Here is a 103,355-nt window from a genome sequence, read left to right on the forward strand (position 1 = left end):
CAGTGGCCAGGTCGACGGTGCAGAAGGTTGCGAGCTGGAAACCACCGTCCCATTCCGAGACGAACTGGGCGGCGATGCGGTTGTTGTCGATCATCGGAACCTCGTTGATCAGAAAGCGAGACTAGCTTGACGGTCGGCGTAGGAGCACCAGCGCTCGAAGCTGCTTCCTGCGAAGCCGGATACGGCGCTGATAAAGCCCTCGGCGCGAGCTTTCCTGATCAGCTCGGCGATGACCTCTTCGGAATCCCCCATCTCAAAGCAGGTATCGACACTGCGCTCACCAAGGCCTTCATAACCAGAATCCCAGAGGGAGTAGGAGGTAATGTCGTCCACAAGGTCATGTTTGATAGCCAAGCTCATGAACTCGACACGACCTTTGAAGCCGGCAACGGAGTTGCTGCCGACCAACCCATTGGCGAGTACCTGAAGACGCTGGATGACCTTGGTGTTTGCGACGTTCGACATACGGGCTTGGCCTTACTGCTTAGTGTTGTGTTTGTGCGGCTTGCGCGGCGATTACTTCGAGCTGGCGCTCATGCAGCGCACGAAGCTCGCTGATGATCTGCTCGCAGTGGGCATCCCAGCGACCTCTGCAGGACTGCTCAATCAGGTCTGCGACCTCGGCGAAGGTATACCTGTGAACGCGAGAATCCGGCTTGCGCAGCAGGTGAGCGAAGTCAATGGCAACCTGGGCAACGACCTTGGTCTCTTCGCTGGTCGCGCTGTATTTCTTCAGGCCGACAAACTGTCCGGCGGTAATGAAAACGGCAATGTCGCGAGCGGGGTTCGGGGTCATGGTCATCACTCCAGATAGGGGCTTGCCTGTGTTTGATATTGTATTTCGCATATCAAGTTAAAGCAAGCTATAGCGTCAATTTTAAATTAACGCATTGCAGTAATGTGCATGCTCATTGCAGCGCCAGCAGAGCCAGGGCCTCGGTTGGGGTGCTGAGAAAGAAAAAGGGCGCTGATTAGCGCCCTTTTCACCGTATCTGACAATGAAGGTTAGGATGTTCGCCGAGGCGGTCGCCGACCGCTCTTGCATCGCTGCAAGTAACGAAGAACACCCAACGTCATCCGGGCGTCGGCCAGCGCTCGATGCGCCCCTGGCTCTGCCGCACTACAATAGGTTGCCGCGTCGATCAGTTTCATCCAGCGCCAGCCGTCCCGTCGTTTGTCCCACTCGCCATTCCAGGCGGCATACATCTGCATCGCGCAAGTTGTCGTTAGCACTGGCGAGGGCAGCCCGTGGCGCTGGTGCGTCTGCATCAGCAATCGATCATCAAAGGCACTGTTGTAGGCAACGACCTTCCGTCCAGCGACGATAGACGCGAACAACACGGCTACCTCGGGCCAGCTCGGTGCGGTGGCCACCATCTCATCGGTGATACGGTGGATAGAGGTGGCTTCGGGTGGAATTGGTTTGGATGGGCGAATCAGGGTATCGAGGATCGGTCGACCGGCGGCGTCGACAATGGCGATCTCACAAACCTCGTCGTCTGGGCCAACGCCTGTTGTTTCAGTGTCCAGCACCAAGCAGGCGCTGTCGATCAGTTCCCGTGCCTGCGCAGCGATGCTCTGTCGGCGTTGTTGCGCAGGGCCAGGTTCCCAAAACCACGGTACACAATCCGAAGGATCGTAGACGTAATACGCGCCACGGCCTTGCCAGACGCTGCCAACAGGGCGAGCACCTGGCCCAGGCATCAGGTGTTCAGCTTTTAGGTGCGTACGGCAGCGCAGCCCACGGGCAGCAGCTTCGGCCGGTGTGAGGTGTATTCGCGTCCTGGGCATGCGGTCTCCTTAAGGGGGCAACTGAGTAGGGGAGGGTGAGGCTGGCGCTTCACCCATCCCCCTCTCACTGAAGTGAGAGGGCCCTAATCACAACCTTGGCCTGTTTGCCGGTTACTGCGAGGCGCCCGAAGACAGAAGGGTGTCGAGGACGGCCTTGCTGCCTTGTGCTGCAACCATTTGGGCTTGATCGGCATCCAGTCCGTGCTGGCGCAGCATCGCTTCTTCTCGCTTTGTTCGAGCCTGGTGAAGCATGGATGCATCTGGCCAGTCCAGCTCTTGGAATACCGAGAGAGCCTGCCCCTCAGCTAGCAACTGATCCAGAAAGCTTTCACCAGCCCCGTAACTGCGCAACAGCACGCGAAGCCGTTCAAGGCCATCTCGTGCGTGGATGACGGCAACGACTTTCACGCCGGCCAGGGCGTAAGCTACGGCCTCAAACGCAATTCGGTCATCTCGAATCTCGTCGATCAGTTTGAGTCGATGGCCGAGCGGGAAGTCCTCATCCGGTCTTACAGAGGTTCGCGACAGCCGTTCGCGAGTGCCGGTGCGTTCAAGCGCCAGCTCTCCCATGATCACATTGGCTGTGGTTGTTCTTCCCTGCATAGTGGGGCCGGCAATCAGCACCAGCGCGCCACGTGTATCCGATAAATCCATCAGGCGATTCAGTTCAGCAATGGTCGGCTCGTGAGCGCTGAAGATGGTTGCAACGCTGGGCGTTTGATTGCTCTGCACGCTGACCCGGATGTTTGTGGTCGCTGGTGCTGCTGATTGCCCTTGTTTGGGCCGTCCGTAGGAAGCGCATGCAGCGTCCCAATTAGGGAAGTTCTCTTCCTTGGCCACCAGCTCCAGCGACTGCGAATGTGTTACCGGAACCTTGAGCATATCGGTCACCGCTGTCCGGAGGCGCTTGGCGCGGCTTTTGAGTGAATCTGAAGTCATAGTAGGTTGCTCCCATTGAGCCAGGTGAACGCAAAGCGCTATCGGTGTCCTCGTTCTCGATGCCTGGCAATGGTTGCCAACCAGCTTCGTGCATTCCCACATTCACCGTACCGTTTCCGGTGAGGACGACAGGCTGTGGGCAGCCTTGTTGAAATGGTATTTGGGATGGGTACGCCATGCCGAATAGCACTTCCTGGAAGGCCCCGATGCGGGGCCAGCGCGAGGAGGGAGCTTAACTGCCTCCCTCTGACTTCGGCTCTACGGCGCTGAGCCCTTATGCGGCTATGGCAGGTGCTTAAGTCAATGCGTCCAGCCAGGGAAGCACGACTGGAGAAACAACGTATGTCGTGCCGTTATTGTCCTGCTTGAAGACAAAGGCCAGGTCGAACTTCGTTTCGCCTGGTAGCCAGAAGACGCGAGGATCATGGCGGAAGTCGCCTTCCCAGCCGTGCTCCCGCGCAGCGGTCTTGGCTGCTTCCCATCTGGCCGAGAATTGCAGGGCATCGGACAAGTCCAGCTTCTGGGATTCGTCTGCAACCGTCTCGGGGGCGCTCGTAATGTCGGCGAGTGTTTGCTGCACCGTGTGCAGGTGCTCCCAGCCGAAGTCAATAGGCAGAATTTCGTAAACGAACCAATTCAAAGCGCGTTCTCCCTATTTGGGGTTGATCATCATCTTGATAGCGTCGGCAGCATCGTACAGCCCAAGTCGATTCGCGAAAGCATGCAAATCGGCTAATTGGGCATGGGTTGAGTCTTGCCGCTGGGGTTGCTGCGGTAACTGATCGAGCAGCTGCTTAAGACGATCCTGCATATCACTGTGCCTGGCTTTCACAAGTCTCGCCGACTGCTGGAGCGATGCTCAGGGTGATGCTTTCAACACCCACAGGGTCGGTCTTGGTCAACTCTGGAGTGACGCCGATCAATCGCCCACCTGGGCAGCTAATCTCCGTATAGCGTTCGAGCGAAACGGGGTCAGCGCCAGCACAGCCATCCTTCTCGATGCCATTGCCGGTAGCGTTATGGCCAGGTGGGCACAGCATGAGGCCGCCTTCAACACGAACAGCGTCGACCTGATAGGTGGCGAACTGGGCAGCGAGTTCCAAGCGCGTGCCGGCCGGGGCTGGAAGCGACTTGATACTAGCTGTCGCGTTGAGCGGAGATCGTTCAACAGTTCCGTCTGCGCTGGCGCAGGCTTTCTGCTCGATGCGAACCAGTTTTGCGGGTGCATCCAGGTATCCGTGAAAGCTGCACTTACCGCCATCAGGTTGGAGTTGAACGCGCTGACCGTCATCGCTCAGCTGGTCGAGGGCAGTTACGCTGATCGAATCCGCGAAGGCCGCGCCTGCGAACAGGGCGCTTGCGACTAAGGGGGCTACCCGGTTCCATTTCATCATGGTCATTTACTTCCTAAGAGTGAGTAAGTGCGCTGCACTAGGGCAAGCGGAATCGTTTGCCGTAGATCAAGCGCATAGTCGAGGAAATTGTTTCTTCGGGAACTCCCCGGTTGAGAGCTTCCTGCAGAGCAGACTGAGCCACTTTGCCGGCCTGAAACACGTATGCGAGGAACGGGGCTACCGGAATAATCCACGCCCACCAAGGTAGAGGCAGGAAATACATGCCAGCCAATGCAGCAGCTAGAGCGAATAACGTAATCTGCTCCAGCGTGTGCTGTCGGATACGCTTACCCATGTATGCGTTTACTGCATGCTGTTGATCGCAGGTTAGGCTGTGGAAGCTCGTCGACATAAACACGCTCTACTCAATTTGGGCGACAAAACGCGCCGCATTCTTTTGTGCAATGGACATTTAGCCTGCTGCCAACTATCCACGACTGATCGCCACGGGCAAGACTGCCTCTAGCCCAGATGAGAGACCTGGCCGGCGACGCTGGGAATCGAAACAACAGAGCAAGTGACGCCCTCGAATGTCCACCACCATTGAGCTTGGTGATCCCCCACCCGCACGGTAACCCGACCATTACCACCCGGATCGCTGACCACTTCGCCGTGCTCGCCGCAGTATTCGATTATCGCTCCGGGCGGCAGAGGCTGGCGTTGCTGAACAATCCAATCCTGCGCCTGCCGCTCGCTGTCATGGCGAGACACAACGCGCCGTCCTTCAACCACCTGCCATTCATTCCAAGCGCTTTTCATCCCACGCTTAGGCGAAGCCAGGCTACGGCGACGCAATCTGATGATGTACTTACTCATGGCTCTATTCCTTGAAAAACCCACGACGCTGTTAGCAGGCTTCTGAAAGTACTTCGTGTGCCTTGCGAGCGAAGTCCGCTTGGGCAAACTCGAACTCATCCACAATGGCAGAGCGGTCCAGCCCGACGTACTCCCAGCACTGGCGCGCCGTTGGCATGATGTTACCTGTGATGCGCTTGATTATGCCCAGCAAGCCAAAGTGCTCGCGAGCGTAGCAGTACTCTTGAGACGGGAAGGCTTTCGCCATCTCACGCGCGGCGGCGAGAATCTGTTGCTTTGCGTTCTTGCGGTCGATCATGTGGCTTTCTCTGCTGCGTGGTTATGGCTCACTCAGAGCGGCTGAGTTTGCTGTGCTCGAATCGCCTTCTTGAAGCGGTACATCTCCAGGTCATTGGCGGCGCGCAGCGCTTTGCCAGTCCAGACCATCGCGTAAACGGAGCCAGATCCGTCTAGCCCTGGCTCGCCTGGAGCCTTCTGCGTCACCAGCACATCTCCATCGGCCCGGCCGTAGAAGTGCTCCGTCACATCCTCAATGGCGTTCCAATCAACCTGCTTGGTCGTAATGGACAGCATGGCGTGCTCCTGTGAATGGGCAGTTCTGCGAAGTATGAACCATAGTTCAAGTATGAGCAACGATATTTGTTGAAGTATGATTCAATAAGTGGCTTGCTAGCGATTGAATTATAGTTCATAGTCCTTACTGTCCGCAGATCGCGCGCCTGGTTGCCGCTAAGACATCTGCACTCAGAGCCCTGAAAGGAGCTGCAAACGATGAACCTGAGCAACAAAGATTCTGTCGCCATCGCAAAGGCGCTGAAACAAGCTGAAGCGCTGGTGGAAACCCTGAGTAAGATGGTGGGAGCTGATAACGGGTTGCTGCATATTCATGCCCAGGACCTTCAGGCCTCTGCGTTGAACATTCAGGGAAAGCTGAAGCTGATTCAGACCGTTACCAGCTACACCGGGGAGTAGCGCATGAGCACGTCGAACGAACAGCCTACCGTCCTCGACTTCAAACACGCTGCCGGCTTGGAGCTGGCAATTCGTGAACTCCAGGCGCTTGGCTACGACAGCGAGTCTTCGGCCCAATACCGCCTCTCGGAGCTACTGAGCGAAGTGCTGCAAGCTGCTGCAAGCAATACAGGAGCTGCTGAGGCTGCGCCAGAGACACCAGCCCCGATGAACCTTGACCAGTTCATTGGGCAACTGCTCGCGGTTCGTGAAAAAGTCGGTGGCGACATCTGCGTCGCAGTCACGTATGCGCCATTCGGTGATGGCGAACAGAAGGCCATGACTCACGAGCTAATCCAGGTACTGCCGATCAGCTGTTACAGCGATTACGACATTCCTGCACAGCAATACCTGGCGATTGGCCCCGTTGTAGATACCCGTGGTCGGTAGAGGTGTGCACGAACGGCTGACAGCGCAATGATCCTTCATGCCACCAGATAGATAGAGAATCAGGAGAAAATGATGGCGCTCGAAGTGTTTGCGCTGCTCGATGACAACGGTGATCACAACTCCGGTTGTTACATCTTCTGCGGCAAGAAAGCTGACCTACTCAAGCTGGCGCGGCCACTCGAAGAGTTTTACGCGGCCAACCGCCGGAAGAAGAAGGTAGAGGCCCTGGCTGCGAAGATCGTCACCGCCGCTCAGCTCCCGACGCCCATGGTACGGATAGATAAGCCGGAAGGCGTAGTGCTGATGGATGTCATCGCCGCGATGGCCGAGGGACGGGCAGCGTCCCACACGTATTCAAAGCTATACGCGCGGTTCGAAGACACGTTATGCGTCTATGGCGGGTAACGCGGAACATGCCCAGAACGATGCCAGAGCACCGCTTTGTCGAACGGCCAATGCAGGGCCTTGGCTTAGTGGCCTCGTGCGCCTATCGCGTTTGCTCCTGGCACTTTGGTCAGTATTGGCGGTTCCCATACCGCAGCAACGCTGCGCCGCCATATACGCGCGCACCTCTTGACCAATGCTATTGGCTGACAGGCGCAGTGATCTTGAGTGAAGAAGAGAGCGTGGCAGCGTTAGCGAATGCCCAAGCTACAACAATGAATCTGGAGAAGGCCTAGATGGCTGAAGAGAAAGTGTCAGCTGAAGAGAAGATGTCACCGACTGAGTTCAAGGCCGAGTGCAAGCGCAAGGGTTGGACGAATCGCATGCTTGCGGGTCGCTGGCGGCGCTCGGAAGCTTGGATTAGCAAGATCGGCAGCGACCCTGACCGTGACCAGTACTGGGACGATGCTGTACGCGGACTACCGATAGTTAAGAAGGCAAAACTCCCGAATCGTTGACCGGAGGAAATATGCACAGGAAGCAAGGTGGTTACCTGGTGCCGTTGTTGCACCTCATCATGATGGGCGCTATGGCCGGCGTGGTCTATGGCTGTTGGCTGATGTCGGGCTGGATTTCTGGCTTGATTATCGCTGCTGAGGATCAAGGTAAAGACTCGCTGGGACGGGTGTTTATCACCATGGCCATTCTTTCGGCGTTCACCGTACGACTGACGATCTTCAACTACTACGTGTTTACCCTGCCGAGGGAAAAACGGCGGGCCAAGTTCTGGGAAGCAAAACGTCAACCGAAATAGGGGAAATGGGGCATGGAACTCATTCACTTCACTAACGGGATCAGTCCCCTCGTGATCGATAAGAGCGTCAACCTGGCTGTGTCTGAAGCGCCAGCGATGGTCGGCTACGTGGTGGACGCGGACAGCCCGATACTGCCGCTGGCGCAGGCCGAGGTTGCTGCGTTGCTTTACGACGCGATGACAATGGTAGGCGCAGGTGTTCGCCAGCGCTTTGAAGGGCTCATGTGCGAGTTGAAGGTCGGTGTCATCGCAGCAATCGACGATGAACAAGACGAACCCAGGTTTGCGGGCTTTATCCAGTACAAGCCGAGGCTGCTGGCAGAGGGTGTGGCAACCATTGGATATGCGGCAGTCGAGAAGAGCTATCGCGGCCAGGGCGTGTTCCGGCTGATGCTCGATGAGCTGAAGCGCGACTACCCAGTGCTGGGGCTCGACTGTCCTCTGGAGTTGGTTCCAATGTATGAACACCTCGGTTTCCACCCGACTGCTGTCCAGGGGGCTCACGTTGGTATGAGTACTGGAACCATGTCAGGAAAGAATTGGGGCCATGGCCAAGAGTTCCTGGATCAGCACCCACGCTATATCCGCGCCAAGGAAGCTATACGCGACAAGCTCGGCAAGGCTACCCGTGATGCCTATGCCAAACGAGATGCCGACACTCGTAAGCGCGTAGAAGAGGTCAAGTCGCTGTTGCAAGCCCGTAAAGCTGCCGCGACAGCCTGACAGGTGATTGAGCCATGAGCCTACGGAAGATCAAGCTGCGAGCATTGAAAACTGCATGTGAGGAATACCGCCAAGCTTACGATCACTGCACCAAGCTGCATCTCGACGTGAGCGAGCGCGCGGACATGCCTACCCGGTCAAGCATGCAGCGAGCTGCGCTGGCGAGGTATATCAAGGCGCAAGAGCAGCACCAGCTGGCGCTCGAAGAATACGAAGCAACTGGAGTGCGCGCAGGGTTGACCTATCTGGCTAACCGCACGCTCGGTGGCAGCTTCGTACCTCCAGGAAGAGGCGTGCACCCTCTTATGGGTGTCGCCACGCTTGTGCTGATGGGAGCCATCCTCTACGGCGGCGTTATGTTCTTCATGAGTATTGGCGTTCACCACTAAGCGGGGGTGGGTATGTCTTGGGCTGATCGCGCTGCGCCAATCGTGGCGGATGTCATTCGTAATGTCGGGCGCGAAGATATGCCGGCCTTACGCAAGGCACTTGTCGAAGCGTATCCGTTCGGGGTGCGCGCCAACACGCCATACAAAGCGTGGTTGTCAGAAGTGAAGCGCCAGCTCGGCCACCCCTTAAACGCGCCGAGGAAGGACCCAGGTGATGGCCAGACGGATATGTTCAAACAGTGAGTGATTATTGATGGCTAATTCGAAGAGTCGGGCATGGCTTTTCCCGCTCGCGGGCACCGCAGTGATGGCGTTTTTTGCTGCACTGAATGCTACCTATGGACTGGAGCGGACGGTTGTTGGCTTCGGGCTGGTCATGGGCGTCATTGGCTGGGCGTGTTTGACTGCGCTGATGAAACGGTTTGGGTAGGGGGATGTATGGCTTTGAAGGCAGTGTTTATCGTATTCGAGCGCGATGGTAGTGAAGCCAAGGAGCTGAACGTCGCTCTCGGTAAGGTTCGTGAGCGTTTGGCCAGCGAAACGGCCAGGATCATCAATGTCGAGACGATCCCGCCAACTACCTTTCTTGGGTTTCAAGTTCAAGCCGGTGGTTTGCGCGTCTGGTATGAACCCGCTGTTGATCTCGCGCAAGCTGGGAGCGAAACGCGACCTGAAGGCGACGCCAAAGCGCTTCACGCAAGTGTTAAAAGTACGAGGGAAACGTTTGCTGAGCTGAAACAGGCTGCTCAACTGGAAGAGCTTGTCGCTGAGGCTTCGAGTGTCGCCGAGCTGCTTTGGAGTCGCATCAACCGCCAAGGGCAGCCAGGCTTCCCTGTGGGCGAAACCTTGGACGCGATGAGGAGCGCGGCATTCGTTATTGATCAGTTGCTGGCCCAGGTGAAGGTCGTTGATCCGGCTAACCGTCGAGAGGCGTTGACTCTATTGGCCGATGGTCTTTGCCGCATTCGTGAAGCGGCCTTTGATGCTCCGGCGCATGCAGTGGATGTCGCCAATGTTCTGCACAACGTTCCCGGCCTACTGTCCGGCGAGGATCGTGCAGGTGAGGGATACCTGGTGGAGTTGCTCCGAAAGGGGCGATCACTTATCGACGACATCTCATGGCGTAAGTCTGCTTAATGAATGCTCAATCAGTCGCAGATGCACTGGCAGCTAAAGGCTGTGCGTATACCGCAGTGACTGAGCCCGCTGATGGTGCGCCTGGTCGTGTCCAGATCACTGATGCAATCCATGTGGAAGTACCTGCTGATGGAAATGTGCTGCATGTCGTCATGAGGCAGCCGGATGGCGAGCAGGTTTACGGCCGACCAAGAAAGCGTATCGGCTACGTCGAATTGGATATCTCGTGCGCCATCCATCAAGGTTGGCCGCGCCCCTGATCATCGAGAACGCTATGAATCGAGGCAAGAAATTCTTTGCTGGCGCTGTATACGTGTTGGCGCTGGTAGCGATCACCCATTTCGTCATTCATCCTGCGACAAGTAGTTGGTACGCGAAACAGGAGGCTACAGCCAGCGGTTATGCCGTTCTGGCCGGCGAGTATGTGACCTTGCCGCCAGCTCTTCAGGCTGCCATTCGTGATCGACTGCAAAAGGGATATCTGTCGAATCAGGACGTATGGGATAGCGTCGGCGAAATCGCCGATCTTCGTCCGGTTCAGGTAAGTCCTGCACCCGACTATGGCGACGCAAGGGAACCCTATAACGACTTCCTCTGGCGCTCGATCAGGGGTGAACCCCTGGAGTCGAAGGCGAAGGACACACTAATTAGCCAGGTCCAGTAATGGAGCTGTGCATAGCAAGAGGAGAGGGCACCGATGCCTATCGATATCCAAGTCCAGGCTGTAATCGAGCAAATCGAAGGGCTGGCCAGCAAGGCAGTACCTGGTGCCGAGTGGTTCAAAGTTGACGATCTGAATCAGGTGAGCTTCATCGACCAGTCGGCAGCAAAGCTTATCAGCGCGTTGACCCCTGATACGGTGCTGGCGCTTTGCAAACTCGCTGCCAAGGGGCTTGAGGTCGATAGCGTGGTGAGCCAGCTGTACGCTGACGTAATGAATATTCAGTGCGACGAAAGCAAAGCAAACGATGAATTCACGGATAGGCGTACTGCTTACTTGCACGCCCACCGCGATGCTCGCCATGCTGCGGCAGAGCTGGTTGCAGGGGCATTTATCGGCGAATGACCTGATCAGGGCGAAACACAAAGTTTGAACTGTGGTTTAATCTATTCTTGCCATTGAATTAACTATAGTTCAAACTATGGTCATTGTGACGTATTGCCTGGGAGGCTACGATGGTCGATCAAGCCCTGAAGCTGGAGCAAGCACTCGCACTGGGTTTCAGCTCTCTTGAAGAGTCCGAGCAGCATGAGCTGTGGCTGGAGCGCCAGGCGGAGCGCAATGCGCGCATTTCCGCTGCCGTACAGGCAGCCGACGAATCGGGCTCTCGCTTCATCGACGTACGGTTCATCGACGAACCAATGCCTGCAGAACAAACAGCGATGCAGCGTAAAGCTACCTCTGTCTATCCCACTCGCGCAGGGGCATTTCCGCCGGCCACCTTCTTCTCCTACGAAGCTGAGTTCGCCTATATCCGTGCTGTTCAATCCGAGTACCACGGAACCTTTGGCATCTGCACCTGCCCGGCCAGTAACTTCGAGATGCACCAGGTCGACGTGATTGGCAGTGAAAAGCACGTTGCTACCGCACGCTGACAATCTCACCAGGTCGCTTGAACGCGAGAACAGATACAGGAATCATCATGGCTGCATTTGATCAGGTCGCTTATATCGCCCAGCAATTCGATGACGTAGAGAAGGCATTGAATTCGGCATGGGGAAACATCCCTGAAAGTGTCCGTACTGCAAAGCTTGAGGCCGCAAAGCGCGCCTCTCGCTTATTGGGCTACATGGATGCAATGGAGCACGCTGGCGCTCTTTCTGCGAGTCTGGCCGGCGAACTGAGGCCGAAACTCAACTCCATTGTTGAGCAAGCTGATGAAGCTATTGAAGAGCTTGAAAACGAGCGCTGCGATCTAGAGTCACGGCTCGACCAGTAGCCACCTCGCAAGCCTGAATTGGAGAGTGCTATGACCTCATTCAGTTACACCTCTGTACCGCTCCAGGGTAATTGCCGCTGGTTTGTCCGGCGCGGTGATACGGTGAAGTATGAGCGTGGTTTTCGCAGTAAGCAGGATGCCAGCGACTGGATCAGCGAATTCGGCGAGCGCCTGGACTGGCGCGCTGGCTTTACCTTCAGGCTCAAGGGCGACTCAACGCACATGGAAATCGTCAACCGGCAGGGCGACGTGGCAAAGGCCTGATCACTGAGAAGCCAAGATGGCCAATACGACCGATAACTACTGGGTGCAGTGGCGAAGCTACAACTCGAAGGAGAGGGGTTACTGCACTCACGCCGTCGAGTACGACGCCAACGATAATAGGGCCTTGTGCGGCGTTATCGCCGATGACGGGGCAGGTCAGACCTTGACTGATACAAATGGGCACATTGGATGCCGGCGCTGCAAGAAGGCTCTAGCGAAACGCGGCGTCATTACCCTCGCATAACATGGAGATGATCATGAGTGAGCTGCTGTCCCAGAATCAGCGCGGTGAAAACCTGCTGGTTATCCAGTCGTTACCAGCGTTCAGCGGAAAGGGCAAAACGCCCTTGGCGGATGCACAGGCAGAGGCGGAAGCGATGCTGGCAGAGTATCGTCAGGGCATGGAGGATGGGCTCAAGGCTGAGTGTGACCGCTATGAGTTGGTCTGCATGCACTGGCTGTTGGGGCAGAAATATGTCGGCCTCGCGTACAGCGTTGAGCTTCAGCGAGCATACTTGCTGTATGCAGGGGCAGCGCGACCTGATCCAGAGGATGAGTCAATTTGGCTGCTTGATGCGGCCAAAGAGTTGACCATGCTCATGCGAACCCTGGTAACGCCTGATCAGTGCTCTACAGCTATCACGTATTGGGGCGGCATCAATCAACAGCCAGTCTTTGCGTACCGCTTCAAGCTGGCTGACGCGCCCGCCAGCATCAAGTTCTGATGCGTACCCGTGCTGTAAGACCATAGTCGGCGAAGCCTGGCATGAGGCCTTACTGTTATGAGCCCGCCATCGCGCGGGCTTCGGCAGTAGCGGTATGCCGACTTTGGGATGCCGCAGTTCAACTTCACGACAAAAGGGCTTCCCATGAGCAGTAAGCAGATCACCGTCCCATCTCAATATGCCAACTCCATGCTGGACTTGATCGAGCAGCGCCTGCACGAGATCGGCAAGAACTACCAGGCGAATGGTCAGAGCTACCAAGACGACCTGGAAATTACCGCGTTCCGCGCTATGGCTCAGCAGCTCGGGTACGACTTTGAAATCCGTTCGGTTACTGGTGGTTTTGAGATCACCCGGCACGAGCACAAAGCGGTCGAGTGATTCGCCCGATTCACCTCTGGCACCAAAGCTCATTTGCTCCCCAGCGAGCCGACTAGCAAACATGCCCCATGGCCGCTGTCTGATCAGCGGCTAATGGGGCTAGCGAGAGGCACCCGGCCTTTCGCGTAGCCATCGGAAATACCCAAAATTCCCGCTTCCATATTCTTGATAACGAATATACAATATCAAGCGATGGCTGTGCTCATTGCTGGCGCTGCCATCTCTATCGTTACCAAGAGGAAAGGTCGATGGGCTATCGAGAGGAGCGGCCGGACTGGCCGAACACGCCACGCGAGACGATGGCGGACGAGATCGATGCGCTGCGCGCGCGCGAGGCTGTCTGGCTCAAGCTGGCGAAGGATGCAGCTGAAGCGCTTCAGGTTTTCACGGGGCACGATAGCGGCGCAAACCTGCGTCACCGTTACGGCGAGAAATGGTGGGAGCCGATTGACGAACTGCGGGGCAAGCTGACCGTCCAGGCCTCGGCAACTCCAAAACAAACTGTCGACACACAGGCCAAGAAACTGCTGGATGCCTGCCGTGCCGATATCGCCGCGCTGGAGGCGATCCAGCTGCCTCAACACCACCAGACCATTGCTATTCAAGAACTGATTGCTGGGGCGATGCCTCAGGACGAATGGTGGGATGCGATCCAGGCCTATGCCGACGTGCACGCAAGAGGCACTGTCCTGTTGAATGCGCCAAGTGCTGAACAGGGCAAAGGGCCGGCTGCTGACGAAGGTAGCTGTGTTGACGCCGAGCGCTGGCGCTTTTACGCCCCGCAAGTAGCGTTCCGCGTCGGGGTCACGTTTGAGCAAATGTGCAAAGAGGTTGATGACGCTATCGCGTCTGAAAAAGCGGGCTTGCCCGCAATGGTCCCCTCGAAAGCGGTAATGCCTCAGCAACTCTCGAACGTCCTGGATGTTCTTCGTTTGCTCCGATCCGACCTGTTCTTACAGCTCGAACCGAAACACGGCCCACAGGCCGCAAGCCAGTACCCGAGCATCGTCAAGGCCGATGCCTTGCTCGATGGTCATTCCAGCACCAGCACGCCAACCAACTCCTGATCCTGCGAGGTTTTCATGCCCATTCGTCACTGCATCGTCCATCGAATCGACAAAAAGCCGGACGGCTCGCCGGCTTCCCTTCATACGCGCGAAAGCGAGCTGGTGCCCTCTCAGGCCTTGGAGAACCTGCTGGCCGACCTCAACGAAAGCTATAACGCCAAGCAAGGCAAAGCCTGGGGTCTGTTCCACGAGGGCTCCGGTGCCTACCCGTTAAGTGGGTGGCTGGCGCAGTACCTGGATGGCGAGCGGGACTTTGCCTCGTTCAGCCATCACGCTGCCGAACAGCTGCAACGTCTGATGGAGGAATCGAACCTGGCGGTGGGTGGCCACGTATTGTTCGCCCATTATGTCCAGGGCATGACCGATTACCTGGCTGTCGCCATGCTGCACCAGCGTGAAGGTGTCACCCTGACCGAAGGCCTGGATATCGCGCCCACGACGCACCTCGACCTCAGTCAACTGCACCTGGCTGCCCGGATCAACATCAGCGAATGGCGTAACAACCCCAAGTCCCGGCAGTACATCTCCTTCATCAAGGGCAAGAATGGCCGCAAGGTCTCTGACTACTTCCGCGACTTCATCGGCTGCATGGAAGGCGTTGACGCACCTGGCGAGACCCGTGCCCTGCTGAAGGCCTTCAGCGACTTCGTGGAAAGCGAAGACCTCCCGGAAGAGCAGGCCCGCGAGAAGACCGAAACCCTGGTGGGCTACGCCACCACCCAGGCGAAGCTCGGTGAGCCGATCACCCTGGAAGAGTTGTCCGGCCTGATCGACGAAGACCGCCCGAAGGCCTTCTACGAGCACATCCGCAACAAGGACTATGGAATGGCCCCGGAATTCCCGGCAGACAAGAAGGTGCTCAACCAGTTCAAGCGCTTCACCGGCCGAGCTGAAGGTCTCTCGATCAGCTTCGAGGCGCACCTGCTGGGCTCGAAGATTGAGTACGACGAAGCGCGCGACACGCTGACGATTCGTCAGATTCCGACCCAGCTGAAAGACCAGCTCAAACGCAACAAGGATTAACGCCGGGATTGCCCCCCTCGGGCAGCGCTCGCCGCTGCCCCGTTATTCGCTGGTTCAATCGCCCGCCACGGGCTACGGAGAGTGGCAATGCCGGAGTTTTACTACCAGATCAAAGGGCGCAGGCCTCCCGAGTACGAAGGCGACTCACCATGGGCCTGGCCGCCTGTTTTCAGCGGTCTCGTGACCGCGCCCGACCGCAAGGCCGCCAAGGCGCAGATCGATGAGGAGTACGGCCGTACGTTCCCCCAGCGCGTGCTAGCGAAGGACCTGGAGCAGCATGCTTACCTCCTGCGCATCGAGGAGGTAGACCCCAGTAATGACTACATTCTGCGGCGTTTCCGGGAGTCCTCATGCCGAGAGTGCGGCAGCACGTTTCGCCTGATCGACAAGTACAACGACTTCCACGCCGACTACAGGGGGGCTGACTACTGCTCATACCGCTGCTCAGTTGACGGGAAGGCACGCGAAGTTCAGGAGTTCCGCCTGACCAACGAAGGCAAGCTGCCGCCAGTTATCTACCAGATTCGCCAGAAGTCTTCAGGCATGGCCTATGTCGGCCAGACCACTCAGCCCTTCACCTTGCGCTGGTGGCAGCACCTGACTGTCCCTACCGGTTGCAAGTTTCACAAAGCGATCCATGCGAGCCATCCAACCGACTGGGAGTACTCGATTCTGGAGGTCATCGTAATCCCGGATGACTGTAAGGATCGCGCCGCGTACATTACGCAGCGGGAAAGCCATTGGATCGCAGCTCTGAACTCGATAGAACAGGGGTTCAACACGGCGCGCCCGGCTGGGTTTAACCCGAGCACAAATGACTTGTTTAGCGCAGCGCCAGCCGCCGACGAAATGAGCGCTCAAGTAGGAGAGCCCGTATGAAGTCCATCAGTAGCATCGCTTCCCTGGTCTTCCTGGGCGTTCTTGCGGGCGTATTCCTCGGTATCCGGTCAAATGCTGCTGAGGTGATGCTTCCGGATTGGTTTCAATCGCCAGTAGAGCTTGTGGCTGTGGCCCTGTATGCAGTTGCAGCCATGGTGATCGCCCGTCGTGCGTCAACCCTGCTCAACGGCTGTGCCAACCAAAGCGGGCTGCTTCTGTGCTGGTGCAGTCCTACAGTACTGGCCGCACTTGAACCAGCCGCGCCTTCGCTCGTGTCGCAGAACATCGCTGCGATCATTGTGCTGGTCTCACCACTGGTCATGATCGGCGCGCTGCGGCAGCCCCCGACGAAGGCGGGCCTTTCGGCGCGATCCTTGTAGCGGGTAGCAGTCCAAGCCCGCCGGCCGGAACCAACCACCACTCTGCCAGGAATCAGATAATGACATCCAACAGCACGCAATCCGCAAATGAGATCATCGACGCTCACAAGCAATTCTTCTCGACGAAGCAGGCAGAGGTAGATGCGGAGATCATGACCGCTGCATTCGATCAAGCAAAGGCTCCCGATGACATGTCGAGAATGCGCAGTGCTGCGGAGTACTTCCGGCAGCATGCTGCGTTTGCTGTGTCAGCACCTTTAACTGACGCGGAAACGAGGCAGGATGTTTTCGTAGTCGCACGTGCGTATGCGTTTTGCATTGAAGGTAAAGTCGCGCCAGCCGAGTGGATGAAGTGGATTGCATGCTGCTTCAGGGTGCAAGCAGCGAAAGCGGCGTTTTCTCCGGCCTAATTGCTTCAGGAACCCCATCATGACTGACCAAAACGAAAACGCATCTGACCCTTTCTCACTTCGGCGAGATGGTTCCCAGTTGATCGCGATCACACCTGAAGGCAGCGAAATAGCAATCGGCACAATCGAAGAGTTCGATATTGACCAGTTGCGTAAGGCTGAAGAGGCGCTAAATAGCCCCCCAATGACTGACGACGAAATTGCACTCCTCGACAGCCTGTTAGACCGCTATCGCCATGTCATTCAATTCCTTGACCCTACTGATGCAGATGTGGCCCAGCAGCGGTTCATGGAACTGGCGGACCTTTGCGCCGGCCGTTGCTTAACCGTTGACGATAGGTGAGCGCCTTGAGCGGAACCCGGTAGTCCTGCACGCGGATATGACTGCAAGGAAGCGGCTGGCGTGGCTGGATGCCCCCTCGCAGCGACAGCATACGCCGGCAGGTGTCACCAGGGCGCTCACCTATCCACACGGGGAACTGTACATCTCCGATATGCCAACACAATAAGAGATCGGGCTATCGAGTCATGATCGTTAAAGGAAGTATCTATGCCGTTGTCATGGAACGAAATTCGAGACCGAGCGATAGCCTTTGTTCGCGAGTGGGAGAACGAATCATCTGAAGATGCCGAGGCCAAGAGCTTCTGGGATGCATTCTTCAACGTGTTCGGGATACCACGCAGGCGAATTGCCCAGTTCGAGAAGCTGGTGCACAAGGCCAGCGGAAAGAACGGGTATATCGACCTCTTCTGGCCAGGTGTGATGCTCGCCGAGCATAAGTCTCGTGGCAAAGACCTGACCATTGCCCACGATCAGGCCATCGACTACTTCCCAGGGCTGTCCGACAAAGAGCTGCCTCGATACATCGTCGTTTCCGACTTTGCGCGCTTTCGTCTGTACGATCTGGAGGCGGATACCGAGTTCGAATTCCCGCTGGAGGAGCTGCCCCAGCACATCACCGCTTTCGGCTTCATTGCTGGCTACGAGGCCCGTACCTTCCGCGAGCAGGACCCGGTAAACATCGATGCCGCCGAGCGACTGGGCAAACTGCACGACAAACTGTTTGCGATAGGGTACGAGGGGCACCAGCTGGAGGTTTACCTTGTCCGCCTGCTGTTCTGCCTGTTCGCTGACGACACAGGCATCTTCATGCCGCGAGATGCGTTCGAGGACTTCATCAGCACCCGCACCAGCGAGGATGGCTCTGACCTGGCCTCTCGGCTGAATGAACTCTTCGAGGTACTGAACACGCCGCCGGAGAAGCGCCTGCGTAACCTCGATGAGCAGCTCGCCGCATTTCCCTATGTGAACGGCAAGCTCTTCGAGGAACACCTGCGTACCGCAAGCTTCGACAAAGAGATGCGCGACCTGCTTCTGTGGTGTTGTCATCTGGACTGGGGCACGATCAGCCCGGCGATATTCGGCTCGCTGTTCCAGGGGATCATGGACGCGAAGGTTCGACGCAACCTGGGCGCGCACTACACCAGCGAGAAGAACATCCTCAAGCTCATCTCGGCGCTGTTCTTGGATGATCTGCGTGCCGAGTACGAGCGGGTCAAGACTCAGCCGGCCAAGTTGCGGGCATTCCACGACAAGCTCGGTAGCCTGAACTTCTTCGACCCAGCCTGTGGATGCGGCAACTTCCTGGTCATCACCTATCGCGAGATTCGTCTGCTGGAGCTGGAGGTTATCAAGCGGCTCTACAAGCGCGATCAGCAGCAGTTGTCCATGGATGCCGTTGCCCATTACGTGAAGGTCGATGTCGATCAATTTCATGGCATCGAGATCGAGGAGTGGCCAGCGCAGATTGCCAGGGTGGCCATGTGGCTGATCGATCATCAGATGAACCTGCTGGTTGGCCAGACGTTCGGTGACGCCCTGGTGCGTATCCCGCTGATCAAGTCGGCCAATATCGTCAATGACAACGCTCTGCGACTTGACTGGAATGATGTGGTGCCGGCGGCGCGCTGTTGTTTCGTGCTCGGCAATCCACCGTTCGTTGGCGCGAAGATGATGAGCGACGATCAGCGTGCCGATATCCAGTTCGCTCTCGGCGGGATCAAGAACTTGGGCCTGCTCGACTTCGTAGCCGCCTGGTACATCAAGGCCGCGCGCTATGCCAAGCCGGAAACGCTCTGTGCTTTCGTGTCGACCAACTCGATCACGCAAGGCGAACAGGCCGGCGTGCTATGGCCAGTGATGCTCGACATGGGTATCCACATCCATTTCGCCCACCGTACCTTCCAATGGCGCAATGAGGCCAAAGGGGTGGCTGCTGTGCATTGCATCATCGTCGGCTTCAGCCAGTCGGAACCGAGCAAGCGGGTCATCTACGACTATCTCGATATCCGTGGCGAACCGCAGGTGGTGGTGGCAAGCAACATCAACCCGTATCTGGTCGATGCGGCCGATGTCGTCCTGCAGAACCGCACCAACCCGCTGTGCGACGTACCCAAGATCGGTATCGGCAATAAGCCTATCGACGGCGGACATTACTTGTTCACGACGGAGGAGATGGAGGACTTCATCAAGAAGGAACCCGAGTCCAAGCGTTGGTTCCGTCGCTGGGTGGGCTCCGAGGAGTTCATTAACGGCTTCGAGCGCTGGTGCCTCTGGCTGGGTGAGTGCCCACCCAATGAGCTACGCGCGATGCCGCTGGCCAGGGAGCGGATCAAGCTGGTGCGCGAAACGCGCCTGGCCAGTAAGAGCCCGCCCACCCGCAAGCTGGCCGAGACGCCGACACGCTTCCACGTGGAGAACATGCCCAAGGGCAACTACCTGATCATTCCCGAGGTGTCCTCGGAGCGTCGCCTGTTCATTCCTATCGGCTTCGAAATGCCGGAAACGCTGGCCAGCAATCTGGTCAAGATCATGCCGAACGCTGGCATGTACCACTTCGGTATCTTGAACTCGACCATGCACAACGCCTGGATGCGTAATGTCTGCGGCCGCCTCAAGTCGGACTATCGCTATTCGGTGGGTATCGTCTACAACAACTACCCGTGGCCGACCAAGTTGTCGCCGGCACAGCAGCACGCGATTGAGAGCGCCGCAGAAGGCGTTCTTCAGGCGCGAGCGCTCTACGGTGACTCATGCCTGGCCGACCTCTATGACCCGCTGACAATGCCGCCTGAGCTGATCAAGGCACATCGCGATCTGGATCGCGCTGTTGATCAGGCCTATGTCACTTCTGGAGGGAAGAAGGCATGGCGCTCTGATGCTGAACGAGTGGCCTTCCTGTTCGAACTGTACCTTGAGCTGACCGCACCTGGTGTGTCGGCCGTGGCCAAGGCTTAGAGGTAGTGCCATGGCGGAGATCACTGCCTTCGAGCGGCGCAAGCTCGAAAAGGTGCTTGGGATGGGGGACGGGTATGTCCTGGACTTCTCGGATCGCACTTATGCTGAGTTCTTTCTCGACTTTCGAGTCGATATCGACGCGCCGGAGTACCGGGTAGGCGGTGGCTCTAAAGCCAAGCGCATGCGTACCTTCTGGGAGATTGCTCCGAACCACACAGTCGGCAAGGTGCTCGACGGGCTGATTGCTTACGGGCTTCAGATAGACCGTCTGGGTGACAGCAACCCTGCGCTGGTTGATGACTGTCGCAAGATCGCTCAGCGCCTACTCAGCGACCAGCCAGTTGCCGATATGGAGGCGCTGACCGCGATTGCAGATGAGCGCGACTTCGAGGTGGTCGCCGAGCACGTGCGTGAGGCCATCGAGAAGAACCAGCCGGAGGGTGCCCTTGATCGGCTACACACGTTCGTCAACAAGTTCATCCGGGTGACCTGTGAGCCGCACGGCATCACGATCAGCCGCGACAAGCCACTGCACAGTGTCTTCGGCGAGTATGTGAAGGCACTACGCGCAAGTGGCCACCTTGAGTCGGCGATGACCGAGCGCATATTGAGGTCCAGCATCTCGGTACTGGAGGCTTTCAACGATGTGCGCAACAACAAGAGCCTCGCTCACGACAATCCGATCCTGAACTACGACGAGAGCCTGCTGATCTTCAATCACGTTGCATCCTCGATCCGCTTCATAAAGTCCTTGGAAGCGAGGATCAAGGCCAAGAGCCTGGCGCAGAAGGCCGACGAGCCCCTGTGGGATGAGACCATACCTTTCTGACGCACCGGGGAGAAACGCATGGTAGATGAGAATCTGAAGGCCAGCGAGCTGGAGCGGTTCGCGCGGAACCTGGAGAACTTCGCCAAGACCAATCCAGGTGAGGAGATGTACTACCGTTTCCACGGCATTCTGGAAGGCCAGATCGTTACGCTGGAATGCTGCGGGGTGATCACCAGCCAGGGCGCGGTGAAGCTGCACCAGCAGATGGCCGAGGTCGTTCGTTCCAAGCGCGTCGCAACTCAGCAACCTGGCCCAGTGTAGGGTCAGCTGCCGGCATCCGTGCCGACGGTTGGTGCGCAAGCCAGGCCTACATGCCCTTGAAGCGGCCCACGACGGTCGCGTTCTTTCCTTCTGCCCAAAGCCTTTGGGCAGCTTCTAGAGTGGTTGATTGAGCTTCAGGGGTACTGTTCTTGTGCAAATAGAACGTACTGGTCTCTGGGTCTGTTCCCAAGACGAGTCGTAGCGTTTCCTTGAACAGATTGGGCCTACTCCAAAGAGAGAAGTCGACAGTAGTCTTTCGCCGCTCAGGATCACGCAAGGTGAACTGTTGCCCTGATCGTTGGATGAGGACAAAGGCCCTATTCACGTGCCTGATCTGGGTTGATATGTCGATTAGGTCAGCCATACGCACCAGATAAACTAGCGCAATGCGTTTGCTTCTTGCCCAAGCCTGGCAGTCTGGCCAGTAGGACTTGGCAGATTCTGGAACTCCTTCATCCAACAGAACGATAGTTCCGGCCGGGAGTTCGAGTGATCTAACGTCTGGGTATCCTGAAACGCCTGGGTAGAATCCAATAATGGAGCCAGGCACGGGGGAAGACGACCCCTCTTGCCAAATCGATGGAGCCAGATCGGGACACTTTCTTTGATCCTGGGCTGAGCACAAAACCACTGGCCTAGGGCCTGCTGGCGATAGCATCGTAGTCGAGTGAATTAAGCTAACGAGCTTGCCAGGGCCGATATCCCCGGCTACCAAAGCCTCATTCTTTATCCCCGTGAAACTTGCACTGAAATACGGCTCGTCAGCAACAGGGAAGGACAAAGACGCGATTTCTGCATTGAATTCGCGCAGTGCCCCAGTAACCTTCGCCCACGGCAAAGCAAGCCCGTGCTGCGCCGCGATCCTGTCGAGAGCTTCGGTGTGGGGGATGGACTGGCTCTTGGCCAGGCGCTTGGCGTCCTTCTTCGCTTGGGCAAAGGTGACGCCGGAGGGGAAACGCAGATCATCGAGCATGGCAATCTCCACGCGGCATTTGCGTTACGCCCACTGAACACATGCCGCAGCTGGCATGCTAGATGTCGATTGGTGAGGGAGATGCCATTGGCCTAGATCGGCCTTCGCCCTGGTGGGCGTGCTGGCGCTGGCGGCGCGCCAGCAAATCCTACGTCTGCTGGCAGCCTTGAGCAAGGGGGCTGCTGTTGCTTTCCCTGCACCAGCAGATGCGCATAGCGCTCGATCTGCGCCCTGATCTCATCTGCCGAATGAGGACAGTCTACCTTGTCCTCGAAGCGCTGAAGGAAGCCGCCGGGTAGCAGCGCCAGCGCCTCCAGTCCGAGAGCATGGGCAGCCGCAACCCCGGCGATATCGACGCCTGTCTGGCCACCGGAACGCACTAGCGATAGCGGCCAGTGAGGTGCAACGGTCGCCAGTACGGCATAGACCCACTGGTTGACGTGTTCCTGCGACCAGCCCGCCCTGGACAGCGTATAGATACCATTGCCGGCGATATTGAGCGTGCTGGCGTTGCGACGACGTAGCTCTGCATAGAGCTTGCGGGCGGCCAGAATGGGGTCACCGCCAAGGGGTAGGCCAAGGTAGCGATCACCAGCCGCCTTGTGCGTCAGCCGCTCGCCAGCGGTCGTAAAGTCGACGGCCAGCGCCACCGTAAGGTCAGCCGCGTGAGCGTTCACATAGGTGCGTGGTGCGTAGGTGGCTGAAGAGTGCGCTTGAATGGTCAGCATGGCAGCGATCTTGCTATCGAGAGTAGGGTAGGGTCAGCACTCGACCAGGCGGGTGTAGGCGAGAATGGCCTCGCCAGACTCCGAGTCGGTGCCTTCGACGGGTGTGTCCGATATGACTTTGCTTGCGACACGCTGAGAAGCCAGATTGTCCTTGCCGACGACTGCCTCGACATAGAACGACTTGACGCCATGCCGGCCGAGCCCCAGGCGCAGCTCCTGAATACCCTGCTCAACGATCTCCTTGGCCCACCCTCGGTTGCAATACGCCTCTGGCACGGCATACCCCAGGTTGAAGCAGGGAATGCCGTCTATGGGCTCGTGATGGACGAATATGGAAATCGCCTTCACGCGGCCGTGCTCGATCTTCGCGTAGGTGTACCGTGCGATGCCGGTTGGCTGATCGTGGATGACACGAACGCTTGGGCTCATTTCGGTGGGGTGGGTCTGCATGCCTCGGCGTATTTCTCGCTGAAGACTCACCAGTGCTTCCATTGGGTCCGCGATTCGAATGGATTTGCTCATCGTTAAATCACCAGCGCTTCAGGCCAAAGGAAGTAGAAGCCACGCCCCCCGCGATGGAAGCTGCCCCCAGCCTCTTTGCCTTTCTCGGTCAGGTAGTGGTGTGTGCCTTTCAATTCAAGCAGTCCATGGGTGACCAAGCGCTCGAAAGCTTCGGCGGTGGTTATGCCGACCCTGGTCGCCAGCTTTGCGGTAGTCAGCTTTTCGAAACCTGCCGCACCGGCCTCTGCTTCATCACCGCTCGGCTCAACCTCATCAACTGCACCTGCCTTCTGTGGGACCTTCTCCAGCGCAATGCGAACCTCATCGCTGACACGGATCAGGCGCTGAGCCTCATCATAAGCATCGCGGAAGACCTGACCGTCCTCTTCGCGAGACAGATAGATGCCCATCTCGTTGTTGTTGACCTGGCTGAATTCGTACAGGTTGAGGCTGGTGATGATGCAGGCCTCTTCGTTCATGTAGCACTTCGCGTGGAGGTTCTTGCAGAAGCTGGTACGTACGAAGTCCAAATTCTTCAGCCAGTTGATCTCATCCGGGTGAAGCTCGCTCTTCCCATAGACGATGCGTATGTCGATCTTCATACGGTTCTTGTCTTCGAGCAGTTCGCGAATCCGGTCGTTGAGTTTCAGAAACGGGCTGATCAGGATAAGCCGCTCGCGCGCACCCTTGATGAGTTCCTCCAGGTAGTAGGTTGTCGCGCTGGTGTTCAAAAATTTTGGCATGCTGAGGTCCTTCTTTCCGGTACTGCGAATGTTGAATGATCAGGCGTTGGCGGTATCTGATTCTATGAGGCCCAGTTCATCTGTGTGGCCAAGTACTTTGGAAGCCAGGTCATCGAGTGTTGACCCGATAGGGCCCGCGTGCAGCACTCGCGCTTCCCATTCGGATAGCGCTTCTTCTTCGATGCCGAGTTGGCCCGCGATATCTTCAGGCATCTCCAAGTCGTCCAGGGCAATAGCGGCCACGACTACGAGAGTGGCCAGGTCTTCGGCAGGGAGGCTGAGTAGTTTCTCGCGGAAGCGTTCGATGGCAGCCGGGTCAGGTGTCTTCACTGGGTATCCTTTTACTTGGAGAGGCTTAAACGCTGCTCGACCTGCAACCATTCCCCTCTGGGTTGGTATACGTCGAAACCCACGCACATCACATCCATGGGCATGCGCTTGAATGATGGGAATTCCGAATAGGGATCAAACACGGCAATGTCGTACTTCGGGTGCCTGAAGGCAGTTGCCCAGTACCATTTGCCGGGAGCGCCGCGCCAATCGGCGCGAATCTTGAGAATGCCGAGACCTTGGAAATCATCCCACCCGCGCCAGCGTCTGGTTTGTTGGACAAGGCCTGTGCTGGCGACCGCCATGCGCATTTCGCTGAGGTTGTTTGAGAAGGGAGCACGGCCGGTGCGCCGAACGCCGAGGCCTAGACCGACAAAGACTTGTCGCGCTTCTTCGAAGCTGATGCCGGCGACCATGGCCAAGCAAGCGACGCCGCTGTAGTAGCCGTGAGCATGGATTCTCTGCACGCCGCACCGTGCTTGCCAGTCTTCTGGCTCAGCGGTCGCTGTAGCTGGATCAATCGCTGCGTCGGTCATCCTGCTCCTCCCCAAGCGTCTGAAGCTGCCCTGCCAACGTTATGGCGGGGCAGGCCTGCTGGTGCTGCGCGGTTATGCGGTGTGCTCTTCGCTTGCTTCTGCACCGCACCATTCGCAGCTATCGCCCAGGTCCGGATCACCAGCACCTTCGACGGTAACGATGCGGGTATTCTCGCCGGCTTTCTGATCCTCTTCGACGCAATCGTCGCAGAGGTTGACGGTAGGGTATTGGTCGGCCGCGCTATCGGCCTGCATGTCTCCGTACACAACGCATTTCTTCATGGTATTGCTCCTTGGGTTGATCCCGTCGATGCGGGGGTACTGGTGGGCTAAGCGGCGGCACGCCTGGCCAGTTCGCGGCAACGAAGCGCGAGTTTGTGGTGATAATCGGCCCCCGTGCATGTCGCTTCGAGACGAAGCATCTCGCTGAGCGTTGCATTGGGGTTGCCGTGTTTCTGAACGGCCGTCGTCAACTCTTCGCACATGCGCACCAGGTACTTGCTGGCGCTATGTTCTGGATGCCGAGCATAGTCGTCAGCGAGGGTGCCACGGCACTCCAGCGCTTTAGCGATGATGCTCCAGTAGGGTTCGTATTCTTTCTCGGACATGATCAATCAGCCCTCAATCCGCTTGTAGATGGCCCTCACCAGGTCAACTGCCGGCGTCTTCGAATGATCTGTCTTGCCGTAGTAGTAGTTCGTAACTGCTGGCCAGATGTCCCCGGTCTTGTCGCCCACATCCTTCATGAGCCACCAGGCAGCAGCGCGATAGTTGGTGCACGGGTCGTTCTTCACCGCGTCGATATCGGCACCTATGCCATCGGCTGCCATCGGTATTGCGATCTCGCCAAAGCCCATTGGCCCATAGCCGCCGCTGGGGTTGAGGCCGGGTTTGCCTTGCTCTGCCAGTGCCATGGCCTGAAAGACCCGCACGGGTGCCCCGAACTCCTGTGCGGCCTCGGTAGCGCACTTGGGCAGCAGCTTTGCCTGTGCCGCATAAGTGTCGACCAGCACCGGTTCGCCGTTTTCGCGGAAGAGGTGCATCCGCAAGTCGTTGTCTCCGCTGCGCGTAACCGTCCAGCGCTCCGACGAGGATTTACCGCTGGTCATATCCACCACAGTGAGCGAGACCTCGGTAGCCGAGGGCGGGATTACCAGGCAGTCATTCGAGCTGGTATCAGCACCTCCACCAATGATCTGCATCAGGCGGTCGGGCTTGGGGCAAGCATCCTGACCGATGATGGCTAGCGGGATTCCTCCGGATACCACCACGTAGCCAGGTTGGAAAACGAGGGTGACCGGCTCTTCGCCGGCCAGCTTGGCAATTTGCGACCCGACCTTTTCAGCGAGGTCACAGCCAGCCATCGCAATGGCCAGGCATAGAAGCATGAGGTGTTTTTTCATCGTGCAGACATCCTTATTGGGTTTTCATGATACTGATTTGATATTGCCGATGCCGCCAGATTAGAGCCTTTCACCTGACAGCACGAAGCCGTCACCTCCGCAGGTGCTGCAAAGCTCGCGCGCCGGCCCATCATCCCCGTGGCATTCAATACAGGCCTGATAGGGCGAATCGCCCACTGCTGCCTCCAACTCTTCAAGCTCCCCGCGCGAGTGCGAGGACCTATTGCTGGTGCGTAGGTCGCGAAGTCGCCGTGTGGCTTCGAGCATCTGGCTTGGGCTGCAAATACGCATAGTTGGCACCTTCAGCCAAGGCGCGCCAGGTCGGCGGCAGTGTGTGGTGTTCCTCCAAAGCAGAGGCGCTTGTACAGGTCTTTGAGGCGCTCTTCGTCCTCCTGATACTCCAACTCGATGCAGGGGAACGGCATGCGCAAGAAACGGCGCAACTGCGTCGGGCGGTCAAGGTCGCCGAAGCGTATGCCGTCGAAGATGGCCAACTCGCCATCCAAGAACTTCTTGATGGCCGTGATGCGCTGCTGGCCATCAATCAGCCAGCCGGACATCGGCTTTACCTCGCCGTCGATGTGCCAGTCGGAACCGTGCACCACGTAGTAACCGGTGCCGAGCCCAAGGAAGATGCCTTCAATGAAGCGAATCTGCTGCTCTTCGCTCCAGGAAGGGTCGCGCTGCCACACAGGCAGTACCCAGCACATAAGCTGGCGCTCCCCCTCGCGCGTGATTTTGGTGGGCTCGCGGCGAGTCAACAGGTCGATGTCGTACTGGCGATTGCAGCCTTCGAGAAGCGGGGAGGGGAGCTGTATGGTCATGGGGTATCCTCGGTGCCGGCGGGCAATGGGTCAGGAGCCAGAGGCTACGGTCAATGCGGGCTGTATAAGCCAGCGCCACAGACCCAGCGCGTTGGTTGCGCAGAAGCACAGTTGAAGAGCCAGCAACCCCCAGGCTTTGATCATGTACGCGAACCAACCCATGGTGACGCTGCTGATCGCAAAGCCAATCCAGCCGTAACCCGATACCTCGATGTTCGCCGCGATAAGCACCGCGCCAGCGATGCCGAAGATGGTGCCGATCAGTTCAAGCCAGCGAGCAGTGGTCATGTCGAGTATCCGATTATGCGGCCTTTGATAGTTGATATTGTATATTCGTTATCATGATAAGGCAAGGCCGGAAGCATGCTTTTCTCTGCTTTTATCAGCGGCCGTTCCCAGCAAACCCGCAGCTTTGAGCGTATATCCCTTTGACATATCCATGATGGTGGATATCATGGCATATACGCGAGACATATCCCATCCGAGAGGTACACAGTGGAACAGGGCTCAGTTTTCCAAAGCAACCGCAGCCAGGCCGTGAGGCTACCGAAGGCCGCCGCGCTGCCCGACGACGTGAAGCGCGTCGATGTGGTTTCTATTGGTAGGACCCGGATCATCGCCCCGGCCGGCGAGTCCTGGGATAGCTGGTTCGAGGCCGAAGGCGTCACTCACGACTACATGGCAGACCGCGACCAGCCGGCCGACCAAGAGCGCGAGGCGCTCTGATGTTGAAGTACATGCTTGATACGAACATCTGCATCTTCACCATCAAGAACAGGCCCGCGCAGGTGCGGGAAGCGTTCAAGCGTGCCCACGGCCAGCTGTGTATCAGCACTGTGACTTTGATGGAGTTGATCTACGGGGCGGAGAAGTCGGCTAGCCCGGAGCGGAACCTTGCAGATATCGAGGGCTTTGCCGCTCGCCTGGAAGTATTGGCGTACGACGGCGATGCCGCTGTGCATACCGGCCAACTCCGCGCAGAGCTTGCCAAAGCCGGAACACCCATAGGTCCATATGACCAGATGATCGCCGGGCATGCGCGCTCACAGGGCCTGATCCTGGTGACGAACAACCGTCGAGAGTTCGACCGAGCACCTGGGCTTAGGGTCGAGGATTGGGTGACCTCTGGCCAGCAGTTGTAGAGCCTGCTGATCGCAGCGCTAGAGCGGTATGAATTAGAGACGATCAAGGAATCAGTCATGGCTTCACAAGCTGCATTCACCATCCTGAGCCAATCAGGCACGTCGCATAAAGAGCCCATAGCGGCCCACCAATATGCGATGACTTCCGACACGCCTATTGCGTCGGTCAGTTTCGACAACCTGCAGGACTACTCCGTTGCGTTGCGCGAGGGTGCCACCCTCCCAATCGGGACTGTCGAGTTCATCCGAAAGGCCATGTCCATTGCCGGGATCGTCGAGCCTGAAAACCTCACGTACCCCGACATACTGCTGCCATACCTGCGTCGTCAGGTAAAACTCCTGCCCGCTGGCAGTGTGATCGGCCATTGGTTTATCAAGCCGACAACGACCAAGGCGTTCACAGGCTTCGTCGTCGACACGCTCGGAAATCCTGAGCACCTGAACGGATACGACCGGATTCAGTATCAGGCCTTCCTATCGCTGCCGCCTGAAACCCCGGTATGGGTTGGAGAGCCCGTATCGTGGCTTTCTGAATATCGTTACTACGTCGTTGATGGTCAGGTGCGAGGCGAGGGTCGATATGACAATGCACCTGATGACATGCCAGCGCCTGACCTCGATCTGGTCCGCGAGATGGCTGCGCTTATGGCGAGCGGCCCGAATGCGCCGGCTGCATTCAGTCTGGATGTCGGCGTTCTGAGTAGCGGCGAAACTGCCCTGGTTGAATGCAATGATGCTTGGGCGCTAGGCCTCTACAAAGGCACGATGACTCGTGCGGACTACATCGAGATGCTTTGGCGTCGATGGGAGCAACTGATTGAAACATCAAGCTTGGTGGGGGACCGCCCGACTCTCCAGGAATAGGGAATCATCCGTAACCTACAACCCCTCGACGTGAACTGATATCGGAAACTGACCATGGCCGTTACCTCATTTGCCCCCGTTCAAGTAAAAGCGATTGCCCTTGGCAGCCTCGCTGCTGGACTTCTAATTGGCAGCCTGCTCGGCCTTGCTTATGGACTGCATCGTGGCTCACAGACCGTTGCAGAAGTGAGTGGGGTCTATGAGAAGGCATTGGTAGAAGTTGCTCAGATAGCTCCTCACGCCGTGATTGAAGCGGATGTTAAGCCCTGTTGGTGGACTCCCGATAACAGACTGGAATGTCAGGCTGAAATCGAAAAGGCACTTCGCCCATCAGATAGCGGCCATCCCGCTGAAGCAAACTGATCAAGGAAGCGATGATGAAAGCAAAGCGTGGACTTACCCGCACCGAGAAATTTCTTCTGGGCATTGTTGCCACGGTCGCTGTCCTGTCCGCTGGGACTTGGGCCTGGGCTCTGCATGATGGCGCAGAGTTTGCTCGTTGTGTGGATGAACAGAAGGCCGCTGGCCTCCAGCCGAACTGTTAAGGGAAACCCACAATGCACTCATTACAACTTGCACTAATCGCGGCTCTGGTCGCTGAGCTGAATGAACACAAAGAGGCCGGGTACACAGATGCGACCTACAAGCCATTTGTGACGCTGTTGCGCCGTGCGGGCGCAGAGCTTGTTGAGAGCCAAGGCATTCCCGGCAGCCTCATCTTTGCCCAAGTTGAAGCGATTTTCTGCGCTGAAAGTTACGAGCGAGTGCTCAATGGGGGCGTGGCCGATGGTGACTTTGAGGGATACCACGCGAGCGCTGTAGGCTCTCCAAATGGCTCTGTAGTTCTCACCCTCAGACTTAGTTAGGAAGCCACATGGAGATGTCTAACTGGTTTCATCGCGGTGTCGAGCTGAGCATGGCTCAGTGCAATGCGCTTGATCCGGTGCAGAAGCGACACTTTGGGAAAGGGTTCAAGAGTTATGCCGAGCTTGAAGCATTGGTTGACCAACTGCTGTCCGCCGCTGGCTGCCCAATCGACCCATCGCTTCGCGTACCTACAAGTATCGAGCTTGGGAAAGAGCATAATCGGTACTTCTGCCAGCTAGACGACCGCCGAAGCATTGCCAGCGATGATTTTGAGGCATGTTCATTGAGGGGCGCAGCAAGCCTGGCACTGGATAAACACGCAAGCATGTTTGCCGACAGGGCGCTATCAGCGGACTTAGTAGATCAGTTCCCCGATGATGCCGTGTCCCTATTTCACGAGGTGTCCGGCAACCGCTGGCGAATCAGGATTGTGATGATCCTTCCAAACATGAGGTCATCCATGATCCATCACATGCTCATTGCGCGCTGAGAGCCAGTGCTCATAGAGTTGCGGGGCACTAGCTGAGCGCCCCCGGATACCTAGACGAGGGAATTCAAGATGCAAAGTAGGGCGTTACGAATCGCACAGTTCTGGATCGTTTTGATCTGGACACTCTTTACTGTTTACCTGGCCTACCTGGGCTGGCCGGGCACCTATGGCCCAGAGTTTGGTGATTTTCTGATCCACATTGGATTCCTTGGCCTTTGTCCGCTCGCGCTGGGGGCAGTTGTTTACGTTGTGCGAAGGAATATTCAACTCGCACGCTTGATGCGTGACCCGCAGGTTCAAGCAGAGAAGATTTCCGTTGAAGCGATCCGAAAAGCCCGACGTTAAAGGAAGCGAACGATGGCTACTGAGCCCGAATGTCGGCATGCAGGTCTAAGGTAGATCGCTATGACTCTCACTCCTGCGCAGCAGGCCTATGTTCAATCTGCATTTCCCGAGTGCCGGGCCGAGATGGCCGATTACCTGGCGCGGGGAGTTGAGGTTGTGGTGTACAGGCAGAACGAATGCGGCGATGACGTACCACCGTTTGCAGTGGCCCCAAAGGATCGCCAGGACTTCTGGATTGGCTGCTGGGAGACCCCCGAACTGGCGGCTACCGAGGCTGTTTCTCTTGGTCTCCAGATTTCCACCTTCGGATTGAGGACGAAGTATGAGATATCACGCCCCGAGTAAGCAGTTTACCGTCTCCCTGGACCAGCTCCAGAGCTGTACGGCCAATCTTCTGTTCGCCATCAAGAAGATTCGCGAGTCAGCAGGGCTCCCGCTCGATGGCACAGGCCGGCAGGGCGCAATTATGTCTGACGCCTGCCACGCCGAGCAGGCGATCTTGAATGCATGCCAGTCCATGGGCATCGACCTGGGCGCAACACGTGCTGGCGACCTCGATGTCCGCAATGCGGGGTAGAGCGAAAAAGTCCAGGCGAATCATGATCAACGCCGGGAACGCCCGTGCAAGTGAGTTGCTGAATGAGTGAAATCCTCCACTTCCCATCAATGCCCAGACTGCACAACAACAAGGTGCAGCAAAACCAGGCCGAGCGGAAGAAACTCGCTGATTGGCTCAGGTCGCTGGCGCAGCATATCGAGGCCAATGAGATTGAGCGCGAACCTCTTGCCGCAATGGTGGTGCTGTCGAGCGCGGCCGGTGACGAAGTTCTGAGCGTTGGCTACGAAGGCAACGATGCGGTATGCCGTCGGCAGGCAGGCTCAGCAGCCCACCGACATACGAACCTCGGCGGCTACTCCCGAAGGGGTGGAAATTTCTACGACCGTATCAAGTAGCTGGCGCGAGACGCCATTTAGAGGAACCACCAAACATGAAGCTCATCCTGGTAGACATTCACGATCTCGATGACGATCACGAGCTTGGCGGGCAGGATTTGCCAAATCGTGTTCGAGTGAAAGTAGAGGGGGCCACTGTGGAAGAGGCCGTCGGAGCGTGCATGTCCGTAAACGATGGGCAGCTCAACGACCTTGGGGCTTTCAACGTCCAGGCCTGCGCCCAGCCTGGGCATGATGGCCAACTTGAGTTCCTGAGCTTCGCCGGTCGAAGAGAGATCGAGGAGTACTTCGGTGCCCCTAAATCGCCTGAGCAGCTTCAGCGGGAACGGTTTTGGCGCAGCGCCTACATTCGGAACGTCGGCGAGTTGCGCGCAGCGCTTGCAGGTCTGCCGGATGACTTTCCGTTGATCCATACCGCTGAGTACACCAATAGGGAAGGGCTTCACCTGATCGCAGCGCAGTGGTGTTTCACGCGGGCGGATGGTAGTGCTGTTGACCACGATCCCGTATGGAGCCTTCGGATAGATGGCGTTGCCCCATCGCACTGGGAGAAGATCGTGGCCGGAACTTGGCGGGATACGATCCCTGCGGTGGAAGAGGTCTAAGGCTCTGCATTTCCCCGCTCGCCGCCGCGCGGCGCTCCAACTGCCGGCAGGCTTGAGCCTTCAGCTCAGGGTCTACCGTTGCAGCCAATAGGCGAGTTTCGGGTAGGCCGGCAACGACACTCCAGGCCTTGCCCTGGTTACGCAGAATCCTGCGTGAGCCAGACCGTTTATGCCGAAGTAAGCGCAGCCCATGAGCTGTAGGCGTACGGTCGCTCCATCACCAGAATATTCATCGTCCAATATGCGTGCCTTCGGTGGTATGCCGAGGTGCTCGCCTACGGCCCACGCCCAGGCGGTAGCTTCGCACTCGGACGACTGAATGCAGGCGATGGTAAGGGGGTCGTCTGGGGGGAGGTCCAAGCTTTGAAGCTGCTCGAACATCATGGCGAAGGAATCATCTAGGTTCCCATCCATGAGGCTACGAAAGCGTTGTGGCACTACAGCGAGGTGGCCAGCTTCATGGAGAAGATTGGATACAGGGCATGCTGGATCGATCTCCAGCGTGCCTTGCTTGATGCGGATAAGGTCAATGAAGCCCTGAGCGCCTGGCACCAGTCGCGCAGGCAGGCCAATGCTTTGCAAGAACTCCATAGCGAGAGGGAGGTACTTGCAGCGCGTAGCGACAGAATTGGCCGGTGCGGTCATCGGGGGTGAGCGTTTGCTGTCACGCGGGTGGAAAGGCGCTGACGCTCTTCTGTGAGACGGTCCCAAAACCCGTTGACCTTTTCTTCATGCCATTCGCCAGGCGCGTCAGCTTCTGTGTTACCGCCATTGGCGAGATGCCAGTCCGCATAGGCCCAGCCAGAGGCATAGCGTTCGCTGCATGGCTCGGGTATTGGCAGCGTCAGCCGATGGCTGCGCTCGGCATCAGTCTGGGGCTGATCAGTGGTGATCGTGATAGTCGCTAAAGCGTGCATGCCAGGCGCTGGCGCAATCGCGATCTTGCCGTCGCGAAGTGTGATCTCGTGCGTTTTACTGTGCTGGTCGATGGCGATTGTGCTACCACCGATCTCCAGGTCAACGATCATGCGACTACGCCCGGAGATGACTCGGTAGCCAAGCTGTTGGAGTTGCTGCTCAATTTGCATTATCGGCCTTCTATTCGACGATCCGATTAAGCTGCTTGTAGTCGTCCCATTCGATACCGAGTGAGCTGGCGATCTTCCGGTGACGATCCATGCGCCAGGTTTGCGCTTGCTCAGGAGAGTCGGCGACCAACTCGATGACGAACTCGTCTACCTCGATACCACGTGCTCCAGCGGCTTTGACGAAGGCTGCAGCGCGGGCTTGCTCACGGTACTCGTCGACCGTCATTCCAGCCGCTTCAATGACTGCCTTGCTCACGGAATCGATCTCGCGAGCTGCTTGAGGGTTCATCGCGAAGTACTTTTCTCGCGCGACTTTGTAGCGTTCCTTGATATCCATGAAGGTTCCTTTTTGGCGAGATTCCTATTGGCCTGCATTGTCCGCGATAGGCCTAAAGGTGGCCAGCGGCTTTGAGTTGCGACTCGATCTCAGCCAGTGCCAGGCTGGTCTGCTCATCGATATCGTCGCCACGTATTGCTGCGTTGGTGACGGCATCCTGGTCCACCATCTCAAACAGCTTGTTGGCGGTCTCTTCATCGGCCTTGCGGCCGTTCTTCAGCAGGACGATAGAAACATCATCGGGAGTGATCGAAAAATTGAGGCCCATGCTTTAATCCCGGTAGTGTTGATGAACAAGCAATCCTTATAGGCAGGCGATCCTGCTGCGGCCAAAGCCGTGTCCATCCTATCTAGACCGCTGCGGGCGCACTGTGACGCTAGGCCAGGGCCGAAGAGGTCGTGGTTCTCACATTATAGGTATTTTCAAATTACCATTAAAGCGGTTTGGTATGCGATTTCAAGTCAAATGTCGGGTCATTTGGCGTCTTGTGACTGCTCGGCGCTTGGCGCTACCCTTCACCATGCGTCAACTCAGCCCAATCGTAGGAGCAATATGCACAAAGACGAGATTCGCAAACAGCTGGAAGAACAATGCCGGAAGTTCAAAGAAGAGCAAGGTGGAAATGTGACACTTTATGCCGGTAACTCTAAGCCAGATCGTAAGCCCTGGAAGAAGCGACCAACACCAGGCGATATGGCGTATCAACAAGCCCTTGCCGAAGCGGAGAAGGGCACCGATCAGCAAGGCTAGCGGCGTTGGCTGCGCAAGCGTAGGTGTGTAAGCCGCTCGATTACTGTTCTTTACCCTGGTTAGCAGACCGCCATGGCAATGCATCAGGATCGCGCTCCTGGAACTGGCGAACAAAGTCTGTTTCAGCCTTTAGGTGCAGCCTATGCACTTCCTGTCGCCACCTATTCAGTTCTCCCGGATCGAACAGTCCCAGTTGGTCACAAGCCTCAATGTACCCGCCTGCAGCGCAGGCTAACCGGAGCGCATTTATCGGGTGAGGTTGCACCTGGATATGATGTAGTCGTGCCTGAATATTGCCTCGCGCAATAGCCTCTTGAGCGCGCGTGTGCACGGCGCTTTGCTCATGAGCCGCGTCGAATAATCGCTGGCTCATTGCCGCTGCGGGCCATTCCGATAGGCTGGCAGAGCACATGCCCAGACTGTGCCGCTCTACCGCGCTCTGAAGGCTATTAGCGCCTACGGCGCAGATATCGCAAGCAGGGAGTTTGCAGTATCGCCGCGCCACTTCGCCCTCCAGGCGTCGCCGCGCTTGGTCCCAGTCCTCTCCGGGGCGCGCATTTTTCTGCACGAAGTCTTCTTCAAGGTCTGGGGGGGACACTGATGTACCTTCTTAGTTGCAGCGATTGGGCTCTGGAGCATCAACAGGAGGCCACGCAAGGTTATGGGACTCGCGAAGGGAATCTATATCGAACCTCTGACCGCTTAGTAGGAGAGCAGCGCCGCTGCGTGAGGTATAGGCAGACATTTTGGGGGATGGGTCACCATCATAGGGGCCAGTGACCAACATCGCGGCAGTCAGCTCTTGAGGGTTATCCTCGTACTCTCCCGGCGGCAGAATGACAGGCAGTTTCGGGTCAGTCCCAGAAGCGATCAAATCGCCGAGGTATTTGTGTAGTAGGCCAAGATTCATGGACTGTATTCCTAGGCAATTCGATGAGTTAGCCATTCAGTGGACTCAGGCGCGAAATCCCGCCTGGGAATGATCTGCACGCAATGGCCAGTCTCGTATGCCGTTCTCGCAAATGCAAAATCAAAATCCCCGGCCATCGAGTTACAAATTACCAGTACATCAGGATCGGCGCGGAGCGCGGAGCCCAACACATGCTCGTACCTTTCGCCGAGCTGCTTGGCGTCCACTCCTACTACTTTCTGTATCCGTTGGCTCATTGTCGTTTTCCGTGATCAGTTTCGTTAGGTCAGAGGTTAATTCTTAACCTTGCGTACCCCAGGCCATCCCTTCAAAAGCAGCAGGGTTAGCCCTGTGCTGAAAGGCGCGACTGCGCACGCGGCGAATGGCGCACGGCTGTAGCTGGGAAGCAGAGCAAAGTTCGCAGTGCTGAGGAACAGGAAGAACATTCCCCAAGACCCGAGCGTGAACAAGCCGCCAGCCAAGAGGCCCTTGAGCAATGACTGGCCTTCCAGACCGAAGTAGGCTCCAACAACGAGCCAGGCTACAGCCACGACAATCTCTAAATTACCCGGCCTTACATTCATCGCAGTTTTCCTCGATCAGGTGCATGCCTTCCGGTAGCTCGAATTAGTTGGAGGCATCTTCAAGCTGCTCCACTTCTACTTGCTCAGGCTCTCGCCAAGCCGATCTGGCAATCAATACATACGGCCAGGAAGACCAAAATCCGATCCAGGTAATGAAGCCATACCGCCCTTCAGCCGATACTCTTACTGTCAGTACCGAGTGGAGAACGCCCAATCCGATTACCGTCCAAAGGAGACCCCACAACGAGTAAGGCACCCAAATGGCGAAAATTAGCCATCCAGCTATGGCGGCGTTTCGGTGCTCAGCTCGATCAAAAAATGGTTTGCGATTCATCGGATTCACCCACATGGTTCAGTTGGAAAGGCTTAGTGCCGCTCTTCACTAATCGAACCCCGCCCTACTGACCGGTAAAATTTCATCATTCAGGTCGCAGATGTTTTGAACAGCCATGTGCTGATTTACGCCGATCTTCCTACCAATCTTCATAAAATCCATCATCGTCTGAATGGGCGCACCACGAAGGTCGGTAAGCTCCCGTGCCTTGGCCAGATAGCGCATTGCTTCCGCTACCCGCACGGCAAGGCCGGTAATACTGCTGTCATAGAGCAGCGCAGCGCGACCAAACGATTGCGCGTCGTCAGTAGAGGCATTGTGGTGAAGAAGCGCGTAGCCAACCCACTGGCCCAACTCCGTTGCGTCTTCACGGTCGACGCAGCTGCTTGTGGCTCGGCCAATCATGTAGAACAGGAAGTTATCGTCGCGGTATGGCGTCCAGCCATTGAGGTAGCAGCACTCCACTTGGTAGGTGTCGAACCATTCATAAAGCGAGGCGTCCGGGAGCACGTGTAACTCCGGGTACAGCGTGCGCAGCTCGGCTGCATCCTCTTGGCCGTACTCAGGCACTTCATCCCGCGAATCGATCAGCTGCTCCAGGCGTAGGCTATCGGTCAGATGCCAGAGACCAGTGGCATGGCTAATCGCATATTTCTCCGCTCGGGCACTTTGATCCTTCCAGGTCGTTTCCAATTCCTTCACTTGGTTGAAGAGGTCTTCCGATATTGGTTCGAAGCCATTTTCGTAGGTGACCTGCCCAAGTGCTTTGTAGGCGAAGCTCGCCGGCTCCAGATTTGTATCGATCTCTGGGCGCGGCGGCAGTTTCTCCAGCGCAAGCATTGGTTCATTCAGGGTCATGGGCTGGCCGCAAAAGGTGAAGTCACCTTTGCCCAGGATAACTTCGCCCAGCAGCAGGCGGGCGAGCGCTATACGGGCCTCGGCCTGGCACGGATAGGTGCCAGGCAACTGTGCATTGAAGGGGCGATGGCGAATCGCGATTCCGCCATCGATATCGTCGCAAAGTTCGTAGGGTTCGGGCACGATGTCCCACTCATTCACTGCTTCCAATGCGGTGACGTGCGCGTCCGGGTAAAGCTCAAGCGCTACTTCATCTACCGTCTGGCCAGGCTGCTTCACCTGTCGCTCTGTGACCAGCGCTACCAGCTTCTCAAACACGAAAACCTTGGTGCCGTTTACGAGGTAGGCAGCGTTGGGAATGCCTTCGATCTCTCGGAGCTTTACCTTGAGGTCATCATTGCGCCCGCCCATGTAGCAGCTGAACTCGTCGACGATAATGGCGCGAGGTACTTGAGGTTGTTGATCGGTGCTGTTCGTCATGCCTGTTCCATCCTGCTACTTGTGCGCGGTCGAAGCCGTCTGTGTCTATAGGGCTTATTACCCCTACCCATGCATACCGTGACGTTGCATCAGAACAGACGTGGCCGAACGCTGCGGCTCAACCATGTAATCCAAGAGGTGCTCTGCATTCACGTCGGCCACCTCGTTATACGCTTCCTCGGGGGTTATCCCGTAATGCGCCGCGATGGATTCGAGGATCAAGGCCTTAGCCTCACTGTCGATTTTCGAAAGAAACTGAGCGTTGCGATTGGCCATAACGTTCTACCTTGAGGCGCTGCGATAGCCATAGTTTGTTCTATGGTTCAATTAAAAACAAGACAATGATTGAACTATTGTTCAAATCACTGGCTTGATGCCGGCGTAATCAAAGGCGCGGCCCGCTATGGGTTTTTGATGATGTAGCCGAGACCTCTACTGCTTGTGCGAAGCGCTGCTGGGGCCCGCTACATGCGGCTGTCAGTATTCCGACCTCCAGCGGCGGCATGCCGGCCTGCTGGAAGTAGCAGGCTGCTTGAGCGGTAACAGCCACTACCTGCTCAATGACCTGGGTAGCTTCCATCTTGGTGAGGCCGAATCGTTCGCACATGGACAGCGCATTCGCGAAGGTTGCAGCTCGACCCTGCGCGCCAACGATCAAGGCGAGGTCCGCCGTCTGGTCTGGGTGGGGCAGCAGGTCAAACGCTGGCGCAAGCCGATATTGATCCCGACCCTGGTGCAGAAAGCCATGGTTCTTGAGATGGTCGTCAGTGTTGCTGATCGCAACGTTGAACACCATGCGTCGATACAGGTCATGCAGGTCGGCCTGGGCATCCTGGCTGATCTTCTGAATGACGGCAGCCAGGCGTAGGTAGCTGACTGGCCCCTCCACGTCGCCCGGTCGCATGCGATCCGGAGCGATGAGTGCATTCGCGCTGAGGTAGTGCCGGCGATTCTCTCCTTCGCGGTCGAAACGCTCGATCAGCAGCACCGTTCTGCCGTTCACCGTGTGGAGCTGGTGACCCGGAACTGGAATGCCCGCATCGCTGGCCATCGACAGGCTGGCGAACTCAGCGCGTGGCTGATTGAACACGTCATCACGCCGAGAAAGCTTGGCGATGTACTGCTGCTCGCCGAGGTGAACCGTTACCTTGGGTCTCGCGCCTCCCATGGAAGAGCCGTAGACCAGCAGCTTGGCCAGAGCGTCGTCCAGGTGGTCCGGTAGCTCGCCACGGTCGATTTCGTCGGCAAGTTCCAGCAGTTGCTCCAGCTCAGAGAACGAAGGTACAGGTACAGGAGGGGTCACCGCGTGGCGCGAAGCCGAAAAGAGGAGGCAGCCTGCACCTGCGCCGCGAGAAGCAAGTAGCCATTCGATCTCGTTGGCTGGGGCTTGCTTGTGAGTAGCGAGGAGCACCTTTCTCCCCCAGTTGTCGGGAGTGGCGTCCTCGAAGCATCCCCATAGCTTTGGCGAATGCTTTTCGCCAGGTGATAGCGGGAGATTCAACGGATCGACGGAAAAGGCGTCCGGTGAACCAAGCCAGCTCTGTGCGTACGCAAAGCGAAGCCCGGAGTGGTCTTTAGCCAGGATGCCCATGGGGCGAGGCTCCCCGTTCAGGGCTGCGAAAACGTAGGCTTTAGAAATTGGTGTCCAGGTCATTGTTCTGCTCTCCGCGAATTCGTCTTGGCTGGTGGGCCCTTTCCATGGTTATGCCGACTTCATCTGAAGACGGGGAGGCGACCAGTGCGAGGTCACCCTCCAGGTTCATTGCGCTCAAGACAGCCGCAAGTACTCCGATGCCCAGGCCTGGCTCGCCTTTGGCAAGGCGTCTGTAGGTTTGCGGAGTAATCCCTGATCGGCTACAGACGGTCTCAATCGACAAGCGTCGGCGCTTGCGTGCCAATTCAATATTCGCCCCGAGCTGGGAGAGTAGGGATAGGGTCGTTTCTGGCAAAAGCGACTTGTGCTTTCGCATGATACTTCATCCTTTAGGCCTTTGAAGGGATGATATATCACTCTTTAAAGGTATGCCAGGCGATGCACTCACTCCTGCGAGGCCGCCACAGCCGCCGGCACGAGTGAATTGACAACAGCTGTGCGCAGTCAGGGACCAAGCCAGACTCGTTGGCGATCAGACCAGTCGTAGAGCTGGTCGAGCATGTTGTTCAGGTCATCCAGCGGGGTGAAGGCCGTCTCGCCTTCGTAGCTGTCAGGCTCCTGCGCTTCCATCCCCTCAACGATCTCCAGCAGCGTGAAGTCGACTCGACTTGAGCCGTACTCAAGCCATGCTGTAGGAACACTGCTGCGAAGAAGAGCGCCGATCCTGTTGGCCACCTTGGCGGCGTGCTCATTTGAGGTGTTGGACTGATCTTCATGAAGGATCGATTTGATGTCGATGGTCATGTCCCACACAGGCTTACCAGCGGTGCGCCGTTCAGCGGCCACCCGATGGTTCTCTACGATGCTTTCGATAGTGCGAGGCATGGTGCTGTCCTTTCACCTGGTTAGTACGGGGTCATATGCGGATGCGCAGCGGAGACACGCTCGAAAGCGGTCCGCGTGAGTGTGTAGACGTTAAAGGGTTTGCCCTCAGCCTGCGAGTGCTCCGCGATGATCCCGCGACCGGCTAGGGTGAGGCCGGCGGTACGGACGACGTGGCGGCGACGAATGCTGCTGTAGGTGTACTCGATGGAAGAGGGCATGATAGATACCTGGCGTCAAAATGCTCGTCTAGTTTGAACTGTGATTCAAACAAAAACAAGCAATATATTGAACCATAGTTCAAATGGCGGCAGGTGACCCGCCGCCGAACCATGCGTCAGGCGTCTCTGTCGTTGCGCAGTGGGATGGTCGTTGTCACGTTAGCGAGAATCGCTTCGCGTAGCTCGCCGCTCTCATCGAGTAGTTCGTGCCGCTGCGATGTGCCTGGTGCGTTCAGCATCATCTGATGGATTTTTTCCGCATCCTGGTAGCGGCCGTTACGGAAGCCGGGCAGCTCCCATAGGTAAATCGAAGCCACTTTGGCGGCCTCTAGCGGAAGCTTTTTCTCATCCAGGGCTTTGCCGAGCGCAAAAGAAGTTCCAGTTGCCACATCAGGGGCGAGTTCTATGAGGGTGTGAAGCCTTCCCATGAGCTTCTGCACGTAAGGATCATCGAGACCATATATGTGCGGTGTGACGGTGGCAGCTTTCGTTGCGGCTGCCACTGCGGTGTTCCAGTCGCGATATCCGTGAATCGCGGCAACTGCCTCCAGGGACATGGAGGTTGAGAGCGCGATGTTATTGGACTTCAGGTGCGTACGAAGGCGGCGCGCTTGAGCCTTAAGCTCTTCGGCGTTGTGCATGGTCAAATCCTCATAATAGTCAGCAGGCCTAGAAGGCTGTCGTCCCTCCGTTGCGACGCGCTGACAAGAGTCAACCACGCTGCGGGATACTTGCTTTCACCATGCCATAGTGGCGGAGGGGGCGGGCAGCAAGCGGCCTACTCCAATAATACTCAAGACATCAATTGGCGCAACCCTGAAAGGTATCAACACTGAAAAGTCGAACTTGCCAAGGTAAGTTCAAATTACCTATAATCGGGTCTCGAATAGCGAGGTGCGCGATGACCGATAGCAACCCAAACCCAGTGCTTCCGAAGGACGTTGCGGCCTATCTAGCGCAGGCTTCTGCTGAGATTGCGCGGGAGCAAGGTTTCGCCCCGGCTGGTGAGGCTGACGTAAGTGGTTGGATGCTTGAAAACATGCCCGCAATCGTGGATCGCGCCCGCAAGCTCCAGGAAAGACTGCTGCTCAAGATTCACACCGGCAACACTATGACCATCCTTGAAAAGGTGATCGGTTCACGTGTGTGGGCGCAAGTGCAACATGGGAAAATTACTCAAAAAGCCAATCGCGTGATCAACGCCGCATTATTGGCTTAAGTCGAGCCTGGAGTGACTAAATGAAATTCTATCGTTTTCGCCTGGATCAGCCACCTATTACCCCCAACGAGCTGAAGGCGATGCGCCGTTTTACGTCCGCCGCAATCGCTCTCGTGGTCCTGACCTGCATTTCTCTTTTCTTGATCGGAATTGGTTTGGTACATCTTCTGTTGTTGCCTTCCGGATTTGTGTTGCTGTTCCTCCTCCATAGCACTACTGCTCTTCGTGATGCGGATGCCGATCAGGAAAATAAACTGGTCACAATGCGGGAGAATGGCTTTCTCGATGAAGCGCACTTGGGCTTTGTTCAGCAGGTTGCACAGCTCAGCCGTCGCCTGACCTATGGTGAGGCCAGGGGCCTCATAGAAGGTGCCCGCGAGGCTGAGATGAAGCGCCGCCGCAGTAGCCTCTACGAAACTCATCGTGCCGAGCGTTGAAAGAGGCCCGCATGACAAGAAAGTCGACAATCACCGATGTACGCCCTGCTGGCGCTGAGCACCAGGTGGTGACCGTCGTAAGCAAGGGGCCGAAGGGGAAGCGGTGCTATCGACGCACTCCATGCGCTGACTGCCCATGGCGGGTTGACGCGGTAGGCGTATTCCCGGCCGAGGCCTTCAGGCACTCAGCATCGACCGCCTACGATATGGCTGAGAACACCTTCGCATGCCACTCCTCTGGGACCAAGCGCCCGGCTACCTGCGCAGGCTTCCTACTGCGTGGCGCTGGACACAATCTGTCTGTCCGCCTGGCGTATATCCAGGGGCAGATTCAGGATGATCTGGATGACGAAGGGCTTGAGTTGTTCGACAGCTACCGTGAAATGGCAATTGCTAATGGGGTTGACCCTGGTGACTCCGTGCTGGCGAAGTGCAGAGACTAAAGGACATGAAAATGAGCGAGCAGCATATAGAGCTTAGCGGCGAAGAAATTGAAATGGTGCTTCGTCATCGAGCGCGCTGTAAGTCGCCTTGGCTAAGCCGGATCACGCGCGCAGGGCATGTCCTGGTGTGTTCTATTGTTGTTGTTACGGTTGCCGTGGCTTGGTTCCAAGCCGCCAATTTGGCAGATGACACAACGGAGGCTTTGCCAGCACCGCTGTCATGGTTCTATGGATTGATCCATTGAGCGCTCGCCCCGCTACCGTGCGGCAATTATGTTCGCCTTCGGTGCGTTCATCACATGGATGAGCAAATGAATACGTCCAGCATCGAGGTGCTGGCCAGCGCCTGGGCACGTCTCGCCGAGGAAGCGGGTTTTCCCGCCGACTACAAAGGCACGGCTTCACCGGAGGCGCATCAAGCCAGCGAGGCCATTCACCAGCGGATTAAGGAGCACATCGCCGCCACCAATGACATGCGCCTGTTCGGCCTGCTACATCTGCTGGGGCAGTCGTCGCTGCGCATGGAGCAAACGCTGTGGCCAGAAGAATATGAGCGGATGACCTGCGAGGTCGAGGAAGCTCTCCGAGAGGCCGACGACTCCAGCGCCAAGTCGTACACCCACGAAGAAGCCATGCAGGCAATTAATCCTGATCATCCCGAGGCCTACTAATGAGTTTCCCTTCCCCAGTCGAGATTGAGCACCTGCTACGCGCTGGCGCAAAGGCTATCCCAGTCGGCAATGGTGTCTATGAGCTGCGCACAGCTGACAAGCCTTCCATCCAGGTCTCGGGCAAGTGCTATGCCGCCGGCAAGGAACGTATCCGCCGCGATGCTGAATCGCTGTGGAGCGAGAAGGGTTACGAGATCGCGAACACGGGCGGCCCCTGCTGGGCGGCGTTCAAGGATGTCGGTTCTGTACGCTTCCAGGTGGCCGACTATGAGGAAAGCCGGTTACCGAGCCCATTCGGCGCGCTGACTGTGGAGGCCTTTGAAGCCTCTACAGGCGAATACTTGGGACTGGTTGCCGAGGAGGTGGTAGGTTTGGTCGCCGTCGAGGCGAGCCTTACCGGCTGGACAAACGAACAGGGAGCTACCGTATGAGCTGGAAAGCTGTTGGCCTGGCCTGCTTTGCCTGGGTGTGCTTGATCGCTGCGATGGCCTTTGGGTGTGCGGCACTGCTGGGCCTGCTGGAGGTGTCCTCGGTCTTCGCTGGATGGTTTGGTCTCTCGTTCTGGAAACCGGCCGTGCTGGCGCTGGTTACGCTGGCTATCGCCACGGCGCTGAACCGCGCGGGCAAAAGGGAAATGGAGAGGGCGCATGCGGAGCTGATCGGCCAGTTCGCGAAACGCTTCCACGATACGATTGGTCAACTTCATCCTGAGCATTCTGCTCCTGTGAGCGATAGTAAGGACGCTCATCGGTAGGCGTTGCTCTGCTTTCAGTTCCCCGTCGGCGGGGCGCTCTATTCCGGCCGGCAGCTAGCCAGCAGCGCTTCAAGCCGCCGATCTACTGCTACCGGCAGCACCTCCTCCGGGGGGATGCTCATTGCCCAGCCGGAAACAGTCTCCCAGCATCCTTGCGTGCCGAACGTGTTCACCACATCCTGAAACTTGCTGATCTCTATGTCGTACGCTTCGTAGTGATCGTACAGGGGCTCATCATCTTCACAGATGCGCCTTGCGCTCGCTTGGTCTATCCCGAGCGCATTCAGTACCTGTGCAAGCTCCTCCTGGTAGTACCAGTTGGGTGTGGGGATGGGGGCATCCTCTATGTCCAGTTTCAACTGGAGTCTCTCGATTAGAGCCGCCACCACGTCAGGCTTGGTGGAGCGATGCTTTCTGATGAGCGCGCCGAGCCACTCGCCAGTCGCCATAGCGAAGCGCTTAAGCTCTTCTGTGGATTCAGGTAGCGCCACCGTAGGTTCCAACGCAGTTGTAGTAGGGTTATGGCTCTTGCTCTGCCCGCACCGCCGCAGGCGTCCTAACGAGCAGCTTGAACGGGGGTTTGCGTAATGGCTTGCAGGCCCCGCCAGAGTCCAGTTTCTTGCGGCCGATATGCTACCAGTGAAGATTGGTCGATGTCGCAGCCGGAGCAGTTGGGCGCGGTAATCTATTTCGCGTCGAGCATGACCCGGCATAAAGCAGAGTTTGTGTAATGGCGGCATAGCACAAACAATAGTTTCAAAGGTGCCCGTCAAGGGATTTAAGGCTATAAAGCCGAGAGTTGCCTATTTGGTATTGCATCGCCGTACGGTGCATCATGATCGAAGTGGTTTGCTTGAATGGTAAGTTTAACTTGATAAAGAGGGGCGCGCCGAATATGCTTTAAGCCTGCCAGCGCCTTGCGCGGTGCGGGCGGCGTATGTTCCAGGCCGGAGAGTTGCTCGATGTTCCAGGTTGACCTGTTTTCCACGAACGCCAGCAATGTTGTGCTGGCTGAAGCCGTCCCGCTCCCATCCGGCGTGCTCTGCCGCAATGCGGTACAACGGCTCTATGTCGTACCGGGTAGCAACCGGAAGTATCCGCTCAGCCATATCGACCACGCAGAGCTTCAGTTCGCGCTTTACGAGGGGCTCTATCACTACTCGGTCACAGTGAATGTGTCCAAGTCCTGCCGCAGTCATGCCCCATCCCCGAAGTGGGGGAAGCACGCACAGTCCTTTGAGGCTGCAGAGGCGGCAGCTATCGCAGAAGCCGTAGGCTTGATTCGCGAGATGGGGAAGGGTAAGCCCAACGCCCGCATCTTGATTGACATGCTGGCGCGCGGCGACTTCGACGAAAGCGTGAGGGAAGGTCCCCATAAATCCATTTTTGATGAGGTAGCCGTTCATGGCTGATGCTCTGCCCTTGATCCCTCCGAGTGGTACAAACCTGACGCTCAGCGCCTGTCGTGCGCGCTTCAGCGAACTGCTGGCGGTACATGTCTCGGCCATCAATCAGTTCTGGGCAGGATTGAAGTCTCCCGACAGCCACAAATCTGGTGCTGCGTGGGTAGACCTTCGGCACGACCTCATGCGTCTTGCACGGGAGGACATGGCGACTCCGGACGTTGATACCTGCATGACAACGTTCAACAGTCTGTGGCTGGAAGCCATTAACGACGCACCAGAGTGGTTTCAGGAGAAATCGCCGGCTCCGGTGATGAATGGTCAGTTGGTTGCGGTGCTACGCAAAGATACTGGCTATCTCGTCGCCCATCGGTATCAGGGGCCGCGTGTCTATGGCTTGCATGAAGACGACGCGGTTGAAACAGAGGGCGATTACTGGCGTTTCAGTACGCCCATGTTCGAGCACCACGACGAGCAGTATTCGAACTATGGCGTCCCATCACTCTATGTTTTCGGTCAGGTCGACACTGAAGGTCGGAACTGGAGTGCGGCCGACTTTGACCGAGTGGTTCGGCCGCACTGTTCCGATATTGATGCAATGGAGGTGCTGATTGATCGTGGGGTGTTAAGCCCAGACCTCGATGGTTTCGTGCTGCCACGTTTTCCGAGCGAGGTCGTACGTGAGTTGGTTGGCCTGAAAGGGTTGCAGTCTTGGCTGTATGAGGAGGGGATGGCTGACGAACAAGAGGTCGATGTTCGTAGAGCGGCGCGTGCCGATTACGAGTCTCGTATCGCGCATCTCCGTCAGCAACGTTCCGATATCGATCAGCAGATCGGCACTCTCGTTGCTCAAGCGCAGGAAGCGGAATTGGTCGCCATGGAGCAATACATCGGCTTTTGCCGGGGCCAGCGGGTCAGGCATCTCTCCTCTGGAGAGGAAGGTAAGCTGGTAGCCAGCACCTGTAGTGGGCCAGGCCTGGCGGTCACTTCCGAAGAGACACAAAGCTCGCGCCGCCCCCGAAACGTAGTCGAGGAGCTTCGTCGAGGTGAATGGGTTGTTGTCGAAACTGCAGCGGCGGGAGAAGCCTGATGGGTAATCGAATTCAGGTCTTGCCAGTGATTCACTTTCTGGATCGCGCTACCGCGATGGAACAAGCGGAGTTGGCCTTTGATGCTGGCGCTGATGGGGTTTTCCTGATCTCCCATGGTAATGAGGATGCCCAGCTCGGCGGCATCGCTCAGCTAATCAAGGCCAAGCATGCTGGGAAGCGCGTTGGCATCAACCTGCTGACCCATGGTCCCCGTGTAGCTGCCCAGGTCTCAGTTGAGCGTGGGCTCGACATGATCTGGGGTGACGACTGTGGTGTTTCGTCTGCGGGCTTCGCGCCGCTCGCAAGCGACTTGTCGGCATTCATCAAGGCGTATCCCGATGTCCAGGTCTTCGCTTCGGTAGCGTTCAAGTATCAGGGAGTTGAAAGTCTGCCTGCGGACGCTGCGCGAAATGCGCTTGATGCGGGATTCGTCCCAACCACGAGCGGTGAAGCGACTGGGAGTCCGCCAAGCGTAGAGAAAATCGCGCTGATGAGTTCGGCTTCGAAGGGGAAGCTTGCGGTGGCCAGCGGCATGACCGTCGACAATGTGCAGAGCTATGCCCGCTACCTCTCCCACATACTGGTGGCCACCGGGGTATCGGTTGACGAACACCACTTTGATTACGAGACCCTGCATCCTTTTGTCGCGCTGGCGAGGTTGTCCAAGTGACTCGCCAGAAGGATGACGACATTTACTACGACCCCAAGCTATTCCGGGGTGGCAGAGGCATCGCGACGCCTGCTGGTTCTCAGCCAGTGTTGCGAAAAAAAAGGTTGCAAGGATCGAGGAGTCGAGGACTGTTCGCCATCGTCATGGCCATGATGATGGGCGCAGTAATGTTCATGTTGTGGCAGAGTGGTCATAAAATGCTGGTGCTGGCGCTTCAGCCACCGCCAAGCGGGACGATTACTCTTTACGGTGGCTTTGCGACGAGGGCTCGGACAGTTCCTCTAGGGGTGATCGGTCAAGGCTCGCGCAAACACTGTAGAGTCAGCTTGGTCTCGGGACAGCAGGCACAGGTTCTCGATGTAGTCGTCCGCGCCGGAAGGAACGAAACAGTGCACGTGCCTGTTGGTAATTACCGGGCCAGCATTGAGTGCGGAAAGCTATGGTATGGATCGCAGCCGATCCTGTCCTCCGCTGTAGCGATTGACTTAGGGCCCTTCACCGACAGTAATGAAGCAGGCCTTATGATGGGGCATGTTATTCGTTTAAATGCTCCCGGTAGTTAAAGGAATGCGAGCGTGAACTACATCCTCCAAGGCAAACTGGCTGTGCCGTGCGAAGATATCCTTGAGTGGAGCCTCTTCATGGGAAGCGATAAAACTCGCGTTTCTGAAACCACAATCGATGGATTTTGGGTGAGTACGGTTTTCCTCGGCATTGACTACAGCTTTGGGAGAGGTGAACCGCTGTTATTTGAAACAATGGTGTTCGTTAAAGAGGACAATGAAGTTCAGTTCGGCGAAACCGTTGAATTCCGCACGGCTATGGCTCGGGATTCTTTTTGGGGTAGTGCAAAGCGTGACTCTAACTGGGGTGATGCAGAGCTGTCCCATAAGGCCGCATGTGATGATATCAAGCGCCAACTTGAGGTGGCTCGGGAGAAAGTCTCGAACATGATCTATAGCGCCGTTGTTATGGGTGTTGTCGATGACTGATGTAGTTAATGAAAGTGCCGTCATCCAATCGTTTGTTGTGATTAAGGATTAGCCCCCATGAGTCGACCGAAAGCTGGAGGCCTTAGTCGTGGATAACGAACAGCCCCACGGCAAAATCACCTGCTTGGCGACCTTTGCTCAGAGCAAAATTGCCAAGGCGGCCAACGGCCATGTAGTACCCGTTGACACCTTGGCTGATGGTTTCGTTTGCCCTCGTTCGGGCGTAGCCTTCCCCAGGCTTTACCGCGTTTCCTACCCCAACCTTGATCTGCCGCCTGGCAAGAGTACCCCAGTCTTCGACGGGAGCTTTTTCTCTCGGTTTCAATTGAGCGCAGCCGAGCTGTATACCAACAGCGACTTTCCAGGCGTGCCGGCTGTACGCAAAGAAGCTTTCCAACTTCTGGCCGAGGATGATCGCTGCTGGCTTGAGGTCTTTGCCTTCGGTTGTCCTCAAGAGGCTAGCGGCTTCACCAGGGCTGCGTTGAGGTTGGTGTCCGATCCAGACCTGACTATGACGGTTCAAGGGCCCAGCGGATACTACGGACTGCTGGTGCGCACTGATAAGCCGATGCTGTACGGCATGATCACCTATCACGCCTCCGCCTTGAGGGAGATTCCAGCGCTGGGCAGGGAGATGATGTGTACCTTCACCACCACGGTGGATAGGCAGGGAGTCGTATCGCAGACAGACCCCCTGGCCCATCTTGAAGAGTTTTGATCGAGAGGGGCGCTGTCATGTCACGTGCTGCAACTGTTCACCCGATCTGGCCATCCGACCCCAATCGCTCCTCTGTGATAGAGGAGATCGACGCAATGGATTGGCAGTTCAGTGAGATGGCCAGGCTTCTAACCGACATCGAGCGTTACCCTGATCTTTCGGCGCGTGCTGGCGCTGTGAAAGAGGCTAGAAGGCGACTCGATATCCTGGTCCAGAGGGCGTACCGGGCAAAGCAGGTTGCCAGGGGCCTCCGTGTGCCGAAAGCCAACTGAGCCCGCTAGTTCACAGGAGAACGTATGTCACGAAACTATCCGCCAGGCTATTGTCCCGATCATTGCTCTGGCGGCCAGCCGAGCCGCCAAATGGCTGTGCATGACGAGGTGCTTAAGCGGTTTCCGGAAGAGGCTCGTGCCGAGGCTCAGGCGCACGGTGGTGCCAGGCGCTGCACATACTGCGGCCTGGTCTATCTCCATCCCATAAAACAATTAGGTGGTCGCCTGGGCTTCTGGAATTCTGGCGTTAGGGGAGAGGGTTGGTCGAAGTAGTTTATGAGCGGCACCAGACAAGTCGCTTGAGCTAGCCTATCTGAGGCTGGCTTTCTAAAAGTACGTTTCCAAGCCGTCGAAACAAATAGAGCCCATTGGAAAGTAGCTAGGCATTGCCGTGCACCACATTTCAGCGGCAACAAGGTGCATCTCAACGCCACACCTATCAACCACCTGACGGCAGCGAAAGCAGGCAATGCCTAGCGGACGCGGTTATACCACGACAGCACCTCATACTCACCCGAGTTTGGTTTCAGGGGTAGCCTGCAAAGAGCAAGCAGAGCAGTCCTGAGATGAGGATTTTTTTCAAACATCTTGAGTAGCTTCTTGCCCTCTTTTTCAGCCTTATCCTGATCACCTGTGTCGTTAGCGTGCATCCGGGCTTGGTAGACGTGTAATGCAGGGGCAATGTCCTTTTTCCAATCCAGGTCTCCAATGATCGAAACGGCCTGACGTACAGCGCTCAGGTCAAAATCGAAGCCAGAATTCGCTCCACAGAATCGGCACAGTGCCGGTGGGTAGGAAAGCTTGAGGCTATTGATTGGGTTCGCGTTCCCAATCACTCCGATCATCCAGGGTGTGTCGGCTGGAGCTTCGTGGATCAGCCACTGCGCTATGTGCTTTTCTCCGCTGACATCTTCGCTGGCTACGAGGACCAGTTCGGATCGTTCAGTGATTTCCAGCTTTCCAATTACAGAACTGCTGCCTGGGCTTGCTATGTAAAACACGTCAATGCCTGCACCTAGACGGTTGAGACCTGTGCCCTTTTTTAAGCGGGTCGGAACCTGCTGGGTTATTGCAAGTTCGGGCGGCATTTCTGGGCCAAGAAACTTTCCGATGCAGTCATTCCAAAAATTAAGAGCTTGCATATCAACACCACAGGGAATAATTTTAGGTCAGCCTACCTGCAGCCCAATGCGCTGTCCACTGATGGAGACCAAGATGGCTTTTAAATCCGCCCACTACGTGTTTGAAGGCGAAATCAAGGCTGAGCAGCCGTTGGCCACTTGCAGTGCCGCTCTCAAGGAGGCCGAGGAGCGAGTGCGCGGCAAGAATTCGCCGACTCCTGTTCCATTCATCAACACAGCGGCTGGACGCCGACTGATGTTTCCGGCAACAGGTATCCGAGGGAAGCTCCGCCGTGCTCTCCGCGATGTACTGCGGGAAAACCTTATCTTGCGTACCGGAAATGAGAAGCCTCTTTCCCTAAACGAGCACTATCTTCTGACCCTCGGCGGTGTGAAGGGTGGTGAAGCTACGGATAAGTCATCGGTCTCTCAAGAGGCCGAATGGCGCAAAAACAATGTGTTGCTAAGTCTCTTCGGTGCGGGTGATGCGGGTTTTCTGGGCATGGTTCATGGACGCCTTGCCGTTGGCAATGCGATCTGCGAATCCGTAAGCAGTCCCGTTGTCTTTAGCGGTGCGCGTACCGATGACTTGTACCGGGATCGAGGTCAAATCGAATTTTTATCTGCGGCTGACGTTGAGGCGCTGATTGCCCAGGCTGAGGGTAACCGTGATGCGTCGGCAATCAAGGGGCAGATCAGGGCTCTGGACAAGGAACGCAAGGCTGCACGTGCCGAGAAGAATGCTGATCGCGTGACCCAGTTGACCCAAGAGATTGAGCGTCTGGAAGCAGAAGTAAAAGGCGTAAAAGAAGAAGCGGGGGTAAAGAACTCTGTCGGCATGCCGCTTGCGGGCTGGGAAGCAATCCCTGCTGGTGCTGTAATGCTTCAACGCTTCATCCTGAACAACGCGAGTTTCGAGGAGCTGGGTGCTCTTCTTGCTGCGCTGGATCAGTTCAGCCTGATGCCAACATTAGGGGCTCACTTCGCCGCTGGCTGTGGCCTGGTGAGTGCTCGCTGGGAGGTGTTTAAGGTATCGCCTGGTGTTGGAAAGGTTTCGCAAGGTGTGCTGGTGCTCGAACCTTTCTCTGGGGCACTGACCGTTGAAGCTCCACAAGGCAGCGAGTTATTCCTGGCTCGCAAGGCGTTTCAGGAATACCTGGGCAGCGAGCATTTTAATCTGTCTGTGCCGAGTGTCTGAATATGCTGAGCCACTATATCGATCTGTCGCACGTCGGCGGGCCAGTTCGGTACGAGCTGTTTGGCCGCGTTCTGAAAGCCGCGCATCTTTCTGTCGGCGAAGGCCAGCCTATAGCTGTCGATTGGCCTATGTGGTGCGAGGAGAACGGAGGTTTTGGCCCAATCATGCGCCTTCTCGGTTCCCAGGCCGCTATTTCGCATTGCCTTAATCTTCTCGATCCGTTGATCGAGGCTGGTCTGCTCTTCATGCGTGGACAGGTGTCTGAGGTTCCTTCGCTTGCGAAGTGCCTGCATGGTTATCGGCGCAGCCGAAAGCCGGATCGTGGATCGCCATCCCATCTGCGTCGGCTTGAGCGCCGGGCGCTAGCGCGTGGTGAGGTATATCAGCCTGCGAGTGTATGGATTCACTCTACTCATTCATTACCTATGCAGAGCAAGTCGACTCATCAGCGGTTTCACATCTACATTGAGCGTGTCCCTGCCATCGCGGTAACCGGCGAGCTTCCTGGTTCCTACGGCTTCGGCATCTCGCTTCCCAGTTTTTGAGATTGAGGTGCAGTAATGAGTGATCTGGAAAAGAAGCTACTCAAGGTTGTTGACGACATTCTGGGTCCAGACGGCAAGTTGGTTTGGAGCCGCGAGGCTTATCACTACAACCCGAAACAGCACGCTTACGCGCAAACGGTTGTCAGAGGTTTCTGCCGTTACCGGGAGGCTGATAATGCTGCTGCGGTGAACCTTCTCCAGGCAGCCACAGGGACGGGTAAGTCGTTGGGCTATCTGGTTCCTGCCTTCGCGTATTCCGCGCTGACGGGGGAGCGAGTTCTGGTGTCGACCTTTACTCGGGCGCTTCAGCAACAAATCATTCAGAACGATGCGCCTAAAGCTCGGGACTGGATTCGGCAAGTAACGGGAACAGTTGTCACCTTCGCTAGACGTGTTGGCAGACAAAACTACCTCTCCGAGTCAGCCTGTCGCGAGTATCTCGATAGGCTCACGGAGAGTCAGGAGTCAGCACCTGATGCCATTGAGTTTGTATCGAAAATGCTGGCTTGGATCGAGCAGAAAACGCAATCGCTGCCAACGCTGGAAGACTATCTGTTTGAGGTTGGCGAGGACGGCTCCGTGCTACCGGCCGGGATTGAGCGTGCCTCGTTGTGCCTGAATGCCAGCGCCCCGGCGGAGGAGTTGGAAAGCTACAGCCAAGGGCTAACCGAAACCTTCAATGCCGACGTTCTGATCGTAAACCATGCATTGATGATGCTCGACGTTTCTCGCTGGGCAAGCATTATCGATGGTGGCGAGCGAAAAGCCACCATCCTGATCTGCGATGAGGCTGACCGCCTGGCAGACGCGGCTGAGTCTGTGTTGAGTGCAGAAGTCTCGGTTCACAGGCTCAGCAAACTCACCAGTGAGATCGCGGATGCCTACGCACTTCCTGGTTTGCAACAGTCCGTGTCGAGCCTCTATAACGCAGTTATGGAGATTGACGCTGGTGAATCTAAGTTGGCTGTTTTGCCGGTCGAGGTTACTCAGCGGATCAATGGCGTACTCAAGGCACTTCGCCCCCATGTCGAACATTTCTGCGAAATGCTCGAATCCTCGCAGGCAGAGCTGGATGCAAAACCCAAGGCTGTCCTTGCCGAGTTCTGTGACAGCTATAACGACCTTGCTAGAGTAGCGAAGGCTGATCAGCAGGACGGAAACCTGAGCATTATTAGCTGGTCGCCTGTACGTCATTATCCTTCGCTCAGGGTCGGAAGGCCGGAGCCTGCGCGTATCATCACACGGCTTCTGGCCCCTCGCGACTGGGATGAAGGAGAGGTTGAGGGAGTTGCGCCGCCACGTAGTTATCTCAGGGCAGCCCTGTTCACATCCGCAACGCTCGCTACTCCTGGTCGAACTCTGCCGATGGCTTTCGATGCTTTTGCCCAGACCATCGGCGTTATTCGGCATTGCCAGGCCGGCATGAATTATCCCATACACAATGTGACCGCAGACCTTTATCGCGTTTTCGACGCGCCGGAGGGCTTCGGGCACATGAGCTTTGTTCTGCCGGAGCCCTCTGCGCCTCTTCCGACTAACGTCGCCAGGGAGGATGACGACACTGCGATGCGATCAAATCCTGAATGGTTGGACTATGCGGCATCAATGATTCGGGCTGCGGCATCCTCTGGCGGTAGGACGCTGGTGCTTACGCTTAGTCATGGGGACTCCAGCGAGTTGGAAAGACGCCTTAACGGCCTTGTTGGCCTCATCGTCGCTCGGAAAGGTGACTCGATGGGGGAGATTAAACAACAGTACCTGCGAACCGAGAGAGCTGTTTTGATATCGCCGAACGCTTGGGAGGGAATCGATCTTCCAGGCAACGTGCAGAGTTTGGTGATCACTCGTATTCCCTTTGGTTCACTGAGTGGATTCCGGTTGAGCTTGATGGAAGTGAATCTGCGGCATCGAGGATTTAGCGACGCCGGGATCGATAAGATCAAGTTTGACAGTCTCAATGCGCAGGCCCGACAGCGTTTTTCCCAAGGTCTCGGTCGAGGGATTCGTCGTCGTGATGATCGTGTTCGAGTGTGGATTGCTGATGGCCGTTTTCCCTATCCGGCAGAATTTGCTTCTTCTTTGGATGAGGTATTGATGACGCCTCGGGAACGGGTGCTCAAGAGCTTTGAGCACTGCATTCCTGCTCGCTTTGAGGATAATTTCAAAGCATCACGCTTGTTCCTAAAAACCGGCGATCTCTACACCCCGGAGCTTGTGTAATGGCCATTCCCTTTAAGTTGGTTATCAAGCTGGCAACTCCTTTTGTTATGAGTAGGCCTCGCACAACGCTCGATAGCTTGCTTTCCGCAGCGGTGTTTCGTGAGTGCGGACTGATGGGGGCGGACACGATTCCCCATATTCCGCTTGAACAGGAATCTGGGATATTCAAGGGGAGCTGTGCATTCGTAGCAGGAAACTACTCCCACACTACTGTACAGCGAGTTATGAACCTTCGGGGTATCAATGACTTGTCTGAAGAGCACTTCGCACCCCAGTCCAAAGGTAAGGCTAAACGTTACCTGGCCATTGATGTGAAGCGAGGACCATATAAAGCAAATATGAGCAACTATGCGGGAATTGATGCGCGAACTGTGATCTTTTACGGTGTCGGTGATGCTGATCGAGTTGTTGAGTTGATACGTAACCACCTCCCTGGAATTGGACGTAGAGCCAATGCAGGAGCAGGTGAAATAGTCGATGTGAATTGGAAGCGCATGACAGAAGACTACTCGTGGATCACCCCAAGTGGCTTGCCAGCCAGGCCACTTCCATTGGCAGTGTGGAATAAAATCAGTGCTTTTCGGCCGGTGCCTGTTGCCGACCTGACGGTTAATGTCCCCTACTGGAATGGTGACCTGGTGTCTGCTGCCTATCCATTAGAACTGTCGGCGTAAAGTCGTGTTCCGCATGTCTACCACCGTGCGGGTGGTTTAGAGGAGCGCGCGAGAACATACAGGTCAGAGTTTTCCGCCGCGTAGGCGGCTTAGAAGGGCGATAGGTTTTCAATTGGGCTTAACGCATCGATTACCGCCGCCTTGGCGGCTTGAGGGGAGCGGGAGCGCGACCAAGACAAGCCACAGCAGTTTGCCGCCGCGTAGGCGGGTTAGAAGTTCGCTGCTCTCGATCCGGGGACGCTTCACACGTTTGCCGCCGCGTAGGCGGCTTATAAGCAGTACCCCGACGTGCAGATCGTGATTAGCAGGTGTGCCGCCGAGTAGGTGGCTTGAAGGCGGAATGTCGGCGAGTCCTCCGGCGGCGACTCGTTTGCCGCCGCGTAGGCGGCTTAGAATAGGTCGCGACGTGGCACTCGGCCACTCATCACGTTTGCCGCCGCATAGGCGGCTTTGAAGAGGTTGCTCCAGTCACCCTGCTCTCGCGCGTCGTTTGCCGGCGTATAGGCGGCTTAGAAGAAACGAGGCGGGCACCCCAACGAACACCTGGTGTTTACTGCCGAGTAGGCGGCTTAGAAGTGGCGCATGGATTCCATTACATCCCGCTCAACGTTTGCCGCCGCATAGGCGGCTTAGAAGAGCACGTGATTTGCGTTCTGCATCATTCCCCCCACCGTTATCCGCCGCGTAGGTGGCTTCATTTTATCGCAGGGCATGCGATGCCCAGGAGTTTAGCCAGCATGATCCCTAATTTTATCAAGCGCCTCTTTCAGCGGCACCCGGCTGGAATTGTCGTCATTGGCACTGGCGGCCCTGGTCATCAGCTCGAAGAGGTCTGCCGTGACGGTGAGCTGGTCAAGGTCACCGGCAATTACGTCATTCCCAAGCTGGACTGGGAGGAGGCAGCTAAGGCCCTAGACACGCGGGCCGAGCCTGCTCGCGGCACCCGCTAAACGTCTGCTGTATACACAGAGCCCGGATGGCGACCCCATCCGGGCTTTTGCTTATTGTGCGCACAGCTTGCAGGGTAATTTAAACTTGATAAAGAAACTCTAAATGAAGTATTATTACCCTGTATTTTGGCTAACCGGGGATCGCTAGCGTGCGAGTTCAAGACTACCGCGACATGACGGCTCAGATGTTTCGACTGGTGGATGACTGGTCAGCATGCGTTGATGAAGCGGAGCGCAGCGCCTGGCGAGTTCGCGTCGCAGGTTTCCGCAATGAATTCCAGCAAGCCGAGTGCCCGCGCGCCACTGACCGCGATCAGGAGATGCACGCTCTGGCGCTCCAGAAGCTCAATGCGGTGTATCAGCCGGCCAGTCCAGCGGTTATCGTTCTCGGCAGCGCTCCAAGCAGCTCTGGCCGCACCAGGGCGCAGAAGTACAACGCTTCCGCTTCACGCGCCGTTCGCCTTGGCAGGGCGGCCCGCTCAGCCAAGCGGCGAGGCTACTTCTGACCCTTCCTCGCGCAGCGAGCCCTGAGTACTGACTGAAGCGCATCCGAACAGAAGGCATAGGACATGAACGATCTGACCACCAAGGAATCCCGCGATGAGTTCGAGCGCATTGAGCGCTTCCAGAGCCTTCAGTCCGGCGAGTACTGCACTGCGCGCGAGGATATCCCGGAGGAGGACATTCCTGCCGGCGAGACGCTGCTGATCCTTTCCATCGATTGGGTGGATGGCGCTGCGCACACGGTTACCTTGCGGGCACACCCGCGCCATTACGGCCGCACCAAGAGCAAGCACAAGTTCCGGATCAAGGATTTCCTCGACAAGTTCGATCACGAACCAAGCGCTTCGCAAATTCGCGCGGCCGAGGTCAAGGAAGTGCAGGGTCGCGTGTTCGCGCTTCAACAGGAACTGGTCGACGTACAGGCCAGCCCGGAGAAGATGCAGCGCATCGTAGCGGAGGGCCTTGCAGCCGAATCTGCGAAGAAGCCAGGCGCAAACCCCGATAACCTGCCGGCCGTTATCCCTTCAGACGCACCGCCACCTTTAAACCTGGGGACTGCACTGACCCGTGGCATCAATGAGACTTCAATTCGTGCCCTAACGATGCAGGCTGAGCATCATCTGGCGGTAGTGACGATCCAGAAGAACTGGATCACCAGCAAGTCGAATGAAATTACCCAAGCCATTAGTGCTATGACGCCGTACTTCGAGGAGCAGGGTGCAGCCGTTCTGGCCCAAACCGAAGAAATGCAGCGCTACGTCAAGAAGGTGGTGGACGGTATCGAATCGCTCCAGCTCTATGTCGGCAGCGAAGTCCACGTGGAAAAGGTGCGCGAAGGCAAAAGCGCCCCTGCCGGCGTGCCGCTGAGTATCATGCAAAGTAAGCTCATCATGGTTGAAGAGTTGTCGGTCTACGCTGACGTTACGCCGCGCACTGACATTGCGGCGCTTAAGCTGTTTCTGGAGCTGCTGGGCACTGAACAAGGCCTGGTCGATCAGATTTTTCCGACTGAGCGCTGCGTCGTCTGCATGGCCTCGAACAGGAAAGACATCACCTACTCCGATTCACTGGTCTCGATGGTGCGCAATATCGAGAACAAGAAGGTCTTTCTGCTCGTGCGTGACGGCGAGAACATCCACATGGTGTTGTCCCCGGTTGAAACGCATATCGGTGCTGATCGGCTGTTTCCGACCCGCGACGAGGTGGATCGTCTCTTTCGCGGTTTCGATGGAAGCGACATCACGTTCGACAGCCTGGAGTACACCAGCTCGCTTAAGAGCTTTGAGCGCCAGGCCCTGCACTACAAGCGTCTGCTTATCCTACTGTGCGGCCTCGATCATCGATTGAAGCTGTTCGGCGACTTCTACGAAGGCCCGCAGGACTTCAGTTTCGTTTCGCTCGACTTCCAGGAAGCTCACTTCAACTTCATCCGCGACGATGATGCCTCGGCAATGATCAGTGGTGGCGAGCAGATCGAGGGTGTAATCAACTGGTTCTCTCGGATGAACCGTTACCTGGCCTCTGGGAGTCGTGTTCTTGGGCTTTGGGGTGAGGTCATTGACGAGAACTCTGCTCCAGGTGCCCATCGTATTCGTGCCCACTACTATGGGGAGCCTGATGTTCGCATTGCCTACCAGGATGGCAAGGACGTTTGCGTTGAGTTACCTGTCAGCCGTTTCTCCGACAACACGCCGACGAACGTGAAGGTCATGCCGAAGCGCTCAAGTCGTGAGCATACCTTCCAACTCATGCCCTACCTGGTGCTCGACGCAGTAGAGCCCGAGGAGATTCGGCACTACATCTACGACCGCAAGTCGCGTGTCGACCAGCTGTCCTACATCCGCATGTTCAAGCAGGCACTGAGTTTTATTGAGGCCGAGCGCGCCGCAGAGGTCCCTGCACGCGCGCACCTGCGCGCCTCCCTGATTGCGGGTGGTGTTGTACCAAGCGAGGATGCCGAGGGGCTTGTAAGCCATGCTGTGCGCCTTTGGCGTGCCTCCAATCGTGGGGCAGCACTCCCTACCCTCGACCAGGGCTTTGATGCTCCAGGCTGGAAAGCATTGATGGAAGTCATGTACCTGCTGGCGCATGCAGGCCGTGACCAACTCCACCGTGTTGAAGAGTTCGCTGCTCGGATTGATCTGGCTCCTCTCCGGCTGGTTGTGACCGGCAAAGGACAGCTGGTCCTGTATGCCGCGCCCAAGCCGGCCGAGCGCGATAATCGACTCACGCCCCACGTATGGGTGCATCGGATTGTGTTGCGCCTTGGGAAGCGGGCCGTGACTGAGCTGTACCGCAAGTGGGATCGCCTACCAAGCATGTCGGCATCCGAACAAACGGTGAAGCAGTTCGATGCCGCTGCCGACTGGCTGGGTTCGTTCTCCGGGTTTAAGTCGCAGGAGCAGAAGGACCAGGTACTCGCTAAATGTGAGCAGGGCGTTGAGTACCTGCGAGACCTGATCGGCAACAAAGAGGCTTTTTCTAAGCTCGCTGCCCGTTACGCTGCCGTGCGCCAGAGCTGCATCCACCGCACCAAGCGTTCTTCCAGGGTACGGAGTCCTGTGCTGACCGTTCCGATAGGTGTTACTTGGGGTAAGAAGGATGGGAGCCGTGAACGGCTCTATGTACTGGCGCTACGGGCACATAATGCTGAGAGTTTCATTGCAGCGATTTCGCCGTCGTCAGAGTTCCGCGAGGCGTTCAAGCTGATCTTCGTGCAGGCCTTCGCTAACAAGGTAAGCAATGCGCGTGAGTACGATGGATATCCATCTATGTCGCGGGTACTTTCGACCCTTGACCTAGTGTTGATTCCCCGCGAAGAGGCGCTGAAGCTCGATGACATCCCTCTGCATCATCCAGATGCCATTCGGTATGAGAATGCGTACTACAGCAACAACTCATCGCGAGTGCCCACGCTGGATAAGTTGGTTCCAGAGTTCATCAGCTACAGGCCGGGTCGCATGAGCGTATGGCTTGCCGGCGGTCTTTCTGTCACTGAGCGCACGGGTCTCGACAGGATATTCGGCATTGAAGTCGACATTGAGAAGTACCAGCCAGGCTCGATTCATCAGTACAGCTTCTTCCGTGGCGCTATGGGCAACAAGTCACCCTACGAGGTGATCTATGTTGCCCTCGGCGAAGGCGAGAAGAGCCCGAGGTTGGACTTTGCTAATGACTACTCGGTGAGTGGGTCATCGAGGCAATGGCTGCTCCCCGAGGAGTTCACGGTTATCGAGGCTGAGCTTAACGCCGAGGAAGGCTTAATCCGTGGTGATGACCTGCCTGAAGGCATGCCACGGCTCGGATATGAAGGCCTCGGCTGTTGGTACAAGCTGTACAAGCCGAGTTGAGTTGTGGCCATAGCGCGGAACAATCCAACCGGCGATGAGCCGGTTCGTAAACTGAACACGAGAATGATGACCATGAACCAGATCGTACAGCCCGAGGGTGCAACCGAGGCCGTTTCTCCCGCCGAGCTGAAGAAGCGGCGTAAAGCGACCGATGCTGTGATCATCAAGATGATCCCGAAGCTGGTGGAGGCTTTTCAGTGGCGGGTTGATGATCAGCTTCGTGAGGTTAGCCAGAAGTTGGTCGATGCTACCGAGGAGAACTATCCGTCGGTTCACCGTAGCCTGGAGCGTTTGCTGCGACAAACCATGGCCAAGCCGACGGCGCTTCCTCGCAAAGCCCCTGACAATCTTGTAGCACTGGAACAACCGCGCCTCTTGCTGGAAAAGGTTGTACTGAGCCCATCAGTTGAGCGGCAGGTGCTCGACATAATCGCCGAGAATCATCGGCAAGAGGAACTGGCTGCGTTTGATCTCGCGCCTCGGCATCGGGTGTTGCTTCATGGCGAGCCAGGAAATGGGAAAACTATGCTGGCCGAAGCTCTGGCCGGAGAATTGGGCGTTCCCTTTCTTCGGGTGAAGTACAGCGGCCTGATCGCGAGTCACCTCGGTGAGACCGGAAAAAACGTCGAGGCGATTTTCGACTATGCGGCTAGTGGCCCGTGTGTCGTCTTCCTGGATGAGTTCGACGGAGTGGGGATCAAGCGCGATCAGACCGGCGATGTTACCGAGATGCGTCGTGTGACTAACCAGCTACTGATTTCCCTGGATCGCCTTTCGCCGCACTGTATGTTCGTTGCCGCCACCAATAGCGTGCAACTTGTTGACGAAGCACTGCTTCGCCGTTTCGACTTCAAGGTCGAGATCACAGCCCCTGACACCGAGCGCTGCTTGCGCATTGCACAGATGGAACTCGCAAGGGAGAGGACGCCTGGTAAGGACGTTACCCACCTGGCGGATCAGATAGCCAAATTGGGGCTGAAGAACCTAAATGAGGTGGTGAACCTTTGCCGGCAGATTCGTCGGGACCTGGTGTTGAACGACGGCGCTGGTGTAGCCGATATCGTCCAGAGTGTTCAACGAGCATGAGTGGTCTTGCCCTTATCCCTGTGGCGCAGATTGAAGCCCTCCAAGATGACGTGATCGTCCAGGGAGGGCGAAATAAGCGCGCAATGTTTGACGCGGCCCCTTGGCTCGCTGACCTCGATCAAGAAGTGTTTAGCGCCGCTCAGCAGCCAGGCAGCCAGCGTGCGAAGTACAATCGGCTGAAGAAGTTGGCAGACCGGGTATCAGCTGCGGCCGAACCCCATGTCGCTTGCCGTAAAGGGTGTTCAGAGTGCTGCAATATTGCTGTGGTGATCACCAGCTTCGAGGCGGAGCTGATTGGGGAGGTGATACGGAAGAAGCCGCTAAAGGTCGGCGTTCGGCATGATGACCTGAGTCTGCGGGAGAAGTACTTTGGTCAGCCGTGCACTTTCCTTAGAAATGGCATGTGCTCGATTTACGCGGATCGGCCGCTGGCATGTCGTACCCACTTCAATCTCAGTGACACCTCGTTGTTTTGCAGCACCGAGATTCCTCCCGAGGACAGTCGTGTTCCGAATCTCGATTTCCGCGCATTCTGGGCATCGTATGGGATTGCGTTCTACGATGCCCCGAGGGCCGACATCCGTGAGTTTTTTCCAGGAAAAGGGTGAAGCAGCATGAAGATCGATTTACAGGTGGACTACCACCCAAGCGGTAACCGGACGCTCAAACAGCGCAACGAAGGCCAGACCATGTGGGTCGATCTACAAGAGCCGAAAGGCTTGCTGGCGAACCCTGATATGGGCGTGTTCTACCGCCAGGTGGCGAAGCATTTGGGTGATCTTGTGGCCATGGGGCATGAGGTCAGCTACGCCGACACTTCTGCTGACTGAGCGCGGCGATGTCTGAATCAGGGGTAAACGCAGCTGAGGTGCCCAATGGCCCTGCGCCAGAGCGTGACTGCCCTCACGGTCAGTTGGCCCGCGCATGCGAACGCTGCGCGGACGCTGCTGAGATTGCCGAGTTGCGCGAGCGTGTCCGCTTGCTGGAGCTGGCCGAGGAGGCTGCTAAGGAAGCCTTTGGCCATGTGGTACAGCAAAAGCGCGCCGCTGAGGCGCGATGCAGGAAGCTTGAGGGACAACTGACAGGCGCTTACGCGCAAATTCGCGTTCTGCAGAGTCCCACGTCAGAAACAGGCTCGACTACTCGCTGAGCAGCGTTACCTACGAAGGTTGTGCGGCCGGTGCAATAGCCGCAGGCTGTGCTGGTGCTGGTGCTGGTGCTGGTGCTGGTGCTGGTGCTGGTGCTGGTGCTGGTGCTGGTGCTGCCGGGCATCCCATCCAGCTTGCCCAGGATTGCGGGAATCTGTCGAAGGTAGCCAGCCACGGTTTCAGTTGGGGTTCCAGCCAACCTATTACCTCCAGGCACACCTGGTAGCTGTGGCGCATATCTGGTTTCAGCCATAGCAGCGCGTCGTGATGTGCTGCGCGATTGCGCAACTCACGGGCCGCGTTGAGTGCTTTCGATATCTCATGCCGCTGGCGCTTCTGCTTTGGGCAGCGAGGGAAGGCGAGGCGCAACTCCTTCCATAGCTCCACCTCGTGTCGCTTATTGAACAGCGTGGTCCAGAACCCGAAGCTGAGTTCAGAGACGATCCGGTCTGGTGTTGCCGCGTGAGCCTTGAGGCCGATCTTCTGCTTTGTGCTCGCGATTTCCGCTACGTCCTTCGCTGTGAACGTGGCCACCGCTTCCCACCAGTCAGCGCGTGCATACTTGGTCTTCAGCTGCAAATGCACGGCATTTCTGAGCGCCACCTCCAGGATGTGGAGGCAGGGCATGATCGATTCGGCGAGTTGAAGGTTGTGCAGGTACGCGACAGCGGCTTCAGCACCGCGCGGATTCGTTGCATAGCGTACAATGCGGGGCTTAGAGAAGATGCTCTCAAGCAGCGCGCCCGGAATTTGGTTACTCAAATTTGCACATCCTGCTGTCGCGTATTATATTGGTCTCGCAGCCCTAGGCCGCCCTCTCCCAGAAGTCCCTAATGGTTCATGCTGGTGATGACGCTAGGTAAGTATCCATGGCCCCGCTCTGCGGGGCCATCCCATTTCTGGGTCAGGGAATTATCACCCAATCGGCCTGGAGCGCGATACCAGCGACGCGATCAGCTTTCTAGTGCGCCGCCTTCCGCAGCAACTTCCGGCTTTGCTTGGCTGCTCGCTGCATTCCCCAGAACGGACTTCAGATGCTTGTAGTAGCGGCGTGCTGTGCGTCCGCTGAGTAGGCCCAGGATCACGCACGCGGCCATAACGGCCAGGTACGTGGAGACCTTTTCAGGCTCACGTTGCATGTTTGCGGCCAGGCTAATGACCATGAGCGCGTTGGCGAATGCGAATGCTGAGGTTCCGACGAGCCACTTCAGCATTTGTTGGTTGCTACGAGATTCGTTCATCGCTGCGTCTCTTTGATGGGTGCTATCGTTGAGTGCGTTCCTGGTTGCGCGCCAAAGCCCTCTGGAAAAAGAAAGCGTAACTCCCGGCGGCTCCAAGCCCTGCCACGACACAGAAAGCCCGAGCGGGGCCGGCAGCGGTGTAAGGTAGCATTGCAAAAACCACGGTCGCGGCTGTAAGTACAGTCGATGAGACCAAAACCAGCCCGAGCTTTCCGCTGCGCGCCGCGATAACTGCAGAGATGATCTGCATGATCACGAGCACGCTGGCTAACTGAGCGGCAAGCAGATTGATTTGCCCTTCAACCATCAACTCATACCCCTGAATTTCTTCGAGGTCGTAGGCTCTTGCATGGCGATGGGCTTGTCCAGCGAAGAGTTCAGCGTGGAAAGTGTCGATTGAAGCTGCTCCACCCGCGTAGCCCCGCGCAGACGCGGCGTGATGTCCTCTGGTGCTTGAGCGCGCATCTGCCCGAACCCTTTCGCCAGCTTAGCCAGAGCTGCGGTAGCTGCGGGGACAGTCATGAACATCCATGCAGCCGCACCCTGAAGGTTTTGTCCAGTTGATGGCAGGTCGCCGCTCAGGGCCTGGCCCAAATAGCGCAGAGTCGTGTCTGGGGTAAGCGCTTGGTATGCCTTGAGGGCTTCTTTCCCTGCCTCGCCCAGTATCTGGGTTTGATGGGCGATTTCCATGCCAAATCCGGCAATGTAGGTAGCGGAACAAAGAGCGGTCGCGCAGACGGCGGCGGTCGTAGGATCGATCTTAGCCAGGCCTGCACAGAATTTGCCAAATAGAGCGTCTGAGGCCGCCTTCAAGCGTTGTTCAAAGTTCGAGGATTGCATGTGAGCCTCCGTCACGTGTGGCCTATTGGGTCGTCAATTCTTTCCGCAGCAAGCCTGTAAACCCTCGTGCCGCTTCAACCATCTCGGGCACGCCGTCATCCGTGAACATGAACTTGCCATTAGATAGGTCTGTTAGGAAGCATGCGTACACAAGCGACTTGTCGCGCAGATCGGCCTTCAGGTTGTCGCTTATGGAGCTTTCGCGGATTAGGGTGGCTGTGCCATCCAGGTCCTTGATCAGCTCGGAGATATCCAGTTCATGATGAAGCATGGCTGCACTCTCAGGTGTGATAAATAGTGGCAAGTATACACGTAATGATATTCTTATACCGTGTATATTGTTTCCCTGATCGAGCCTGGTCGAGCAACCTAAGCAAAGAGGTATTTTATGAGCAGCACTGCTGGCGAAGCCGGCCTGAAGGTCGGAGCGCGCGACGAACGCCTGAATTACGAATGGCATGAAAAAGAGTTGTTCCTGTTCAAGATCAACCCCAGCCGGAAGAAAGCTTTCTACGGGTTAGCTGTGGGCATGTTTGTTTTCGGATGGCTGATCTTTTCAAAAGAACCTATTCGTTGGGGAAAGGCCTACGAGGCAAGGGTGGAGATCGAAGAGTTGACGCCTCAGATGGCCCAGCTCGCAGCGCTCGGTAAGCCACATGCAGTTCTGTGGATGATCAGGAATGATGAGGCCACCCGTGATGCGTTCTTGAACGGCGATCACGCCAAGCTTAAGGCAATGGCCGAAGCCGGGGATGCCGAGAGCATGTATTTATGGGGCGTGCAGTACTTGGTACAAAAGAAGCCCCAGGAAGCACGTGAATGGATTGCTAAGGCGGCCGCTGAGGGCTTTCTTCCTGCAGTGAAGTACCTCCGTAGGGGCAAGTAGCTTGCGCTCTGCCTGGTGAGAGCTTCCGTATCGTTGGAGGGCCATCAGGCAATCTCTGCCGTGCTTCTGTTTTCCGTTGTGCGGTAAGTTGAAACTACCTAGAATGATGCTGGCGCGTTGTGCGCCTTAAGCAAGTTCACGAGTAGTTGGAGGCTGCCTGATGGTGGAAGCGAGTGAGCAGGGGTATCCGGACTTTCCAGTGCGCGACGTGCGGCGAATGTTCAGGGTCCTTGTCGCATTGGACAAGCTTGGTTCTTCCAGGCTGACCCAGTTGGTCAATGAGACCGGCTATAGCAAACAGAACATCCTCGATAGCATGAAACGGTCTGGCGCACAGCTCGGTGTGGTGATCGAAAAGGATGAAAACGAGTACCGCCTTGTGAGCTGGGGGCCGGCACTGAACAAGGCTGGCGTGAGAAAGCTACTTCGCGAGTCTGTATCCAGCAATGAATAAGGAATCGACCAATGCCTGATGCCAAAAACACGCTTGCCAAGATCAATTACTGGAACGACTGGGCGAAGCTCTCATTTTTCATGTTGTGCGTAGTGATAGCTGGTGTGGTAGCTATTTCTCAGTCCTCGACGCCAGTCACGGGCGAGGCCGCCATCGGCACAATCCTCGGAACCACTGTGATCGTAGGCTGGCTGATGTGGTCCCTCGTTATGCGGCAGTTCTGGCATATCCGATCCGAGGCTTCACCCGTTCGCGTGCGCAGTAACGGTCAATAAGCATGGCGAGGCGGGGAGGGTCGTTCCTAGACGCGCTTTTCAATCTGTCAGTGAAGATGCCCTGGTGGCTGAGCCTCGTTTTCGCGTTCTCGACCTACCTTATCTGCAGACATCTGGCTGGGGGCGAGGTAGGGGCTCTTTCTCATCTCGGCCACGGTGGGTACGCCGGCCAGCAGATTGTCATAATCTTCGCTATGTTCGCTCAGTATGTCCTTCCAGCTGTCTTCGTCCTCGGCTCTGTAGTTTCGTTGCTGAAGCGCACTCGCCGCGCGCGGCTCTTTACTTCGGTTGCTCGCTCTGCCGTACCCTCGAAGGCTTTGGAAAGCATCACTTGGCAGCAGTTTGAACAGGTGATCGGCGAGGCCTTTCGCAGACAAGGCTATCGAGTCGACGAAACTTCGAATGGCGCTGATGGTGGTGTTGACCTGGTGCTCTTCCGTGATGGTGAAAAGGCTCTCGTGCAGTGCAAGCAGTGGAAATCCGTAAAAGTGAGTGTCAATGTTGTCCGCGAGCTTTTCGGGGTCATGGCTGCCGAAGGTGCTAGCTGGGGTTTTGTGGTTACTTCCGGTGAGTTCACGAAGGATGCGAAGGCATTCGCCCGTGGCCGGAATGTCCGGTTGATCGATGGCGCTGTGATTGGTCAGTGGATGGCTGAAAATCGGCTGCCACCGCCCGCGCCTGAAGAAGCCATTGTGACGACTGCGTTGCAAATAGTGCGTTGCCCTCGTTGTGGTGGTGTTATGCAGACGAAGGAAGCGAAGAAGGGACACAGCGCCGGCAAGCTTTTCTGGAGCTGTGCTCACTTCCCCCGGTGCAGAGGAGCAAGGCCGCTGTGAAAGGTTATGACCGTTGGATTGATGAAGCAGTTGATCAGGGGCTGAGCTTTGAAGTCCAGGTATCTGGAAATGGTGACACCATCTGGGTGCACGCCTCAGACGGCTCAACCGTAGGCCGCTTCTCTAAGCGTTTCGGCATCGATCTGCATACCACCGTCGTTGCCCAGATGGCTGGGGCTGATCAGTGTCTAATGTGCACCCATGGTGCAGCTGGGGAGGAAGAGTGGGTGCGATTCCGAGAGGGTATGCTCAAGCACTACGGTTTCGTCGTGCCGGCCTCCGCGTTGGCTTTCTGAATAAAGCAGGCGAACCAGCGCTCATTGGTCGGCATGCAAGTCCTGCAAAGCTCAGGTGTTCTTAAAGTTCCGAGAAGCGAAGATCAAGGCGAAGGGACCTACCAGCAGGACAAGGCTCAAAAGCATCCATGCCGCACCAAATGCAGCCTCCCCTGGTTCATAAGTGGGGGACAGTACTCGTAGATATGCACCCCCAGCACTAAGACCCCTGGCAAGCAGGAAGAGCCCTGCAAACGCTACGGCATGCCGCCAGCCCTTCTTAAGATTTAGGTGCTCGATAATGTTGGACAGCCAAAGAAAGCCGACGGCAATGGTTGCGAGCACGGCAACCCAGAACAAGACACTGGCAGCGTCTGCCATCATCGCATACCAGAACGTTGCCTCACTTTGTAAGCGTTCTGCAAGAATACCTGTAGCGCTGGGCTCATTATTCCCCATGGCTGAGTGTCCTCCTTTGTTCCGTTCTCAACGTAATGCTGGTATTCGCGGGGCTTAAGTTCCGCGTTTAATGCCGTGGCGGTACTTGCCGTTATCGTCAGAATTGATCAGAGAGCTTCTTCGTCCTGGCTGGCGTTCTTGTCGGTTGCGAGTGTCGGAGCAAGGGCATGCATTGAGAACGCTGTACTTAGAACGGCCTGCACGGTGCATTTGTAGGTCTTCGATGCTTTGCGGACCTGATCAAGAACATTGGTCCTGATCCGGCATGGGAGCGCCACCTTGTCAGCGCGCCCAGTCCTGCCAAGCCCATTGAGGAGGGAGCGCAGCTCTGCCTCATCCTCCCTCATCAATCTTGCAAATGCTTTCGCCGACCAATCGCCCCAATCATCGTCGCTCGCTTCAAATGCACGCCGAACGCTTTCGAGTTGCTCGTTAGTGAGCCAGACCGGATAGTTGACGGTCGTGGTTTCCACCGGGGTAATCGTTGTGCCGATGGGAGTACGAGTCATGCGCGGGCCTCTTCCTCTTCGGACTCATCGATCTTGTCGAGTGCTTCAAGAATTTGCTCCAGGGCTGTCGCGAGGAGCTTCTTGCGCGCGCGATCCGGTGCTCCGTGCCAAGTCTTGCGGACCCTTTCGAGACTCTCGCTGACTTCCGAGGGGATACCCTCGATCTTCGACAGAGCAGACAGCAGACGTGTACCGCCTTCTGTACCTGGCAGCCGCAGCTTGACCTGTGGCATGGGTGGGCGTGGCGTCTTGGCTCCGCCGTTGATGTTCGAGCTTTGTTGACCGGTTTCCTGGGGAGCGGCGGCCGGAGAAGCTGGAGGGGTATTCATCAGCTCGCGTAGGCGAGCTGATGCCGCCTCGTACGCAGTTCGTAGGCTGGTAAACCCGTTGTTGGTGATCTGCTCCAGCAGGGGATCATCTTCAGCAAGGCAGCAAAGCGCGCGGTAGTAGGTGGCCTGGGTTCGGCCGCAGCCGAAAACACCCATCATCAGGTCTACCGAGATTTCCCGGTTGTCTGGACCTAGCTCGCCTTTTAGAGCACCGCAGGTGCTAAGCACCTTGCGCAGTGAAAGAGTAATCTCAGCGACATTCAGGCCTGAACGCTGAAGGTTCTCGATCAGTCGCATCAGGTGAACTCGATCCTCGGGGACGAGTTGAAAAATCACCTGGTCGTGTGTGCGCCCTGCCATGAAAGCAGCGCTCCAACGACGCTCGCCGGTGATGATTTCACCAGTTGGCTGTGCAGTAATAGGCTGATCGATCCCGTTCTTGTAAACGCTATTGGAAAGCGAGAACAGCTCAGACCAGACCCCGTGCTCGGAGATTTTTCCCTGATCCAGTAGCTCCTTGAGGTATGCCTCCTGGCGAAGTCGCCAACGTTCCACGGCTTCTTTAGGCTGGATTTTGAACTCTTCAAGGCGCTCGCGAGTAACGCCGGCCATCTTCAGAGTGACCCAGCGCGGATTTTCAGGCGAAGGGTAGACCTTCGATAGATCGGCCTGCGCTTCATAGCGCCGTAGTGCCTTGTTCTCCATCTGACTAAGGGCCTGCGCGGCTACGGTTGCCTGGCTGTCGAGTCCGAGGCCGCCACCAATTATCTTTCTTGCGCTCATGCTCCCACCTCATGACCCAGCGCGGGGAGATCAGCCTTGATCTGCTCCCACAGATAGCGCACGAAGCGACGCGCTTCCCATTCGATGTTGGAACCTTCCAGGTCTGTTACCTGATCAGGCGCATTCCGGTAATCGTCTGTCTCGGCATAGCCGATTCGCTTTTCCATCCGAACAGGCATCAGGTAACGACCGAAGTTCGGGTGGTCTTCTAATGAGCGCAGCGTCTTCTTGTGCAAGATGACGTTCTTTTCGACCCGATTCGGCAGCAGGCCAAGGAAGCGCAGCGGGACATCGTTGCCACGGTTTTGAGCCTGGCGGCTCACATAGGTGATCATCGAGAGCACGCCGTCTACGGGCTGCGGCTCAGGAATGAAGGGGATGTAGACGTGGGTGCAAGCCGCCAAGGCCGCATCGATCAAAGCCGATTTAGTCGGCTGGGTATCAATGATGACGCAGCAGTATTTTTCAGCAAGCGAAGGGTCACGCAACCATTCGACCATTCGAGCGGCAAGAACTGGGACCTTCTCGTCTGGCATGCGCGAGGCTGCGACCATGAAGTTCTCATGGGCAGGGACGACATGAATGCGCGGGTTAGAGGTAGGGTAAGCAAGCGGCGCTACCGGCGAACCTGCGCCAAGAAGGTCAAGCCACAGATCACATACCGAGCTGTAGCTGAGGCCGTCAGTTGCTTCGGCCAGCTCGTCATGAGGGATCGGGATCACGCTACCGTCTTCATGGCTTACAGCGGCGAGCTGCCAGCGGCGAGTGGTGTTGGCCTGCGGGTCGAGATCGACGATCAGAACCGGCTTACCTTGATTGATCGAGATATCTTCGGCGAAACCTTGCGCCGCCACGCGGCTGCTAGTCGTTTTGCCTACGCCTCCCTTGTAGTTGACGCTGCCTACCACCGGCACAAAGGCCATGAGGACCCCCTTCTTGTTTGTGAGCCGCATCGCCTGCGGACTTGAGACGTTACACAGATAGGTTACACACCAAAGTTACACGGCGAAGTTACACGGCAAGATTCCACAAATCAAGTAAAATGGTCTAAACGGTATTATGATACCGTGGCATATATACCCATTGGGGAGGTGCTCTATGCGCACAGCGCAGCAGCAAAGTGTTCAGATACAGGAGATGTCGACGAGCCTTCGCGAAGGCATTCGACTGGCGCAAGAACGCCTGAAAGCGGCTGAGTTCATCGTGACTCGCGATAACGCCAGTCGCCTGAAGGTGGGCGGCTGGTTCGTAGCTGGGGTGATCGGCGTTGCTTCGTTAGCGGCCATTGCGGCGGCCCCAGCGGTAGCCGTCGTTGGCGCGGCTTTCGCGGCAAGCATCGGCACCGCCGGGGTAATGCTCGAATCGACGGCCCGGAAGCGGGAGGCAATTCAGGATGATGCGCGTGCTTTTCTGAAAGAAGCGCAATCGATCACCAAAGAGCTGCATGCGGCATACAACGAAGTGCGCCGCGAGATTATGCAGAACCAGTCGGCAACCAACGACTATTCCCCAAGTGCGGACATGATCCAGTACCAGGCTGATCGCGCGCGCATGGCCCAAGAACAGCAGCAACGGGCCGAGCAGCAGCAGAACCAGTCTATGGATCGTGGGCTGAGTGTCCGCAAGGATCAAGGCCCCCGCCTGGGCTAGCCCAGGACAACGCCCGGCTCAGCCGGGCCCTTACTAACACTCACGGCGCTCAGGTTCGAGCGCACCGCAGGAGGCAAAATGGCTTTCACGTTGCGAGACGGACTTCCAGCCGACGCCTATGCGCAGTACCGGCTCCATCTTGCTTGCCTGACCGGTGTTCCAGCCGATACCCGAGAGGACGAAGCTGCGAACCTGGTGGACGGTGGCTTTGACCGCGCAGTTCTGCACCTGCTGCTTGAGCTTTCAAATCCAGTTCCGGTGCGTATCCCGGCCGATGACGCGCAGACTGACGCCCCCAAATATTCGCCGGATTTCAGTCGAACCCTTTATGGCATCGCCAGCGGCATTGCTTTGGCTTTCACGGTTTTCGGCGAGAAAGATAAAGCCCTTCGCTGGCTGAAGAAGCCAAAGGACCGATTTGAAGGAAGAACGCCACTCGATGTTCTTCAGGATGACGAAGGCCAAGAGCAAGTCATTACCATGCTGGTCCAGATCGGCGAAGGTATCGGTGCATGAGCAGGAAGTGGCGCATGTCCCCGTTCTCCGACCTAAGCGGGCGTGGTGGTGTGATTGCACAGGGTAGGTGGCACCATGCAGGTCGCCCAGTGGTGTACCTCACAGACAGCCCATCATCGGCCATGCTGGAGACTCTTGTTCATCTTGAGATTGATCCAGAGGACCTGCCAAACACCTTCCAATTGCTTCAAGTTGATCTTCCTGATCACGTTTCCGAACAGCGCGTTGGCACTCTGCCAACTGGTTGGAGGGAAGATCAGGAGATGACCCGGAAAATCGGAGATGAATGGCTCGATGGCGGAGAGTCCCTGATACTCGAAGTCCCCAGCGCCATCATGCCTCATACCCAGAACTTCCTATTGAACCCTCAGCACCCGGAAGCTGCTGAAGCTTGTGTCAAAGCAGAGCGTTATCCATTTGACACGCGCCTCCTGAAAGGAGCGCTCAAGCGATGAGCAGCGCGGGTTTTTCAGGCAATGCCGCCGGTATTGAAAGAGTCGCCTATAGGCTCCCTGAAGAGTTGGGCGGTGATGAGGTAAAGACACTTGTACCGGAGGCATATCTGGGTGCCGTTGCCATGCGCTTCTGTCGGGGAGCTGGCCAGCGGTGTGCGATATTCAGTCGTTCGCTCGTTGCGGTCTTCCCGTCCATTGAAGAGGCCACGATGGCTGCGATTTTCGCTATCTGGCCAGATAAGGGCGGTTTCTCGGATGTGTACCTGGTTCCTGCCCCTGACGCTCAAGTGAGCCATCGACGTTGGTACGACTGGGCGTCAGCACCGGAACATGTTCCTCAACCATCACTGGAGGCTTTGCGCAATGGCTAACCTGATCAGCCGTGAGCCATGGTGGTTCCTTCCCCCGAATCCGGGCCAGGACGAGATGACCTGCGAGTGGGGGTATCTGGAGCATTACGATGATGGTGCCTTTGTCTTCGTTCACGTGCGCCCGTCAGATGATGAGATAGCAAATCGAAAAGGGTGTCGCCTGGCCTGTCGAGACGCGGCACAAGGAGTACAGGAGTGAGTTTTGTTCGGCAGTTCAGAGAGAGCATGCGGAGCCTCCCGGCCGGGGTGCGTGCTGTTATCTGGATGTTGGCGATTGGCCCGAGCCTGCTGTGGGTTCCTACGGTCTGGTTCATCATTACTGAATTGCGCCGGGGCGACGCGATACTCAAGGTATACGGCGTTGCTCTTGAAGCAGGTGTAGGCAAAGAGGCCATACAGGCTATTGAGCCGGCCCTCGTTGTGATGCCATCCCTTACCCTCGTTTCGAGCGTGGCGCTTGTGGCTCTAATCGGAGCCATAGTCGCATTCTTTTGCATGCCTTCTGTATTGCGCAGGCGTCGCGCTAGCGGTGCCGCTAAGGAATCCGTATGAGCTTTGGACGTTTTCACAACTGGCTAGCTGTCAAGCCGATTCGGCGAATGCTGTTCGTCGGCGGCGTCAGCATCGTGACCTTCAACCTGATCCGTCTGCTAATTGGTGGCGGACCGTCGCTCGCCGCTACTGCTATTTGCGCGCTGCTGGCCATTGGCATCAGTGAGACTCTTTCTGCTGCCCCGCAGTGGCCAAGAGATTGGACGGCAGGGCTTAAGTCGTGGGCTTCAAACAGCCCTGCGCGAGTCATTAAACTGCTTGTTGCGGTGCTCATGATTGTAGGTTGCAGCGCTGCTACAACCACGCCCTCTGATGAGCTGGCACAGGCGGTCTTTCGTGGGGTGAAGATGGCAGGCATTTTCATCGTAATCATGCTGCCGCCGGCAGTCCTGATGTTTCAAACCCACACTGGGCAATGGCAGTCGGTTGCTCGCGGGATGCAGGCATTTGTGTATGGGCTTGCGGCATATTCGTTGTTCCTCTGGCTGGTAGGTCTCCAGGGCGATGGGTGGGCTACGGTATTGCGCGAACAGCCTCATGAGGTAGTCATTGCGCTGATAGTAGGTGCAATTTGTTGGGTGATCTTCAGCATGGCGCGAACCTTGTCCTGGGAGCCAGTGAAAGGTGTTGACCTTGCGAAGGCTGGTCTTGCCTGGCCTCTCCAAAAACCCAGTCAGCAGGATGAGCGTCATACGGCCTTTCATGAGGCTGGCCACGCCCTTTGTTATGCCGCGCTTGGGAAGCTACCGGATAACAGCCGAATGGTGATGAATGACGGCACTGATCCCCGTGGCGTCCTTGGTTTCGTTACAGGGGTCGACGAGGGTAATCGCCTGTCGAGCCAGGTGTTTGTCGAATGGCTGATGCTGGTATTTCTCGCCGGCAAGATGGGCGAGATGATTGGCATCGGCCAGGCGACTCTTGGTGCCGGTAGCGATCATTGCAAATGGCAGTCGGCTGCGCGCCAGTACCTTTCCAATCACTACGAAGGCATCTACTACATCGAGCCCCAGAACAAGTTCGAGCAGGTTCTCAACGACGAAAAGCTTCAAGAGCTGGAGCGACTGCAGTTGGTTCGACTTCAACAGTTGTTCGATCTGAATCGCGAGGTGTTCCGTGATCTCGCAGAGGCGTTTCTGGCTAAGCGCGTTCTTGAGCGTTCCGAGATGATTCCGTTCCTGGCCAGGGTCACTCTTCCTGAAGGGTTCCCGCGCCCTTTCGGCGACTTCTCAGTCTTCTGCCATGATTGAGGGTGACCATCATGAGTCAAGCTCCAGTTCAATGCGCGCGTGTTCTCCGACTCGGCTTGAATACCCAAGGGCGCGATTTTGTTGTTGGAGATATCCATGGAGCGTTTGACTCCCTTATCCAGGGAATGCGCAAAGCTTGCTTCGACCCGAAGGTGGACCGGCTAATTTCCGTAGGCGATCTCATTGATCGTGGGCCTGGTTCTTATCGTGCAGCGAAGTTCCTTGCACAGCCGTACGTGTATGCAGTGCGCGGTAATCACGAAGACATGCTTATGCAGCTCTATGCGCAAGGTGAGCCGCCAGAGCAGGTACTGCAATGGGCAGGAAGGCAAAATGGGTTTGGCTGGTGGTTGGAGACATCTGCCGAGGTCCGCCGAGAGATATTGGATGCTGTCCGAACATTGCCCTTGGTGATCGAGGTCACAACTCCAAGGGGAATCGTGGGTATGGTGCACGCTGAAGTCCCGCAGGGAATGGACTGGCCTTCCTTCATTGAGCGGATCGAAGCTGGTTGCGCTGAAACTGAAGAGATTGCCCTTTGGGGGCGTTCTCGCCTGAAAGAAGGTGATGAATCAGGTGTGTTCGGTGTTGGCCGAGTGTTTGTGGGGCATACACCTCAATGGAGCGGATTGCGCCGTCTGGGAAATGTTTACGCGATAGATACCGGCGGGGTTTTCGCTGAGTCCAAGCTCGCAGAAGTGCCCGGTGCGCGACTTTCATTCGCCAATATATCGATGCAAACAACTGATCTTACGGCCTTGCTGGAGTCCACTGAGCAGCTAGTAGATGTGCGAGATGGACCTACCGGAGAGAAGTCCTTTGGTTTCTATGTTCGGTAGACGATGGGGGAAGGTATGAACCCTGCGTTTGAAGAGGCTCTTACCGCGCGCCTACGTTGGGTTGATGTCGTTGTGCTGAGCGGTATACCTGGCTTTGAGGAACAAGCCGAGGAAGCCATACAGGCGGCCTACGATGCCGTCCATGCTCTGGCATCGAAAGATGTGCTCATCTACCAACATTATGGGCCGCGAGCGCCTTCGCTTCTACTGGATGTGCCGGAGTTGGCCGACCAGTACAACCTCGCACATGAGGTCTTCACAGAGTGTTACCACCGGAATGCAGCTACTGGATCGCTCGGTGAGGTTTCCGCCGCTTGGCTTTTCCCTCGTGAGCCGTTGGGGCTTCCATACTCGAAGTGGCTTGCGTCCGTGCAGTCCCATCTTGCAAGCATGATGCGAGTGCCATGCTCGCAGGTGTGGGAGGTCATCAACAAAGTATCTGTTGGGTCTGCGAAGTACTTACTAAAAGGCTGGAGTGCGGGGTTTGGGGCCTCGCAAACGGCAGAGAATATTCACTGGGATTACGATGAAGCAGTTCGGTTTGAAGAGGAAGAAGCGCTCAGGCGTCACTTGGAAGACCTTGCCGATACCTATGCGCACATCGAGGCCGAGTTATGGGCAGGGTGGCGTTCCGATTTTGAAGATGATCAGCGACGCCTCAAGGAGGTCTGAAGGTGGATAACGATTTCGATGCACTCCATTCCGAGGCTTTCATCGAGACAGGCTTCTGGGGTCGTAAGGGCGCAGGCTGTGTGGTGTTCGCTCTAAGCACGGGTAAGCTGCTATTGGCCCATCGTTCTGACCTGGTGCTTGAGCCAAATACCTGGGGAACGTGGGGCGGGGCTATCGACCCGAAGGAGGACCCAAAGAAAGCAGCATTGCGTGAACTGTCCGAGGAAACAGGCATCGGTGCTGCCGATCACAATCGAGTGATCGAGTCTTACGTGTTCAACTCACCTGATGGCGGCTTCCGCTACCACAACTTCATCGTTGTAGTTGATGAAGAGTTTGAGCCCGACTTGAACTGGGAATCTCAGGGGAGCGATTGGGTAGCACCAGATGACCTGCCGGCCGATCTCCATCCTGGGCTTGCTGCTTTTATGTCTTCGGATATCGCTCAGCAGCAACTGTCTGCTCTTGTTGCTGAGTCGAATGGGCTGAATGGCGTTGCTAAAGGGGGCGAGGAGGTTGATCAGCCTCTATCAGCTGTCGAGCGTTTCAAGATGACACTGTTGGCCATTGATGAGGAACTTAAACAGGAACAACCCAGGCCCAGCTCGTTGCCAAGACTTGGGCGCTAGTTTGCCGCGCGCCATTCACTGCGCGCCGGACGAAAGCTTTGCACAGAACGGGCAGACCCAACCTTCCTTGGTCTTTTTCCATCCATCGTCCCGAGCATCTTTTTCCAGAAAGCGCATCGTTTCCAGAAGACTTGCCCGGTTGTCTTCTGCCATGTCCATGGGACCGATGTTGTCAGATGAGTAGCACCGCTTCGTCGGGGCGGCCTCTTCTTCAGAGACTTTGCCTCTGTTCTCGCAGCGAATCTCTATCCAGGTTGCCATGGATTCTGTCTCTGATTAAGACCGCAGGTTTCTGGGGCAATGCGGTAGGCCACGAATCGCGTCATCCCAGTGCCGCTTGCGGTTGGGATCATTGATGATCCGGCTGACGTACACCGTTGACACATCCCACCATTGTGCCAGGGAGACTATTTTCCATCCCTTGCGGTGGATATCGTCCTTCGCTTCATCTGGTGAGAGGAGGGGTGGGTAATCCGAATGCACGTGAGGCTCCTTAGAGGGTCACAGTTGACCTTAGAGTTATCTGGCCGACTGCCCCGACGCCCATCGCGCCCTCGATCTCAGCCTGGTAAAGCCCGAGAAGACGCCGAGACAGGCGGCCGCCTTCATGCAAGGTTTTCCCCATGCGTCCAGAGCCGCCGCACTCTTGAAGGAGTATCAGCCGGGCGGGAGTATACTGAGTTCCGTTCATTCCGCTCCAAACGCTTCCTCCTGACAGCCAGACGAGCATCATGCCGGCGGTTGTGCGGGCGAGAACCTTGTTCTTCCCCCAGTCCGCTCCGTTCAACAGATAGGGCACTTCCTCAAAGCGCTTCATAGGCGTCTCGCTACTGCGATGTATCGGCTTGAACAGGAATGGAGGTCGCATTGGCGTAAAGGCGCTGCTTGTCGAGCATGCCTGGTTTAAGAGCAAACAGCTCGCGCAGCAGTGAAACTGACTCCTCGCTGTCTTGCCCCGCCAGGTGATTCGCGATGCGTAGAAGGGTTGCGGCCGGCAATAGCGCATCGGTGCCGTAGAAATCAGGCAACTCGTCCTGCGAGGAAGCCAGCAGCGAATGAGCGCCACCCGTGAAAATCGGAACGGCAACCACTTCATCACGCTCCATGCGCTCCAGGAGTTGCTTGGCTTCTTGGTCGGTAATGCTCAGTGCTTCGGCTATCGCCGTAGCGCGAGTGACCTTGTTGGCCAATACCCAGCACAGAGCATTTCGGTACTGCAGCTCTCCACGGATATCGGCGGGTAAATGATTCAGCGTCATAGCCTCTCCTGCGTTGCGTGGTCTGTTCTAGGCCGGCGAACCGGCCTAGTCAGTAGTGCATCAGATGGGGGAAATGGATTCCAGTTGGACCAGCATCGCATAGTGCTTCCCGGCGTGCTCCCAGGTGAGTACTTGCCATTCACCGCTGGACATCGTTTTGCTGCCAGAGGCTTGGTACAGGCTCGTGCCGCTGGGCTCTGGTAAGAGGTGGCGGAGTTCCAGCTCGACAGTCGTGTCGCTACCAACCATGAATCCGGGTTTCACCTCCAGTATGTACCCCTCGGAAATGCTCGTAGGGGTAGTAGCCATGCCAGATGCGGAAACCGTAAGTGTCCCGCTTTTGCGGACATCCCGATCCTGGATCAGCTGGGGCATGCCATCGGGCGTGTCCAGCAGTAGGTTGTACTGCTGCTGGAAGCCATCCGGCGTTGCTATGGCCGAGAGCACATCGTCGTAGCTCGCGCCTTTGCGGAGGAGCGAAAGCCCTTCCGCTTGCTGATCAGCCGGTAGGGGTCTGCTCACCTCGCCGATCACTCCTACGAAGCGGAGCAGGGCTGTCGAGTTCTCATGCGGCCGGAGCGACGATGGCAGTCCGCCTGCGGTCGCCGTCCCCCCAGCCTGTGCGAGCATCGCACACAGACTGAATGCTGCTGCGAGGAATGTCTGCAACGCTGCCCGCATATCAGTTCCCCGCGTGGGCCGGGCTCAGCTTGTTGAGCTGAGCAAGCAGGGCGTATTGGTTCTGGCCCGTTTTCCAAGTCAACGCCTGTACCTGACCCTGAACAAGGCGCTTTTGGCCACTGGTGTTGACGTTGGCTACAGCGTCAGCTTCCTTGGCCCCGAATTGCAATTGGATGGTGCTATCGATCTCGGCTTGCGCTGTCGCGTTGTCAGCCGGCCGTGCCGCAAAAACAGTGATCGAATAGCCCGTCTTGAATGGCGTCAGTTCATTCGTTACTTCGGTGCTGCCATTCTCCAACTGCTTGACCTTCACCGAGTTCACGAAGTCAGTCTTTTGGCTTGCAGTAACGCCCGGAATCCCATTGTCGAGCATGGCCACGCGAGGCTTGTAGAGAACGGTGTAGGCCTTGGAAGACTTGTCCGCGAACGCTGCCATAGCTTCATCCAGGGTCGTTGCTTGCTCGGCGGCCTTGCTCTTTTCATCCAGCCCTTCGAGTTGATTCTCGAAGCGGATGATCACCATTTCATAGGTGACAATATGGTTGGCGTCGGCCGCTGCGTTGCCCTGCGTTTCGGCAAAGGTTGCCTGGCTGGCCAGCAGCACGAGCGCGGCGGCAGTGATCAGACTTTTGATAATTTTCACGGTGTGCGTCCTCTCGTTCGGTGTGGTTCAGAAGTTCGGCTTGTAGTCGAAGCCTTTCTCGGCTTCGGCATCGCTGAACGGAGTAATGGCGTTCTTCTTGTTCATCGTGCTGTTGACGAGCGAACCGGGGAACATCTGAATGGAGTTGTTGAAGCCCTCGACCTCTCGGTTGAAGATCACCACGGCAGCGCCGACGTTTTCTTGCTGTTCAGCAATCTCACGCATGAGGTTGTTCATGACTTCGGAGGCCTTCAGGTCTGGGTAGGCTTCGACTGCAATGCGCAAGCCGCTCATAAGGGCTTTGGTAGCCTTTTCCGCATTCACCAGGGCGTTACCGTCAGCCTCGGCCGGAAGCGCAGCGATGGCGCTGCGCAGGCGCGTAATGTCGGTCATAACGCGCTGCTCATAGTCTTGGTAGCTGGCGACCTGCTGTTGCAGCGCGTCGAGCACTTTCGTCTTCTGGCGCTCGTAGGTGAGGACATCCGCCCAGGCGCGCTGGGCGCGGTTGTAGCCGCCAATGATGCCGTTGTAGAGGGCGATCACGAAGCCAATAGTGATCACGGCCAGGCCGATTGCAACGATGACAGAAAGGTCCATCGCTCAGTTCTCCGTTTGGGTTTTGGTAGGGGTTGGTAGGCTGAAGTTGTCGTCGTGTTGGTCGGCCAGCCTGTGAGCCATTGCTAACACTTGGGTGAGATTGGGGAGCCGTACGCCGGCATTGATAAGCCGGTAGAAGTCGTCTGGCGAAGCCAGGTCGCAACTCATGTCGAAGTCGAGCAGCGTGCTGTTCTCGAAACTGAGGCAAAGCCTGCCGCCAAGTGAAAACTCCAGATTCAAGCCTTCGAGCTGTTCACGCATTCTGAGGAGATGCAGCACCGTAACCGGCTTTGCAAATTTGACGCATCCCATGGTTGACGTGCCCGTCAGCACAAAGGCCCTGTTGAAATCGCTGGAAGAGGTTTCAAAGGAGTGTTCGAAGTCGACAGCGGATTGACCATTGGATCGCAGAGAGACGCCTTCTACCCATGGGAAGTCGATCACCAGGCTGTAGCGGTCGAAATGGTCATAGACGGTCTTGGTTCTGGTTCGAAAACCGCCTCGACCATCAGATACGCGCTCGGTCACCACTCGCTTGTTCACGTAATGCATTTGGCAGTAGGTGTACGAGAGCTGGTGGGTTTCCCCTGTGTATGACGAAGTGAGCGCAAGCTTGATGTCTCGACTGTGGTTACCGCGCGAGTAATCGCCAAATTCTTTTAGCAGTCTTGTCAGCAGCTTCTCATTACCCATTGGGACTGGAACCAGTCCGGCCGTGATGCGAGAGGATCGCCGGGCGATATCCTCCGAAAGGTTTGGCAGCAAACTCGCGCGACTACCCATGAAGGCAAAGCAGGCCAAGGTAGACGTGCCGAAAAACACGGCAAGTCCAATTTGCACCAGTTGGTGATCGACCCCTGTGGCTTGAGCTACCCAGGCCTTCATCTCGGGCGAGCCCCAAATCGCGAACGCGATAGCTGCAAGCGCCAGGGCTCCCAGCACGATTGCGGCGGCCTTTGGCTTGGTTTGATCGAACTCCAAGGGGCCCTTGAATGCCCGCACGATCTGCACCGCCTTAAGCAGGCTCTCCTTCGACGTCGATTTTTCGGCAGTCGCTGTTGCCTGCTCGATCATGCCCAGCAGGCGACCATTGTGAGTGCGATTCCCCATTGTTCCCTCTGTGTTCGAAAAAGGCGCGCGTGGCTGCAATGAATTATGGATGACGCAAATATAAACCATAGTTTGTGAAAAGCAAGGATTGACACAAACTATAGTTTATCTAGAATGAAGGCGTGAATATGCCAATCGAGGTGGCTCGCCATGAATACCGCAGAGGTCGCAAACCTCCGAATCGAGGCCCAGGAGTGTAAAGGCGACAAGGGTCTGCGCGCCCTTCAGTCTGTTTTTGGAGGTGCCAGCCTGGAGCGTCGAGCACTGATCATGGCATGCGCCAAGCTGCTCTCGCCGAGCGCAACCCTTGAGGGAAGCTGGTGCGCCTATCAATTGAGTAATGGCGGTTTTTTCATGACGCCGCCCGCACCTCTGCGCATCGAGATACCTGCAGCAGGTGTTGATCTCCATCTTTGCACCGAGGCGGCGGGCGTGGTTTGCAGCCTGTATGCGTATGAAAGGCTGGCTGAGCTGAGCGGCGGCGCTCGATTCGTCGTGCTCCGTGAGCGGTTGATGGCTTACGCCAGGCAAAGACCTGATCGCACTGCGATCCTGGAATGTCTTTGCCAGCGTGATGGACAGTGAAAACAGGACTCAACAGTCAGGCCGTCCAGGCCGCGCAGAAGCGGTCGGTGTGCAAGGAGAGCTTATGAGCGGTGTAGAAGAGGCGGCTCAGCAGGGGTTCACTCATGTCCGTACTTCGGCGGGCTGGGTCCCGTTGGAGGCATGGACCTATGAAAAGCGCGAGGGCTTGGTTCTCGATCAGGCGCGCCTTCTTGGTGAGCCGCGCCCGCTTAGCACACTTGGAAACTTGGCGTCAGATGGCGAAGGCCATGGCTGTGCCCGCGATGTTTGGGAGCTGGCCATCATGAAACGTCCGCATGGTGTTCGGGTTTCGTTCAGCAATTACGCCGGCACCGGACGGGCCCGTCACATGCTCAGCACATGGCCCCGTATCAGCGAACACCTTCACAAACTTGGACTGCCTGCCCAGGACACGCTCCTCATTGAGGCTGGTATCACGGGTGGTGGCGAATTCACCATCCAGGCCCTCGGGGTCACCATCCGAACTCTCAAGTAGCAGCTACTGAACGATTTTGCTTAAGGAACGATCATGCACGTCACTCTGGAAAAAGAACTTGCTGACAAATTCGACAGTTCCCTAGAAGAGGGCGGTTTCACCGAGCTAAGGGAGCGTCTCGGTATCCGCAAAGGTCTCGACACCCACCGTTCGACAAGCATCGGCGTCGAACTGATGCTCATGGATGGAAATGCTCTGGAGCTTCTTTACGGGCTCGCCAAGGAGGCTGGCGACCGCGCAACGCATATGGCCGTCAAAAGCTATCAGTCCATCATCACTGAGCCCGAGTCCAGCCGAATCAGCAGTCTGAAGATGTTGATCCCCGGTCTGATCACTTACCTGAAAAAGCATTACATCAAGGGCTATCTGTTCAAGGTGGACGAATCCGGTAACCCGGAGCCCTATCTCGTCCACAAGATGAAGTATGACGAAGGTGATCGTCGAACCAAGGAAGCTCCGTCCGTGACCGTGACGCTATTGGCCAATTCGCTTTCATTGACCTGGAACAGTCGCACAGAGCGTTGCGAGAGCGGCGACGGTTCGATGAAGACCTTCAACATACACTTCAACAGCAACGACATTGCGAAGGCAAAGGTGCCTGAGCTGCTTGCGAATGAAGGCTTCGTGATCGAGACAGAAGACCTTCATGAAGCGCATGCAGAGCATCTTCGTCTGTTCCAGCGGTATCAGCCGATGCAGCACCAGCAGTTCCGTTGTACCGGCAAAGCGCTCATGCAGACGGGCAATAGCTGGTCGCGAAACATTGTCGACCTGAGCCCGGAAGGCACCAAGGCAGTGAGCGAAGAGTCGCTAGCCGGTCGCAAGTTCGTCCCGCATGCGTCGCGCGAGTTTTGGGAGAAGCATGGGGTAGAGGAGGGATTCGATGAGATTCCGTATCACTGCCACCTGCTGATGTACAACCTCGACCTGCACGACATGATGCGTGTGCACGTGGCCAATGTTCGGCCCTACGAGTACAAGCCGGAGCTGCGCGACAAGCTGGTGCTGCCGAGCAACCATCGCGACTTGATCGAGATTCTGGCGACGGATATGGACGTACTGATGGACGATATCGTCGATGGCAAGTCGGGCGGTACGACCATTCTCTGTGTCGGTGAACCTGGCCTGGGTAAGACCCTGACGGCGGAGGTTTATTCGGAGGTGATCAAGCGGCCGCTGTTCCGGGTCCATTCCGGACTTCTGGGAATCAGTCCGGAGGCAGTGTCAAAGAACCTCAAGTACATTCTTGACCGTGCTCAGCGCTGGGGCGCTGTGCTGCTGCTTGATGAAGCGGATGTGTATATCCGGGCGCGCGGAAATGACATTGAACACAACGCTGTTGTGGCTGAGTTTCTGCGGACCCTCGAATACTTCAGTGGCTTGCTCTTCATGACCACGAACCGCTCGAAGGACGTGGATGATGCGATCCTCTCGCGCTGCATTGCGGTTGTGAAATACGAGTTGCCCAGCCCCGAGGATGCCAAGGCCATTTGGCAAGTACTCTCGAAGCAGTTCGATCTAGACCTGGGTGAGGCGCTGATCAATGGCCTGGTTGAGGCTTTTCCCAAGGCAAGCGGGCGGGACATCAAGGAGCTGCTGAAGCTCACCTCGAAGTGGGTCCGCCGCAGAGACATTTCGTTCAGTGTCGATGCGTTCCGCCAGTGCGGTCAGTTCCGGGGTCTCTGAACCGGCATCTCCCCCCGGCTCGCCGGGGCCATCAATCAGCTAAGGATTTCTCAATGCTGCGTAAAATGCTGGTGCTCGTTCTGCTGAGTACTTTGTCCTTCGTTTCGTTCGCTGCCGATCTGAGGGTGGCCACCTGGAATATCCAACGTCTGGGGGAGGGTGGGCAGAAAAGCTTTCCGGCCATGGCTGAAGTCATTGCCCGCGTGGACTTCATCGCTATTCAGGAAATCATGTCTGAATCCGCACTGGCAGAGTTGCATGATGCTGTCCAAGCCCGCACGGGGGAGCCCTGGGGCCTTCTGAAGTCCCACCTCATTGGGCGGGGTAGCTACAAGGAGATGTATGCCTTCCTGTGGCGCGAAACTGCTGTCGAGTACGTGGATGGCGCAGTTGTCTACCTGGATCACGGGGACCGTTTCGCCCGCGAACCACTCTCGGCCAGGTTCAAGAGCACCGGCACAGGTGAAGAGTTTGTAGCTGCCACCATCCACGTTCTTTACGGACGAAGTGAAGCGGACCGGATTCCGGAGATCGAGGCGTTGGGCGATTACTGGGAGTGGCTGCGTGAGGTCTATCCGGAGACGCCTACGATGATGGTTATGGGTGATTTCAACCTGCCGCCCTCCCATCGCGCATGGGCGTCAGTGAAGGCTAGTGCGAGACCTCTCGTAACTCGTGGAGCCAGTACTCTTTCTTCGGTGAACGGCAAATTTGCCAATCTCTATGACAACGTGTGGCTTGGTAATGGCAGCAGCATGGGGGTCACGAGCGCGGCTGTGCTTGCTTACCCCAAACTCATCGGCTGGACTCACGCGCAAGCGCGGCAGTTTGTCTCCGATCATGCGCCGGTTGTAGCGACCCTAAGTACTAATCCTGGTGCTGCAAGCGAACAGCTGACCGTTCAAGCGCAACCAACCACGGCCCCGTTCCAAATTGCTGCAAAGCATCCAGACCACTCAGGTGAGGCGATGATTCGCGGCAACCGAAACTCAATGATCTTCCACCGCGCCGACTGCCCAAGTTATGGGGATGTGAGCCCTCGTAACCGGGTTGAGTTCGCAACCGCGCAGGACGCTGAGGAAGCAGGGTATAGGCTCGCCGGAAACTGCCCGTGAAGACCTGCGCCAGGGCGGTAACAACAAACATGATGAGGATGAAATAGATGGTCGAGTCTCTGAAAACTGAAGGTCTGCTGGTGCGCGTGAAGGTGCCGCTGGTTGCGTTTGCGATGTCACTGGTGGGGTTGGTGGTCGCCCTGGTTCTGAGGCCTGATGGGATTCTGCTTGCGGTCGCCACAGGGGCTTTCGTTCTGCTATTTGCATTTCAGGCTTCAATGGCAGCCGCTGCATCTTTGAAAGCATGCAGCTCTACGAATGGTCCTGGTAGTTCTGCGCGGAGAAAATTCGCCCTTGGCGTGTTTTGGGCCTGGCTGGCACTAATCATGTTCACCGTTTGCTACAACCCCGCTCTTGCAGCATCAACCGTGGGGGGCTTCGTTGTCGATACCGTTTTAGGTGGGGCGCTTTTATGGTGCATGGCGCTGAGCGGTATTGCTGGGTATGAGGCCTTTCAGTTGACTCGCGCCGGGCAGCCTGAAGAAGCGGCAACTGTTGCTGTTCCAAGTCATGATCCAGAACTTGTTTCACAGCGGGCGAGGGTGGCCAGTAATGTTTCGCTTGAACAAGGTCAGCAGAATGAACGTCACGACGGCTAGAATGAGAGCGTAGGCGTTCAGTCAGTAGTAGGCATAGTGGAAGATACCTTGTGAATTTGAGAGCAGTTTGGATCGTTGTAGGCAGCGTGGTTGTCGGTGGTTGCAGCTTGAAAGAGCCAGTTCCCTACACCTATGTTGACCCTGACCCCGTGTATCGCGAGCCTGCGGACTACACGATTATTGAGCCTGCCGAGCAGGTGCAATCTGCCTATCGCGAGCCCGTAGAGGTGTCCGATCCTACAAGTCAGATTGAGGGTTCGGTGACCGTGGTTGGTGGGGAGGAAATGACCCCTCTGGCGATCAGCCAGGCACTCCGTGATGCTAAGGCTGCGCAATCCTCCGGCGATGTCGCCCTGATGATGAGTCTGCTGGAGCAGGCTGCAACTCTCGGTAGCTTACAAGCTCATTATGAGCTTGCGCGCCACCTGATGTCCGGCGATGCAGGAGAGAAGAATCCTGCGCGTGCGATTGAGCATCTGAGGCTGGCGGATGAAATGGGGTATGGTCAGGCTACCCGTGTTCTCGCCTGGCTATATCTCAAAGGTGAAGTGGTTCCCCTTGACCTTGCGCAAGGGCAATCGCTGATGGAAAAAGCCGCCACAACAAGCGTCCGTGCTAAGCGAGAAGCCGGTCTGCTGTACGCCAACATCTATCAACCCAATCTGAACGATCCAACGAAGGGCGCGGCCTATCTGGAGGAGGCGTACGCTTCCGGTGATCCCGAAGCGGCCTATTTTCTGTTCGGTCTTCTCTCTAAGAGCAGTCAACCCAGCGCGGCCGAGGCTTTAGACTTCGCTGCGAATGCAGGTCATCCCAAGGCACTTTTCTTGAAGGCCCAGAATGAACTGGCAACTGGAGACCGAGTTACCGCTGGTGATCTGATGAAACGTGCGGCACTGACCGGTGATGCGGAAGCAATGTACCAGTACGCTACCAATGTTCAGATTGGCAATTTTCCATCGCTGGAAAGCGATCTCGAAGCGTACGTTTGGTATTCGATTGCCGCATCAAGAGGCCATGCTCGTGCCAAGCAAGAGTTGGCTGCCATAGCGGGCGTTCGTACTATTCTCGATCATGAACAACCTGGGGTGATAGATCAGGCGGTGGCGGATACATCAGCCCTCATTGCACCTTGGCGCAAGCAATAAACGGGTGGGGGAGTGCATGTATGCCGTGTTGTAGCATTGAACAGTTCGTGACCGAGTTTTCCGAGTATTGGTTTCGAGCCAAGCATTCCCCTTCACCTCTGCTCATCGATTGGGAGCGTGCTTGCCGCGACTGGAGGCGATATCACTGTACGGCTGCCGAAGCCGTTTCAATGCAGGTCAGGGACCTCTTGCTTGAGGCAGAGTACATCTGGCTTTCAGGTTATGGCGGTAGTCCTGGCAATGGCGATGATAGAGGCCCCGGCTTCCCGTGGACGCCTTCTCCGCTTCCATCTGGACTGCAATCAATTGCGTAAGGAGCGCGCTTATGGGGCTTCCGTCATTTGATATTTCATGGGGCAGCTCCGGTGCAACTAAACCGCGAATCCTGATCCTTGAAGTGCGTGATCGACTCGGCCAATCCGATGACCCTGTAGCTTACCTCGCAGTCGAACGAAAGGAGACGGTTGTTCGTAACGAGTCGTCGGAGATTGTGCGTGCTTCACTTGTTCTCGAATATCGTGTAATTGATCCCTATGGCCATTCTGAAGCCGTGGGCGGTTCTTTTGCCGGCAGCTACTGTGCTACGGCCAACGCCGTATCGCTGACCTCAGCGAATGTGACACGAGGAGCAGTTTTCCTCGATCCTGAGTCTATTCAGGGTCAGCGAGTGGGAACCTATTTGATGAACGAAATAGTCACCTGGGTCCGGCAATGGCCAGAGGCCATTGTCAGGTCTATCTCGTTAAGCGAGGCTCAGGCGAGTCTTGATAACAAAGTCAGGCGCAATTGGTTCTACGAGCAATTCGGCCTGGAGTTTGCCTATGCCGATGCTGACCATCGCGCCGGTAGTTCGATTGAGATTCCCGCCGGAGCGCTAACCCCATGTAGCGAATGGGAGCGGAACATCAAAGAGATTCCAGTGCACATCTTCCTGGGAGACCTCATAAGCGCCAGGAGAGACGTTGCAATGAGCCACAGCACGCTCAAGCGAGCGTTTCATGAGTTGCTTGGAGAAGTGAGAAAAGCTGAAGCGTCCCCGTGGCTTTGGGCGTCGCGTGTTTGGTGCTCCCGAAATATAGGCCTGCTCACCAGCGTCGGACTTGCAGCGGCTGTAGTCGCGGCGTACTTGGTGAGAATTTAAGGAAAATGGGATCAGGCGCTTGCCATTGACTACACGATACAATATAATTAAATCGTGTACTTGCTGGGGTGGGTTCAACCCATTTGATTCAGCAGGTGTTGCGCAGAGGTAGCTCAGCTGGATAGAGCGGCCGCCTCCTAAGCGGCAGGTCGCGGGTTCGAATCCCGCCTTTTGCGCCAGATTTCGTAGTTTTTGCCGGTATAGCTCAGTTGGTAGAGCGTCTGATTTGTAATCAGAGGGTCGTGGGTTCAAGTCCTGCTGCCGGCACCAGGTTCGCGGGCGTAGTTCAATGGTAGAACCTCAGCCTTCCAAGCTGATGGCGCGGGTTCGATTCCCGCCGCCCGCTCCAAAACCCGTTATCGGGTTGGCTAGGCTCTCGTCTTTGACGGTGCCCAGCCTGAGCCTCATGCGCAGTTCGTCACGGCTCTGCGCATGGGCCTCAACCAAATGCGCCGAACGCTACAGCCATAGGCTGCTGCATGTTTAGGAGACCGTCATGGCACGATGGGGAAGTAACTTTGCCCAGTGGGTCACCAGGCTTTTGAGGAGCCTGGCCGCTCCATTCTGCGGTCAATCTCGGCGCTTGAAAGAGGCCGCCCTTCCGGCGGTTGTGCATGCCAGGGGAGTCAGGTCGATGGCTCTCAAGGGCGGTTGCGCCCAAGGCCATCTCCGATTGCGGTAGGGGCTCGGCCCACCGGCTGGAGCCCCCTGAATCAGTCCATAGGACAACACGCCTGGACCCCGCCCGCCACGCCTACCGGGCGGGGTCAACTAAATAGGACGCTTGGCCGAGTGGCTTAAGGCAGCAGTCTTGAAAACTGTCGAAGGTTCCGCCTTCCGGGAGTTCGAATCTCCCAGCGTCCGCCACCTCCCCCTCAAAGGCCTCTGGCCTTTCCCCCGTCGAACCTGATATGGAACAGCCTAACTCCGCTGCAAACTGGAAGGAATTTCGTCCCAGTTCTTGGTATCGGAGTGATTTGGCTGGTGCGAGTCAGCCGCAAGATGATTCTGATCAACCGTGCGCGAACTACTGGCTTGAAGGGCCTCCCTATTTCACATGTGAAAGTTCCGATATCGGTCATCCTTCCGAGGTCATGACGCGCAGATTCAAGACTCGCGAGGCGGCTATGGCCTATGTTGATATGACCTGGCCATTATCTAGCTACGAAACGATGTGAACGGAAAAGGACTGAATGCTGATGACTACTAGTGTTCTACAAATCGAAAGCTATGCAATTGCCATTGGTCAAGGGGAGGACGATAAGCCAGTCTGTTTAATTGTCAGCATAGATTCGCTCGATGCCGGCGGAGAGATAGCCCTTTCTGCTGTCGGGGCGCATCTGGTTGATGGTGACTTGGTTCTGCATTCTGAAGTTGGACATTTGGCACTTAAAAGCCTCGGTGAAGCTTTCAAGCAGGCTGTCATGATGAAGCTTCCGTTGGTTGTGCTTGATCCAGTTTCGGAGAAGGAGCACCTGGTGCCTACTAGCTATTCGGAGGCCTCATCAAATGAGTGCTGAGATGGGGGCAGGCACGCAATGGCGCTCGTCATTGCTTGAGCGACTTGGTGTTCAATCTGCGGTTGTAGTTGAACAAGGTTTGTCTGGTAAACGTCATGGAGCTGCCCTCGCTGCTGCTCTCTCTTTGGCTGTTGGATGTGTATCAATAGGCGTGCATGCTTCTGAGCCTGACAAATGTTCTGACAATAAGCATTCCGTCGATATCGCAAAGGCTGTAGCAGCTGACACTTTAGGTGCTACACCTTGCACAAGTGATTCTTTCAAGGCTATCAACATCGCTGGCGATGTTGCATCCCTTGCGGTGAATCCGTCAGGTAAGCTTCTATCTAAAGCAAGCCAGTTGGTTGTGGGGAGTGCCGTCGGTGCTGCGACAAAATCAGAAGATGGTGGCCGTCACGCTGCCGACCTTGTAGGCGCTGCTTTAGGTGCTTATGTAATGGGGCCGGTAATCGGTGCATATATGGTTTACGACCAGGCACAGAATACTTACACCTTTGTACAGGAACGTCAGCAACGAAAGCTCGATGAGAAGCTTGAGCAGGTATCCGAGCGTATTGCCCGCGTACAAGCAGAGGAAACCTTGCGTATTCGCTTAGAGGAGCGTGTTGAACGTCAGTCTCTTCCTGAAAAGGTGCGCTCGGCTGATCAAGCCCAGTTGATGCACTTGGTGGAGCTTTCATTCGAGACAGGGTTCGTTGACCCAGCTTTGCAGGTCAGGATTGACGTTGAGGAGGAAGTTGAGCGTCAAGGGAAACAGGTTGAAGATTGGTATGGCGTGTTCAAGGCTGGCAATTCCAAGCTTTCTGGTATACGAGCCAACTTCCTTCAAGGTCTGGAACGCATGAATGCTGGAGTAGACGCAGCTATGGAGCCTGGAGATGCACATGAGTCATCAGGGGTAGTAATTCGTTATCCTGGATTGCGTTGAGACATATGTAGTCTGTAATAAAAACGGGCCCCTCGGGCCCGTTTTTCTTGCCAATGCCGGCGCGCTTAGTTCACTGCATCTTTTAGTGATTTACCGGGGCGAAAGCTCGGAATTTTCGCGGCGGCGATCTCGATGGACTTGCCGGTCTGCGGGTTACGGCCGGTGCGCGCGGCACGCTCTTTGACATTGAAGGTGCCGAAGCCCACGAGGGTTACTTCGCCGCCGTTCTTCAGTTCCGTGGTTACGCTCTCGATTACGGCATTAACGGCAGCGGCGGCCTGGCTCTGGGTGATCTGGGCGTAGTCGGCTACGGCTGCTACCAATTCGGACTTGTTCATGTAGTGCTCCTGATGTTGATGTGCCCGTGGGCGGTTATGTGAAACAAAAGTGTCTAGCCCATTCTCGGGCTGGAGGTTTTGCGGGGTACTGCCTCTGGTAAGTCCGCAGGTTGGCCGAAAATATCCAGCTGCGGGCCATTGTCTTGAGTTGGCGCTTGGCGTGATGCGGTGGCCATCGCTTTGGAAAGTTCAGGGGATATGCTTGGCGGCGTCTCGGAGAGAGAGGTCACCCGTGGTGCCTGCCGGCTCGATGGGTACTGGATGCGAACCGATTCGCCCAGCTTCACGCCCTCTATCAGGTCAGTCTTCAAGGTATCCCTGTGGTGGAGGATGCCAACGCCGTTGCCGATGTTCTGGATCACCATGCCCAAGTCATTGACAGTGATTGGCCCCTCATACACGACGCCTACCATTGGCTTCCTGATTTCGGAGACAACCTGGCTGGCCGAGTCGGTAAACTCAGCGGCAATCATTTCCACCAGCTCCGGCATTGACTGCGGTGTACGGCCTTCGGCGAAGTTTGTGATGGTATCAGCGATCATCCTGCCGATCTCAACGAACGGTTCGTAGACAACGCTCTGGCCTAGAACCTCGTGCGCAACAGTTTGGGCAAGGCCCTCGATAAGGCCTTCTGGTATCTGCTTTAGCCTTGCATGCTCAGATACGGTGAATTGACGCAACAGATTAGGGTTGGTGGGGTGGGCCAGCTTCCAGTCTGTCGACCTCACGCGAGCATAGCCTTTTGTGATTGTGCCAACCTGGGTATCGGCTTCACTGACGATCTGCATTTTGAAGCAGTTGCCTTCAGCAGCATTGCGCGCCTCTTTCGCTTTGAGGCCGGACATGCTGCTCCACATGGGATCATCGACGGGCACCTGATCAAGGATGTCTTTCAAAGGTGATTCCTTCTTCTCGGGGAACTGCATCATGTCCCAGCTGAAGGAGAGTCCTTTGGTTACCGCCACCATGACCCAGCGCTTTCTGTCCTCGTGCGCATTGAAGTCGCTTCCGGCGATGATCGTTTCGTAGGTGTCATAGCCGAGGTCGCGGAGCTGGTTTCGCAGGATGCTGGCGCTGGCGCTCGATGCGTATGGAACAACGTTTTCGAACTCGATGATTGCAGGGTTGCCCTTGCCCAAGATGATCAACGCCGGGACCACAAGATGCCCCACCTCGGGATGATCCTCCGGTTTATCGGTGCCACGCTTGGCTCGACCAGAAATGGATGCGCCTGAGCACGCAAGCCCCAATTCGGCGATGTCGATCCTGGGGATGTGCTCCATGGCGGCCGGGTCGAACGCAAGCTCTTGAATTGGTGCTGCGAGGGGGATGGTGTCCTTACCCCAGGCTGAGTTTGCCTTCATGGCATGCTGTAGCAGCTCAGGCCGTATTTCGGCTGCAAATGCCAGTTCCGACTTGATGCCGCCCTTTTCGAGGCCTTTGTGTAGGGCGTGCGTGAGAATGCCGCCACCGAAGCAGACAGCGCCAGTCTTGATCGGCTCTCCGTTCTCGATCTTACGGCGCAGTCGCGTCAGGCGTTCCTTCTTGCGTAACTCCGTGGCCAGCGGCAGCAGGTATATCTCGCCTTCGCGCTGCACCAGCCGGACGGCAGACATTCCGTCGAACAGCGCGAGCAGCTCTTTGCTGTTGATATCGATGATCGGCAGAGCGTCTTCGCCCTTCGCTTTAGAGCTGACCACGCGCGAGCCGTCAGGGTTGGCGCGAAGCACTACGGTTCCGCCGTTGACGTGAATGTCATAGCGCGCGCCAGGCGTAAGGCCTGCATTTGCGACCTCGCCGCCTTGCAGCCAAATGCGGGGCTTTCCACGGTTGAGGCCGATGTTCTTGACGTAGTAGCCACGCATTGAGTTGTCTCCCGCTTCGCGGCCATATTGAATGGCGTTACTATATATGGTATTGTGATATTAAATCAAACAAGATGGATTTTAGCATGACAGCGCACTGCACCGTAGCCCCCGATCTGGAGCGACTTGGCTGGACCGTCGAAATGGTCAGCCTCTGCGCCGATGAAGTGATCAACACTCGCGACGATGGCGGGGATGAGGAGAGCGCTATTGCCGCCTTCCTGCTGGAGAACAAACTCAACATGACCCAGGAAGCTCGCGTAGCGATTTTCCAAGAGGCCGATGCGCGTTGGTATGGCAGTCGCCTCCAGTCCCCAGGTTCCTACGTCCAGCCCTGCATGAACGTGTGATTGAGGTGGCAATAATGAGCAACGCTGACTCGGTTGTAGTGCCTATGCACAAGGCACTTGAGGGCAAGCAAACCATGGCTCAGGGCCTGCGCTCGCAGATGGCCACCACGTTTGATTCTCTTTTTCGTGCTGCGCAGGACCCGCACCCTCATTCGCCTGGTGGTCGACTTCCGTCTGTCGGCCCTTGGCAGCTCCCAATACGCTATGCGGGGGTATCAGGCGAGGTTTCGCACGTTGCTGGCGCACTGATCGACGCTCACCGCGCGCAGCGCCCCTTCACTAGCAATGCCATTGAGTTGCGTTGCGACTGTCTGTCTCTTTGCATCTACGTCAGCGGAGTCATTCAGCTCTCAGGGCGCGGCAACACCGGGACTCGTCATGCCCGTGTTGTGGCTTACCTCAAAGACAGCCACAAGGCTTTTGATAACCAAGCTCTGGATACGCCAGCCTCGCTTATTGATCACCTCCATGGGTTGTTGATGAGCACCTATAACAAGCTTGCGCGTGAACACAACCTGGCGGGGTTCCCAGGTGGATGGTTAAAGCTCCGGTCGAGTCATCCTGAAGTAATTCCGGATATCCCGATCATTTTGGATGTACTGGCTCGTTGAAGTAGCGACGAAAGAATAACAACCGTTAGGCTTCATGCCTCCTAGGGATAGCTGTGTACAAACTCATGAGAAATAACAACCTGACGTTCACCGGATGCCCCGTACTTCGCGACGATTCAGTCCGGTCATACCTGAAAGAAGGCCAACTCCCGACGGGTGTCGATTACCTCGAAGTCCCGCCCGGCAAGGTCGTACGCCAGCGGGGCTTCTGGCTCGTGCCGGTAATGCGTGTTCATCCGGCGGCCACCATGTTCCTGGTCAGTACCGACGTGTACGCGATGAATGTCGACGAGCACGAGAAAGAGCGCCTGCAGCTGCTTTGCTACTACAGCGATACAGCGCAAACCCATTACATCGGCCGCGCAATAGAAGGCCATCTGTGCAGTGTTCCGTCTGGAGAGTTTCCTGATCTACCGCTTACCGGCCTTTCATACGTCGGTCGCGTTATTGCTAGCCAGTAAGGAGGCAGCATGCATAGCTTGTTCAAACGGGGTGTTGCTTACGCCACCGCGCTGACCTTCTTATGTGGGCAAATCAGTGGCTGCTTGACTGTGCCGGCGGTTCCGTCTGAGTGGAAATCGCTGATTGAAGACAGCACCACCTCCTTCAAAGGGATTCCACCTGCCGGCACCTATCAGAACTCGCTGGCCGGCAAGGCTGTTTTCGACCAGCTCGTAAACGGCCCTATTGGCATGGGCTACAACACCAGCGAATTCCAGACGCTGTATAGCCGTTTCACTGCGGCCAAGCGGACCATTGCGGCTACTGACGGCAATTTCACTCAGTCGCAATTCCTGGACCTCTCGCAGTCGACAGCAAGGCTGCTGAGCTACGTCGATACGGTCGAAGGGCTTTCACCCAAGAAAGCCCGAATGAGCCTTGCCGCGCCGAACTTGGATGCGTACACCATACTCCCAGGCGAAAAACTGACTTTCGATATCGATGGTTTTTGTTTGGACAAGGAGTTGAACGCAGCGCCAGCCGGTGAACTGTTCCGTCTTGAGTCGGTAGCTGATTTTATCGATCCGCAAATGCTTCCGACCTATCACAGCATCATCCAGCAGCATCAGGAGCGGGGCGTACGTGGCTCCCTCCAGTCTTATCGCGCAGACCCTGACACCCAGACGCTTATGTGGGCTCTGCGTGGCATGAAGACGGGCCAGCTTGACCAGAAGATGCTCAAAGCCATGCCTGAGCGCCAGAAAGACCTGTTGCGTGGTAGTGACCCAGCTGCTTACTCGAAGCTGATGAGTCAGGCTCAAACCAAGGAGGTCATTCGTGGGCTCAATGAGGCCTGGGATAAGTCGATGTTCGGCCAGGGGTACGCAGCGCTCAAAGACCTTGCCGGCGGCAACCCAGATAACTTTTTGAGCAACCCTTCTGTCATGGGCGATTCAGGGCAACTCGCTTCCGCCATGGAGCAATGGCAAGCACGCCAGCAGATCAGTGGAAGACAGCACGTGGCCTCTCCACATTCATCGCCCTACACGCTGCTTGACGAAGGCGTCGCTGCGCGCGCCGTAGGCACCAATCAGCTTCGTACCAACGTTGAAGTCGTGAACATGAGTGGCGCGCCATTCAAGTTCGAGCCTGCCGCGTATGTATTCAATTCGCGCTCGCAGAGTCAGGCTGTTGCACCTGGCCGCTGGAATCCTACTGGTGCTACTCAGGTCGCTCATGACGCTGGGGGCGACTCTGAAGATGTTGCAGCAATGCTCAAGCAAGACTTCGCGGAACTGGCAAGCATGAAGGGGCTTGATGCCCTTGCTCCGAAAGGTGCGCTGGGCAAGGCGCTGACTGGAATGGGGGACCTGTTCAAGTCGAAGCTGGTCGGGAACCTGCTTCAGTCCGCCCCCATTGTGGGGAACATGATCAATCTCGGGATGTTAATGACCGGCAAGAACCTGGATGGATCGGATATGAGCGCCACTGACTACATCATGGCAGGTATCGGCGTAATACCTGTAGCGGGCAACGTGGCGAAGCTGTTGCGTCCGGGCGGTGCGAAAATATTCGCCAAGGAATTGGGTGCCATTGACCGATTCTACGAGCGGTATGACAAGCCGCTACTTGCCGCTGACCTTCTCACTACAGACACGGCTGAGTACATGATCGGGCAGGCTAGCGCTCCGTCATGGATGACAGAAGCGACTCAGCAGGCAACTGCAAAGGTAGGCGGAGCGATAAAGGCTCAGATGCCCCAGACAGCGCAGTACATGCAATCCCAGGGAATCGTCCTATGAAGGGAACCTTCCTCGACCTACTCAACGGTTGGTTTTTCCCAAGTCCCGATGCACCGCAAAGCGCAGCTCAGCGCGAGGTGCTGTTTGGGGGCAGCAATCGCGGACTCTCAAGCGTTGAAGTCCATGCGACCACGCTAGTAATCATGCTGACTTCGTTGGCGGCAATGCTAGCTGGCGCGCTCGTTGATCGCTCGTCGCTGATCTTCGAAGTGGCCGGACGCTTTGAGTCTGTGTGGATAGGACTTGCGATTGTTGTGGCAATGATCCTGGCTCTGCTCGTGTTCACAGTCGTAATCGTAATAGCGGCGGGCGGCGCGATCATGCCGGTTCTGGCGGCGGTCCTAATCTCCATGATTGCTGTCTACGAGTTGGGATCATTTTTCAACGGGACCGAGTTGATTTACTTCCCCAGTATCGTTTTTGGTGCTGTTGCACTTAATGCGGTCTTCACGCTTCTACGTGGTGGGAACACATCCGAGACATCTGCGGTGGTCTCTGCCGTTGCTATAACGCTTGTAATTGGCGTCATCGACTATTCCTTGGCACATGTGCTTATAAAGCCATCTATAGGTGCAGACACAAACTTGTTGCGAGGCGTTCTGCTGGTTGTGCCGTGCCTGTTTGCCTTGTTGGCTGCGATGGTGGTAGGGCGCTGGAATGCCGAACAGGCTAATACCGGTGTTGGGGTTGCCCGCGCTTCCATCCCGGCCGTTATGTGCGTCATTTTCGTCAGTGGGGTCATTCTTGCGTTATTGCTGATCAACCTGCTACGCAAGCTCTTCCCGTTCCTGGGTGGGAGTAAGGAAAAATGAGCTATGTGCAGAAGGTAATAGGCCCCGAAGAGGATGTCGTTTATGCAGCTCAAGTGCATTGGATTGTCCTGGTGAAAGGCATTGGCCACCTACTCATTGGTGGAGCGATTTATCTCGCGTTGCTTGCACTCTTGCCGACGCAGGAGACCGTTCCGCTGGCCGCTGTGCTTCTGCTCTGGGGCTGCATTGGTTTGTGGAGTTTCATTTGCGGCGTCGTGGAAATGAAGACCACGGAGTTGGCTGTCACTACGAAACGGGTGATTGCTAAGCGTGGACTGATACGCCGTGAGACCGTGGAGCTGTTTCTTGGTCGCACAGAAACCATTCTTGTGGACCAGTCAGTCCTTGGGCGTCTGCTCGGTTACGGATCAATCAGCGTCGGCGGTGTAGGTGGCCGTACGGCACCTATTCGAAACGTCATCAATCCGCTGGGCTTCAGGCGAGCTGTCGTCAATGAGGTCGAGCACCAATACCAGTCAATTAAAGCCGCAAGGGGATCATCTCAATGAACGAAGAAGAGTTGTTGCGTCAGCCTGAAACTGAATACATGAGCCCAGCACAGCTGGAGTTCTTTAGGGCTTTACTGACAACGCAGCGTGAAGAAGCGTTTGAACGCCTGGATAAATCCCGTGCTGAGTTGAAAACCCTTGAGACAGCTCCGGATGAAGCTGACGCGGCAACCATCGAAGAAGAGCGCCAGCTGTTGGTTCGCCAAGTTGAGCGCAACCGCCAGCTCCTGACCAAGATCGACAAAGCGTTGTCTTGGATCGATTCGGGCGATTACGGTTGGTGCGCACAAACAGGCGAGGCTATCGGTCTTCGCCGGCTGCTGGCGAGGCCAACAACTGATCTGTGCATCGAGGCCAAAACGAGGCAGGAGCAGCGCGAGATGCATGTTCGCTCGGCTGCCTGATCGGGGTTCAACTTATGGCTGTCTATGTCGACGACATGCATCTTACTGAGGCAGGGCGTTACCGCCGCATGAAGATGTCGCACATGATTGCGGACACAGAAGACGAGTTGCTTGAGATGGCGGACAGGATTGGTGTGCTACGGAAGTGGCACCAATACCCTGGTACTGCGAAGAGCCATTTCGACATTTGCATGAGCAAAAGGGCGCTCGCGGTAGCCGCTGGCGCTACTGAAATTCCGATGCGGCGGACCGGCGAGATAGTTCGAGCCAAGAGGGAGAAGATGCTTGCTGAGAGCGTTGTGCATGGGGAGGGTTGCCCCTCCCCAATAGCGTGGCGTTAGTCTTTTTTACTGTCCCCCTTGGTCTGCGGGCTGAGCTTTTCAAGCAACTTCTGGTAGGTTTTGATCTCGTCTTGGAGTGCTTTTACCTGGCGGCTCATTTCCCGCTGATTCTCCTCACGTCGCTCGTGCTGCTGTAGAACATCGCGCTCCAACCCTTTGATCTTCTCATCTTTGGTTGCAAGCTCGGTCTTGCGCTCCGCAACGAGGTTCGCGAGTGCATCATGGCTCAGCTGCAATTGCGCCAGTTGTTCTTTAAGCGGGCGTAGCAGAGCCAGCTCGATCTCGCTGTCCCGTCCAGCGGTCTCAAGTTCACGAATTCGCGCGCTCTGCGTGTCAATCTGTGTCTGGAGTGTCTGCTCCCTGCGTGCGCCGGCAGTGTTCTCTGCTCGCATTTCGGCAAGTTCATTGGCCTGGGCGCTTGTAGACTCACGCAGGCGTGCCACTTCCTCTTTGAGTGGCCGCAGTGATACCAGCTCAGCTTCAAGGGTTTTGTTGGTCTGGGTCAGTTCCGCCAGGCGCGGTTTAGTTTCAGCCAACTCGGCTGTGAGGCTGCGCTGCCGCTCAGTGCTAGCCGCAAGATCAGCGCTCAGGCGCGTGCTTGCTTCTTGCGCCGCTTCAGCACGTTGCTGCCACTCTTTCAGCTGTTCCTTGAGTGATTCCACCTCCTTGTCCAGGTCGTCGAGGGCATCTGATGCTTCTTGGATTTCCTCAGCATGCTGTGTCCGTTCTGCCGCGCTGCGCTGTAGAACCTCAGCTACCCGACGCTCGCTGATCCTGTGCGCTTGATTATTGATGTTGAGCGCCAGGCTCTGAAGGTGCTCGATCAGCGTGCCGCCGAGTTGCCCCAGCAGGTCCTCGATCTCAACCGGCAGGTCGCGATTATCGACGGGGGTCTCAACCGCACCCTTTGCTTTGTATGCCTCCCACACGGCCTTGAAGCGAGATTGCGTGCCGCCACCAAGGAGCTTTCTGATTGCGAAGCCGCTCACCCTGCGCCCCTGGCTTTCAATCTCCAGGCCAGCCTTGATTATCTGCTCGTCGGTAAATTCCGTGGGGCGCATAAGAGTGACCTCCTGCATCTGTAGTAAGAAAGTAAGTAAGTAAGAAAGTAACAGAGAAAGTAATAAACCACCAGGGGCAGCATAGCTGCCCCGCCTGATAGACGGCTGGCGGGCTTCAGGTGAAGAGCTTTATGTGCTGTGACGCACGTCATACAAGAGGGATTTATATCGCAAACTACACGGTATTATGATATTATAGACAATATAGTTACTCGCCGAGGCAGCACAATGGCCAATAAACGATTCGACCAGGCGATGGAGCGCATTCAGTCTCCCAGCTTCAACGATATGCCGTTGCTGGCGCGTGCCGACACCTTCAAAGAGCTTAAGGATGGCGGGCTGCTCAATAAGGAAATTGCCGCGCTTGCAAAGAAAACGCCCCAGCATGTTGAGCAGCTGTTGATCCTCGCCACGGCAGAGCCGGGGGTGCGTCGCCTTATCGCTCGCGAGCAGGTGACGTACGCCATGGTGATTGAGGCAGTTAGGGACGAGAGGCGCGGAGGACAAAGCGCCTTGACCGCCCTTAACCGCATGGTAGCTAACGCTCGTGAAGCCGGCAGATCGCGCGCCATGCGCCGTGATTTGGAACCTGTGAAGCTGCCAAACCGACGCACCCTAATAAGCATGCTCACCGAGCTGACTCCACTGCGCGCGCCGATTGCTGAGCAGCTGGATGCGGGTCAGGATGAGATGTCTATTTCAATTTCACAGTCTCAGGGCCGCGTGCTGGTTTCTTTGCTTGATGTCGTGTTGATTGGCAAGCGGCCAGGCAAGAAAGCCAGATCGAGTGCGCGAGACGCTAAGGGTGCAATGTGATCAACGACGGTATCATGATCGAATGCCCAAAAGCCGCCGAACAGTCAGAAGTATCGATGCTGCAGGTCGACGGCCGTTGTGGTGCGTCATCTGGCGTCCGCGCCCAGGACATCGACGCTTCCAGCTTTCCCTGGGGGATTGTGTCCATCCTGTTTGCGCTGATCGTTCTCGGGTTGCTCTGCTGGTTCAAGTCCCGCCGGAAGTGACCCTGTTCCCTCGATACCTGTACTAGCCTCAAATAAGAGGCCTATTCGCGATTATGGAAATACACGGTATTATGATGCGATAACGCATATTGTCGCGCATTTCCCATATGTCCCGAGTAGACACAAGCCGCTTCTTAGTGGCGGTGATCATCAGTCTTACGGTTGCCTGCGCCGGGTTCGAGTACCTGGTGCGGAAGGCGTTCGAGCCCGAGGTTGTGTCATACCCCGATTTTCGGCGTCACGAGGCAACCCCTTCAGCTGCAAAACGCGAGGCGGGTGACCGTCCAAGCGCTGCCATTGCATCTGCAAGCGCCGAGCCTAAAGGGTGAAAAATGCATGATGCATTCGCGGCGTGCTTGCGCCTACGTTTCAGGTGGATCGACACCATCGTTTTGCAATCTATTCCGGGATGTGAAGTCGATGCAGGTGTTGCGGCCGCCGAGGTCTACGCGATGGTGAACCAACTCGCATTGAGTGAGGCTTTCTGCAATTCCCCTCGGTACGGTAAAAGGGTGCCCCCTCTTGTTGAGGCAATACCTTGTCTTGCCGAAGCATATCGAAGGTTCTACAAGGCGCATTCTGGAGCTATTGCGAACAGAATTTTTCGCGAGCCCTCGGCTCAGAGCCAGGGCGAGGGAAGTGAGCCGCCAAGCTTGCGATTGATACCTGGCGGCCAGCGCCCCTCTCTCTCACCCGGTCACGCGGTGCGAATGCCGGTCGCGAGGTAGGTGGGCTCCTTTACTCACCGGACTATGCAGCCCGCAGGTCTTTGAGGTACGGGTTCAGCCAGAAGCCTGGGTACTGACGGAACAGCTCCGCTCCTCCACGGATGTATTCCAGCATGATTTCAGTGCACAGCCAGGCGCGCCCAAGCATTTCTGCTGCTAGTCCAGTGACTATCCTTCCTCCGAACGGGTCCACTACCAGGTCACCGGGTTCTGTCAGGAACTGAATAAGAAACTCGGGGAGGCTCAAAGGCATGCCCGCCCCATGTAGGGGAAGCCCGAGTTCAGTTGCACTTTGTCGATAGTCACGGTTAACAGCGCAGCTGTGCCCAAGCGTGAGTACATTCTTGGGAATCTTTCCTTCAGTCCATTTCCCGAACGATCCAGGTTTGAGCTTGTAGGCTCCATCGCCGTACTCGGCCGCCCGTTTTTCTCCGCCCTGAGCCATCAGACGGATATGGCGATCACTGTGGGGCTGCAGTACGCGACGGTTATCCGATTTCACCTTCAGAGGTGACTTAGCGAACCAGAGGACGGGCTCATAGGAAACGTTCAGATGCTGGCGGGTCTTGCTTACCCAGTGGATCGGGCCCGGTAGTTTCGAAGGGTTGTGCCACACGAAACGTTCCATCAGCTTCAGATCGAAGCGATCACACACCGCCAATACCAGGCGCTCAAGATAGGTTGAGCGAGATGGCAACCCTTCTTCGAAGATGTCATTCGAGACATTCAGCACGAGGCTGCCATCTTCTGCCAGGTTCTCGATGATCGGCTCAAGGTTCTCACAGATGAAGTCGACGATGCCGTGCTCATCAGGATTTCCGTAAGCCCTTGATTTTCTTAGCGCGTACGGCGGAGATGTGAAGCAAAGCGTTATGGGGACTTCAAGGCGCTTGAACGTGTCCGCAGCCGCGCCCCAGATCGCGACACCCAAGTCGGTAGAGAATGCCAGGAGCTTCACTCCTTTCTTCGCTGCATGGAGGTCGCGTTTTGCTCCCTCGGTAAGTCGCCAGACACCACGCTCGCCATGTACGCGCTCGATGAGCTTGAGGTGCTTAAGAGTTTGTTGGCACCAACGTATTTCGCGACGCTTTAAGCTATGCAACTGGCCAGACGTGCCTACTGGGGTGCGCATGGAAAGTTCTTGCTTGCTGATGCCAACAGCTTGCGCAACATGGTTGTAGAGCCCCTCGTTGTCGAGTGGTACATCCGGCATTTTTTGGTATGCGCTTCGTACCGCCTCGAACAGCTCCAACTGGCCGGCAGATGTACGGCGGGCGCGAGCCTTACTCATGCACTTTCCTCCTGAGCCACCACCTGACCCTCCCTTATGAAAGCGCGGGCCATTTCGATTGACGGCTTGTTGAACTGACGGCAGTAGCCATATGCGGAGCTTGACGAGTAGTTGGTGCCATACAGCTCATAGCTGCGGAGCAGGTGCTCGATCTCCGAGATCAACCAGTAATCGGAGAATCCGAACTCCCTGGTTTCGATCCAGAACTTCGCCGAGGTGATGCTGAAAAGCATGCGGTATGCTGCGAGGCCTGCCCGAGCAAGCGGCTCGTCGCCCAGGCTATCCAGGTGCTGCATGATAGGACCGTGCTTGCGTAAAGCCTCAAGGCGCAGCTTGGTTGCCCAACTCACCCGGTTGACAGTGCCTCGAATCAATATGCCCTCTACGCGATAGAACCCTTTGCCGGCTGCCGCGACCATTTCCCGCACCTTCGCCCGGCATTCCGAGCAGAGGCTGTTCCGCGCATAGGCCTGCTGAGCCAAGTGCTCAGTGCGTCCGCGATATTTAAATTCGACGGCATCAGCGTGGCCGCACAGGCGCTTCATGGTTTGTACATAGCGATTCCCGTTCATGCTGCATTCACTCCTTCGTCGTCAGTCTTCGCCCTGGAAGGCGAGTCGTGTATTATGGTGTGCATTATACACCATATAATATCACTATACCATATACACTAACCGGTAGAGCCATTACACTCCGGCCGTCAGCAGAGGAGCCACCATGCTCAAACATCGCGATTTGTGTGCTCTCGGGAGTAAATGGCTTTTGCGCCCAAATAGCCGAGGAGGGCATGGGTGCCATGTGGCTCACACAGAGCTATTTACTGGATGGGGCACAGAAATGCCCGATGCTATTGGCTTCCGCATGGCTGGGCATAACGACGGCTCAATCGTCCTTGAAGTCAAAGTGTCCCGCGCTGACTTCCTTGCGGATGCAAAAAAGCCACACCGGCAACCTGGCAAGGGGCTTGGGCGCTGGAGGTATTTCCTCTGCCCTGATGGACTTATTAGCCCAGACGAATTGCCTGTTGGTTGGGGATTGCTGTACGCAAGCGAGCGCGGCGTGATCAAGGCAGTCGCCGGGCCTGCGCGCGTCCTCGCAGAGAAGAAAGGCGGCGAGCACTTCAACACGGCATGCGAGGCTTACAGCAATCGTTCTGACAAGGAGCGAGAGGTGTTCCTGCTGACGCACCTACTTGCCAGGGTCTCCGATGCTGAGCAGGTGAATCTAAAGATCAGGAAGTACCGCAATGAGGCACAGCTTGCAGCTTCGCAACTCGCAGATGCCCGGCGTCGCATTCAGGAACTTGAAGCAGAAATCCTGGCTATGAAGCATCCAGGCGACCCCGGCCCGGCGAAGCCACGAGCCCGAAGGGCGACTACTGACCAAGAGACCCTTTAGGAGGCCTGGATGTACAGGATCGGAAATCTTCTGAACCCACTCCCATGCGACCAGGAGTTCCCTGATATCAGCACAGCGCGTGACGCAGCGGTCGAGAAAGCGGCCAAGTCGAAATGCACTCCAGTAGCAATCTGGGGAGATGACAGCATCGTCGTGGCCCTATTTCTGGCAGGTGAGGAGTTCGTGCCGGCATGACGTGTGAGCAGATCGTGTTGAATCCCGTAGTCACTGCTACCCATGTCGCTGTTCGAGGGCTTGAGCATCACGACGTTCCGCTGTTGGAGAGCCTTGCACTGAAGCTTGCGGACATGGCCGATTTCGTAGAAGAGATAAATCAGTCCGAGTGGTCCGCGTGGGTCGACGCGCTTACGCAGCAAGAGTGGCTGGTCTTCATTTTCCTGGATCAACAGCAATTCCTTGACTTGACCCAATGCGGCAGAGCCTTGCGCGTAAGCCGCACCTCAATTGAAACCGTGATGGACTGAAACAAAGGAGTATCGATATGCCAGGATTTCAGGTGAACCTGGGGGAGCAGTTGTTTCGCGATCCAAGCAGCCTGTCGCTCGATGAAGTGTTGGCCCAGCTCAATGAGTGGCCGGATGACGCGACGTGTGCGACGCAAGAATCCGATGGCGAGGTCTTGTACTGGAACGCGCCGGTCGAAGAGGTGATTGCCGGCCGGCGAAGAGCCGGAACTAGCGACATGCTGCGAGAGATCGGGCTCGGTGCTCAGATTCACGTGGCCTACCTGAACCTAGATGATCCTGTCGTAGCGGCGGACTGGGAATCTGCCGTCAGCGTGCACCCACGCCTTCGCAAATCTGGGTATCAGACCGAAGAGCGTCTCGGCTGTCTCATCATTACCGGAACGCTCTCTCTGCGAGAAATGACCCAACTTGTCGAGCAACAACCCGATGGCCACCTAATGGATCAAGACCTGGCACGGCGACTTAAGGCATCTATGGTTATCGGCTCTCAATGTTCGCTCGACCAACTCC

At 56.6% G+C, this 103,355-nt stretch carries 148 protein-coding genes and 4 tRNA genes (2 of these 152 only partly in view); 98 read left to right on the top strand and 54 right to left on the bottom strand.

Annotated elements, in window-relative coordinates; all coding sequences use genetic code 11:
- From BLS08_RS12785 to BLS08_RS12835, 11 genes are all read right to left on the bottom strand, one after another.
- Positions 1-94 carry the beginning of a hypothetical protein gene (locus BLS08_RS12785; RefSeq protein ID WP_017362291.1) on the bottom strand. It extends 440 nt beyond the left edge of the window, so only the first 94 of its 534 coding nucleotides appear in the window; the start codon lies at positions 92-94; its stop codon lies off the left edge, out of view.
- A 14-nt stretch (positions 95-108) separates the two neighbouring features.
- A complete protein-coding gene (locus BLS08_RS12790) occupies positions 109-465 on the bottom strand; it encodes a hypothetical protein (protein WP_017362292.1) in 357 nt (118 codons plus the stop codon).
- A 19-nt stretch (positions 466-484) separates the two neighbouring features.
- Positions 485-802 carry a hypothetical protein gene (locus tag BLS08_RS12795; protein WP_139204221.1) on the bottom strand — a complete coding sequence of 106 codons (318 nt, stop codon included), beginning with the start codon at positions 800-802 and terminating at the stop codon, positions 485-487.
- Positions 803-1,005: 203 nt separating this feature from the next.
- Positions 1,006-1,791, bottom strand: a complete 786-nt coding sequence (locus BLS08_RS12800) for a 3'-5' exonuclease (RefSeq protein WP_017362294.1) — start codon at positions 1,789-1,791, stop codon at positions 1,006-1,008.
- A gap of 111 nt (positions 1,792-1,902) precedes the next feature.
- Positions 1,903-2,730 carry a glyoxalase superfamily protein gene (locus BLS08_RS12805; protein WP_017362295.1) on the bottom strand — a complete coding sequence of 276 codons (828 nt, stop codon included), beginning with the start codon at positions 2,728-2,730 and terminating at the stop codon, positions 1,903-1,905.
- A 295-nt stretch (positions 2,731-3,025) separates the two neighbouring features.
- Positions 3,026-3,370: a DNA ligase-like domain-containing protein gene (locus BLS08_RS12810; RefSeq protein ID WP_017362296.1), complete on the bottom strand. Its 345-nt coding sequence runs from the start codon at positions 3,368-3,370 to the stop codon at positions 3,026-3,028.
- 172 nt (positions 3,371-3,542) lie between these two features.
- A complete protein-coding gene (locus BLS08_RS12815; protein WP_017362298.1) occupies positions 3,543-4,130 on the bottom strand; it encodes a hypothetical protein in 588 nt (195 codons plus the stop codon).
- A gap of 31 nt (positions 4,131-4,161) precedes the next feature.
- Positions 4,162-4,476, bottom strand: a complete 315-nt coding sequence (locus tag BLS08_RS12820) for a hypothetical protein (RefSeq protein WP_017362299.1) — start codon at positions 4,474-4,476, stop codon at positions 4,162-4,164.
- Positions 4,477-4,586: 110 nt separating this feature from the next.
- Positions 4,587-4,940, bottom strand: a complete 354-nt coding sequence (locus BLS08_RS12825; protein WP_017362300.1) for a hypothetical protein — start codon at positions 4,938-4,940, stop codon at positions 4,587-4,589.
- A 31-nt stretch (positions 4,941-4,971) separates the two neighbouring features.
- Positions 4,972-5,238 carry a hypothetical protein gene (locus BLS08_RS12830; RefSeq protein WP_017362301.1) on the bottom strand — a complete coding sequence of 89 codons (267 nt, stop codon included), beginning with the start codon at positions 5,236-5,238 and terminating at the stop codon, positions 4,972-4,974.
- A 32-nt stretch (positions 5,239-5,270) separates the two neighbouring features.
- Positions 5,271-5,513: a hypothetical protein gene (locus BLS08_RS12835; RefSeq protein ID WP_017362302.1), complete on the bottom strand. Its 243-nt coding sequence runs from the start codon at positions 5,511-5,513 to the stop codon at positions 5,271-5,273.
- Between the two features lie 198 nt (positions 5,514-5,711).
- Between BLS08_RS12835 and BLS08_RS12840 the strand changes: the two genes are divergently transcribed.
- The 25 genes from BLS08_RS12840 (at position 5,712) to BLS08_RS12970 (ending at position 21,245) form a co-directional block, all read left to right on the top strand.
- Complete coding sequence (locus BLS08_RS12840; protein ID WP_017362303.1) at positions 5,712-5,912, top strand: hypothetical protein; 201 nt, start codon at positions 5,712-5,714, stop codon at positions 5,910-5,912.
- A 3-nt stretch (positions 5,913-5,915) separates the two neighbouring features.
- Complete coding sequence (locus BLS08_RS12845) at positions 5,916-6,341, top strand: hypothetical protein (RefSeq protein ID WP_017362304.1); 426 nt, start codon at positions 5,916-5,918, stop codon at positions 6,339-6,341.
- A gap of 72 nt (positions 6,342-6,413) precedes the next feature.
- The gene (locus tag BLS08_RS12850; protein WP_017362305.1) at positions 6,414-6,746 is read left to right on the top strand and encodes a hypothetical protein; all 333 of its coding nucleotides are present in this window, start codon (positions 6,414-6,416) and stop codon (positions 6,744-6,746) included.
- A 275-nt stretch (positions 6,747-7,021) separates the two neighbouring features.
- A complete protein-coding gene (locus BLS08_RS12855; protein ID WP_017362306.1) occupies positions 7,022-7,243 on the top strand; it encodes a hypothetical protein in 222 nt (73 codons plus the stop codon).
- Between the two features lie 11 nt (positions 7,244-7,254).
- Complete coding sequence (locus tag BLS08_RS12860; protein WP_090336790.1) at positions 7,255-7,539, top strand: hypothetical protein; 285 nt, start codon at positions 7,255-7,257, stop codon at positions 7,537-7,539.
- A gap of 12 nt (positions 7,540-7,551) precedes the next feature.
- Positions 7,552-8,262: a GNAT family N-acetyltransferase gene (locus BLS08_RS12865; protein WP_017362308.1), complete on the top strand. Its 711-nt coding sequence runs from the start codon at positions 7,552-7,554 to the stop codon at positions 8,260-8,262.
- A 14-nt stretch (positions 8,263-8,276) separates the two neighbouring features.
- Positions 8,277-8,651 carry a hypothetical protein gene (locus BLS08_RS12870; RefSeq protein WP_017362309.1) on the top strand — a complete coding sequence of 125 codons (375 nt, stop codon included), beginning with the start codon at positions 8,277-8,279 and terminating at the stop codon, positions 8,649-8,651.
- 12 nt (positions 8,652-8,663) lie between these two features.
- Entirely contained in the window at positions 8,664-8,894 is a 231-nt protein-coding gene (locus BLS08_RS12875; RefSeq protein WP_017362310.1) for a hypothetical protein, read from the top strand.
- Between the two features lie 195 nt (positions 8,895-9,089).
- On the top strand, positions 9,090-9,788 hold the full coding sequence (locus BLS08_RS12880) for a hypothetical protein (protein WP_017362312.1): 699 nt from the start codon (positions 9,090-9,092) through the stop codon (positions 9,786-9,788).
- A 274-nt stretch (positions 9,789-10,062) separates the two neighbouring features.
- The gene (locus BLS08_RS12890) at positions 10,063-10,452 is read left to right on the top strand and encodes a hypothetical protein (RefSeq protein WP_017362314.1); all 390 of its coding nucleotides are present in this window, start codon (positions 10,063-10,065) and stop codon (positions 10,450-10,452) included.
- Between the two features lie 33 nt (positions 10,453-10,485).
- Positions 10,486-10,854 carry a hypothetical protein gene (locus tag BLS08_RS12895; RefSeq protein WP_017362315.1) on the top strand — a complete coding sequence of 123 codons (369 nt, stop codon included), beginning with the start codon at positions 10,486-10,488 and terminating at the stop codon, positions 10,852-10,854.
- 110 nt (positions 10,855-10,964) lie between these two features.
- On the top strand, positions 10,965-11,384 hold the full coding sequence (locus BLS08_RS12900) for a hypothetical protein (RefSeq protein ID WP_017362316.1): 420 nt from the start codon (positions 10,965-10,967) through the stop codon (positions 11,382-11,384).
- Positions 11,385-11,431: 47 nt separating this feature from the next.
- Positions 11,432-11,728, top strand: a complete 297-nt coding sequence (locus tag BLS08_RS12905; RefSeq protein WP_017362317.1) for a hypothetical protein — start codon at positions 11,432-11,434, stop codon at positions 11,726-11,728.
- A gap of 30 nt (positions 11,729-11,758) precedes the next feature.
- Positions 11,759-11,992: a hypothetical protein gene (locus BLS08_RS12910; RefSeq protein WP_017362318.1), complete on the top strand. Its 234-nt coding sequence runs from the start codon at positions 11,759-11,761 to the stop codon at positions 11,990-11,992.
- Positions 11,993-12,249: 257 nt separating this feature from the next.
- Entirely contained in the window at positions 12,250-12,717 is a 468-nt protein-coding gene (locus tag BLS08_RS12920; protein WP_017362320.1) for a hypothetical protein, read from the top strand.
- A 108-nt stretch (positions 12,718-12,825) separates the two neighbouring features.
- On the top strand, positions 12,826-13,098 hold the full coding sequence (locus BLS08_RS12925; RefSeq protein ID WP_017362321.1) for a hypothetical protein: 273 nt from the start codon (positions 12,826-12,828) through the stop codon (positions 13,096-13,098).
- A 248-nt stretch (positions 13,099-13,346) separates the two neighbouring features.
- The gene (locus BLS08_RS12930; protein ID WP_017362322.1) at positions 13,347-14,165 is read left to right on the top strand and encodes a hypothetical protein; all 819 of its coding nucleotides are present in this window, start codon (positions 13,347-13,349) and stop codon (positions 14,163-14,165) included.
- 15 nt (positions 14,166-14,180) lie between these two features.
- Positions 14,181-15,188, top strand: a complete 1,008-nt coding sequence (yejK, locus tag BLS08_RS12935) for a nucleoid-associated protein YejK (RefSeq protein WP_017362323.1) — start codon at positions 14,181-14,183, stop codon at positions 15,186-15,188.
- Between the two features lie 87 nt (positions 15,189-15,275).
- A complete protein-coding gene (locus BLS08_RS12940; protein ID WP_069901392.1) occupies positions 15,276-16,067 on the top strand; it encodes a GIY-YIG nuclease family protein in 792 nt (263 codons plus the stop codon).
- On the top strand, positions 16,064-16,447 hold the full coding sequence (locus BLS08_RS12945; protein WP_069901391.1) for a hypothetical protein: 384 nt from the start codon (positions 16,064-16,066) through the stop codon (positions 16,445-16,447). The genes BLS08_RS12940 and BLS08_RS12945 overlap by 4 nt, the downstream gene beginning before the upstream one ends.
- A gap of 59 nt (positions 16,448-16,506) precedes the next feature.
- A complete protein-coding gene (locus BLS08_RS12950; protein WP_069901390.1) occupies positions 16,507-16,857 on the top strand; it encodes a hypothetical protein in 351 nt (116 codons plus the stop codon).
- A 19-nt stretch (positions 16,858-16,876) separates the two neighbouring features.
- Positions 16,877-17,200, top strand: coding sequence for a hypothetical protein (locus BLS08_RS12955; protein WP_069901389.1), 324 nt, complete (start codon positions 16,877-16,879; stop codon positions 17,198-17,200).
- Positions 17,201-17,407: 207 nt separating this feature from the next.
- Positions 17,408-20,155: a DNA methyltransferase gene (locus tag BLS08_RS12960; protein ID WP_069901388.1), complete on the top strand. Its 2,748-nt coding sequence runs from the start codon at positions 17,408-17,410 to the stop codon at positions 20,153-20,155.
- A 10-nt stretch (positions 20,156-20,165) separates the two neighbouring features.
- Complete coding sequence (locus BLS08_RS12965; RefSeq protein ID WP_069901387.1) at positions 20,166-20,984, top strand: abortive infection family protein; 819 nt, start codon at positions 20,166-20,168, stop codon at positions 20,982-20,984.
- An 18-nt stretch (positions 20,985-21,002) separates the two neighbouring features.
- The gene (locus BLS08_RS12970) at positions 21,003-21,245 is read left to right on the top strand and encodes a hypothetical protein (RefSeq protein ID WP_069901386.1); all 243 of its coding nucleotides are present in this window, start codon (positions 21,003-21,005) and stop codon (positions 21,243-21,245) included.
- A 46-nt stretch (positions 21,246-21,291) separates the two neighbouring features.
- On the opposite strand, the gene BLS08_RS12975 is transcribed toward BLS08_RS12970, so the two are convergent.
- From BLS08_RS12975 to BLS08_RS13025, 11 genes are all read right to left on the bottom strand, one after another.
- Positions 21,292-22,218 (bottom strand): hypothetical protein, encoded by a 927-nt coding sequence (locus BLS08_RS12975; RefSeq protein ID WP_069901385.1) that lies wholly within the window; start codon positions 22,216-22,218, stop codon positions 21,292-21,294.
- A 92-nt stretch (positions 22,219-22,310) separates the two neighbouring features.
- Positions 22,311-22,946, bottom strand: coding sequence for a hypothetical protein (locus BLS08_RS12980; RefSeq protein WP_069901384.1), 636 nt, complete (start codon positions 22,944-22,946; stop codon positions 22,311-22,313).
- Positions 22,947-22,979: 33 nt separating this feature from the next.
- A complete protein-coding gene (locus tag BLS08_RS12985) occupies positions 22,980-23,468 on the bottom strand; it encodes a GNAT family N-acetyltransferase (protein ID WP_069901383.1) in 489 nt (162 codons plus the stop codon).
- A 2-nt stretch (positions 23,469-23,470) separates the two neighbouring features.
- Positions 23,471-24,190 (bottom strand): phospholipase D family protein, encoded by a 720-nt coding sequence (locus BLS08_RS12990; RefSeq protein WP_069901382.1) that lies wholly within the window; start codon positions 24,188-24,190, stop codon positions 23,471-23,473.
- 39 nt (positions 24,191-24,229) lie between these two features.
- On the bottom strand, positions 24,230-24,520 hold the full coding sequence (locus tag BLS08_RS12995) for a hypothetical protein (RefSeq protein ID WP_069901381.1): 291 nt from the start codon (positions 24,518-24,520) through the stop codon (positions 24,230-24,232).
- Positions 24,521-24,531: 11 nt separating this feature from the next.
- Positions 24,532-25,056, bottom strand: a complete 525-nt coding sequence (locus BLS08_RS13000) for a hypothetical protein (protein WP_069901380.1) — start codon at positions 25,054-25,056, stop codon at positions 24,532-24,534.
- A gap of 72 nt (positions 25,057-25,128) precedes the next feature.
- Entirely contained in the window at positions 25,129-25,338 is a 210-nt protein-coding gene (locus tag BLS08_RS13005; protein WP_069901379.1) for a hypothetical protein, read from the bottom strand.
- Positions 25,339-25,385: 47 nt separating this feature from the next.
- On the bottom strand, positions 25,386-25,664 hold the full coding sequence (locus tag BLS08_RS13010) for a hypothetical protein (RefSeq protein ID WP_069901447.1): 279 nt from the start codon (positions 25,662-25,664) through the stop codon (positions 25,386-25,388).
- A 6-nt stretch (positions 25,665-25,670) separates the two neighbouring features.
- The gene (locus BLS08_RS13015) at positions 25,671-26,459 is read right to left on the bottom strand and encodes a lysozyme family protein (protein ID WP_069901378.1); all 789 of its coding nucleotides are present in this window, start codon (positions 26,457-26,459) and stop codon (positions 25,671-25,673) included.
- A gap of 302 nt (positions 26,460-26,761) precedes the next feature.
- Complete coding sequence (locus BLS08_RS13020; RefSeq protein ID WP_069901377.1) at positions 26,762-27,283, bottom strand: DUF262 domain-containing protein; 522 nt, start codon at positions 27,281-27,283, stop codon at positions 26,762-26,764.
- A gap of 30 nt (positions 27,284-27,313) precedes the next feature.
- Entirely contained in the window at positions 27,314-27,571 is a 258-nt protein-coding gene (locus tag BLS08_RS13025; protein ID WP_017362341.1) for a nicotinamide mononucleotide transporter, read from the bottom strand.
- Between the two features lie 207 nt (positions 27,572-27,778).
- On the opposite strand from BLS08_RS13025, the gene vapB reads away from it, so the two are divergent.
- The 10 genes from vapB to BLS08_RS13075 all read left to right on the top strand — a co-directional run bounded on the left by vapB (position 27,779) and on the right by BLS08_RS13075 (position 32,550).
- Positions 27,779-28,009, top strand: coding sequence for a type II toxin-antitoxin system VapB family antitoxin (gene vapB / locus BLS08_RS13030; RefSeq protein WP_090336792.1), 231 nt, complete (start codon positions 27,779-27,781; stop codon positions 28,007-28,009).
- Positions 28,009-28,425 (top strand): type II toxin-antitoxin system tRNA(fMet)-specific endonuclease VapC, encoded by a 417-nt coding sequence (gene vapC, locus BLS08_RS13035; RefSeq protein WP_050412987.1) that lies wholly within the window; start codon positions 28,009-28,011, stop codon positions 28,423-28,425. Before vapB ends, vapC begins: the two co-directional genes overlap by 1 nt.
- Positions 28,426-28,482: 57 nt before the next feature.
- Positions 28,483-29,289: an ATP-grasp domain-containing protein gene (locus BLS08_RS13040; protein WP_069901375.1), complete on the top strand. Its 807-nt coding sequence runs from the start codon at positions 28,483-28,485 to the stop codon at positions 29,287-29,289.
- Between the two features lie 54 nt (positions 29,290-29,343).
- On the top strand, positions 29,344-29,652 hold the full coding sequence (locus BLS08_RS26060) for a hypothetical protein (protein WP_069901374.1): 309 nt from the start codon (positions 29,344-29,346) through the stop codon (positions 29,650-29,652).
- Between the two features lie 194 nt (positions 29,653-29,846).
- Positions 29,847-30,155: a hypothetical protein gene (locus BLS08_RS13045; protein ID WP_090336794.1), complete on the top strand. Its 309-nt coding sequence runs from the start codon at positions 29,847-29,849 to the stop codon at positions 30,153-30,155.
- Positions 30,156-30,163: 8 nt separating this feature from the next.
- Entirely contained in the window at positions 30,164-30,646 is a 483-nt protein-coding gene (locus tag BLS08_RS13050) for a hypothetical protein (protein WP_069901372.1), read from the top strand.
- 69 nt (positions 30,647-30,715) lie between these two features.
- A complete protein-coding gene (locus BLS08_RS13055; protein ID WP_069901371.1) occupies positions 30,716-30,991 on the top strand; it encodes a hypothetical protein in 276 nt (91 codons plus the stop codon).
- Positions 30,992-31,313: 322 nt separating this feature from the next.
- Positions 31,314-31,568: a hypothetical protein gene (locus tag BLS08_RS26345; protein WP_050412983.1), complete on the top strand. Its 255-nt coding sequence runs from the start codon at positions 31,314-31,316 to the stop codon at positions 31,566-31,568.
- Between the two features lie 62 nt (positions 31,569-31,630).
- Positions 31,631-31,945, top strand: a complete 315-nt coding sequence (locus BLS08_RS13070; protein WP_017362349.1) for a hypothetical protein — start codon at positions 31,631-31,633, stop codon at positions 31,943-31,945.
- Positions 31,946-31,980: 35 nt separating this feature from the next.
- The gene (locus BLS08_RS13075) at positions 31,981-32,550 is read left to right on the top strand and encodes a hypothetical protein (RefSeq protein WP_069901369.1); all 570 of its coding nucleotides are present in this window, start codon (positions 31,981-31,983) and stop codon (positions 32,548-32,550) included.
- Between the two features lie 641 nt (positions 32,551-33,191).
- Here the strand turns inward: BLS08_RS13075 and BLS08_RS13085 are convergent.
- Genes BLS08_RS13085 through BLS08_RS13095 form a run of 3 tightly spaced genes read right to left on the bottom strand, consistent with a single transcriptional unit; the run spans position 33,192 to position 34,243 of the window.
- Positions 33,192-33,638 carry a hypothetical protein gene (locus tag BLS08_RS13085; RefSeq protein ID WP_069901367.1) on the bottom strand — a complete coding sequence of 149 codons (447 nt, stop codon included), beginning with the start codon at positions 33,636-33,638 and terminating at the stop codon, positions 33,192-33,194.
- Between the two features lie 10 nt (positions 33,639-33,648).
- Positions 33,649-33,975: a DUF6388 family protein gene (locus BLS08_RS13090; RefSeq protein WP_069901366.1), complete on the bottom strand. Its 327-nt coding sequence runs from the start codon at positions 33,973-33,975 to the stop codon at positions 33,649-33,651.
- A 52-nt stretch (positions 33,976-34,027) separates the two neighbouring features.
- Positions 34,028-34,243 (bottom strand): hypothetical protein, encoded by a 216-nt coding sequence (locus BLS08_RS13095; protein ID WP_069901365.1) that lies wholly within the window; start codon positions 34,241-34,243, stop codon positions 34,028-34,030.
- Positions 34,244-34,528: 285 nt separating this feature from the next.
- Between BLS08_RS13095 and BLS08_RS13100 the strand changes: the two genes are divergently transcribed.
- Positions 34,529-34,726 carry a hypothetical protein gene (locus BLS08_RS13100; RefSeq protein ID WP_069901364.1) on the top strand — a complete coding sequence of 66 codons (198 nt, stop codon included), beginning with the start codon at positions 34,529-34,531 and terminating at the stop codon, positions 34,724-34,726.
- A 1,876-nt stretch (positions 34,727-36,602) separates the two neighbouring features.
- Here the strand turns inward: BLS08_RS13100 and BLS08_RS13120 are convergent.
- The 6 genes from BLS08_RS13120 to BLS08_RS13150 all read right to left on the bottom strand — a co-directional run bounded on the left by BLS08_RS13120 (position 36,603) and on the right by BLS08_RS13150 (position 41,230).
- Positions 36,603-37,892 carry a hypothetical protein gene (locus BLS08_RS13120; RefSeq protein WP_069901359.1) on the bottom strand — a complete coding sequence of 430 codons (1,290 nt, stop codon included), beginning with the start codon at positions 37,890-37,892 and terminating at the stop codon, positions 36,603-36,605.
- Between the two features lie 63 nt (positions 37,893-37,955).
- Positions 37,956-38,168, bottom strand: coding sequence for a hypothetical protein (locus BLS08_RS13125; RefSeq protein WP_069901358.1), 213 nt, complete (start codon positions 38,166-38,168; stop codon positions 37,956-37,958).
- 109 nt (positions 38,169-38,277) lie between these two features.
- Positions 38,278-39,483 (bottom strand): type II toxin-antitoxin system HipA family toxin, encoded by a 1,206-nt coding sequence (locus BLS08_RS13130; protein ID WP_069901357.1) that lies wholly within the window; start codon positions 39,481-39,483, stop codon positions 38,278-38,280.
- 40 nt (positions 39,484-39,523) lie between these two features.
- Entirely contained in the window at positions 39,524-39,862 is a 339-nt protein-coding gene (locus BLS08_RS13135) for a helix-turn-helix domain-containing protein (protein ID WP_017362363.1), read from the bottom strand.
- 128 nt (positions 39,863-39,990) lie between these two features.
- Positions 39,991-40,371: a hypothetical protein gene (locus BLS08_RS13140; protein WP_069901356.1), complete on the bottom strand. Its 381-nt coding sequence runs from the start codon at positions 40,369-40,371 to the stop codon at positions 39,991-39,993.
- A 334-nt stretch (positions 40,372-40,705) separates the two neighbouring features.
- Entirely contained in the window at positions 40,706-41,230 is a 525-nt protein-coding gene (locus tag BLS08_RS13150; protein ID WP_017362366.1) for a glyoxalase superfamily protein, read from the bottom strand.
- 260 nt (positions 41,231-41,490) lie between these two features.
- Here BLS08_RS13150 and BLS08_RS13155 point away from each other — a divergent pair, with 260 nt between their 5' ends.
- The 7 genes from BLS08_RS13155 to BLS08_RS13180 all read left to right on the top strand — a co-directional run bounded on the left by BLS08_RS13155 (position 41,491) and on the right by BLS08_RS13180 (position 44,113).
- A complete protein-coding gene (locus tag BLS08_RS13155; protein WP_069901355.1) occupies positions 41,491-41,808 on the top strand; it encodes a hypothetical protein in 318 nt (105 codons plus the stop codon).
- A gap of 20 nt (positions 41,809-41,828) precedes the next feature.
- Positions 41,829-42,245: a hypothetical protein gene (locus BLS08_RS26065; RefSeq protein ID WP_069901354.1), complete on the top strand. Its 417-nt coding sequence runs from the start codon at positions 41,829-41,831 to the stop codon at positions 42,243-42,245.
- An 11-nt stretch (positions 42,246-42,256) separates the two neighbouring features.
- Positions 42,257-42,688, top strand: coding sequence for a DUF6283 family protein (locus tag BLS08_RS26530; RefSeq protein WP_090336797.1), 432 nt, complete (start codon positions 42,257-42,259; stop codon positions 42,686-42,688).
- Between the two features lie 11 nt (positions 42,689-42,699).
- The gene (locus BLS08_RS26070) at positions 42,700-42,933 is read left to right on the top strand and encodes a hypothetical protein (protein ID WP_139134731.1); all 234 of its coding nucleotides are present in this window, start codon (positions 42,700-42,702) and stop codon (positions 42,931-42,933) included.
- 66 nt (positions 42,934-42,999) lie between these two features.
- Positions 43,000-43,359 (top strand): hypothetical protein, encoded by a 360-nt coding sequence (locus BLS08_RS13170; RefSeq protein ID WP_069901352.1) that lies wholly within the window; start codon positions 43,000-43,002, stop codon positions 43,357-43,359.
- Entirely contained in the window at positions 43,359-43,790 is a 432-nt protein-coding gene (locus BLS08_RS13175; protein WP_069901351.1) for a hypothetical protein, read from the top strand. Before BLS08_RS13170 ends, BLS08_RS13175 begins: the two co-directional genes overlap by 1 nt.
- The gene (locus tag BLS08_RS13180; RefSeq protein WP_069901350.1) at positions 43,787-44,113 is read left to right on the top strand and encodes a hypothetical protein; all 327 of its coding nucleotides are present in this window, start codon (positions 43,787-43,789) and stop codon (positions 44,111-44,113) included. Before BLS08_RS13175 ends, BLS08_RS13180 begins: the two co-directional genes overlap by 4 nt.
- Positions 44,114-44,151: 38 nt before the next feature.
- On the opposite strand, the gene BLS08_RS13185 is transcribed toward BLS08_RS13180, so the two are convergent.
- Positions 44,152-44,604, bottom strand: coding sequence for a hypothetical protein (locus BLS08_RS13185; protein ID WP_069901349.1), 453 nt, complete (start codon positions 44,602-44,604; stop codon positions 44,152-44,154).
- A gap of 471 nt (positions 44,605-45,075) precedes the next feature.
- Here BLS08_RS13185 and BLS08_RS13190 point away from each other — a divergent pair, with 471 nt between their 5' ends.
- From BLS08_RS13190 to BLS08_RS26350, 6 genes are all read left to right on the top strand, one after another.
- Positions 45,076-45,525, top strand: a complete 450-nt coding sequence (locus tag BLS08_RS13190) for a hypothetical protein (RefSeq protein ID WP_069901348.1) — start codon at positions 45,076-45,078, stop codon at positions 45,523-45,525.
- Positions 45,518-46,606: a hypothetical protein gene (locus BLS08_RS13195; RefSeq protein ID WP_069901347.1), complete on the top strand. Its 1,089-nt coding sequence runs from the start codon at positions 45,518-45,520 to the stop codon at positions 46,604-46,606. The genes BLS08_RS13190 and BLS08_RS13195 overlap by 8 nt, the downstream gene beginning before the upstream one ends.
- Entirely contained in the window at positions 46,606-47,277 is a 672-nt protein-coding gene (locus tag BLS08_RS13200) for a BtpA/SgcQ family protein (RefSeq protein WP_069901346.1), read from the top strand. The genes BLS08_RS13195 and BLS08_RS13200 overlap by 1 nt, the downstream gene beginning before the upstream one ends.
- 575 nt (positions 47,278-47,852) lie before the next feature.
- The gene (locus tag BLS08_RS13210) at positions 47,853-48,269 is read left to right on the top strand and encodes a hypothetical protein (RefSeq protein WP_069901344.1); all 417 of its coding nucleotides are present in this window, start codon (positions 47,853-47,855) and stop codon (positions 48,267-48,269) included.
- Positions 48,270-48,357: 88 nt separating this feature from the next.
- On the top strand, positions 48,358-48,987 hold the full coding sequence (locus BLS08_RS13215; RefSeq protein ID WP_069901343.1) for a hypothetical protein: 630 nt from the start codon (positions 48,358-48,360) through the stop codon (positions 48,985-48,987).
- Between the two features lie 95 nt (positions 48,988-49,082).
- Positions 49,083-49,259 (top strand): hypothetical protein, encoded by a 177-nt coding sequence (locus tag BLS08_RS26350; RefSeq protein WP_167375883.1) that lies wholly within the window; start codon positions 49,083-49,085, stop codon positions 49,257-49,259.
- A 473-nt stretch (positions 49,260-49,732) separates the two neighbouring features.
- On the opposite strand, the gene BLS08_RS13220 is transcribed toward BLS08_RS26350, so the two are convergent.
- On the bottom strand, positions 49,733-50,401 hold the full coding sequence (locus tag BLS08_RS13220; RefSeq protein WP_069901342.1) for a hypothetical protein: 669 nt from the start codon (positions 50,399-50,401) through the stop codon (positions 49,733-49,735).
- Between the two features lie 73 nt (positions 50,402-50,474).
- On the opposite strand from BLS08_RS13220, the gene BLS08_RS13225 reads away from it, so the two are divergent.
- The 10 genes from BLS08_RS13225 to BLS08_RS13270 all read left to right on the top strand — a co-directional run bounded on the left by BLS08_RS13225 (position 50,475) and on the right by BLS08_RS13270 (position 61,737).
- The gene (locus BLS08_RS13225) at positions 50,475-51,578 is read left to right on the top strand and encodes an RAMP superfamily CRISPR-associated protein (protein ID WP_069901341.1); all 1,104 of its coding nucleotides are present in this window, start codon (positions 50,475-50,477) and stop codon (positions 51,576-51,578) included.
- A 2-nt stretch (positions 51,579-51,580) separates the two neighbouring features.
- Positions 51,581-52,123 carry a type I-F CRISPR-associated endoribonuclease Cas6/Csy4 gene (locus BLS08_RS13230; protein WP_069901340.1) on the top strand — a complete coding sequence of 181 codons (543 nt, stop codon included), beginning with the start codon at positions 51,581-51,583 and terminating at the stop codon, positions 52,121-52,123.
- 15 nt (positions 52,124-52,138) lie between these two features.
- Positions 52,139-54,343, top strand: coding sequence for an ATP-dependent DNA helicase (locus BLS08_RS13235; RefSeq protein ID WP_090336801.1), 2,205 nt, complete (start codon positions 52,139-52,141; stop codon positions 54,341-54,343).
- Positions 54,343-55,017 (top strand): hypothetical protein, encoded by a 675-nt coding sequence (locus tag BLS08_RS13240; protein WP_069901338.1) that lies wholly within the window; start codon positions 54,343-54,345, stop codon positions 55,015-55,017. Before BLS08_RS13235 ends, BLS08_RS13240 begins: the two co-directional genes overlap by 1 nt.
- Positions 55,018-55,754: 737 nt before the next feature.
- The gene (locus BLS08_RS13245) at positions 55,755-55,967 is read left to right on the top strand and encodes a hypothetical protein (RefSeq protein WP_069901337.1); all 213 of its coding nucleotides are present in this window, start codon (positions 55,755-55,757) and stop codon (positions 55,965-55,967) included.
- 149 nt (positions 55,968-56,116) lie between these two features.
- A complete protein-coding gene (locus BLS08_RS13250) occupies positions 56,117-56,473 on the top strand; it encodes a hypothetical protein (protein ID WP_139134728.1) in 357 nt (118 codons plus the stop codon).
- A gap of 63 nt (positions 56,474-56,536) precedes the next feature.
- On the top strand, positions 56,537-59,821 hold the full coding sequence (locus BLS08_RS13255; RefSeq protein WP_069901335.1) for a hypothetical protein: 3,285 nt from the start codon (positions 56,537-56,539) through the stop codon (positions 59,819-59,821).
- Positions 59,822-59,893: 72 nt separating this feature from the next.
- A complete protein-coding gene (locus tag BLS08_RS13260) occupies positions 59,894-60,907 on the top strand; it encodes an AAA family ATPase (RefSeq protein ID WP_075723469.1) in 1,014 nt (337 codons plus the stop codon).
- Positions 60,904-61,515 (top strand): YkgJ family cysteine cluster protein, encoded by a 612-nt coding sequence (locus tag BLS08_RS13265; protein WP_050412955.1) that lies wholly within the window; start codon positions 60,904-60,906, stop codon positions 61,513-61,515. Before BLS08_RS13260 ends, BLS08_RS13265 begins: the two co-directional genes overlap by 4 nt.
- A gap of 6 nt (positions 61,516-61,521) precedes the next feature.
- Entirely contained in the window at positions 61,522-61,737 is a 216-nt protein-coding gene (locus tag BLS08_RS13270; protein WP_017362388.1) for a hypothetical protein, read from the top strand.
- A gap of 330 nt (positions 61,738-62,067) precedes the next feature.
- Here BLS08_RS13270 and BLS08_RS13280 read toward each other — a convergent pair whose 3' ends face one another.
- The 5 genes from BLS08_RS13280 to BLS08_RS13300 form a co-directional block, all read right to left on the bottom strand.
- Positions 62,068-62,817 carry an Abi family protein gene (locus BLS08_RS13280; RefSeq protein ID WP_090336806.1) on the bottom strand — a complete coding sequence of 250 codons (750 nt, stop codon included), beginning with the start codon at positions 62,815-62,817 and terminating at the stop codon, positions 62,068-62,070.
- Between the two features lie 191 nt (positions 62,818-63,008).
- Positions 63,009-63,296 (bottom strand): hypothetical protein, encoded by a 288-nt coding sequence (locus tag BLS08_RS13285; RefSeq protein ID WP_050412953.1) that lies wholly within the window; start codon positions 63,294-63,296, stop codon positions 63,009-63,011.
- Between the two features lie 22 nt (positions 63,297-63,318).
- Positions 63,319-63,603: a hypothetical protein gene (locus tag BLS08_RS13290; protein ID WP_017362392.1), complete on the bottom strand. Its 285-nt coding sequence runs from the start codon at positions 63,601-63,603 to the stop codon at positions 63,319-63,321.
- The gene (locus BLS08_RS13295) at positions 63,603-64,136 is read right to left on the bottom strand and encodes a hypothetical protein (protein WP_050412952.1); all 534 of its coding nucleotides are present in this window, start codon (positions 64,134-64,136) and stop codon (positions 63,603-63,605) included. Before BLS08_RS13295 ends, BLS08_RS13290 begins: the two co-directional genes overlap by 1 nt.
- A 22-nt stretch (positions 64,137-64,158) precedes the next feature.
- Positions 64,159-64,407, bottom strand: coding sequence for a hypothetical protein (locus BLS08_RS13300; RefSeq protein WP_017362394.1), 249 nt, complete (start codon positions 64,405-64,407; stop codon positions 64,159-64,161).
- A 117-nt stretch (positions 64,408-64,524) separates the two neighbouring features.
- Between BLS08_RS13300 and BLS08_RS13305 the strand changes: the two genes are divergently transcribed.
- From BLS08_RS13305 to BLS08_RS13325, 5 genes are all read left to right on the top strand, one after another.
- The gene (locus BLS08_RS13305; RefSeq protein WP_050412951.1) at positions 64,525-65,022 is read left to right on the top strand and encodes an SEL1-like repeat protein; all 498 of its coding nucleotides are present in this window, start codon (positions 64,525-64,527) and stop codon (positions 65,020-65,022) included.
- Between the two features lie 160 nt (positions 65,023-65,182).
- The gene (locus tag BLS08_RS13310; protein WP_017362396.1) at positions 65,183-65,476 is read left to right on the top strand and encodes a hypothetical protein; all 294 of its coding nucleotides are present in this window, start codon (positions 65,183-65,185) and stop codon (positions 65,474-65,476) included.
- A gap of 11 nt (positions 65,477-65,487) precedes the next feature.
- Positions 65,488-65,751 carry a hypothetical protein gene (locus BLS08_RS13315; protein ID WP_017362397.1) on the top strand — a complete coding sequence of 88 codons (264 nt, stop codon included), beginning with the start codon at positions 65,488-65,490 and terminating at the stop codon, positions 65,749-65,751.
- Positions 65,752-65,945: 194 nt separating this feature from the next.
- Positions 65,946-66,587 carry a restriction endonuclease gene (locus tag BLS08_RS26815; protein WP_170827786.1) on the top strand — a complete coding sequence of 214 codons (642 nt, stop codon included), beginning with the start codon at positions 65,946-65,948 and terminating at the stop codon, positions 66,585-66,587.
- Positions 66,584-66,883, top strand: coding sequence for a hypothetical protein (locus BLS08_RS13325; RefSeq protein WP_017362399.1), 300 nt, complete (start codon positions 66,584-66,586; stop codon positions 66,881-66,883). Before BLS08_RS26815 ends, BLS08_RS13325 begins: the two co-directional genes overlap by 4 nt.
- A 51-nt stretch (positions 66,884-66,934) precedes the next feature.
- Here the strand turns inward: BLS08_RS13325 and BLS08_RS13330 are convergent, their stop codons facing one another.
- The 4 genes from BLS08_RS13330 to BLS08_RS13345 all read right to left on the bottom strand — a co-directional run bounded on the left by BLS08_RS13330 (position 66,935) and on the right by BLS08_RS13345 (position 69,865).
- A complete protein-coding gene (locus BLS08_RS13330) occupies positions 66,935-67,321 on the bottom strand; it encodes a hypothetical protein (RefSeq protein ID WP_050412949.1) in 387 nt (128 codons plus the stop codon).
- Between the two features lie 107 nt (positions 67,322-67,428).
- Complete coding sequence (locus BLS08_RS13335) at positions 67,429-67,830, bottom strand: hypothetical protein (protein WP_017362401.1); 402 nt, start codon at positions 67,828-67,830, stop codon at positions 67,429-67,431.
- Complete coding sequence (locus BLS08_RS13340; protein ID WP_017362402.1) at positions 67,827-68,942, bottom strand: ParB/RepB/Spo0J family partition protein; 1,116 nt, start codon at positions 68,940-68,942, stop codon at positions 67,827-67,829. The genes BLS08_RS13335 and BLS08_RS13340 overlap by 4 nt, the downstream gene beginning before the upstream one ends.
- A complete protein-coding gene (locus BLS08_RS13345) occupies positions 68,939-69,865 on the bottom strand; it encodes a ParA family protein (protein WP_017362403.1) in 927 nt (308 codons plus the stop codon). The genes BLS08_RS13340 and BLS08_RS13345 overlap by 4 nt, the downstream gene beginning before the upstream one ends.
- A 175-nt stretch (positions 69,866-70,040) precedes the next feature.
- On the opposite strand from BLS08_RS13345, the gene BLS08_RS13350 reads away from it, so the two are divergent.
- The 8 genes from BLS08_RS13350 to BLS08_RS13395 all read left to right on the top strand — a co-directional run bounded on the left by BLS08_RS13350 (position 70,041) and on the right by BLS08_RS13395 (position 75,876).
- Positions 70,041-70,592, top strand: coding sequence for a hypothetical protein (locus BLS08_RS13350; RefSeq protein ID WP_050412948.1), 552 nt, complete (start codon positions 70,041-70,043; stop codon positions 70,590-70,592).
- A gap of 78 nt (positions 70,593-70,670) precedes the next feature.
- Complete coding sequence (locus tag BLS08_RS13355; RefSeq protein ID WP_050412947.1) at positions 70,671-71,108, top strand: MbcA/ParS/Xre antitoxin family protein; 438 nt, start codon at positions 70,671-70,673, stop codon at positions 71,106-71,108.
- Positions 71,109-71,122: 14 nt separating this feature from the next.
- The gene (locus tag BLS08_RS13360; protein WP_231118705.1) at positions 71,123-71,563 is read left to right on the top strand and encodes an RES family NAD+ phosphorylase; all 441 of its coding nucleotides are present in this window, start codon (positions 71,123-71,125) and stop codon (positions 71,561-71,563) included.
- Positions 71,560-71,934 (top strand): hypothetical protein, encoded by a 375-nt coding sequence (locus tag BLS08_RS13365; RefSeq protein ID WP_017362407.1) that lies wholly within the window; start codon positions 71,560-71,562, stop codon positions 71,932-71,934. The genes BLS08_RS13360 and BLS08_RS13365 overlap by 4 nt, the downstream gene beginning before the upstream one ends.
- A 548-nt stretch (positions 71,935-72,482) precedes the next feature.
- The gene (locus tag BLS08_RS13380; RefSeq protein WP_050412946.1) at positions 72,483-73,736 is read left to right on the top strand and encodes a M41 family metallopeptidase; all 1,254 of its coding nucleotides are present in this window, start codon (positions 72,483-72,485) and stop codon (positions 73,734-73,736) included.
- An 11-nt stretch (positions 73,737-73,747) separates the two neighbouring features.
- Positions 73,748-74,575 carry a metallophosphoesterase gene (locus BLS08_RS13385; RefSeq protein ID WP_069901329.1) on the top strand — a complete coding sequence of 276 codons (828 nt, stop codon included), beginning with the start codon at positions 73,748-73,750 and terminating at the stop codon, positions 74,573-74,575.
- A gap of 15 nt (positions 74,576-74,590) precedes the next feature.
- On the top strand, positions 74,591-75,247 hold the full coding sequence (locus BLS08_RS13390) for a hypothetical protein (protein WP_050413117.1): 657 nt from the start codon (positions 74,591-74,593) through the stop codon (positions 75,245-75,247).
- A gap of 2 nt (positions 75,248-75,249) precedes the next feature.
- Complete coding sequence (locus tag BLS08_RS13395; protein WP_050412945.1) at positions 75,250-75,876, top strand: NUDIX domain-containing protein; 627 nt, start codon at positions 75,250-75,252, stop codon at positions 75,874-75,876.
- A 15-nt stretch (positions 75,877-75,891) separates the two neighbouring features.
- On the opposite strand, the gene BLS08_RS13400 is transcribed toward BLS08_RS13395, so the two are convergent.
- The 7 genes from BLS08_RS13400 to BLS08_RS13430 form a co-directional block, all read right to left on the bottom strand.
- Entirely contained in the window at positions 75,892-76,137 is a 246-nt protein-coding gene (locus BLS08_RS13400) for a hypothetical protein (RefSeq protein WP_069901328.1), read from the bottom strand.
- 232 nt (positions 76,138-76,369) lie between these two features.
- Entirely contained in the window at positions 76,370-76,693 is a 324-nt protein-coding gene (locus BLS08_RS13405; RefSeq protein ID WP_050412944.1) for a hypothetical protein, read from the bottom strand.
- Between the two features lie 10 nt (positions 76,694-76,703).
- Positions 76,704-77,135: a hypothetical protein gene (locus tag BLS08_RS13410; RefSeq protein ID WP_050412943.1), complete on the bottom strand. Its 432-nt coding sequence runs from the start codon at positions 77,133-77,135 to the stop codon at positions 76,704-76,706.
- Positions 77,136-77,195: 60 nt separating this feature from the next.
- Positions 77,196-77,657 (bottom strand): hypothetical protein, encoded by a 462-nt coding sequence (locus BLS08_RS13415; protein WP_167375885.1) that lies wholly within the window; start codon positions 77,655-77,657, stop codon positions 77,196-77,198.
- Between the two features lie 160 nt (positions 77,658-77,817).
- Positions 77,818-78,459, bottom strand: coding sequence for a hypothetical protein (locus BLS08_RS13420; RefSeq protein WP_017362415.1), 642 nt, complete (start codon positions 78,457-78,459; stop codon positions 77,818-77,820).
- Positions 78,460-78,486: 27 nt separating this feature from the next.
- Positions 78,487-79,056, bottom strand: a complete 570-nt coding sequence (locus tag BLS08_RS13425; RefSeq protein WP_050412941.1) for a LemA family protein — start codon at positions 79,054-79,056, stop codon at positions 78,487-78,489.
- Positions 79,057-79,059: 3 nt separating this feature from the next.
- Entirely contained in the window at positions 79,060-80,166 is a 1,107-nt protein-coding gene (locus tag BLS08_RS13430) for a hypothetical protein (protein WP_050412940.1), read from the bottom strand.
- Between the two features lie 150 nt (positions 80,167-80,316).
- Here BLS08_RS13430 and BLS08_RS13435 point away from each other — a divergent pair, with 150 nt between their 5' ends.
- The 13 genes from BLS08_RS13435 (at position 80,317) to BLS08_RS26075 (ending at position 89,384) form a co-directional block, all read left to right on the top strand.
- Positions 80,317-80,751 (top strand): antirestriction protein, encoded by a 435-nt coding sequence (locus BLS08_RS13435; RefSeq protein ID WP_017362418.1) that lies wholly within the window; start codon positions 80,317-80,319, stop codon positions 80,749-80,751.
- A 64-nt stretch (positions 80,752-80,815) separates the two neighbouring features.
- The gene (locus tag BLS08_RS13440; protein WP_050412939.1) at positions 80,816-81,247 is read left to right on the top strand and encodes a hypothetical protein; all 432 of its coding nucleotides are present in this window, start codon (positions 80,816-80,818) and stop codon (positions 81,245-81,247) included.
- 33 nt (positions 81,248-81,280) lie between these two features.
- Positions 81,281-82,933, top strand: coding sequence for an ATP-binding protein (locus BLS08_RS13445; protein ID WP_050412938.1), 1,653 nt, complete (start codon positions 81,281-81,283; stop codon positions 82,931-82,933).
- 53 nt (positions 82,934-82,986) lie between these two features.
- Positions 82,987-84,048 carry an endonuclease/exonuclease/phosphatase family protein gene (locus BLS08_RS13450; protein ID WP_050412937.1) on the top strand — a complete coding sequence of 354 codons (1,062 nt, stop codon included), beginning with the start codon at positions 82,987-82,989 and terminating at the stop codon, positions 84,046-84,048.
- A 47-nt stretch (positions 84,049-84,095) separates the two neighbouring features.
- Positions 84,096-84,647 (top strand): hypothetical protein, encoded by a 552-nt coding sequence (locus BLS08_RS13455; RefSeq protein ID WP_090336809.1) that lies wholly within the window; start codon positions 84,096-84,098, stop codon positions 84,645-84,647.
- Positions 84,648-84,754: 107 nt separating this feature from the next.
- Positions 84,755-85,795 (top strand): tetratricopeptide repeat protein, encoded by a 1,041-nt coding sequence (locus BLS08_RS13460; RefSeq protein WP_139204224.1) that lies wholly within the window; start codon positions 84,755-84,757, stop codon positions 85,793-85,795.
- A gap of 325 nt (positions 85,796-86,120) precedes the next feature.
- Positions 86,121-86,936, top strand: a complete 816-nt coding sequence (locus tag BLS08_RS13465; protein ID WP_090336814.1) for a GNAT family N-acetyltransferase — start codon at positions 86,121-86,123, stop codon at positions 86,934-86,936.
- Between the two features lie 102 nt (positions 86,937-87,038).
- Positions 87,039-87,115: transfer RNA gene (locus BLS08_RS13470), tRNA-Arg, on the top strand.
- A 15-nt stretch (positions 87,116-87,130) separates the two neighbouring features.
- Positions 87,131-87,206, top strand: a tRNA-Thr gene (locus BLS08_RS13475).
- Between the two features lie 5 nt (positions 87,207-87,211).
- A tRNA-Gly gene (locus BLS08_RS13480) sits at positions 87,212-87,285 on the top strand.
- A 429-nt stretch (positions 87,286-87,714) separates the two neighbouring features.
- Positions 87,715-87,803 (top strand) — tRNA-Ser (locus BLS08_RS13485).
- A gap of 326 nt (positions 87,804-88,129) precedes the next feature.
- Positions 88,130-88,456, top strand: a complete 327-nt coding sequence (locus BLS08_RS13490) for a hypothetical protein (RefSeq protein WP_090336815.1) — start codon at positions 88,130-88,132, stop codon at positions 88,454-88,456.
- Entirely contained in the window at positions 88,446-89,384 is a 939-nt protein-coding gene (locus tag BLS08_RS26075) for a hypothetical protein (protein WP_139204225.1), read from the top strand. The genes BLS08_RS13490 and BLS08_RS26075 overlap by 11 nt, the downstream gene beginning before the upstream one ends.
- A 65-nt stretch (positions 89,385-89,449) precedes the next feature.
- Here the strand turns inward: BLS08_RS26075 and BLS08_RS26720 are convergent, their stop codons facing one another.
- Together BLS08_RS26720 and BLS08_RS13505 are read right to left on the bottom strand one after the other, a co-directional pair.
- Positions 89,450-89,887: an HU family DNA-binding protein gene (locus BLS08_RS26720; protein ID WP_256547036.1), complete on the bottom strand. Its 438-nt coding sequence runs from the start codon at positions 89,885-89,887 to the stop codon at positions 89,450-89,452.
- Positions 89,776-91,587, bottom strand: coding sequence for a DNA cytosine methyltransferase (locus BLS08_RS13505; protein WP_069901321.1), 1,812 nt, complete (start codon positions 91,585-91,587; stop codon positions 89,776-89,778). Before BLS08_RS13505 ends, BLS08_RS26720 begins: the two co-directional genes overlap by 112 nt.
- 86 nt (positions 91,588-91,673) lie before the next feature.
- Here BLS08_RS13505 and BLS08_RS13510 point away from each other — a divergent pair, with 86 nt between their 5' ends.
- From BLS08_RS13510 to BLS08_RS13545, 8 genes are all read left to right on the top strand, one after another.
- A complete protein-coding gene (locus tag BLS08_RS13510; RefSeq protein WP_069901320.1) occupies positions 91,674-91,937 on the top strand; it encodes a hypothetical protein in 264 nt (87 codons plus the stop codon).
- Between the two features lie 14 nt (positions 91,938-91,951).
- Complete coding sequence (locus tag BLS08_RS13515; RefSeq protein ID WP_069901319.1) at positions 91,952-92,548, top strand: hypothetical protein; 597 nt, start codon at positions 91,952-91,954, stop codon at positions 92,546-92,548.
- A gap of 65 nt (positions 92,549-92,613) precedes the next feature.
- Positions 92,614-93,009, top strand: coding sequence for a hypothetical protein (locus BLS08_RS13520; RefSeq protein WP_090336817.1), 396 nt, complete (start codon positions 92,614-92,616; stop codon positions 93,007-93,009).
- A 9-nt stretch (positions 93,010-93,018) separates the two neighbouring features.
- A complete protein-coding gene (locus tag BLS08_RS13525; protein WP_069901318.1) occupies positions 93,019-94,791 on the top strand; it encodes a hypothetical protein in 1,773 nt (590 codons plus the stop codon).
- A complete protein-coding gene (locus tag BLS08_RS13530) occupies positions 94,788-95,603 on the top strand; it encodes a hypothetical protein (protein ID WP_069901317.1) in 816 nt (271 codons plus the stop codon). The genes BLS08_RS13525 and BLS08_RS13530 overlap by 4 nt, the downstream gene beginning before the upstream one ends.
- Complete coding sequence (locus BLS08_RS13535; RefSeq protein ID WP_069901316.1) at positions 95,600-96,112, top strand: PH domain-containing protein; 513 nt, start codon at positions 95,600-95,602, stop codon at positions 96,110-96,112. The genes BLS08_RS13530 and BLS08_RS13535 overlap by 4 nt, the downstream gene beginning before the upstream one ends.
- Positions 96,109-96,516, top strand: a complete 408-nt coding sequence (gene dksA, locus BLS08_RS13540) for an RNA polymerase-binding protein DksA (protein ID WP_017362435.1) — start codon at positions 96,109-96,111, stop codon at positions 96,514-96,516. Before BLS08_RS13535 ends, dksA begins: the two co-directional genes overlap by 4 nt.
- A 14-nt stretch (positions 96,517-96,530) precedes the next feature.
- Positions 96,531-96,857, top strand: a complete 327-nt coding sequence (locus BLS08_RS13545) for a DUF4031 domain-containing protein (RefSeq protein ID WP_017362436.1) — start codon at positions 96,531-96,533, stop codon at positions 96,855-96,857.
- On the opposite strand, the gene BLS08_RS13550 is transcribed toward BLS08_RS13545, so the two are convergent.
- Positions 96,854-97,918, bottom strand: coding sequence for a DNA-binding protein (locus BLS08_RS13550; RefSeq protein ID WP_017362437.1), 1,065 nt, complete (start codon positions 97,916-97,918; stop codon positions 96,854-96,856). The genes BLS08_RS13545 and BLS08_RS13550 overlap by 4 nt on opposite strands.
- 228 nt (positions 97,919-98,146) lie before the next feature.
- Here BLS08_RS13550 and BLS08_RS13555 point away from each other — a divergent pair, with 228 nt between their 5' ends.
- Together BLS08_RS13555 and BLS08_RS13560 are read left to right on the top strand one after the other, a co-directional pair.
- Positions 98,147-98,734, top strand: coding sequence for a hypothetical protein (locus BLS08_RS13555; RefSeq protein WP_017362438.1), 588 nt, complete (start codon positions 98,147-98,149; stop codon positions 98,732-98,734).
- Positions 98,731-98,940, top strand: a complete 210-nt coding sequence (locus BLS08_RS13560) for a hypothetical protein (protein WP_017362439.1) — start codon at positions 98,731-98,733, stop codon at positions 98,938-98,940. The genes BLS08_RS13555 and BLS08_RS13560 overlap by 4 nt, the downstream gene beginning before the upstream one ends.
- A 750-nt stretch (positions 98,941-99,690) precedes the next feature.
- On the opposite strand, the gene BLS08_RS13565 is transcribed toward BLS08_RS13560, so the two are convergent.
- On the bottom strand, positions 99,691-100,959 hold the full coding sequence (locus tag BLS08_RS13565; RefSeq protein WP_017362440.1) for a site-specific DNA-methyltransferase: 1,269 nt from the start codon (positions 100,957-100,959) through the stop codon (positions 99,691-99,693).
- Positions 100,956-101,531 (bottom strand): hypothetical protein, encoded by a 576-nt coding sequence (locus tag BLS08_RS13570; RefSeq protein WP_017362441.1) that lies wholly within the window; start codon positions 101,529-101,531, stop codon positions 100,956-100,958. The genes BLS08_RS13565 and BLS08_RS13570 overlap by 4 nt, the downstream gene beginning before the upstream one ends.
- Before the next feature lie 265 nt (positions 101,532-101,796).
- On the opposite strand from BLS08_RS13570, the gene BLS08_RS13575 reads away from it, so the two are divergent.
- From BLS08_RS13575 to BLS08_RS13590, 3 genes are all read left to right on the top strand, one after another.
- A complete protein-coding gene (locus BLS08_RS13575) occupies positions 101,797-102,357 on the top strand; it encodes a hypothetical protein (RefSeq protein ID WP_017362442.1) in 561 nt (186 codons plus the stop codon).
- A 191-nt stretch (positions 102,358-102,548) separates the two neighbouring features.
- A complete protein-coding gene (locus BLS08_RS13585) occupies positions 102,549-102,842 on the top strand; it encodes a hypothetical protein (RefSeq protein WP_017362444.1) in 294 nt (97 codons plus the stop codon).
- Positions 102,843-102,859: 17 nt separating this feature from the next.
- Positions 102,860-103,355: the 5' portion of a hypothetical protein gene (locus BLS08_RS13590; protein ID WP_017362445.1), read on the top strand. Its footprint extends 398 nt past the window's final position; 496 of the gene's 894 nt are visible here — the first part of the coding sequence; it begins with the start codon at positions 102,860-102,862; its stop codon lies off the right edge, out of view.

The organism is Ectopseudomonas chengduensis, from assembly GCF_900102635.1.
Classification (GTDB): domain Bacteria; phylum Pseudomonadota; class Gammaproteobacteria; order Pseudomonadales; family Pseudomonadaceae; genus Aquipseudomonas; species Aquipseudomonas chengduensis.

What these genes read in the sequence shown, in the direction of transcription:
- BLS08_RS12790 (WP_017362292.1), bottom strand. Translation starts at nt 465, where the DNA reads ATGTCGAACGTCGCAAACACCAAGGTCATCCAGCGTCTTCAGGTACTC.
- BLS08_RS12795 (WP_139204221.1), bottom strand. Translation starts at nt 802, where the DNA reads ATGACCATGACCCCGAACCCCGCTCGCGACATTGCCGTTTTCATTACC.
- BLS08_RS12800 (WP_017362294.1), bottom strand. Translation starts at nt 1,791, where the DNA reads ATGCCCAGGACGCGAATACACCTCACACCGGCCGAAGCTGCTGCCCGT.
- BLS08_RS12805 (WP_017362295.1), bottom strand. Translation starts at nt 2,730, where the DNA reads ATGACTTCAGATTCACTCAAAAGCCGCGCCAAGCGCCTCCGGACAGCG.
- BLS08_RS12815 (WP_017362298.1), bottom strand. Translation starts at nt 4,130, where the DNA reads ATGACCATGATGAAATGGAACCGGGTAGCCCCCTTAGTCGCAAGCGCC.
- BLS08_RS12820 (WP_017362299.1), bottom strand. Translation starts at nt 4,476, where the DNA reads ATGTCGACGAGCTTCCACAGCCTAACCTGCGATCAACAGCATGCAGTA.
- BLS08_RS12825 (WP_017362300.1), bottom strand. Translation starts at nt 4,940, where the DNA reads ATGAGTAAGTACATCATCAGATTGCGTCGCCGTAGCCTGGCTTCGCCT.
- BLS08_RS12830 (WP_017362301.1), bottom strand. Translation starts at nt 5,238, where the DNA reads ATGATCGACCGCAAGAACGCAAAGCAACAGATTCTCGCCGCCGCGCGT.
- BLS08_RS12835 (WP_017362302.1), bottom strand. Translation starts at nt 5,513, where the DNA reads ATGCTGTCCATTACGACCAAGCAGGTTGATTGGAACGCCATTGAGGAT.
- BLS08_RS12840 (WP_017362303.1), top strand. Translation starts at nt 5,712, where the DNA reads ATGAACCTGAGCAACAAAGATTCTGTCGCCATCGCAAAGGCGCTGAAA.
- BLS08_RS12845 (WP_017362304.1), top strand. Translation starts at nt 5,916, where the DNA reads ATGAGCACGTCGAACGAACAGCCTACCGTCCTCGACTTCAAACACGCT.
- BLS08_RS12850 (WP_017362305.1), top strand. Translation starts at nt 6,414, where the DNA reads ATGGCGCTCGAAGTGTTTGCGCTGCTCGATGACAACGGTGATCACAAC.
- BLS08_RS12855 (WP_017362306.1), top strand. Translation starts at nt 7,022, where the DNA reads ATGGCTGAAGAGAAAGTGTCAGCTGAAGAGAAGATGTCACCGACTGAG.
- BLS08_RS12860 (WP_090336790.1), top strand. Translation starts at nt 7,255, where the DNA reads ATGCACAGGAAGCAAGGTGGTTACCTGGTGCCGTTGTTGCACCTCATC.
- BLS08_RS12865 (WP_017362308.1), top strand. Translation starts at nt 7,552, where the DNA reads ATGGAACTCATTCACTTCACTAACGGGATCAGTCCCCTCGTGATCGAT.
- BLS08_RS12870 (WP_017362309.1), top strand. Translation starts at nt 8,277, where the DNA reads ATGAGCCTACGGAAGATCAAGCTGCGAGCATTGAAAACTGCATGTGAG.
- BLS08_RS12875 (WP_017362310.1), top strand. Translation starts at nt 8,664, where the DNA reads ATGTCTTGGGCTGATCGCGCTGCGCCAATCGTGGCGGATGTCATTCGT.
- BLS08_RS12880 (WP_017362312.1), top strand. Translation starts at nt 9,090, where the DNA reads ATGGCTTTGAAGGCAGTGTTTATCGTATTCGAGCGCGATGGTAGTGAA.
- BLS08_RS12890 (WP_017362314.1), top strand. Translation starts at nt 10,063, where the DNA reads ATGAATCGAGGCAAGAAATTCTTTGCTGGCGCTGTATACGTGTTGGCG.
- BLS08_RS12895 (WP_017362315.1), top strand. Translation starts at nt 10,486, where the DNA reads ATGCCTATCGATATCCAAGTCCAGGCTGTAATCGAGCAAATCGAAGGG.
- BLS08_RS12900 (WP_017362316.1), top strand. Translation starts at nt 10,965, where the DNA reads ATGGTCGATCAAGCCCTGAAGCTGGAGCAAGCACTCGCACTGGGTTTC.
- BLS08_RS12905 (WP_017362317.1), top strand. Translation starts at nt 11,432, where the DNA reads ATGGCTGCATTTGATCAGGTCGCTTATATCGCCCAGCAATTCGATGAC.
- BLS08_RS12910 (WP_017362318.1), top strand. Translation starts at nt 11,759, where the DNA reads ATGACCTCATTCAGTTACACCTCTGTACCGCTCCAGGGTAATTGCCGC.
- BLS08_RS12920 (WP_017362320.1), top strand. Translation starts at nt 12,250, where the DNA reads ATGAGTGAGCTGCTGTCCCAGAATCAGCGCGGTGAAAACCTGCTGGTT.
- BLS08_RS12925 (WP_017362321.1), top strand. Translation starts at nt 12,826, where the DNA reads ATGCCGCAGTTCAACTTCACGACAAAAGGGCTTCCCATGAGCAGTAAG.
- BLS08_RS12930 (WP_017362322.1), top strand. Translation starts at nt 13,347, where the DNA reads ATGGGCTATCGAGAGGAGCGGCCGGACTGGCCGAACACGCCACGCGAG.
- yejK (WP_017362323.1), top strand. Translation starts at nt 14,181, where the DNA reads ATGCCCATTCGTCACTGCATCGTCCATCGAATCGACAAAAAGCCGGAC.
- BLS08_RS12940 (WP_069901392.1), top strand. Translation starts at nt 15,276, where the DNA reads ATGCCGGAGTTTTACTACCAGATCAAAGGGCGCAGGCCTCCCGAGTAC.
- BLS08_RS12945 (WP_069901391.1), top strand. Translation starts at nt 16,064, where the DNA reads ATGAAGTCCATCAGTAGCATCGCTTCCCTGGTCTTCCTGGGCGTTCTT.
- BLS08_RS12950 (WP_069901390.1), top strand. Translation starts at nt 16,507, where the DNA reads ATGACATCCAACAGCACGCAATCCGCAAATGAGATCATCGACGCTCAC.
- BLS08_RS12955 (WP_069901389.1), top strand. Translation starts at nt 16,877, where the DNA reads ATGACTGACCAAAACGAAAACGCATCTGACCCTTTCTCACTTCGGCGA.
- BLS08_RS12960 (WP_069901388.1), top strand. Translation starts at nt 17,408, where the DNA reads ATGCCGTTGTCATGGAACGAAATTCGAGACCGAGCGATAGCCTTTGTT.
- BLS08_RS12965 (WP_069901387.1), top strand. Translation starts at nt 20,166, where the DNA reads ATGGCGGAGATCACTGCCTTCGAGCGGCGCAAGCTCGAAAAGGTGCTT.
- BLS08_RS12970 (WP_069901386.1), top strand. Translation starts at nt 21,003, where the DNA reads ATGGTAGATGAGAATCTGAAGGCCAGCGAGCTGGAGCGGTTCGCGCGG.
- BLS08_RS12975 (WP_069901385.1), bottom strand. Translation starts at nt 22,218, where the DNA reads ATGCTCGATGATCTGCGTTTCCCCTCCGGCGTCACCTTTGCCCAAGCG.
- BLS08_RS12980 (WP_069901384.1), bottom strand. Translation starts at nt 22,946, where the DNA reads ATGCTGACCATTCAAGCGCACTCTTCAGCCACCTACGCACCACGCACC.
- BLS08_RS12985 (WP_069901383.1), bottom strand. Translation starts at nt 23,468, where the DNA reads ATGAGCAAATCCATTCGAATCGCGGACCCAATGGAAGCACTGGTGAGT.
- BLS08_RS12990 (WP_069901382.1), bottom strand. Translation starts at nt 24,190, where the DNA reads ATGCCAAAATTTTTGAACACCAGCGCGACAACCTACTACCTGGAGGAA.
- BLS08_RS13000 (WP_069901380.1), bottom strand. Translation starts at nt 25,056, where the DNA reads ATGACCGACGCAGCGATTGATCCAGCTACAGCGACCGCTGAGCCAGAA.
- BLS08_RS13005 (WP_069901379.1), bottom strand. Translation starts at nt 25,338, where the DNA reads ATGAAGAAATGCGTTGTGTACGGAGACATGCAGGCCGATAGCGCGGCC.
- BLS08_RS13010 (WP_069901447.1), bottom strand. Translation starts at nt 25,664, where the DNA reads ATGTCCGAGAAAGAATACGAACCCTACTGGAGCATCATCGCTAAAGCG.
- BLS08_RS13015 (WP_069901378.1), bottom strand. Translation starts at nt 26,459, where the DNA reads ATGAAAAAACACCTCATGCTTCTATGCCTGGCCATTGCGATGGCTGGC.
- BLS08_RS13020 (WP_069901377.1), bottom strand. Translation starts at nt 27,283, where the DNA reads ATGACCATACAGCTCCCCTCCCCGCTTCTCGAAGGCTGCAATCGCCAG.
- BLS08_RS13025 (WP_017362341.1), bottom strand. Translation starts at nt 27,571, where the DNA reads ATGACCACTGCTCGCTGGCTTGAACTGATCGGCACCATCTTCGGCATC.
- vapC (WP_050412987.1), top strand. Translation starts at nt 28,009, where the DNA reads ATGTTGAAGTACATGCTTGATACGAACATCTGCATCTTCACCATCAAG.
- BLS08_RS13040 (WP_069901375.1), top strand. Translation starts at nt 28,483, where the DNA reads ATGGCTTCACAAGCTGCATTCACCATCCTGAGCCAATCAGGCACGTCG.
- BLS08_RS26060 (WP_069901374.1), top strand. Translation starts at nt 29,344, where the DNA reads ATGGCCGTTACCTCATTTGCCCCCGTTCAAGTAAAAGCGATTGCCCTT.
- BLS08_RS13045 (WP_090336794.1), top strand. Translation starts at nt 29,847, where the DNA reads ATGCACTCATTACAACTTGCACTAATCGCGGCTCTGGTCGCTGAGCTG.
- BLS08_RS13050 (WP_069901372.1), top strand. Translation starts at nt 30,164, where the DNA reads ATGGAGATGTCTAACTGGTTTCATCGCGGTGTCGAGCTGAGCATGGCT.
- BLS08_RS13055 (WP_069901371.1), top strand. Translation starts at nt 30,716, where the DNA reads ATGCAAAGTAGGGCGTTACGAATCGCACAGTTCTGGATCGTTTTGATC.
- BLS08_RS26345 (WP_050412983.1), top strand. Translation starts at nt 31,314, where the DNA reads ATGAGATATCACGCCCCGAGTAAGCAGTTTACCGTCTCCCTGGACCAG.
- BLS08_RS13070 (WP_017362349.1), top strand. Translation starts at nt 31,631, where the DNA reads ATGAGTGAAATCCTCCACTTCCCATCAATGCCCAGACTGCACAACAAC.
- BLS08_RS13075 (WP_069901369.1), top strand. Translation starts at nt 31,981, where the DNA reads ATGAAGCTCATCCTGGTAGACATTCACGATCTCGATGACGATCACGAG.
- BLS08_RS13085 (WP_069901367.1), bottom strand. Translation starts at nt 33,638, where the DNA reads ATGCAAATTGAGCAGCAACTCCAACAGCTTGGCTACCGAGTCATCTCC.
- BLS08_RS13090 (WP_069901366.1), bottom strand. Translation starts at nt 33,975, where the DNA reads ATGGATATCAAGGAACGCTACAAAGTCGCGCGAGAAAAGTACTTCGCG.
- BLS08_RS13095 (WP_069901365.1), bottom strand. Translation starts at nt 34,243, where the DNA reads ATGGGCCTCAATTTTTCGATCACTCCCGATGATGTTTCTATCGTCCTG.
- BLS08_RS13100 (WP_069901364.1), top strand. Translation starts at nt 34,529, where the DNA reads ATGCACAAAGACGAGATTCGCAAACAGCTGGAAGAACAATGCCGGAAG.
- BLS08_RS13120 (WP_069901359.1), bottom strand. Translation starts at nt 37,892, where the DNA reads ATGACGAACAGCACCGATCAACAACCTCAAGTACCTCGCGCCATTATC.
- BLS08_RS13125 (WP_069901358.1), bottom strand. Translation starts at nt 38,168, where the DNA reads ATGGCCAATCGCAACGCTCAGTTTCTTTCGAAAATCGACAGTGAGGCT.
- BLS08_RS13130 (WP_069901357.1), bottom strand. Translation starts at nt 39,483, where the DNA reads ATGGGCATCCTGGCTAAAGACCACTCCGGGCTTCGCTTTGCGTACGCA.
- BLS08_RS13135 (WP_017362363.1), bottom strand. Translation starts at nt 39,862, where the DNA reads ATGCGAAAGCACAAGTCGCTTTTGCCAGAAACGACCCTATCCCTACTC.
- BLS08_RS13140 (WP_069901356.1), bottom strand. Translation starts at nt 40,371, where the DNA reads ATGCCTCGCACTATCGAAAGCATCGTAGAGAACCATCGGGTGGCCGCT.
- BLS08_RS13150 (WP_017362366.1), bottom strand. Translation starts at nt 41,230, where the DNA reads ATGCACAACGCCGAAGAGCTTAAGGCTCAAGCGCGCCGCCTTCGTACG.
- BLS08_RS13155 (WP_069901355.1), top strand. Translation starts at nt 41,491, where the DNA reads ATGACCGATAGCAACCCAAACCCAGTGCTTCCGAAGGACGTTGCGGCC.
- BLS08_RS26065 (WP_069901354.1), top strand. Translation starts at nt 41,829, where the DNA reads ATGAAATTCTATCGTTTTCGCCTGGATCAGCCACCTATTACCCCCAAC.
- BLS08_RS26530 (WP_090336797.1), top strand. Translation starts at nt 42,257, where the DNA reads ATGACAAGAAAGTCGACAATCACCGATGTACGCCCTGCTGGCGCTGAG.
- BLS08_RS26070 (WP_139134731.1), top strand. Translation starts at nt 42,700, where the DNA reads ATGAGCGAGCAGCATATAGAGCTTAGCGGCGAAGAAATTGAAATGGTG.
- BLS08_RS13170 (WP_069901352.1), top strand. Translation starts at nt 43,000, where the DNA reads ATGAATACGTCCAGCATCGAGGTGCTGGCCAGCGCCTGGGCACGTCTC.
- BLS08_RS13175 (WP_069901351.1), top strand. Translation starts at nt 43,359, where the DNA reads ATGAGTTTCCCTTCCCCAGTCGAGATTGAGCACCTGCTACGCGCTGGC.
- BLS08_RS13180 (WP_069901350.1), top strand. Translation starts at nt 43,787, where the DNA reads ATGAGCTGGAAAGCTGTTGGCCTGGCCTGCTTTGCCTGGGTGTGCTTG.
- BLS08_RS13190 (WP_069901348.1), top strand. Translation starts at nt 45,076, where the DNA reads ATGTTCCAGGTTGACCTGTTTTCCACGAACGCCAGCAATGTTGTGCTG.
- BLS08_RS13195 (WP_069901347.1), top strand. Translation starts at nt 45,518, where the DNA reads ATGGCTGATGCTCTGCCCTTGATCCCTCCGAGTGGTACAAACCTGACG.
- BLS08_RS13200 (WP_069901346.1), top strand. Translation starts at nt 46,606, where the DNA reads ATGGGTAATCGAATTCAGGTCTTGCCAGTGATTCACTTTCTGGATCGC.
- BLS08_RS26350 (WP_167375883.1), top strand. Translation starts at nt 49,083, where the DNA reads ATGGATTGGCAGTTCAGTGAGATGGCCAGGCTTCTAACCGACATCGAG.
- BLS08_RS13220 (WP_069901342.1), bottom strand. Translation starts at nt 50,401, where the DNA reads ATGCAAGCTCTTAATTTTTGGAATGACTGCATCGGAAAGTTTCTTGGC.
- BLS08_RS13225 (WP_069901341.1), top strand. Translation starts at nt 50,475, where the DNA reads ATGGCTTTTAAATCCGCCCACTACGTGTTTGAAGGCGAAATCAAGGCT.
- BLS08_RS13230 (WP_069901340.1), top strand. Translation starts at nt 51,581, where the DNA reads ATGCTGAGCCACTATATCGATCTGTCGCACGTCGGCGGGCCAGTTCGG.
- BLS08_RS13235 (WP_090336801.1), top strand. Translation starts at nt 52,139, where the DNA reads ATGAGTGATCTGGAAAAGAAGCTACTCAAGGTTGTTGACGACATTCTG.
- BLS08_RS13240 (WP_069901338.1), top strand. Translation starts at nt 54,343, where the DNA reads ATGGCCATTCCCTTTAAGTTGGTTATCAAGCTGGCAACTCCTTTTGTT.
- BLS08_RS13245 (WP_069901337.1), top strand. Translation starts at nt 55,755, where the DNA reads ATGATCCCTAATTTTATCAAGCGCCTCTTTCAGCGGCACCCGGCTGGA.
- BLS08_RS13255 (WP_069901335.1), top strand. Translation starts at nt 56,537, where the DNA reads ATGAACGATCTGACCACCAAGGAATCCCGCGATGAGTTCGAGCGCATT.
- BLS08_RS13260 (WP_075723469.1), top strand. Translation starts at nt 59,894, where the DNA reads ATGAACCAGATCGTACAGCCCGAGGGTGCAACCGAGGCCGTTTCTCCC.
- BLS08_RS13265 (WP_050412955.1), top strand. Translation starts at nt 60,904, where the DNA reads ATGAGTGGTCTTGCCCTTATCCCTGTGGCGCAGATTGAAGCCCTCCAA.
- BLS08_RS13270 (WP_017362388.1), top strand. Translation starts at nt 61,522, where the DNA reads ATGAAGATCGATTTACAGGTGGACTACCACCCAAGCGGTAACCGGACG.
- BLS08_RS13285 (WP_050412953.1), bottom strand. Translation starts at nt 63,296, where the DNA reads ATGAACGAATCTCGTAGCAACCAACAAATGCTGAAGTGGCTCGTCGGA.
- BLS08_RS13290 (WP_017362392.1), bottom strand. Translation starts at nt 63,603, where the DNA reads ATGGTTGAAGGGCAAATCAATCTGCTTGCCGCTCAGTTAGCCAGCGTG.
- BLS08_RS13295 (WP_050412952.1), bottom strand. Translation starts at nt 64,136, where the DNA reads ATGCAATCCTCGAACTTTGAACAACGCTTGAAGGCGGCCTCAGACGCT.
- BLS08_RS13300 (WP_017362394.1), bottom strand. Translation starts at nt 64,407, where the DNA reads ATGCTTCATCATGAACTGGATATCTCCGAGCTGATCAAGGACCTGGAT.
- BLS08_RS13305 (WP_050412951.1), top strand. Translation starts at nt 64,525, where the DNA reads ATGAGCAGCACTGCTGGCGAAGCCGGCCTGAAGGTCGGAGCGCGCGAC.
- BLS08_RS13310 (WP_017362396.1), top strand. Translation starts at nt 65,183, where the DNA reads ATGGTGGAAGCGAGTGAGCAGGGGTATCCGGACTTTCCAGTGCGCGAC.
- BLS08_RS13315 (WP_017362397.1), top strand. Translation starts at nt 65,488, where the DNA reads ATGCCTGATGCCAAAAACACGCTTGCCAAGATCAATTACTGGAACGAC.
- BLS08_RS26815 (WP_170827786.1), top strand. Translation starts at nt 65,946, where the DNA reads ATGTTCGCTCAGTATGTCCTTCCAGCTGTCTTCGTCCTCGGCTCTGTA.
- BLS08_RS13330 (WP_050412949.1), bottom strand. Translation starts at nt 67,321, where the DNA reads ATGGGGAATAATGAGCCCAGCGCTACAGGTATTCTTGCAGAACGCTTA.
- BLS08_RS13335 (WP_017362401.1), bottom strand. Translation starts at nt 67,830, where the DNA reads ATGACTCGTACTCCCATCGGCACAACGATTACCCCGGTGGAAACCACG.
- BLS08_RS13340 (WP_017362402.1), bottom strand. Translation starts at nt 68,942, where the DNA reads ATGAGCGCAAGAAAGATAATTGGTGGCGGCCTCGGACTCGACAGCCAG.
- BLS08_RS13345 (WP_017362403.1), bottom strand. Translation starts at nt 69,865, where the DNA reads ATGGCCTTTGTGCCGGTGGTAGGCAGCGTCAACTACAAGGGAGGCGTA.
- BLS08_RS13350 (WP_050412948.1), top strand. Translation starts at nt 70,041, where the DNA reads ATGCGCACAGCGCAGCAGCAAAGTGTTCAGATACAGGAGATGTCGACG.
- BLS08_RS13355 (WP_050412947.1), top strand. Translation starts at nt 70,671, where the DNA reads ATGGCTTTCACGTTGCGAGACGGACTTCCAGCCGACGCCTATGCGCAG.
- BLS08_RS13360 (WP_231118705.1), top strand. Translation starts at nt 71,123, where the DNA reads ATGTCCCCGTTCTCCGACCTAAGCGGGCGTGGTGGTGTGATTGCACAG.
- BLS08_RS13365 (WP_017362407.1), top strand. Translation starts at nt 71,560, where the DNA reads ATGAGCAGCGCGGGTTTTTCAGGCAATGCCGCCGGTATTGAAAGAGTC.
- BLS08_RS13380 (WP_050412946.1), top strand. Translation starts at nt 72,483, where the DNA reads ATGAGCTTTGGACGTTTTCACAACTGGCTAGCTGTCAAGCCGATTCGG.
- BLS08_RS13385 (WP_069901329.1), top strand. Translation starts at nt 73,748, where the DNA reads ATGAGTCAAGCTCCAGTTCAATGCGCGCGTGTTCTCCGACTCGGCTTG.
- BLS08_RS13390 (WP_050413117.1), top strand. Translation starts at nt 74,591, where the DNA reads ATGAACCCTGCGTTTGAAGAGGCTCTTACCGCGCGCCTACGTTGGGTT.
- BLS08_RS13400 (WP_069901328.1), bottom strand. Translation starts at nt 76,137, where the DNA reads ATGGCAACCTGGATAGAGATTCGCTGCGAGAACAGAGGCAAAGTCTCT.
- BLS08_RS13405 (WP_050412944.1), bottom strand. Translation starts at nt 76,693, where the DNA reads ATGAAGCGCTTTGAGGAAGTGCCCTATCTGTTGAACGGAGCGGACTGG.
- BLS08_RS13410 (WP_050412943.1), bottom strand. Translation starts at nt 77,135, where the DNA reads ATGACGCTGAATCATTTACCCGCCGATATCCGTGGAGAGCTGCAGTAC.
- BLS08_RS13425 (WP_050412941.1), bottom strand. Translation starts at nt 79,056, where the DNA reads ATGGACCTTTCTGTCATCGTTGCAATCGGCCTGGCCGTGATCACTATT.
- BLS08_RS13430 (WP_050412940.1), bottom strand. Translation starts at nt 80,166, where the DNA reads ATGGGGAATCGCACTCACAATGGTCGCCTGCTGGGCATGATCGAGCAG.
- BLS08_RS13435 (WP_017362418.1), top strand. Translation starts at nt 80,317, where the DNA reads ATGAATACCGCAGAGGTCGCAAACCTCCGAATCGAGGCCCAGGAGTGT.
- BLS08_RS13440 (WP_050412939.1), top strand. Translation starts at nt 80,816, where the DNA reads ATGAGCGGTGTAGAAGAGGCGGCTCAGCAGGGGTTCACTCATGTCCGT.
- BLS08_RS13445 (WP_050412938.1), top strand. Translation starts at nt 81,281, where the DNA reads ATGCACGTCACTCTGGAAAAAGAACTTGCTGACAAATTCGACAGTTCC.
- BLS08_RS13450 (WP_050412937.1), top strand. Translation starts at nt 82,987, where the DNA reads ATGCTGCGTAAAATGCTGGTGCTCGTTCTGCTGAGTACTTTGTCCTTC.
- BLS08_RS13455 (WP_090336809.1), top strand. Translation starts at nt 84,096, where the DNA reads ATGGTCGAGTCTCTGAAAACTGAAGGTCTGCTGGTGCGCGTGAAGGTG.
- BLS08_RS13465 (WP_090336814.1), top strand. Translation starts at nt 86,121, where the DNA reads ATGGGGCTTCCGTCATTTGATATTTCATGGGGCAGCTCCGGTGCAACT.
- BLS08_RS13490 (WP_090336815.1), top strand. Translation starts at nt 88,130, where the DNA reads ATGCTGATGACTACTAGTGTTCTACAAATCGAAAGCTATGCAATTGCC.
- BLS08_RS26075 (WP_139204225.1), top strand. Translation starts at nt 88,446, where the DNA reads ATGAGTGCTGAGATGGGGGCAGGCACGCAATGGCGCTCGTCATTGCTT.
- BLS08_RS13505 (WP_069901321.1), bottom strand. Translation starts at nt 91,587, where the DNA reads ATGCGTGGCTACTACGTCAAGAACATCGGCCTCAACCGTGGAAAGCCC.
- BLS08_RS13510 (WP_069901320.1), top strand. Translation starts at nt 91,674, where the DNA reads ATGACAGCGCACTGCACCGTAGCCCCCGATCTGGAGCGACTTGGCTGG.
- BLS08_RS13515 (WP_069901319.1), top strand. Translation starts at nt 91,952, where the DNA reads ATGAGCAACGCTGACTCGGTTGTAGTGCCTATGCACAAGGCACTTGAG.
- BLS08_RS13520 (WP_090336817.1), top strand. Translation starts at nt 92,614, where the DNA reads ATGAGAAATAACAACCTGACGTTCACCGGATGCCCCGTACTTCGCGAC.
- BLS08_RS13525 (WP_069901318.1), top strand. Translation starts at nt 93,019, where the DNA reads ATGCATAGCTTGTTCAAACGGGGTGTTGCTTACGCCACCGCGCTGACC.
- BLS08_RS13530 (WP_069901317.1), top strand. Translation starts at nt 94,788, where the DNA reads ATGAAGGGAACCTTCCTCGACCTACTCAACGGTTGGTTTTTCCCAAGT.
- BLS08_RS13535 (WP_069901316.1), top strand. Translation starts at nt 95,600, where the DNA reads ATGAGCTATGTGCAGAAGGTAATAGGCCCCGAAGAGGATGTCGTTTAT.
- dksA (WP_017362435.1), top strand. Translation starts at nt 96,109, where the DNA reads ATGAACGAAGAAGAGTTGTTGCGTCAGCCTGAAACTGAATACATGAGC.
- BLS08_RS13545 (WP_017362436.1), top strand. Translation starts at nt 96,531, where the DNA reads ATGGCTGTCTATGTCGACGACATGCATCTTACTGAGGCAGGGCGTTAC.
- BLS08_RS13550 (WP_017362437.1), bottom strand. Translation starts at nt 97,918, where the DNA reads ATGCGCCCCACGGAATTTACCGACGAGCAGATAATCAAGGCTGGCCTG.
- BLS08_RS13555 (WP_017362438.1), top strand. Translation starts at nt 98,147, where the DNA reads ATGGCCAATAAACGATTCGACCAGGCGATGGAGCGCATTCAGTCTCCC.
- BLS08_RS13565 (WP_017362440.1), bottom strand. Translation starts at nt 100,959, where the DNA reads ATGAGTAAGGCTCGCGCCCGCCGTACATCTGCCGGCCAGTTGGAGCTG.
- BLS08_RS13570 (WP_017362441.1), bottom strand. Translation starts at nt 101,531, where the DNA reads ATGAACGGGAATCGCTATGTACAAACCATGAAGCGCCTGTGCGGCCAC.
- BLS08_RS13575 (WP_017362442.1), top strand. Translation starts at nt 101,797, where the DNA reads ATGCCCGATGCTATTGGCTTCCGCATGGCTGGGCATAACGACGGCTCA.
- BLS08_RS13585 (WP_017362444.1), top strand. Translation starts at nt 102,549, where the DNA reads ATGACGTGTGAGCAGATCGTGTTGAATCCCGTAGTCACTGCTACCCAT.